The organism is Prochlorococcus sp. MIT2304 (assembly GCF_059772405.1).
In genome coordinates this window covers 1,064,595-1,176,010 of record NZ_CM186286.1, presented here as the reverse complement: position 1 = coordinate 1,176,010, position 111,416 = coordinate 1,064,595, and the positions used below count along the sequence as shown (strand labels likewise).

Genomic DNA, 111,416 nt, shown 5'->3' with positions numbered 1-111,416 from the left:
TGCATTTTTGAAAATGTTGTAGCTTAAAATTCTTTGTCTTACTAAAGTTTTAATTACTGGTCGAAGGAATCGCATCAACAATGATTGTTCGGCTAGGCGTTTATCATCCATTGTTCTCTGAGCGCAATCAATTAAAATTACACTTTTGCAATTTTTAGATAATTTTTTTGATGTATTTAATGCAATAACTCCCCCAATGGAATTACCAATCAATAAGACAGGTTTTTTAACAATTTCGTTGCAGAAATCATAAATTTGCTGACTCCAATTATCAAAACAATAATTATAATTTTCTGAGGTTTTCTTTTCATATAGAAGCTGAGATTTTGGTTTATTACTTTCTCCAAAGCCTATTAAATCTAATGCATAGCATGGTGCAATTGAGCTAATGTTTTTTTGATTGAATCTCCAATGATCTTTACATGCTCCAAAACCATGAATTAATACTATTGCGAATTTGGCTTTATTATCTGACTCTTCGACTTGCCAGGCGATGTGATAATCTTTCCAATTCCAGAATTTCTTCATAACTTTAGCGAAGAATATAAATTATTTTTACTTCTAAGCATATCCCTAGTAAAGTATATAATTCTTTTTTTAATATTATTCTATGTATTAGGTATTTTAAAAGTATTAATTTGATTAGATTAAATTATGAAAATAATGATATTATTGAAAAAAATTTTTTAAAACTTTAATTTATTTTGATGGGCATCATTGATTCTCCTCAAGATATTCAAAATTCACTTCTTCAATGGTTTAGAGCCAATGGTAGGTCCTGGATACCCTGGAAATTAACAAAAGATGGCTCTATTCCTCAATTAGGCGAAAGTATATCCCCTTATGAAATATGGATTGCTGAAGTCATGCTTCAGCAAACACAGTTGAAGGTAGTTATTCCTTACTGGGAAAAATGGATGAGGGCTTTTCCTACTTTGACATATTTAGCTGAGGCTGATTTAGAGCATCTTCTTATGATATGGCAAGGTCTTGGCTATTATTCACGCGCTAATCGAATACATCAATCCTCGAAAATATTAATTGAATTTGTTGGCAAAAATAGAGATCAAGATCCACATTCTTGGCCTAATGAAATAGAGCAGTGGATTAGTCTCCCTGGGATTGGAAGAAGTACTGCAGGTAGTATCATCTCATCTGCATTTGATCTGCCTACACCAATATTAGATGGAAATGTAAAAAGAATTTTGTCGAGATTGTTAGCCATAGAGAGAAGAACTATTAAAGATGACAGCAAATTGTGGCAATCTAGCTCTTTTTTGATTTCAAAACTCAGTCCAAGGAATTTCAATCAAGCTTTGATGGACTTAGGGGCAATGATTTGCACTCCCAAAAAACCAAGTTGTTCTTCTTGCCCACTACAAAATTTTTGTGTTGCCTACACAAAGTACGATCCTGATGATTTTCCTAAAAAACTAATGACTAAAATAAAGCCTCCTCAAGAAATTGGTATTGGGCTTGTTTTTAATGAAAACGGAGAATTGCTGATAGATCAGCGCTTGGAAAGTTCAAGTATGGGTGGCATGTGGGAATTTCCAGGTGGAAAAAAAACTTCTGATGAATCTATTGAAAAAACTATCGAGCGCGAATTAAATGAGGAACTTGGTATTGTTGTCAAAGTTGGAGCAAAGTTATTATCGTTTGAGCACACCTACACCCATAAAAAACTTTATTTTACTGTTCATTTTTGTGAATGGATATCAGGAGAGCCTAAACCTTTAGTTTGCCAAAGATTACTTTGGGTTTCCCCTGAGAGACTTAATGAATTTCCTTTCCCTGCAGCTAATGCAAAAATTATTTCTGAATTACAAAAACATCTCAAATTTTAAATTAAAACTTTAAATAATCAATAATAACTTCATTGCTAAAAAGTTAAAAATGCAGGATGAAAGCGTAATTGTTTTTGGCGAAGCTTTGATAGATCGTCTTGGCCCTCTTGGTGGAGACCCTTCCTCTGATTTTCCAGTAACAGATTGCTTTGGAGGTGCTCCAGCTAATGTTGCATGTGCATTAGGTCGTTTAGGGGCAAATGTATCTTTTCTCGGTTCTCTTGGAAATGATATTTTTGGTGAAAATTTCAAAAAGCTATTTATTGAAAGAGGAGTCGATACCTCTGGTTTAAAACGGGATAACCTTCGTTCAACAAGAGTTGTATTGGTTCGTAGAGATCAGTGTGGAGAAAGATTTTTTGAGGGATTTGAGGGGGATAAAGGCTTGGGATTTGCTGATCAAGCTATATCGCGGGAACAAGTTATTTCAGATTGGCCATTGGTTAAAAAAAAGGCAAAATGGTTTGTTGCAGGAACTATTCCTCTGGCTTCAAAAATTTCATCTAATGCTTTTTTGTGGTGTATGGAAAAAGCTTTCAATGAAGGAATTAAGATCGCTTTGGATTTGAATTGGCGACCAACTTTTTGGCGAAATAAAGTTTCAACAGTCTTAGAACCCTCTGTTAAAGAAAAGAATGAAATCATCTCTATTTTAAAAAATGTTTCATTAATGAAACTTGCAAAAGAGGAGGCGCAATGGTTTTTTAATACCTCAAATCCGCTTGAAATCTCATTATCTTTTCCTCATAGACCCTCTGTAATTGTCACGGATGGATCCAACCCAGTCTTATGGATCCTTAATAAAAATATTGGAAAAACATCTGCGATTGCCCCATCTTCTGTAGTTGATACGACTGGAGCTGGTGATGCATTCACTGCTGGATTAATTTATAAACTCATATCTGTTGAGTTAGATCAAATAAATCAACAAAGAGCGGAAGAAATTGTTCAATTTGCAATTGCATGTGGTTCATATGTGTGCAATGGATTAGGAGCTATAGATGCACAAGGTTATCTGGAGGATATTGATAAGTTATTGTCTTCATATCGGGGAGGAATGAGCTGAAAAACTCTAGTTTGATTATTTAAAGAATATTCAAGTTTTCCTGTCCAAGCATCAGGCATCGGAAGAGATAATCTTTCTGGCCATTCAATAACCATTAATGCACCCATGGCTTTTGATTCTTCTTCTTCTTGTAAAAAAAATTCGTTTGCAGCATTTTGCTCTTCAATTCTATAAAGATCAAGATGTATTAATGGAGGAGATCCAAAAGGATAATGTTGAGATAAAGGAAAAGTTGGAGAAGTTATGGGCTCTTGAATGCTTAAAGTTTTTGCAATTCCTTTAACTAAAGTAGTTTTTCCTGCTCCAAGAGGCCCCTTTAAAAGGAGAATACGTAGATCTGGAAATTTTTTTGTTAATGTTGAACCTAATGACATTGTTGATTCAGGTTTGTCTAGAGTCCAGCAGAAATTATTGGTTTGCTGAGCAAATGAATTAAAAACCTTGAATTGTTTTTCAGTATCTTTTTCCACAATCTCCCATAGAGAGTTTTATTTATGTTCGCAGCAACCAAGTCAAATCTCAACAGCATTGAGACGAATCCTGATTACGTAGTCAAAGATATAAACCAAGCAGACTTTGGCAGAAAAGAACTTTTGATCGCTGAAACAGAAATGCCTGGTTTAATTGCTCTGAGAAAAAAATATGGAATCGAAAAACCATTAAAAGGGGCTTTCATCGCCGGTAGTCTCCATATGACTATTCAAACAGGAGTTCTTATTGAGACTCTTGTTGAACTTGGTGCAAAAGTTAGATGGGCTTCATGTAATATTTTTTCCACACAAGATCATGCTGCTGCAGCTATTGCAAATTCTGGAATACCAGTATTTGCTAAGAAGGGTGAAACTCTAGATGAATATTGGGAATATACTCACAAAATTTTTGAATGGAAAGACGGTGAATCTGCAAATATGATCCTTGACGATGGTGGTGATGCTACGGGATTACTTATTTTGGGGAGTAAAGCAGAAGAAGATATCTCAGTTCTTGATAACCCATCAAATGAAGAGGAAATCGCATTATTTGCATCTATTAAGAAAAAACTCTCTCAAGATCCAAACTTTTATTCAAAAGCTAAATCTTTTATAAAAGGTGTCACTGAGGAAACAACAACTGGGGTAGCTCGTCTTTATCAAATGGAAAAAAGTGGAGAACTTGTTTTCCCAGCGATTAACGTAAATGATTCAGTTACTAAAAGTAAGTTTGACAATCTTTATGGTTGCAGAGAATCATTGGTTGATGGCATTAAAAGAGCTACAGATGTAATGGTGGCTGGCAAGGTGGCACTTGTTATGGGGTATGGAGATGTTGGCAAAGGTTCTGCTCAGTCACTAAGAGGTTTAGGAGCGACAGTAATGATTTCTGAGATAGATCCCATATGTGCTCTTCAAGCTGCAATGGAGGGTTTCAGAGTAGTTAGATTAGATGAGGTGGTTGAAGAGGTGGATATTTTTGTTACTGCAACTGGAAACTTCCAAGTTATTCGTCATGAGCATTTAATCAGGATGAAAAACGAATCGATAGTTTGTAACATTGGCCATTTTGACAATGAAATAGAAGTTTCCTCTTTAAAGTCCTATGAATGGGAAAATATTAAACCTCAGGTTGATCACATCACCCTGCCAAGTGGTAATAAAATTATTCTTCTAGCAGAGGGAAGATTAGTAAACCTTGGATGTGCTACTGGTCATCCAAGTTTTGTTATGAGTAACTCTTTTACTAATCAAGTTTTAGCCCAAATTGAATTATTCAAATACGGAGTCAAATATTTAAATAAAGTTTATGTTTTGCCAAAACATTTAGATGAAATGGTTGCTATTCTTCATTTAGACAAGATAGGAGCAAAGTTAACTAAGTTAACCCAAGAACAGGCTGATTACATTAATGTTCCAATTGCAGGTCCCTATAAGACAGATCAATATCGGTATTAATTTATTTCAATAATTAAAACTAAATGGAAATATCAGAATTTATATCTTCGTTACCAGTATTGATAGGAAATGCGGTTGAGACTAACCAGTTAATTGGTTATGGAGCGATCCTTTTAGCAATGTTTTTGGAAAATCTAATTCCTCCAATTCCTTCGGAATTAATAATGCCCCTTGGCGGCTTTTATGTGGCTCAAGGTCAATTGGATTTTTTCCCAGTTGTTTTAGCTGGATTAATTGGAACTGTAATAGGGGCTTTGCCTTGGTATGGAATTGGCAAATTAGTTAATGAAGAAAGAATTGAGCAATGGTTAGAGAACAATGGACGTTGGATTGGTATTAATTCCCAAGATCTTGCTCGAAGTCGAAAATGGTTTAACAAGTATGGCGTATCTCTAGTTTTTTGGGGAAGATTAGTACCTGGAATTAGGACTTTAATTTCGGTCCCTGCGGGAGTCGAGTTAATGCCTATTACTCCCTTTCTGATTTGGACGACAGCTGGGAGCTTAATTTGGACATTGTTTTTAACAATTACAGGATTTTATCTAGGAGATAGTTATGCAAATATTCAGAAATGGATTAGTCCTTTTTCAAGTATTTTTAAGACAATTATTCTCCTATCTATTTCAACTGCAATAGTAATTTTAATTTATAAAACTCTTCGTAAACTAATTATGAATTAAATATATTTTTAAAATGGAATTTCATCATTACTTGGTTGTTGATTAAAAGAATTGTTGTTTTGAAAATTACTATTTTCTGAATCTCTTTTTGATCCTAATAATTCAAGACGATCAACCCTTACAACTGGCTTGTTTCTATCTTCTCCAGTATTACGATCTTTCCAACTATCCAATTTGAAGCTACCGGTGACGCCTATTAAAGAGCCTTTTTTTACGTAGTCGGCTGCGACTTGCGCTTGTTTCCCCCAGATTTCAAGATTAAACCAATCTGGCTCATCCTCTCGACTTCGTCTGTTTACAGCCATAGTAAGGTTTGCTACTACTGTTCCAGATTCAAAATATCTTACTTCAGGATCTCTGCCTGCTCTGCCAACAAGAGTGACTGAATTTATTCCCATTTTTGCCTCTTATGCTTATTGGTTGTTAAATAATATATTTATATTAGTTCAACTCTCTTTATGATTGCTCAAATGATTGAAATCCGTGTTTTTTAACCGTTTCAAATTCTCCCGTGATATTGGGATCGATTTAGGCACAGCCAATACCTTGATTTATGTTTCTGGTAAAGGAATTGTTTTACAGGAACCTTCAGTTGTAGCTATGGATTTGGAGGAAGGGGTCCCTTTGGCCGTAGGAGATGATGCGAAATTAATGTTAGGGCGAACACCTGGGAATATCCGCGCTGTTAGGCCATTACGTGATGGTGTGATAGCGGATTTTGATGCAGCGGAGCAAATGCTTAAGACTTTTATTCAAAAGTGTAATGAGGGGCGCGGAATTATTGCACCTCGACTAGTTGTTGGTATTCCAAGTGGAGTGACTGGGGTAGAGAGAAGAGCAGTTCGTGAAGCTGGTCTTGCTGGAGCAAGAGAGGTGCATTTAATTGATGAACCTGTTGCTGCTGCTATAGGAGCTTTTTTGCCAGTCACAGAGCCAATTGGAACAATGATTGTTGATATAGGAGGAGGAACTACTGAAGTAGCTGTTTTAAGTCTTGGTGGAACAGTTTTAAGTGAATCTGTAAGAGTTGCTGGTGATGAGATTAATGATGCTATCGCGACTTATTTGAAGAAGATACACAATTTAGTAGTCGGGGAGAGAACTGCTGAAGAGATAAAAATTAAAATTGGATCGGCTTTTCCATCTAATGAATTTGATTTGCAATCGATAGATGTAAGGGGGTTGCATTTACTATCAGGTCTGCCTCGTTCCATTAATTTGAAAGCAGGTGATTTACGAGAAGCAATGTCAGAGCCTTTGAATAAGATTGTTGATGCTGTAAAAAGAACTCTAGAGAGGACTCCACCCGAACTGGCTGCAGACATTGTTGATAGGGGGATAATGCTTGCAGGAGGGGGTGCATTAGTAAGAGGAATTAGTGATCTGTTAAGCCATGAAACAGGAATTTTCACTCACGTAGCTGAGGATCCATTGTTGTGCGTTGTAAATGGATGTGGTTTAGTTTTAGATGATTTTAAATCAATGCGAAGAGTTTTAGATACACCCGATTTCGCTAGAAACGTAATTAGAGATTGAACAATGATTAAAGCCCGAGGGAATATTGGGTTTCATTTGCTTTTGAAAAGTAGGTTTTGGGTAATATTTTTGTTTGTAGCTTTATTGTTTGCTCTTCGTTGGACAAAGGGAGCAGGATTTTTAGACTTTTACTCTATTTTGCTCAAACCAATTCTCCCTGGCACTGCTCAAAGAGAATGGATTAAAGAAGGAGAAAATATTGAAAGAAGTATGCGATTAAAATTGCTTGAAAAGGATAATATTCGTTTAAGAAGAGCTCTTGCTTTGAAAGAGCTGAATAGTGATAAAAGAATTTCGGCAGCTGTGATATCGCGATCCTCTAGAAATTGGTGGCAACTGTTAGAAATTAATAAGGGCGCACAAGATGGAATCTTGAAAGGGCAAACAGTGATAGGACCAGGTGGCTTGATTGGTCTTGTTGATAACACAACTCCACTTACTTCAAGAGTAAGACTATTGACTGATCCTGGTCATCAAGTAGGGGCTTGGATTGATCGAACTAAGCACCATGGAATTTTGACTGGGATGGGTACAAATAGACCAAAGCTTATTTTCTTAAATAAAAATCCTTTAGTTAGGATTGGAGATGTTGTAACTTCATCACCTGCAAGTACTTTATTAACGCCAAATTTAACAATAGGAATTGTTCAATTTGTTAACGAGAAAGCATTGCCTTCTCCATATGCAATAGTTCAATTAACGGCATCACCTGAGGCGATAGATTGGGTCCAAATTCTAAAAAAATAATGTCTAAAAATAATAAGAAAATATTGATCTTTTTTGCAATAATTTGTTTACCAGCTTTTTTAATTATATCTCCTGATTGGCTTAATATTAATGGAATAAAACCATGCTGGCCTGTGATTTTACTATTGCCATTTTCACTAAAGAATTCTCGATTGAGATCAGTTATGGCTGGTATCTTATTGGGAATTTTTCTTGATTCTTTTACAATTAGTGATGCTTCTTATATTCCATCTTTATTTCTTTTATCTTTAGTTTGGAGTCAATATGGATTGCATAATAAAAAAATCGAATTCTTTTTAAATATTGGTTTGATGGCCATTTTGGGAACCGCCTTCGTTGGCCTTTCTATTTGGGCTCAAAAACTTTTAATACATAGCTCTCTAAGAAATAACTGGTTTCATTCTTGGTCAATTTATATATTAATTTCTGAAGCTATCATCACTGGATTAGTTGCCCCGTTTTTTTCTTCATGGCTTCTTCTAGCTTATAAAAAAAACTAATTAGAAAAATTTTAAATCTTTTAAAATAGAATAAATAATTATTTATTAGAGGGGAGTCTGTCTTTTAAATTAGTCAAAGGGCTTTGAATACCTGACTTGAAGATGATATCTTCTTATAACAAGAAGCCATTTTCGACACAAAATTTCGATGGTCCTGTCACTACGGCAACAGTTAATCTTATGACCTGTATTTTGGTTGTAGATGATGAACCAGCAGTATTGAAAGTCTTGGTCACAAGGCTTAATCTTGCTGGATACCAGGTTTTATCTGCACAGGATGGAGAACAAGCACTCGAGGTTTTTCACAAAGAAGCACCAGACTTAGTGGTTCTTGATGTCATGCTCCCCAAGATGGATGGTTTCGCAGTGTGTCGGAGAATTAGAGCCGAGTCTTGTGTCCCAATAATATTTTTGACAGCTCTTGAGGCGATTTCAGAAAGAGTTGCTGGTTTGGATTTGGGCGCTGATGATTATCTGGCTAAGCCATTTAGCCCTAAAGAGTTGGAGGCAAGAATTGCGACGATACTTAGAAGAGTTGGACCAGCTCCTACAGTAGATGAGCCTCGAGAGATTCCCTCAGGACAAGGAGTAATGAAACTTGGTGATCTTGTTGTAGACACCAATAGAAGGCAAGTCAGCAGAGGCGGAGCAAGAATAGGTCTTACATATACAGAGTTCAGTTTACTGGAATTATTATTTCGTGATCCTGGTCGTGTTGTCCCCAGAGCTGAGATTTTGGAACAGCTTTGGGGTTACCCTCCTCGAAGAGCGGCTGATTTGAGAGTTGTAGATGTATACGTCGCTCGTTTGAGGGGCAAACTTGAACCAGATCCAAGAAATCCTGAATTGATTTTAACTGTAAGAGGTATTGGCTACGCTTCGCAAAGAATGGGAGAATTTCCAACTGCTATTGCAAGTTAGAGATTCATAGCTCAATATTGATAGGTTTTGCATTTATCCCGTTCTTTTCTGCCGTATGTATGAATTGCCTTGTCTGAATTAAGAGATACCCGCCTTGAGAAGGCAAAAGCACTAAAAAGCCTTGGACAAGGTCCATATGGCTTAAATTTTAAACCTACTTATTCTTCCTCTGTTTTACAGGAAAAATACGCAGACTTGCCAAAGGGAGAAGAAAAAAAAGAAGAAGTGTCCATTGCAGGGCGAATAACTTCTAGAAGAGTGATGGGCAAACTCGCTTTTTTTACTATTGCCGATGAAACAGGCACAATACAATTATTTTTAGAAAAGGCTACGTTAAATCAAAATAAAAATAGCGAAAATGCAAAGAATAATTTTGAGACTATTACCTCCCTTGTTGACTCTGGTGATTGGATAGGAGTGAGTGGAATATTGAGAAGAACTGATAGAGGTGAACTCTCTATCAAAGTCTTTGAGTGGTCAATGTTGTCAAAATCTTTGCAGCCTTTACCAGATAAATGGCATGGCCTTGCCGATGTTGAAAAGCGTTACAGGCAAAGATACTTAGATTTAATTGTTAATCCTCAATCAAAAAAAACTTTTAGAACCAGAGCTTTGTTAGTTAGTTCAATTCGACGATGGTTAGATGAAAAAGATTTTCTCGAGATTGAGACCCCAGTTTTACAATCAGAGGCCGGTGGTGCTGATGCAAGGCCTTTTATAACTCACCACAACACCCTTGATTTACCTTTGTATTTGAGAATTGCAACAGAATTGCATCTTAAAAGACTTGTGGTGGGGGGGTTTCAAAGGGTTTATGAACTGGGAAGAATTTTCAGAAATGAAGGTATTAGCACGCGGCATAATCCTGAATTTACTTCTGTTGAAATTTATGAAGCTTTTTCAGACTATTTTGACATGATGGAATTAACAGAAAAATTACTTTCTTCAGTTTGCGAAAAAATTTGTGGATCGACCAAAATTAATTATCAAGAGCAAGAAATAAATCTGAAACCCCCTTGGAGAAGGGCCACGATGCATGAATTAGTTCAGGAATTCACTGGAATTGATTTTGAGTTGTTTGGAGATAAAGTTAACGATGCCAGGGCCGCAATGATTCAAGAAGGCCTCCAAGCGCCAAAAAAAGCTGATAGTGTTGGGAAACTGTTAAATGAAGCTTTTGAGCAAGTAGTAGAGCCTAAGCTGGTTCAACCTACATTTGTGATGGATTATCCAATTGAGATTTCTCCTTTAGCCAGAAAACATAGGACTAAGAAAGGTTTAGTTGAAAGGTTTGAACTTTTTATTGTGGGCAGAGAAACTGCTAATGCGTTTAGTGAGTTAATTGATCCTATTGATCAAAAAGAACGTTTACTGTTACAGCAGGCGCAAAAAGAGGCAGGTGATCTTGAGGCTCACAGCTTGGACGAAGATTTTATTAATGCTCTTGAGGTTGGAATGCCTCCAACAGGAGGTCTTGGTATAGGGATAGATAGGTTTGTAATGCTATTAACTGATAGTCCTTCAATTAGAGATGTCATAGCTTTTCCGCTTTTGCGACCAGAATCAAATTTAAAACAAACTGGAAAGTGACCCGTCAGAGTGGATAATAGGCGAGTAAGTATTTTGTTCAGATGAGTGGCGAGAGAGTTGGTTTTCGCTTCAAGCACGCAGATGCTGTTGTGAAACGAAATCCCCAAGGGCGTTCAAGACGCGGTTGGGTTATGGAACCTGTTGAACAAACGACAAGCAGGGGGACAAAAATGCCTGCTTATCGTATTAGATGGAGAGATAGTGAGCGTCCTGAAATTGTTTTACAACATATGCTCATTGCGGACCCTGATCCAACACCTCCACCAGAAAATGTCATTTTAGATGTCAGTGATAATTGAAGAATATATTATTTGTTTTTTAGGGAAATCTTTTATAGATGATATTAATAAATTTCTCCTTTTAAAAACGTTTTAGTGCATTAGCTACATCTCTTTTTGAGTCATTAACTTTCTCTCTATCCCTTTTGTCATGCAGCTTTCGCCCTTTTCCTATTCCTATTTTCAATTTTATCCATGAGCCTTTGAGGTAAATACTTAAAGGTATTAATGCTAAACCTTTTCTTTCTAAATCTATTTTTAATTTTTTTATTTCTTTTCGATGTGCAAGAAGTCTTTTGATTCTTAGAGGTTCGTGATTGAAAAATTTGCCGGCATGATTATGAGGCGATATGTGAACATTATGAAGTTGAATTTGATCTTTTTTAATTAAACAAAACCCGTCTTTTAAGTTGACTTTCCCAGCTCTAATTGACTTAACTTCAGTTCCAAGAAGCTCTAAGCCAGTTTCAAGTGTTTCTAGGATTTCATACTCGTATCTTGCTTTTCGATTTTCAGCTAAGCGACGATTTCCATCAACTGAGGAAATTTTTTTGGATTTTTTCTTTCTTTTTTTGCTCATTTTTCTATTTACCTCCATTTTTGTGGATATGCCACTACCCTTCGTTCATGGCAATTGTGTCTTCAATTACTAATCATTCGCCTCTTCCTAATGATAAAGGAGAGGAAAGATTAGTTGGTTCTACTCTTTTAAAAGAGGAGATTAAATTATCTAGGCAAGATTCACTTAGGCCGAAATCTTTTGATGAATTCGTGGGTCAATCTGAGTTAAAGAAGGTTCTTGAAATATCAGTTAAAGCTTCATTGACGAGAGGAGAAGCATTAGATCATTTAATGCTTTATGGGCCGCCTGGATTGGGGAAAACAACTATGGCTTTGGTTATTGCTGAGGAATTAGGAGTTAAAGCTAGAGTTACAAGCGCACCAGCACTTGAACGACCAAGGGATATTGTTGGATTATTGATCAATATGCAGCCGCGTGAATTGATATTTGTTGATGAGATTCACCGACTCAATCGTATATCTCAGGAACTTTTGTATCCAGCTATGGAGGATAGAAGGTTGGATTTAACTGTAGGCAAAGGTGCTTCCTCAAGGATGCGATCAATCGAAATTCCACCTTTCACATTGGTTGGAGCCACTACAAAGCCGGCTGCGTTGAGCTCCCCTATGCGAGATCGCTTTGGAATAACTCAGCGACTAGACTTTTATAATTACTTGGATCTTGAAAACATAATTAAAAGATCTGCGAGCCTTATAAATTTATCAATTTCAGAAGAAGCATCTCATCAATTAGCCAGAAGAAGTAGAGGTACGCCCCGAATTGCGAATAGGCTCATACGAAGAGTAAGAGATTTTGCAGAGGTGCATTCCTCTTCAAAATCTATTGATGTAAAACTTGTTAATGAAGCCCTTGATCTTCATCGAGTCGATCAAAGAGGATTAGATGCCACAGATAGAAGTTATCTAGGCCTGATAGTTAATCAATATCAAGGCGGCCCTGTCGGCCTTGAAACATTGGCAGCTGGGCTAGGAGAGGATTCAACCACTCTTGAAACTGTAGTTGAGCCTTATTTAATGCAAATTGGTTTTTTACAAAGAACTGCCAGGGGGAGGGTTGTTACTCCAGCCGCTGAGAAACATTGTCTTCTTACTTCAACAAATAAAATAGACAAATGATCAACATATCAGTTGTAAAGGTTTTACTTCTGCTTTCTATTGTTTTTGTACCATTTGCGTCGCAAGCTAAGATGCTTCCCAAATACTTATTCGAGAAGGCTCTTCAAGAAAGTAAGAATGGAGATTTTATTCAAGCTGAAAAAGATTGGAGTTCTTATTTGAATGACAATCCAAATGACGCGGCTGCATTGAGTAATAGAGGAAATATTCGTCTTGCTCTCGGTGATCCTAAGGGCGCCATAAAAGATCAAACCATGGCCATAAAAATTTCACCTGAAGATTTAGACCCTTATCTGAATAGAGGAATTGCTGAAGAAGCTTTGCAGCGTTGGGAAGACGCTAGTAATGATTACAAATACGTTTTAGAGAGGAATCCTAAAGATGTTTCGGCTTTATATAACTTAGGTAATGTAATGGGCTCTATGGGGAATTGGATTGAAGCGAAGAGATTATTTTCTCAAGCTGCGTCTTCCGATTATTCTATTGCTATGGCTAGCTCTAGTGAGGCGCTTACAATTTATCAATTGGGTGATCTTGAACTCGCTGAAAAAAAAATTAGAATATTAATTCGTAAATATCCCTTATTCGCGGATGCTAGAGCAGCACTAAGTGCTCTTCTTTGGCGTAAAGGTTTCATAGGTGAAGCTGAAAGTAACTGGGCTGCAGCTTCTGGACTCGATATTAGATACCGTGATAAAGATTGGTTACTGCATATCCGCCGTTGGCCTCCAAAACCTACAAATGATTTGATTGCATTTCTTGCGTTGGATTAAAGATGAGAGATTTAGGTAAAAAAATTGAATTTTTGTCTAAGGAAATGCTTCCTGACTTTATTAGGTCACGACGACATCTACATGCTCATCCAGAATTAAGTGGTCAGGAATATCAAACAGCTGCTTTTGTAGCTGGGGAGCTGAGAAAAGCAGGTTGGGAGGTAAAAGAAGCAGTTGGTAAAACAGGCGTTGTTGCTGAAATGGGTAAAAAAAGCGGACCTGTTATTGCCTTGCGAGTTGATATGGACGCTCTGCCAATCGAGGAGAGAACTGGCTTGGATTACTCTTCTTCAATTCAAGGCTTGATGCATGCATGCGGGCATGATCTGCATACTTCTATTGGCTTGGGAGTGGCAAAAGTATTAGCAAACAATAAATTCACAACTTCTCGAATCAGAATAATTTTTCAACCTGCGGAAGAGATTGCACTTGGTGCAAATTGGATGAGATCTGAAAAGGTTCTTGAAGGAGTTTGTGCTCTCTTTGGTGTTCATGTTTATCCAGATTTGCCAGTTGGAAAAATTGGAATAAAAAGTGGTACTTTTACAGCCGCCGCTGCTGAATTAGAAATAGAGATTATCGGAAAAGGAGGACATGGGGCCAGACCTCATGAAGGCACAGACGCAATTTGGATCGCGGCAAAAGTTATAAGTGAACTTCAAGAGGCTATTAGTAGACAGTTAGATGCTCTCAAACCAGTAGTTATAAGTTTTGGGAAAATTTCCGGAGGGAATGCTTTTAATGTAATTGCTGAGAGAGTTAAGCTTCTTGGAACAGTAAGATGCTTGGATAGCCAACTTTATGAAAAGTTGCCTCAATGGATAGACAAAATAGTTCAAAATATAGTTAATAATTATGAAGCTAAAGCTAATATAAAATTTAAGTCAATAGCGCCTCCAGTTTATAACGACCCTGATTTAACCAATTTGTTATCTGAGTGCGCGAAGAATTTTATGGATCCAGAAAATATTGTTTATTTAGAAAATCCCTCATTAGGTGCTGAAGATTTTGCTTTCTTTTTGCAAGATGTCCCTGGGACGATGTTTCGATTAGGAGTTGCCGGAGATCAAGGTTGTGCTCCATTGCATAGTGGATATTTCTCTTTGGATGAAAGAAGTCTGGAATTAGGAATAAAAATTTTGTCTCAAACAATAGTGATGGCTAGTAAACCTCCTCACAATATTTAATTTCTTAATTTCATGAACAGATTGGGTAATCCATTAATTTCAATTTCAGCACCTTTGCTGATTTTATTAGCAATTACTGGTCTTTTACATAGAGAGGGCAAAGATAAGATCCAAGTAATACCTGCATTAGTAGTTGGAAGTGGATTGGTTTTGACTGGGGCAGTTAGAAGATTCAGGAGACGAAGAATGTTGTTTCTAGAGATTAAAAAGGAAATGAATAATCGAAAATTTTAAACAGAAATTTTTTATCTATAAAAACTTTAGGGTTTAGTTCGTGATTTCGAGCTAGTTTGTATTTATCACTAGGGGTGCCATATCGCTTCAGGGTATGGCTGAGATCACACCCTCTGAACCTGATCTGGTTTGAACCAGCGTAAGGAAAGTGAAATATTGTGATCTTTGCATAATGCTCCCTTTCTTTATTCAATAGCTTTTTAGTTCATGCGGAATTCATGGGTTGCTTCCAGAAAGGGTAAAAACAATGTCTCTCAGATGCATTTTGCTCGCAAAGGCGAAATCACTGAGGAAATGTTTTTTGTGGCAAAGCGTGAAAATCTCCCAGAGACTTTGATTATGGAAGAGGTTGCGCGTGGTCGTATGGTTATCCCTGCGAATATTAATCATACCAACTTAGAGCCGATGGCAATAGGTATTGCCTCTACTTGTAAAGTCAACGCAAATATTGGCGCTTCCCCAAATGCAAGTGATATCAGCGAAGAATTAAAAAAGCTTGAGCTTGCTGTTAAATATGGCGCAGATACCCTTATGGATCTGTCCACTGGAGGAGTTAATTTAGATGAAGTTCGAACTGCAATTATAAATGCCTCCCCTATCCCTATTGGGACAGTTCCTGTTTATCAAGCTTTAGAAAGTGTTCACGGATCTATTTCAAGGTTAACCGAGGATGATTTTTTACACATCATCGAAAAGCATTGTCAGCAAGGAGTTGATTATCAAACTATTCATGCTGGCTTATTGATTGAACATCTACCTAAGGTTAAAGGTCGCATTACTGGAATAGTTAGTCGAGGCGGTGGAATTCTTGCTCAATGGATGCTTTATCACTACAAGCAAAATCCTTTGTTTACTCGTTTTGATGATATTTGCGAAATTTTTAAACGCTATGATTGCACTTTTTCTTTAGGCGATTCACTAAGGCCTGGATGCTTGCATGATGCATCTGATGAAGCTCAACTTGCGGAGTTGAAAACCTTGGGTGAATTGACTAGACGAGCTTGGAAACATGATGTCCAAGTTATGGTCGAAGGGCCTGGTCATGTGCCGATGGATCAAATTGAATTCAATGTTAGGAAGCAAATGGAGGAGTGTTCAGAAGCGCCTTTCTATGTTCTAGGTCCATTAGTAACAGATATATCACCTGGTTATGACCACATTTCAAGTGCTATTGGTGCAGCTATGGCAGGTTGGTACGGTACCGCGATGCTTTGTTATGTGACACCTAAGGAACATCTTGGCTTGCCAAATCCTGAAGATGTTAGGGAAGGTCTAATTGCTTATAAAATTGCTGCTCATGCTGCAGATGTTGCAAGGCATAGATCTGGAGCACGAGATCGTGATGATGAATTAAGTAAGGCTAGGAAAGAATTTGACTGGAACAAGCAGTTTGAATTGTCATTGGATCCAGAGAGAGCTAAGCAATACCATGACGAAACCTTGCCCGAAGAAATTTTCAAAAAAGCAGAATTTTGTTCAATGTGCGGTCCTAACCATTGCCCAATGAATACAAAAATCACAGATGAAGATCTTGATAAATTAAACGATCAAATCAAGTCAAAAGGTGCAGCTGAATTAACCCCCGTAAAGTTAAACAAAGAAAATTAGTTCCTTGTTTAACTTGTTTAAATGGATTAATTAACTGTTTGGTAATTGCAATGCTTAATTTATTTGTTGAGTAGATTTCTAGATTTTTCTAGTACGTTCTCAACTGTAAATCCAAATTTTTCCATACATAATCCACCTGGTGCAGATGCTCCAAAGCTATTCATAGTTACGCTATCTCCATCAAGACCGATATATTTATGCCATCCGAAGCTCTCTGCGGCTTCAACTACTATGCGTTTTCTGATGTTAGAAGGTAAAACTTCATCTTTATAACTGTCGCTTTGTTCTTCAAAAAGCTCTACGCATGGCATAGAAACTACTCGCACTTTTTTACCTTCTAAAGTTAGTTTCTTCGCTGCTTGGACACATAAATCAAGTTCAGTTCCAGTTCCAATAAGTATTAGATCAGCTGTGCCATCGCAATCTTCCAGTACATATCCACCTAAAGCAACTTTTTCTACTGATGAATTTTGTTGATTCACCATGCCCTGCCTACTTAGGCACAAAGAGCTTGGTCTCTTACGATTCTTAATTGCAACTTTATAAGCACCACTGGTTTCATTACCATCACCTGGACGGAAAACCATCATATTTGGCATTGCTCTTAGTGAGGGAATGGTTTCTATTGGTTGATGTGTTGGCCCATCTTCACCGACACCTATTGAGTCATGGGTTAAAACATAAATAACCCCAAGCTCACTGAGAGCTGAAAGACGCATCGAGCCTCTCATATAGTCTGCGAAGACTAGGAAGGTTCCACCGTAAGGTATTAGACCACTGTCGTGATATGCAATGCCATTGAGAATGGCTGCCATCGCATGTTCTCTAACACCAAAATGCAAATAACGTTTTTCAGGACTTTCATATTGAAAAGACCCTGTTTCACCTTTTATATCTGTGTAATTTGAGTGTGTTAAATCTGCAGAACCTCCTATTAGTTCAGGAAGGTTAGGCCCCAAAGCACCTAAACATATTTGAGAGTGTTTTCTTGTGGCAAGGCCCTTGTCATCTGCTGTATATGCAGGCAAATCTTTATCCCACCCTTGAGGAAGCTCCCCTCTAAGCATCCGTTCAAATTCAGATGCTTCAGCAGGATACTTTGCCTTGTAATCCGCAAGTGTTTGATTCCATTTAGACTCAAGTTGGGAGCCTCTTTGAATAGCTTGACGGTATTGGTCATATACATCTTGAGGAATTTTAAAAGGTTCGTATGACCAATCAAGTTCTTTCCTTGTAAGTTCTGCTTCTTCTTCTCCAAGAGCTGCTCCATGGATCCCAGCTGTATCACTCTTGTTTGGAGAGCCGAATCCGATGGTTGTCGTGATTTTTATTATTGAGGGCTTATCGGTAACTGATTTTGCTTTTTCTATTGCTTTAGAGATGCCTTCCACATCTGTATTTCCATTATGTATTTCTTGAACATGCCATCCATAAGCTTCATATCTTTTTAATACATCTTCTGTAAATGACACATCAGTTCTTCCATCAATTGTGATGCTGTTGTCGTCGTATAGAGCGATTAATTTCCCAAGCTTTAGATGACCTGCGAGAGAACAAGCTTCTGAGGCTATTCCTTCTTGATTGCATCCATCACCCATAATTACGTACGTGTAGTGATCTACAACTGTTGAATCGGGCTTATTAAATTTGGCTGATAAATGCGCTTCTGCTATTGCGAGTCCCACCGCATTTGAAATTCCAGCTCCCAGTGGTCCTGCAGTGACTTCAACTCCCGGTGTCTCGAAAGTTTCTGGGTGACCAGGAGTTTTTGCACCCCATTGTCGGAATTGTTTTATGTCCTCCATCGTTACAGAGTCGTAGCCTGTTAAATGCAAAAGGGCATACAACAACATGCACCCATGTCCTGCAGAAAGGACGAATCTGTCTCGGTTAAACCATTTTGGATTTTTTGGATTATGACGAAGATGTTTGTCCCATAATGCGTATCCCATCGGCGCACAACCCATAGGAAGTCCTGGGTGGCCGCTATTTGATTTATTTATTGCGTCAACTGCGAGCATTCTGATGCTATTGATGCATAGTGTGTCTAGAGAATTAGTCAGGGCAACCATTTTGAATAAGTGAGTGGAAATTTTAAAGTGGACAGTTAAGACGACATTGATTAGATCATTTGTCGAAAAGCTAGACAGACATTGTGACCGCCAAACCCGAAAGAGTTAGATAGTACTACGCCTAATTTCTTTTCTCTTGCCTTGTTGGGAACATAATCTAGATCACAATTTGGATCGGGATTGGAATAATTAATTGTTGGCGGAATTATTTCATGTTTTATTGCTAAAACACAAGCAACTGCTTCTATGCCACCTGAACCTCCCAATAAATGACCAGTCATTGATTTTGTTGAGCTCGTGGGGACTTTGAATGCATGGTTCCCTAATGCTGTTTTAATTGCAGAAGTTTCATTACTGTCATTGGCTGGGGTACTTGTTCCATGAGCATTGATGTAATCGACTTGCTCAGGATTGATTTTCCCATCATTTAATGCGAGTTTAATGGCCTCTGCACCTCCTACTCCACCTGGCGTAGGTGAGGTGATGTGATGAGCATCACACGTGGTTCCATAACCGATTATTTCTCCATGTATTGTTGCGTCTCTTTTTAATGCATGTTCAAGAGTTTCTAGAATTAATACTCCTGCTCCTTCTCCAATTACGAATCCATCTCTTTGAGAATCAAATGGTCTACTCGCAGTGGATGGATCTTCATTCCTAAATGATAGAGCTTTGGCACTCGCGAAACCTGCTACACCTAGAGGAGTAATACTTGCTTCTGCTCCGCCACAAACCATTGCATCTGCCTTGCCTAATTGGAGAAGTCTGAATGCATCACCAATAGCATTTGATCCTGCAGCACAAGCAGTTGAAACCGCTGAACTTGGCCCTTTAGCGCCAAGTGCAATCGCAGCAAGACCAGTAGCCATGTTTGGAATCATCATGGGCACGGTAAATGGACTGACTCGACTAGCTCCTTTGTTGTTTAAAACATGTGCTTGAGTTTCCATCGTCAGCAACCCACCAACTCCCGATCCAATAATCACTCCAATTCTTGCGGAATTAGAATCGTCAATTATTAAACCTGAATGATTCAGTGCTTCTTTTGCTGCAATTACTCCAAATTTTGAGAAGCGATCCCATCTTTTGGATTCTTTTGGCTCTAATATGCCTGTTGGGTCAAAACTTTTCACCTCTGCTGCAAATCTGCAGGCATGGGAAGAGGCGTCAAAGAGTGTTATTTGATTTACCCCGTTTTGACCAGATTGAAGGCCTTGAAGGTAACTTTCTATGTTGTTGCCAATTGGAGTAATGGCACCAAGACCTGTAATAACAACTCGATGGAGTTTCTCCATCATTTAAACCTCAAGACTGTTTTTCTTCGATGTATTTGACTGCATCCCCGACAGTGGCAATACCCTCTGCAGCCTCGTCAGGGATCTCTATGTCAAATGCTTCTTCGAGCGCCATTACTAATTCGACAGTGTCGAGAGAGTCTGCACCGAGATCGTTTTGGAAATTTGAATCCGGTTTTACTTCACCGGCTTCAACGCTAAGTTGTTCTGCGACGATAGAACGAACTTTTTCAAGGATTGCTTCCTGGGACATAACCTTCTTAGACCTGACTTCTAATCCTACGGGTTAATGTGTCTACTTCGAAAAACCTTTTTGCATTAGAAACAACCTAACTTGACAGATAGTAATAAATGCTCTGTTACCAAAAGTATCAGAACTGATCAAAATCCACAGTTTCACTAAACAGAGAGTATAAAATTTTACATATACAAATCAATCTAAAGGCAGTTGTCTCACGCAGTCAAAATCTACGACACTTGTATTGGCTGCACCCAATGCGTAAGGGCTTGTCCACTGGATGTTCTTGAAATGGTCCCCTGGGACGGATGTAAGGCATCTCAGATAGCGTCATCTCCAAGAACTGAAGATTGCGTTGGGTGTAAGCGGTGCGAAACTGCTTGCCCAACTGATTTCCTCAGTATCAGGGTTTACTTAGGTGACGAAACAACTAGAAGTATGGGATTAGCCTACTAAGAATTAGTTATTTTTTTCTTCAACGTTTATTTTATATATAAGTAATTTGTAAAGCTAGTTTAAATTTATGTGTGGCATATTTGCTGTTATTGGATCTACGGAAGTCTCTTCTAAACTTATTGATGGGCTGAGAAAACTTGAATATCGAGGTTATGATTCTGCGGGGATAGCTACAATTGATAATTCAAAAAACGATCAAATTGGAAAACTAAATATCATTAAATCCCAAGGAAAACTCTATAATCTTGCAAATTTAATTAAAGAAAAGCCTCCCAAAGGTTATGTAGGTATTGGCCACACCAGATGGGCTACTCATGGTAAACCTAACGAGAGGAACTCACATCCTCACCTTGATTCTTTAGCTCAAATTGCAGTAGTGCAGAATGGGATTATTGAAAATCACAGGGATTTATCTAAAACACTGAAACTCAAGGGAATTAAATTTACCTCCGAAACTGATACTGAGATAATTCCACATTTAATCGGGCTTGAATTAGAAAAGTCCTTGGCTAATGGGCTTTCCCCAAATGGACAAACATTATTAATGGCTGTTCAAAAGGTTTTGACTTTGTTAGAGGGGACTTATGCCATAGCCGTGATTTGGGCAAAGGCTCCAAATGCTTTAGTAGTGGCTAGCGTACAAGCACCATTAGTTCTCGGCTTTGGTGAAGGTGAGTTTTTTTGTGCAAGTGATATCCCAGCATTAGCGGAATTTACGCGTACATTTCTACCATTAGAAGATCATGAAATTGCACTTTTAACTCCATTAGGAATTGAACTTTATGATGATGATGGAAATAGGCAGCACAGACCACCATCGCTTCTAGAGGGAACAGAGTTATCTGCCGATAAAAGGAATTTCCGTCATTTCATGCTGAAAGAAATTTATGAACAGCCAGAAAGAACTCAATTATGGATAGACAGATTTTTGCCTATGGATTTGCCCTTAAAGAATTCATTGGCTTTCCCGATTTCAACAAATGTCCTCGAAAAGATTGAACAAATACAGATTCTTGCCTGTGGTACAAGCAGACATGCAGCTATGGTAGGTGCTTATTTGTTGGAACAGTTTTCAGGTGTATCTACAAAGGTATATTTTGCAAGTGAATTTCGATATGCTCCACCACCACTTTACCCAAACACTTTAACAATAGGAGTAAGTCAATCGGGGGAAACTGCAGATACTTTAGCTGCATTAAGGATGGAAAAAGATAGAAGAGATTCCATTGATGATGCTAATTTTTCTTTTCATCACTTGGGGATTACTAACAGAGTCGATAGTTCATTTGGTCGAGAACTTGAAAATGTCATTGATATTGGATCAGGGATCGAAATAGGTGTTGCAGCAACTAAAACCTTTCTGGGGCAAATGTTGTCTTTTTATGGCTTAACTTTGTTGTTTGCTTCTCATAGAAAAAAAAGAACTCCTCAAGAAATTCTGGATCTCTCCAATGATTTGAGATTAATTCCTAAACAGCAAACAGAACTTATAAAAAAGCATGACTCTCTCTCACAGGAAATGGCACACATGTTTGTTGAAACAAAAGATGTGATTTTCTTAGGTAGAGGTATAAATTATCCAATTGCACTTGAGGGTGCTCTAAAACTTAAGGAAATAAGTTACATTCATGCTCAAGGCTATCCGGCTGGGGAGCTTAAACATGGACCAATAGCACTATTAGATCAACATGTTCCAGTGGTATCTATTGCAGCTCCAGGTGTAGTGTATGAAAAAGTTCTCAGTAATTCGCAAGAGGCGAAAGCTAGAGATGCTCGTCTAATTGGAGTATCAACAAGTAGTCCGGAAGCAGAAATGTTTGATGAATTGTTTACTATTCCAAAAGTTAGTGAATGGGTAAGCCCTCTTTTGACTGTTGTACCTCTACAGTTATTTAGTTATCACATAGCCGCTCATAAAGGTTTAGACGTTGATCAGCCTAGGAATTTAGCAAAAAGTGTAACTGTAGAGTGATTTGACTTTTTAATAATTTTATTTAATTATTTTCTCTAATTTAAATAACTAAACTATAGTTTTTATCAACTAATATTTTTTATTCTGCCGTAGGAATCTTCAAAACGGATAATATCATCTTCGTCTAAATAAGTACCACTTTGTACTTCAATAAGCTCAAGCTTCATCCTTCCTGGATTGCTTAATCTATGTTTGCAACCTAAAGGAATAAATGTACTTTCATTTTCACTTAAAAGTTGCTTTTCCCCATTCTTTTCTATCAATGCTGTTCCATTAACTACTACCCAATGTTCAGCTCTATGGTGATGCATTTGTAAAGAAAGAGACGCTTTTGGCTTTACTTCTATCAGTTTAACTAGCCATCTTTTCCCCTCAACTATTGTAGTGTAATTACCCCAGGGTCTATAAATTTTTCTGTGAACTTTACCTTCCGGAAAATCCGTTGAACTTAATCTTTTTACGATATTTCCAATGTTCTGAGATTGATCTTTACTCGCTACTAATATAGCGTCGTTTGTATCCACAACTATTAGATTTTCTATCCCTATTCCTATTATGAGACGCTGTTCGCTTTGTAAAAAACAGTTTTTACTTTTTTCTGCTATTACTCTCCCATTTATATAGTTTCCATCATTATTTTTTTGACTGATATCCCATAAGGATTTCCAACTTCCTATGTCACTCCATCCAACATTTAATGGAAGAACCGTTCCTAATTTCGTTTTTTCCATTACTGCAATATCTAAAGATACCTTTGGACATTTCTTAAATGAATTTGGTTCTAATCTTAGAAAATCAAGATCCAATACATCTTTCTCAATAGCACTCTTGCAATAATTAATTATTTCTGGCGCAAATTTTTCTAATTCTTTTATTATCGAACTCGCTTTAAAAAGAAACATACCACTATTCCACGTGTAACTAGAATCTTTGCTTAGTTTCTCGGCAAGATCTTTATTAGGTTTTTCTATGAATTTTTTTATTTCTAGTCCTGTTATTTGATCTTCTTGAACAGGTGATTCTTTGGCTTCAATATAACCGTAACCTGTTTCTGCACATGTCGGAATGATACCAAAAGTCACTAGTCTGCCTTTATTTGCATATGTTTTTGCTGATTGAATTACTCTTTTGAATTCATCGGTATTTTCTATTAAATGATCCGCTGCCAAAATTAAAAGCAAAGGATCTTTACCTAAAGAAATTGCTTGAAGCGCAGCAACGGCTATCGCTGGAGCAGTATTTCGACCTTCTGGTTCGAGAATGATTGCTTGGGGAGTTGTATTTAGTTCTCTAAATTGTTCTGCAACTATAAATCTATGATCTTCATTACATATCAATATCGGTTTTTCAAGACCCTCTAAACCTAGAAGCCTTTCATAAGTGCTTTGTAAAAGAGTTTGTTTTTTTCGTGAATCTAGTGCTAGAAATTGCTTTGGATAACTTTCTCTTGAAAGTGGCCACAATCTTGTTCCTGATCCACCACTAAGAATTACAGGAATTATTGAGTTATGATTTATTTCCATGAAGAACTTTGTAAATCATTCTTGAAGTACTGATTAAAAATCTGAATGATTTTTAGATTTCCAATAAGCCTGGTGGTGGATCGATGAGAAGCCATTTTTCTTTGATTTCTATTTCTGGGATAATTTCTTTAACAAAAGGTACTAAAACTTTTTTACCTTCTAACAACTCTATCTCTAGGAGGTCGTTCCCTCCCTTGATTAAGTTAGTTACATAACCAATTAAAGTCTTTTTTGGACCTTTTCTTGCTTCTAACCCAATCAAATCAAAGTAATGGTACTCATCTTGACTCAATTTTGGTCTGCTACTTATTGGTATGACTAATTTCCATCCAACAATTTTCTCTGCTGAACTCCTATTAGATACTTCTTCGAGAGAAAGTACATAAGTTGATTTGCCTGGAATAAGCCTTCCTTTCGTTAAATTAATTTCCGTGGGCAATTCGTTGTTTTTTTGAATCCAGCGTTTTCCAGGCTTTGTAAACCTCTCAGGAAATTCACTGCTAGGTTTGATTCGAATATCGCCTTTTAAACCCTGCGGGGCAACAATTTCACCAATTGACATCCATTTATCTTTTTCGATCATTCTTATAGATAGACTTTTTATAAGTTTATTTTAATATGTTTAATTATGACTGATTCAAAAGACCTTATTCTCCCTGGGACAACAGTAACTGTAAATAACCAAGATTCAATTTATAATGGTTATGAAGGATTTGTTCAAAGAATAAGTGGTAATAAAGCTGCAGTGCTTTTTGAAGGAGGTAATTGGGATAAATTATTGACACTACCTTTAAAAGATCTTGTTAAAAGTTAATGAATACTTTTCAAATTAATTACATCTTTACTTACTGACTTGCTTAATAAGATTATCATCAAGTTGCTTTAGAGCTTTCTTTGCGGCATCTTTCTCTGCTTGTTTGATTGACTTTCCCATCCCTTCTGCTATTGATAGATTTTTGATATAAACAGTACAAAAAAATCGTTTTGGATTGTCATGCTTTTTATCGACTTCAATTGTTTTATAAACGGGAATAGATAATCCTTCACTTTGGGTCAATTCTTGAAGGGCAGATTTGTAATTTTTCTTATGAGGATCAGCTAGAACTTCTTTACTAGTTTCATCCCAGAATGGAAGAAGCCAATTTTTTATAGGATCTAGAACAGCCAGACTTTCATACAAAGCTCCTATTAATGCCTCAGTTGCCTCTGCTTGAATAGTTGCATTTGCTGATTTATCACTGATTGCTTTCTTGCCAATTAATAATACACTTTTTATATTTATTTTATTACCAACTTTCGTTAGCCACTGATCACTTACAAGATGAGAACGAAGTTCAGATCTTTCTCCAACTTGCATAGATGGATATTTATTTTTTATGAAATCTGATGCAATGAGTCTTAATACTGCATCTCCAAGAAATTCAAGATTCTCATAATTAATTCTATTATTTGCTGAACTATGTGTTAGTGATTCATTGATATATAAAATATTCTTTATTTTTTCTTTGGTAAATTCTTTTTGATATTTTGGATCAAGATTTAGACCTCGTAAAAAATTAATTATCTCTTCTATTCTTTGAATTGAAATTTGCATAATTATTTAAAGCAAATAATTGAATTTATGAAAAAAATAGGATTTTTCCTGTAATTTCTTTGTATCAGATTAATTAAGTGAAAGCAGGTCATAAGCCGGGTTCTGTTCATTCTTCTTTCTTAGGAAAGTGAATGGGTAATCATCTATCTGGGACTAACGTTGCCGATAGCCTCGAGCGGCTCTCCTTGGGGACAAGGTCTATGGCCATCCAGAGTCCCCCGCCTTGCTCCTAGCCGGGGTTTACCTAGCCAGCACCTCTCGATGCTGCTGGTGCGCTCTTACCGCACCTTTGCACCCTTGCCGCGCTTGTTGGGATTTCCCCATTAAGCATTAGGCGGTGTGTTTCTGTGGCACTATCCTCACGGTCACCCGCACTGGGAATTACCCAGCAAGCCTGGCCAAATAGGAGCCCGGACTTTCCTCAATCAATGCTTCAGCTTTTTGCTGAAGTTCAATTGCGATCACCTCCCCTGCTTTCCACTCCATCATGCCTCAAGGCATAATTAATTTCAGGGGGCTGTAGCTCAGTTGGATAGAGCGACGGTTTCCTAAACCGTAGGTCGTGGGTTCGAGTCCCGCCAGCCCCGTGAGAAAAAGGAATGAAAACTAAAAATATGTAGTCCTATATGTGGTGGGTGTGCAAAATCCTTACTCTCTCGCTAGCGTTGATATAGTGAATCAGTCAAGATGGCCCAGCTTCACGATCTTCGCTTGCGATTACTTGTTCAACAAGAGAGTGAGCAAATATCTAGATCGCAACCAAGTGATTTAGATTTATCAATTGTTCAAGCTAGATGCTTATGTTGGTTAACACTTTTGGCTGAAGCGCACGAAGATCAAGCTAATGATGCAGAAGGAAGAGGTGATACAGAGCAAGCCATGGGATGGTTCGCAGATTCAATGAGATTACGTGATGTTATTCAAGTTGTTACTAGCGTTGAAATACCTTTGCCTGAAAGCTCTGATGCCGATAATAATGATGTTGAAGGAGACTTCTTTAATGATGAGCCCCCTATGATGGCCTAAAAAATGCAATTATGGTTATGAGCTGCCTTGATCAAGGTGCCTGAAGAACCATGCCAATGTCCAGATTGCCTAAGATTTTATCGGGAACATGATCGTTTGATTAGGGAATTCCCCACTTTGCGTAAACAACAAGAGATTAATTGGGCTGCTCTTCAATCTTTTAGAACATTATGTGGAAGAGTTTTAGAAGAGTTGCAAAAAAAATTTAATTCAAATTCATCCAATAAATCTGAGGGAAATAGTCACAAAGGGTCTATTGAAAAAAAAGAAAAATATATTACACAAGTAATATCTGATCTAGAGAATGTTAACGCTCATTTATATTCCATTGAGGCTTTAATGGAAAGAGTTTTCGATGTTAAAGTTCCCGAGGAAGTTGAGGATATATTTAGAGAGGTTGCTGGTGAACTGGCTCCAGACCCTTTAAATATTGATAGATTAAGATTAAATAGATTATTACATCAAACCCCTGACTTGCCTGAAAAGTAGGGATTTATTTTTCACAACTTATTTCTACTGGTAACGGTTCAACTTTCCAGATAGATTGACAATATTCCCTAATAGACCTGTCTGAAGAGAAAAACCCTGATCTTGCCGTATTTAATAATGCCATGCGATTCCATTTTTGACTCTTTTTCCAGGCCTTACTAACCTCATCTTGTGCACGAAGGTAATCATCAAAATCTGCCATCACAAAGAAAGGATCATTCCCAGTCAAAATATTAATTATCGGTCTAAATAGCTCACTATCACCATTACTAAAATGCCCAACTTCTATTAATTTTAAAGTCTCTTGTAGTTCATTTGATTTGGAAATAAAGTTATTTGGACGATACCCTTGATCTCTTAATTCCACGATCTCTGACTCTGTTTTCCCAAACAAAAAGAAGTTTTCTTCTCCTACTCTTTCTCTGATTTCTACATTTGCTCCATCAAGGGTTCCAATTGTTAAGGCACCATTCATGGCGAATTTCATATTTCCAGTACCTGAAGCTTCTTTGCCAGCAGTTGAAATTTGTTCGGAAAGATCAGTCGCTGGATATACTTGCTCACCTAGCTTTACATTGTAATCAGGCAGAAAAACTACCCTTAGTAATCCCTCCATATCTGGATCTGCATTAACTACATCAGCTATGCCATTTATGAATCTAATCATCAATTTGGCCATGAAATAACCAGGCGCAGCTTTACCCCCAAAAATGATCGTACGGGGTGCAATATTTTTTGTTAATCCATTTTTAATCCTCAGATATTGTGCTATCACTTGCAAAGCATTTAAGTGCTGTCTTTTATATTGGTGAATTCTTTTAACTTGAACATCAAATAAACTAGATGGATCTACAAGAACACCAGTTTGTCGATGTATGTAACCAGCAAGTTTTCTTTTCCCAGATAATTTGGCTGAAGCAAATAGATCTAAAAAATTAGAGTCATTTTCTTTTTTTTCTAATTCACGTAATAGATCCATATTGGTAATCCAATTGGGACCAATTTCTTTGTCAAGAAGTTTAGAAAGTTCAGGATTTGCTAGAGCTACCCATCTACGAGGGGTCACGCCGTTTGTGACGTTAGTGAATTTTTCAGGCCATAGCTCTGCAAATTCAGGTAGTAATTGCCTCTTGATTAAATCTGAATGTAACGCAGCTACTCCATTTACATGATGTGCTCCAATTGTCGCTAAATGAGCCATTCGAATAGCTTTTCCACCTTCTTCATCAATAATTGAAAGTTTACGTAAAATCGAATCGTTTCCTGGATACTTAAGTCTTACTTGTTGCAGGAATCTCCTGTTAATCTCATATATAAGTTCCAGATGCCTGGGTAATAAATTTCTAAAAAGGCTGAGGTCCCATTTCTCAAGAGCTTCAGGTAGCAAAGTATGGTTTGTGTAAGCAACAGATCTATTAGTGATTTCCCATGCTTTATCCCAATCCAATCGATATTGATCGATTAATAGTCTCATTAACTCAGCAACAGCAATCGCTGGATGGGTGTCATTAAGTTGAACAGTCCAATGATCTGGAAATTCATCGACAGGTATTGATCGCTTTTCTAAACTTCGCAGCATATCTTGCAGAGAGCAACTTACAAAAAAGTGTTGTTGCTTCAAGCGCAATCTTCTTCCTTCATCAGTTCCATCATTCGGATATAACACCTTTGAAAGGGTTTCTGAGGCTACTTTCTCTTCAACAGCACCGTAGTAATCTCCAATGTTGAAAGCATAAAAATCAAAACTTTCGGTTGCATCAGCTCTCCATAACCTCAAGCGATCACAACTATTAACTCTGTAACCAAGTACAGGTACATCATGTGGAACACCTATCGCATGTTCGCTTGGAATCCATCTGGATCGATAATTTCCATTGTCGTCTGTGTAACTCTCTGTCTGTCCACCAAAACCGACTAAACAAGCTTCGTCTGGTTGTGGTAATTCCCAAGGCCACCCACCTTTCAGCCATTTATCAGTAACTTCCACTTGCCAACCATCTCTGATTAATTGGTTGAAAATTCCAAATTCGTACCTTATTCCGTAACCAACTGCAGGGACCTGAAGACTTGCGAGTGACTCCATGTAACAAGCTGCCAGTCTACCCAAGCCTCCATTTCCGAGCCCAGGCTCTTCCTCAACTTCCAAAATGTCATTCAGAGATTCAATTCCAAACCTTTTAAGAGCTTCTTCTGCTTCTTTTTTTATCCCTAGATTTAATAAATTATTGTTAAGTTGAGGTCCTATTAGAAATTCAGCGGAAAGATATGCGACTGTTTTTTGAGGTCTTGCCCGTATTGTCTCCTGACTTGTGAGATATCTGCTCATCAATCTGTCTCTAACAGCAAAACTTAAAGCCATGTAGAGATCTCGAAGACTTGCTGATGTAGCTAGTTTTCCAAGAGTGAAAAAAAGATGCTCAGTCATTCCATCGAAGACTGCATCAGCATCCATGCCAGCCCTAACAGGATCTGCATAGCATCCTGGGGTCGGCAGACGCAGATCTATAGACTGGGAGCTGCTCATAAAGGCATCAAATGTTTTTGGACGCTAGCCAATATCGACCAAGTAAGCTGTTAGTAACTTCAGATCCACACCTTACGATTTAAGTAACCTTTGATACTTGAACCAAAGAGGCCCCATGATTAGGTAATTTATGTCATACAAGAAAAGGCTTTTGCTGGAAACCTGATGGTATTAACTCCTTTAGTCTCGGTACTAAATACGCATGATGTAGAGGTTGCGGAAACTCTAATTGGGGTCATTAACTTCTTAATGATTTTTGTTGCTGCAAGGACTTTGGCGGAAATCCTGGTGCGACTAAGTTTGCCGACAATTGTTGGAGAACTTCTTGCAGGGGTTTTAATTGGTGCATCAGGATTACATCTTTTATTGCCGCCCAGTGCACATGCTGAATTAAACCAAGGCTTTGTATCTCTGATAAGTTCTCTTGCATCAATACCAAAAGAAGCAGTTCCGGATATCTATTTTGAAACTTTTCCTTCATTACAAGCAGTCGCAACATTAGGGCTTTATGCATTGCTATTTCTTACTGGTTTGGAGAGTGAATTAGAAGAATTAGTGGCAGTGGGAGCACAAGCCTTCACAGTTGCAATGGCAGGAGTGATTTTGCCATTCGCTTTTGGAACCTTCGGACTAATGTTTATTTTCCAAGTAGATATTATTCCTGCGATATTTGCTGGTGCGTCCATGACAGCTACAAGCATAGGGATAACAGCAAGTGTTTTTGGTGAGCTTGGCTATCTAAAAACGCGTGAGGGTCAGATTGTTATAGGTGCAGCCGTGCTGGATGACATTCTTGGAATTGTGATTCTTGCCGTTGTAGTTGCTCTTGCAACAGGGGGTTCGCTTCAAATAGCCCCTATTGTCAAGTTGGTTTTGGCTGCAACTGTTTTTGTTATTGCTGCAATTGCCTTGAGTAGAACAGCTGCTCCAGCTTTTGATTGGTTACTAGAAAGGCTAAAAGCGCCAGGTGCTGTTGTGGTCGCATCTTTTGTGATATTGGTTTTAAGTTGTTTCATTGCCACTGCAATTGGTCTAGAAGCAGCATTGGGGGCCTTCGCGGCAGGGTTGATTCTCAGTAGTTCAAAGAATAATCACGCGATACAACAATCTGTTTTGCCCTTAGTTTCACTATTTGCAACAATTTTTTTCGTATTAGTTGGTGCTGGAATGGATCTTTCAGTAATCAACCCTTTAGATCCCGAGAGTCGATCTGCTCTAATTGTGGCAGGTTTCCTTTTTCTTGTCGCAATTGTTGGAAAGATTGCAGCTGGATGGTCATTCATTATTGATAAACCAACAAATCGATTAGTTGTTGGGTTGGGAATGATGCCTAGAGGTGAGGTTGGTTTGATTTTTCTTGGCTTGGGAACAAGTGCTGGTTTGCTTACCCCCTCTCTTGAGGCTGCAATTTTGTTGATGGTTATTGGAACAACATTTTTGGCTCCTGTTCTTCTTAGAGTTGTCTTGAAAGATAAGCCACCCTCAGGAGGTAATTCAATTCCCGATGAGGTTGCTGCGGATCCGGTGGGATTAGTCTAAAAACTTTTAAATTTCTAATTTTTTTAGGTGAGGAAATTTCGAAAAAAAGAAATAAAATTACAAATCTATTTTTATCAATGATTTACTAATATCTATTTATGTCAGTTTATTCTTAAATGGTTTCCTCAGTAGTAAAAAAAAATCTTTCTGAATGGAAATTTTTAGGACATTCTGTTCACAGCTTGAGCATTATACCTGCTTCGCACAAAACCAAGAGTGATAAGGAAAAAGGACCGGCGATTCTTTTAATCCATGGCTTTGGTGCATCAACAACACATTGGAGGCATAATTTACCAGTACTCGGGAAGAAATATGAAGTTCACGCCTTAGATCTTTTGGGCTTTGGTAAAAGTTCTAAACCTGGAGGTCTTTCTTATGGAGGTCCACTTTGGAAAGACCAAATAGTCTCGTACGTAAAAGAAAACATTCGGAGACCAACAATACTTGTGGGCAACTCCCTTGGGGGATATGCAGCGCTTGCAAGCGGCGCTGCATTGGGTACTGATGCAGCAGGTGTTGTGTTATTAAATGCAGCTGGTTATTTCAGTGAAGACAAAAAGCCGACTAAAGGATTTTGGGCTACTGCTAGAAAAACTTTTGCTGGGATCTTTCTCAAAAATGTTTTATTGCAAAGGATAATTTTTGAAAATCTCAGACAGCCCTCGACGATTAAGCGTACTTTGAATCAAGTTTATATAGACACAACGAACGTTGATGATGAATTGGTAGAAGCTATCCGAAAACCATCTTTGGATGCTGGGGCTTTCAATGTCTTCAAAAGTGTTTTTGATCCTGCAGGGCCTCAGGGTAGACCACTGGATGAATTGTTTGCTCAGTTGAAAGCACCACTGTTACTTCTCTGGGGCAATCGAGACCCTTGGATGAATGCACCTGGTAAAAGAGCAACCTATAAAAAACACACCCCAGTAAATACAAAAGAAGTTGTTTTAGATGCTGGTCATTGTCCTCATGATGAAGTTCCCGATCAGGTTAATTCTGCTCTCTTAGAATGGGTTGATCAGCTGTAACCCATGCCCGTCAGTTTTGCGAAGAGGACAAATCCTTATCCTCATTGGGAATATTCAAATACTGAATACGACTCATCTATAAGAATTGTTCCTGAAAGAGGAGGATTGATTACTCAATGGCGAAGTGAAGGCAAAGACCTTTTGTATTTTGATTTAGATCGTTTTCTTGATGAAGACAAAAGTGTTAGAGGTGGAATACCTATCCTTTTCCCCATCTGTGGTGATTTATCTGAAAGTTATTTAATTGGTGGTAAAAAGCATTGTTTGAAACAGCACGGATTCGCAAGAGATTTGCCTTGGTCAATTGATTTATTAGAAGATAAATTAGGAATCAGACTAAAGCTAGTTGATTCAGAGGATTCGCTGTCTTGTTTCCCTTTCTTTTTTACCTTGTTGATGGACGTTTCCTTGAAAGAAAAAACTCTTCATATATCTGTTAAGATTTACAATCAGGGTCGAGATTGTATGCCCTTTGGTTTTGGGCTGCATCCATACTTTAAAGTTTCAAATTTACAAAAAATAAAAATTGATGGTTTGCCTGAAAAGTGTGTTGATCAAACAAATATGAAAGTTACGAATTCCTCTGACCAAATAAGAATTTTAGACAAAGGAGTTGATTTTCTTTCTTACCCTTCTGGTTCGGTTAAACTATATGATTTTCAATCTAGAAACGTAATTGAATTAATTCATCAAGACCCAATGGACACAAACGTAATATGGACTGATCCACCAAGGCAAATGGTTTGTCTTGAGCCTTGGACTAGCCCAAGGAATTCATTGGTAACTGGAGATCGAAAACTTGAAATTAAACCAGAAGAATATTCAGAATTATTTGCTACTTTTATGCATAATTCTTTTTAATTATTTAGTTATTGACGCGTATAATTCGTAACTAATTGAATTTTAATTATAATTTTTGTACGACAAATATTTCAATATTTTTTTCGTTTTTGCATCTATGATCAATATATTATAGATTCATCATTCATGAATTTGTGATGAATAATGTTAGGAGCAGATGTTTCCTCTCCAGGCGTACTTAATATTGACGACCTCCGGTCTAGAGCAAAGAATCGTCTTCCGGCGATGGTTTTTAACTATATAGATAGTGGTGCAGATAGAGAACAAACACTTTCACAAAATTGCAACGCATATAATGAAATTTTATTTAGACCTAGATGTGCAGTTTCTGTTCCATCGTGTGATCTTGGAATATCTGTTTTAGATCAGAAATTTCAACTTCCTTTCTTGTTGGGACCAGTAGGGAGTAGCAGGATGTTTTATCCCCAAGGAGAAGTAGTTGCGGCTAGAGAGGCAGGCAAAGCAGGAACAGGATATACATTGTCGACTCTCTCAGGTTGTTTATTGGAGGATGTTAAAGCGGCTACAAACGGTCCAGCTTGGTATCAGCTTTATTTACTAGGTGGTAAAGAAGTTGCGTTAAAAACAATCGCTAGAGCTAAAGAGTCAGGATTCTCAGCAATAGTTGTAACCATTGATACGCCCGTATCTGGTTTAAGGGAAAGAGATATGCGATCAGGAACCCAACAGCTTTTATCAATGAATCCTTTTGAAATGCTTCCATATATTCCTCAAATATTAGTTAAACCGTGCTGGATGACTCAATGGTTGAGTGATGGCGGATTAATGAGTTTTCCAAATGTTCAACTTGATGATGGCCCTATGAGATATACGGCAATTGGACCTGCTTTAGAACAATCAGTTGTTACTTGGGAGGATCTTCAATGGATACGCGAAGCGTGGGGTGGAAAAATTATTGTTAAAGGAATACATATTGGTGATGACGCAAAAAAAGCGGTAGAGCTAGGTGCTGATGCGATCGTTATTTCTAATCATGGAGCCAGGCAACTTGATAGCGTTGCACCCACGATCCGTGTTTTACCAGAAATTTTAGCTGCAGTAGATGGAAAGATAGATGTGTTGCTAGATGGAGGTATTCGCAGAGGTAGTGATGTAGTTAAAGCATTATGTCTTGGCGCGAAAGGAGTTTTGATAGGTAGAGCCTATGCGTATGGACTTGCCGCTGCAGGAGGTAAAGGTGTTGCCAGAGCTATAGAAATTCTTCAAACGGATATAGTTAGAACAATGAAACTATTAGGTTGTGCGTCTGTTGCCGATTTAAATAAGTCTTATATTCAAGTTCCTGAAAGTTGGAAAAGATTCGAATGAATCGTTGATTAAATAATAGATTAATGCAATATGAAAATAATTATTTTTGATGATGATCCAACTGGATCTCAAACTGTTTATGGATGCCCATTATTATTCAATTGGGATGAACAAACTCTAGAGAAAGCATTTCTAAAATCTTCGCCTTTGATATTTATACTCGCTAATACAAGATCTTTATCTTCTGTTTTGGCTGTCCAAAAAACCAGAGAAATATGCTCATCTATAAAAAAGTTTTTTTTAAGAAAAGGTTTTTCCAAAGATGATTATTTTTATATTAGTAGAGGAGATTCAACATTACGTGGTCATGGTGTTTTAGAACCTGCAATTCTTGCGGAAGAATTAGGACCATTTCATGCAACATTTCACATTCCAGCTTTTTTGGAAGGTGGAAGAACAACTGAGAATGGTATTCATTATTTAAATGGAATACCAGTTCATAAGACGGATTTTGGCCGTGATAATATTTTTGGATTTTCTACTAGTGATTTAGCTAAATGGATTGAAGAAAAAAGTTTTGGAAAGATACAGGCGGGAAATGTCTTGCACATTGAAATTAAAGAATTAGATATGGCCTTTAACAATGAGGATGGCTTTAAATCTCTTTTAAGCTTTTTGTCTAAATTAGAAAATAACATTTCAGTAGTTGTTGATGCTAAATCACCTCATCATTTAAAAACCTTAGCCAGGGCGATTAAAGTAGTTTCTCGAGAAAAAAAATTTCTTTTCAGAACAGCAGCAAGCTTTATCAACTCTTTATCTGAATTACCCCCTAATCCTAAAGGTACTGCAGATTTAGTGTCTTTAAAATCGAAAAATAATCAGCTTGAATATAAGCCAGGTTTGATAATGGTTGGCTCTCATGTGCAATTAGCGACAGATCAATTAGAGGTTTTAATGAAAGATAAGCTCTGTGAAGGTTTAGAAATACCAGTCAGTAAATTAGCTGATATTTTTGCTTTAGAAGATTCTCAAGAAGAAATCTTAAAGCTGGAGAAGATATTATTATCAAAAATAGATGATATATTGGATATAAAAAAAGTACCTGTTCTATATACTTCCAGAGAAGAAATTAAGTTTTCTTCTTACTCAAGAAGAATGAATTTTGGATTGGAACTTGCAGAGTTCATGGCGATTCTAGTTGGAAAAATAAACAATAAGTTTGGTTATATTATTAGTAAAGGAGGTATTACAACACAACTTTTGCTTCAAAAAGGGTTAAATTTTAATCAGGTAGATTTAAAAGGTCAAATATTACCAGGATTGTCAATAGTAAAAAGCACCTCTAATCAATATGATTTACCAGTAGTTACTTTTCCAGGTAATCTAGGCAATGATCAAACACTTCTCGAGTCCTTTAAATTGATGGAGTCAAAATCTTAATTTTGGGGATTTTAAAAAATATTTAATTAAAATCTTTCAATAATAGATTTAGCAAAATCACTACAACTAAGAGGAGCTACGCGTGGTTCCATTAATCGTGCCAGATCATAAGTAACTTGTTTATCTGAAATAGATTTGCTCAAACCATTTGTAATCAATTTTGCTGCCTCATGCCAACCTAAATATTCCAGCATCATTACTCCACTAAGTATTACTGAACCTGGATTGATTCTGTCTAAACCTGCATGTTTTGGAGCTGTTCCATGGGTGGCCTCGAAAATAGCCGCAGTATCTCCTATGTTTGCTCCTGGTGCCATCCCCAGTCCACCAACAATTGCTGCGGCCGCATCTGAGATGTAATCACCATTTAAATTGAGAGTTGCAAGGATGGAATACTCTTGAGGGCGAGTTTGAATTTGTTGAAAAATACTGTCTGCGATTCGGTCATCAACCATCACCATGTTCTTCCATTTTCCATTGCCATGACTAACACCAATGCTTGTTAGAACTGAATCAACTTCATCACAAATGGCTTTCTTTTTCTCTTCTGTTAAAGATGAATAACCTGGATCAATTAACTCAGCATTCTCCTCGTTAGTGATGTCAGAATTTTTTTCTAGATTATCTAAAATCCAACTTTCTCTCTCTGTGACGCATACATTCCTGAATTCTGTGGTTGCTAATTCGTATCCCCAATCTCTGAAAGCTCCTTCAGTAAATTTCATGATATTTCCTTTATGAACTAATGTCACGTGTCTTTTGTTCCCCTCAAGATTGAGTGCATGTTTAATCGCTCGCCTGATATGTCTTTGACTACCACTTTTGCTTACAGGCTTAATTCCGATTCCTGCTCCGTTAGGAATTTTCCTGTTTTTTAGTTTTTGGCTGGCTGGAATTATTTCATTATTGAGTTGATCAATTAATTTGATGCATTCGGGATCATCAGATTCCCATTCAATGCCCATATAGATATCTTCAGTATTTTCTCGATATACAATTACATCTAAATCTTGCGGCTTTTTATGAGGGCTTGGAGTTCCTTCATAATATTTGCAAGGTCTAACGCATGAATATAAATCAAAAATCTGTCTTAAAGATACGTTTAAAGATCGAATCCCTCCGCCTACTGGCGTTGTTAAAGGTCCTTTGATTGCAATGCCGTAAGTTCTTATCGCCTCAAGAGTGTCATTTGGTAAGTATTGATAGGTTCCATATAAGTCGCAAGCTTCATCACCCGCATAGATTTTGAACCATTCTATGGATCTGTTTTTTCCATATGCTTTTTTAATGGCTTGATCGATTACTAATTGTGTAGCAGGCCAAATATCTATTCCTGTTCCATCACCTCGGATAAATGGAATAATTGGATGATCTGGGACTACTGGGTTTCCATCAACAAAAGTAATTTTTTGGCCTTCTAATGGGGCAATGAGCTTTTCAAAATTTGTCATAATTTTTATTCACGGATTAATAGATCTAATGTCGAGCTTATGTCTAAGTGGTAAGTTTTGATTAAATGATTTTAAACTCATGGCAGTAGCCTTGGCTAGGCAACTTCGTGAAGGGACTAAAAAGTCTCATACGATGGCTGAGAATACAGGTTTTATAAGTTGTTTTCTCAAGGGAGTAGTTGATAAGTCCTCATACAGAAATTTATTAGCTGATTTATATTTTGTTTACTCTGCGATGGAGGAGGAGATAGAAAAACTTTGTGAAAATTCTCATCCGATAATTTCTCCAATTGGATTTAAAGAGCTTTTTCGCAAGGAAAAATTGGAACAAGATCTTTCGTTCTACTTTGGTAGTAAGTGGTCGGAATTGGTAAAACCCTCTAAGCCAGCTGTTGAATATGAAGCAAGAATTAGACAAATTGCTAAAGATCATCCAGAACTTTTAATTGGGCATCATTACAGCAGATATATAGGTGACTTATCTGGGGGACAGCTTTTGAAAACCATCACTAAAAAAGCCATGAATCTCCCTGGGGATGAGGGACTTAGCTTTTATATTTTTGAGGATATTAGAGATGAAAAAGAATTTAAAATCAAGTATCGAAATACCTTGGATAATCTTCCGATTGATCAAAAGATAGCAGATTCAATTATTGAAGAAGCTAATAGATCTTTTAAATACAATATGGATATTTTTAATGAATTAGAAGGAAATTTAATTGCTGCTATTGGAAAAGTTTTATTTAGATTTTTTGCAAATAAAAAGCGAAAAGGTAGTACCGAGTAGTGAAATTAATTTTTTCTAAAGATTATTCCTTTCTTTAAAATCAGTATCTATTAAGATATCTATTAGAATGGTAAAAATTTTTGAATTTATTCGTTTTAACTGATTTAATCACTTTCATAGAAAGAAAATTATTAAATCCTCTAAGGAGATGACTATATATGTTTGATGATCTTTTAAGTGAATTAAATAAAAATATTCTTGATCATGGCGGTCAGAATTTGATTGTTCCCGATGAATTTTGTGAACGCGTTTCTAAAAAAGGCAATCATAAACTGAATAGCTGGTTATGGGATGTTCCTGGATTTCGAAGATGGAGAGTGACCAGATTAGATGCAGGAGATCGTCTTCAAGTATTAAATTCAGTTGCTTATCCTCATGATCAAAATGATATGCCAATTATGGGCATTGATCTTCTATGGTTTGAAAAAAAAGAAAAGCTAGTTGCTATTCTTGACTTTCAGCCTCTTGTTCAAGATAAAGAATATTTTGATAGATACTTTGATGGCTTAAAAAGCATAAAAAAATCTTTTAATGAGTTTAATTCTGATATGAAAAGTAATATATATGATCCAAACAAGTACTTCTCACCATGGGCTTTATTTTGCAAAGGTGGTTATTTTGAAGCAGATAATATTTTACCAAAAGTTTTTACCTCTTTTCTTAAATGTTATTGGCTTAATCTAGATTTATCTAAAGTTAATGAAAATTATATTAAATCGCAAGAGATAAGCTTATTGCATATGGATTATAATAAATATAGTGCTGAAAAAGATCCAGCTCATGGTTTGTTTTCTGGCTTTTTTGGCAAAGAATGGTCAGAGAAATATATGAATGAGTTTTTATTTCCTTTAACCCTATAAATATTAATTCTACATTTTTATCTCTAAATGCAAAGTAACCGAAATAATAGTCTTGCCCCTATTTCAATAAGTAATTGGCGTTGGGCTTATTTCTTGGATGAAACTATTAAGAAGTTTTCTATTTTTGGACCTAATCCTTATCCGATAAATAATGCATTTCTTTTCAAAGAATCATTATTTGGGTCAAGTTCTAATCCTAAAAAAGTTATTCTGGAAACGTGGGGTCTAAAGACGGAAAAAATACGACAGGCTAGATGTGCATGCCTGCAAGCTGGTGAAATCACTTCTGTCATGAATTTGGTAATCTCACCTTTCAATAATTATGATTTACCTTTTTTTGGAGCCGATTTTGTAACACTTCCAAATGGTCATCTTATTGCTTTAGATCTTCAACCTGCTTTAAATGACGATATAAATCATACTCAACATGTTTGGAATAAGTTAAAACCCATACATGCTAATTGGCAATCAAAACTACCACCAGGAGGTGACATTCCTCCTGAGGCGATTCAATATTTTTCGCCTGCTTTTCTTTGGTCTAGAATTCCACTAGGAGAAGAAGGTGATACATTAATTAGTCAGATAATTAAACCTGCTTTTGGTGAATACTTGAATTGTTTCTTTGATTTAGTGAGAGATGCAAAAATGATTTCTAAGGAAAGATCTTTAAAAATCTTAAATGGTCAAAAAGAATATATGCGATACAGGGCAAAAAAAGATCCTGCAAGAGGTATGTTAAGAGGCTTTTTTGGAGAAAAATGGACTGAAAGCTATATAAATAATATTCTTTTTGATCTAAAATAAATAATATAAATAAATTCAAAAAATGGTAAAAAAAATTCTCTTTGTTTGTTTGGGAAATATATGTCGTTCTCCGGCAGCAGAAGGTATTTTTAATCAAAAAATTAAAGAGAGAGATTTAGAAAATTTTTTTGTGGTTGATTCCGCAGGAACTGGCAGTTGGCATATAGGCAATCCTCCTGATCAAAGAATGTGTACAACAGCATTATCGAGGGGAATAGAACTAACCAGTCGAGCTAGACAAATAGAAGAAAATGATTTATATGAATTTGATCATATTCTTGTTATGGATAAAGATAATCTGAATGCTGTTAAATCATTAATTAAAGATGATATGCACACTATCAATTCAAAAATAAAACTTATTTTAAGTTATTCTCAAAAATCACAATTAGATGAAGTTCCTGATCCTTATTATGGAGGTCAAAATGGATTCGAAAAGGTTCTAGATTTATTGAATGATGCTATTGAAGAATTAATAGATAGTCTTATAGATTAGGTGTTGGCCAGATTTCTTCAGGAATTTTTGATCTAAAAATATAAGTCATTTCTTCTAATACGTCTTCGATATTCAGTCCATCGGTAACAAGTTCTATGGCATCTTGAGCTTTTCTTAAGGGGGCGATTTCTCGTTCTGTATCTTTTTTGTCTCTTTCTCTAATTTCTTTTTCAAGATCTTCAATGCTGGAATATTTATAACCTCTTTTTTTTAAGTCAAGGGATCTTCGTTTCGCCCTTTCTTTTGGAGTAGCTGTCAGAAAGATTTTTACGTCTGCCTCAGGGAATACAGCTGTTCCTATGTCTCTGCCTTCTGCAATCAAACCTCCATTATCTCCAATAACTTGTTGTCTTGTTGTGAGTAAATCTCTGACGAATTGTTGTTTAGCAATTTCAGAAACCATTGAAGTAACTTCTGGTGATCGTATTTTTTCTGTTACATCAGTGTTGTTAATTAATATTCTTTGCTCATCAAAACTTGAGTTTTTAAACTCTAATTTTACATCTTTTAAGATGTTTTTTATTGCAACTTGGTTATTTGGAACAATAGAATTTTTGAGTATTAACCATGTGACTGCTCTATACATTGCACCAGTATCTAAATAAATAAAACCAAGTCTCTTTGCAAATTCTTTTGTTACTGTGCTTTTACCAGCACCAGCTGGACCATCAATTGCAATAATTGGTTTTCTATCCATAAGAAAAGTGTGATCAATGAGCCTTGTAGAACCACATCTTACTGCTGCGGCTAAAAGACATATACCATTTATATTCTTTTTTTCTTTCAATGAAAATGCATCTACGATTTTTATGTATTCGATTTCTAAATTGCTTTCTTTAAGTTTGGAGTCTATCTTTTTGAGATTTATAATCTTGTCTTTAACAAAATCATCTTTTGCTTCTTGAATTACATTGGGTAAAGCCTGAGCATTTGATCTTTCAGAATGACTTAGATAAGCATTTCTTGAACTATAAGCAAATCCACTTTGATCTCTTTGTGTACAAAAGGATTCAATCTTTATAGGTATGGAGAGTTCTTCAAAAAGTTTTCTAATGATAATTAATTGTTGCCAATCTTTTTCTCCAAGAATTAGTTTCTCTGGCTTGATAATTTTTATGAGACGAATAATAACGGTAGCAACTCCATCAAAATGTCCTTTTCTATCAGCACCACATAATTGATTGTGCAAAGTTTTAGGAACTTGAATTTTGAAATGTGAATCTTCGCCTCCTGGAAAAACGTCAATATAATCTGGAGCCCAAATCGCATCTGCTCCTGCACTAAAAGCTAATTCAGAATCTCTAGTTATATTTCTAGGATATTTTTTGAAGTCTTCGCCCTTGCTAAATTGCAATGGATTGACAAAAATACTTACAAGAATGATTTGACTTTTATTAGGTTTCCTTTTTTTAGCTTTCTGAATTAAATATTGGTGCCCAGGGTGAAGCCCTCCCATGGTTGGGATGAAAATTATTGCTGAATGTTGTTTACTAAGCCAATCTTTTAATTCAGCATTAGTTTGGAAGATTTTTTGTCCCACTATGTTGGTAAACAAATTAATTTCATAAACTTATGATTGAAATGAAATAGGTTGATTGCATACTGATTCCATATGGAGTTTCATATGAGGATACAGATCTTTTGAACATAAAAGTTTTTTACTGATGGATTACAAAACTGCGGGAGTTGATGTTACTGCTGGAAGAGCATTTGTGGAGAGAATTAAATTATGCGTTGAAAAAACTCATAAAAGCGAAGTGATTGGAGGGTTAGGAGGTTTTGGGGGCTGTATAAAAATTCCAAGAGGCTATGAAAGTCCTGTATTAGTCTCAGGGACTGATGGTGTTGGGACAAAATTGGAATTAGCCCAGCAATATGACTGTCATTTTGGAGTTGGCATTGATCTAGTGGCAATGTGCGTGAATGATGTAATAACCAATGGCGCTAAGCCTTTATTTTTTTTGGATTACATCGCAAGTGGAACCTTGACTCCAGATGCTTTAGCAGAAGTTATAGAGGGAATTGCTGAGGGCTGTAGTAAATCTGATTGTTCTCTATTGGGAGGCGAAACGGCTGAAATGCCAGGCTTCTATCCCAAAGGAAGATATGACTTAGCAGGCTTTTGTGTCGGCATCGTTGAAAATAATCACTTAATTACAGGCTCGCACATTGATTCTGAAGATCAAATTATTGGGATTAAAAGTAATGGAGTCCATAGCAATGGATTTAGTCTTGTCCGTAAAGTGCTATCTATGGCAAATGTTGATCAAAATACTTTATATGGAAAAAATCAAAGTAACTTGATTCAATCTTTGCTTAAACCAACAGCAATTTATGCTGAACTTGTTGAGAAATTGTTGATTGAAAATTTACCAATTCATGGAATGACTCACATAACTGGTGGAGGATTGCCAGAAAATCTTCCTAGAGTTTTTCCTGCTGGATTAGTACCCCATATAGATATAACTAGTTGGGAAATTCCTGAAATATTTTCTTGGTTACAAAATGCTGGTGATATTCCCGAAATTGATCTTTGGAATACGTTTAATATGGGTATAGGTTTTTGTTTCATTGTTCCCAAAAATGTAGTGAATTCCGCTTTAGAAATATGTACAAAAAATGATTTTGAAGCTTGGAATATTGGTCAAGTTGTAGAAAGTTTAAATAATCCAAGGCATTTAGATATATTGGGAATTTCATGATTAGTGCACACAGCATTGGTGTGTAAAATTCTGTATTCCAATTTTTAATACCTTAAATTAAGGTTAAAAAAGATTTTCGATATCGGTAAAAAAACAGTAAGATGTAAAAAAACGCTAGCCGGATATTAGTTCGGGTATTGCGAAGTCAGATCTTAATTAGTTCTAAGTTCTATGCCTTTTGAAAATCAACAGCGTCTTACGCGTAGGAGAAGTTCTGCAGGTCCAACACCACCTAGAAAACCTTTAGGTGGACAAGCTGAATCGGGCATGAGACAAAATGGAGGTCCAAGACCAACTTTCCTAACACTACGAGATCATGGAAAGGTATATGTAGCTGATTTGCCAAACTTGTCTGATGGACAACTCGCTCATATTGGTAAAGAAGCTGATGAAGTCCTAACAAGTTTAGAGAGCAGAATCAATGATTTAGAACAAGAAGCAAATAATGGACAAAGAGATAATGATACATTAATAAAAGCTTCTACTAAGCATGAAGTAACTCTAAGATTTATTCGAGCAATTCAAGATGAGCAAGAACATCGAAAAAATAATCCTGCTTTAAAAGATGCAGCATCAGAGTCTTTACCACTCACATTCCTTGAAGTTGCCAGGCATAGATTGCCAGGTGCTACTTTTGACTCGTTGTTGAGAGAAGCCTTAGAAGCTTGTGCTAAAGATGAAAAAGAATCTGATAAAGAAATAGTTGAAAAAACCTCAAATTCACAGTCAATTCCACCAGCAAAAGTTATTACTCTTCCAACCTCTTCCGATTCAATGAAGGTGATCGTAAGCCCTGATAATTAATTTGAATTATTGACTAGTAAAAGGATTTTGAGGCATATATGTAAGACACTTGCTTCTGTAAGAATTAAGTCTTTCTTTTTCTCTGTGGGTTAAAGACCAATTGAGCGCTGAAATAGCATCTTTAGCTTGTAAAGGATTGCGAATCCCAACTATTGGTTTGGCTCCATGAGACCTTATCCAATTTAATGCCACTTGTGCTTGTGTGGCTGAATATTTTTTAGCAATATTAGTTATTTGTGTTCTCATTTCTATAGTTTTAGGAAGAATATTTTCAAATAACTTTTGTCGTAAGAATGTTCTAGGCTTGGGCGACTGATTAGGTGGAATAGTTAGTATTCCTAATGCAAGTGGACTGTACGCTAAATATTCTATATCATGCTCAATACATATATTTTTAATTCTTTCATTTGCTAAAGTTGGTTTAGTTAATAATGAAAATTGCATCTGTATACTATTAATTTTTATTCCTCGTTCTTTAAGTTTTTGATATAAAAATTCTAGTCTTTTTGGACCAGTATTCGACAACCCGATTTCCTTGATTAAACCTTTTTCGTATAGATCTCCTAGGCCATTTATTAATTGCTCTTCTTGCCAAGGCGCATAACGATAAGTACTCCAATGAAGTTGTACCCTTTTCATATGTCCTTTAAGCCGCTTATTACTCTCTTGAAAAGCATAATTGAGACCATTGCGACCAATTCTCCAGGGAAAGGGGGCGAGTTTTGTTGCAATGGTGATTTTTTTTAGTTTCCTTCTTGGTAACTCTTCAAGGAAATTGCCAATCAGCTTTTCACTTTGACCAAATAAGTTTCCTGTGCCATATGAATCTGCAGTATCAACAAGATCTAATCCACCATCTATAGCATCAAAAAAAGTTTTTTTTAGTAAAATATCATCTATCTCAGGTTTGTAGCCCCATACCAATTTATTTCCCCATGCCCAAGTGCCAAAGCCAATCCCGATTTTTTTCTTACTCATGACTTCGAGGTTTTTATTTAACTAAAAAGTCTATTTTCAAGTATCTTACATGAATAAATTAAACAGATTGAAAGATTTCTCTGTGGAGAATAGTAATAGTAATCACGAAAGTCAAAAAGGTAATGCAAGTGAAAATAAAATTGAAAAAGTACTATGTAATCATTGTGGAAGAACTACCAGTAATGGTATAAGATGCCTTGGTATTTGTGTCGCGGACAATGAATATTAACTTTAAACCTCTTTGTTTAAAGACTAAATCTGATAATTAATGATGAATCAAAAATGATTTTGTTAGATTTTACTTATTAAGTTATTCAATAACATCAATTATCCCCTCAGTAATATATCTTGCCATTTTTGTTATGTGCTTTCTTATTTCACCTTCTCTAATATTCCATTTTTTAGACATTTCTTTCACTTTTTTCTTTTCTTTAATGTACTCAATCATTTTATTAGCAAGGAAGACGGGAAGTTCCTGTTGATTTTTTTCAGATAATTTTTCCCATCCTTCTTTATCTATCAGACCGATAGACTTTAAATCCTTTTGATTAGTAAAAATATATAATTCAGTAACACCAATTGCTAGATAAATCGATCCCAACTCTTCTAAAAAACTTTTGGAATTGGTACCATTTTTAAATTCATTAATTTTTTCATCTAATAAAGATATTTTTTCCGATTCTCCTTCTTTTATTGAATTTAATAATTTAAAAAAAGAACTGAATTCAATTTGATCAGTCACTGTTATATTGGTTATTGTTTTTGATATTAGTTCATGACTAATATTACTTCCCAATTTTTAAACGAATGAAATAGTACATAAAGATATGCACATAAGATAAAACTATTTGGCATTTTGATTGGCTACCAGATTTTTATTAGTGGTTCTTTGAAAGACTTACTGTAAGAATGTGAAAATGATCAATATTTCGATCGAGAAAAAAAATCAACTTATCAATTTCTGACTGTTCTTGAAACTTGCTACTCGCTACACATGGAGCATTGTTCTGGGAGGCTTTCTCAGGAAAATTAAACGAATAATACTCAAGGCGGCACCCAGATTCGAACTGGGGATAAAGGATTTGCAATCCTCTGCCTTACCACTTGGCCATGCCGCCGAAAATGAAATATTCATTTCCAATCCAAATCGTATCAGCCAAGCCGAACAAAATCTTTTGTTTCTTTGTAATGGACATGGAGAAGATACGATTGCCTGCCAGATCATAGAAGCATTACATGAAATTAATCCGGATATTTCCCAAGAAGTACTCCCAATGGTTGGAGAGGGAAAAGTGTTTAATAAGTTCACAACAGATGGCTGGCTTACCAAGATTGGTCCTTTAAATTTTTTACCAAGTGGTGGATTTAGTAATCAGAGTTTTAGTGGATTAGTTTTAGATTTAAAAGCTGGATTGCTCTGGAGCCTTTGGAGGCAATGGACTGTTATTCATAGATCAGCGAGAGAGGGAAGAATTATTGTTGCGGTTGGAGATTTATTACCCCTTCTTTTTGCATGGGCTAGTGGTGCTGATTATTTGTTTGTTGGCACTCCCAAAAGTGATTACACATGGACAAGCGGACCTAGATTCTCTTTGAGCGATTTCTACCATCGATTGAAAGGAACCGAGTGGGATCCATGGGAATATTGGTTGATGCGATCTAGTCGCTGCAAGATGGTTGCTGTAAGAGACAAAATCACTGCTAGAGGTTTAAGGGGTCACGGAGTGGAAGCAATTGCCCCTGGGAATCCGATGATGGATGGTCTAGCTAAGACAGAATGTCCAAGTGATTTCAAAACATATAGACGCTTGATTTTGTTATGTGGAAGTCGTTTACCTGAGGCGTATGTGAATTTTGAAAAACTTTTAATTGCAACTCAACTGATTCAAACCTCATCTCCTTTGGCAATATTTGTTCCTTTAAATTCTTCTTCAATGAGTAAAAAAATAAAATTGATAATGGTTGATTTAGGTTTCAATCCGACTGATGAATCAATAGATAAATTAGGGATATCAGAAATATGGAAAAAAAAATCCTTACTTATATTGACTGGTTTTCAGCAATTCTCTTCATGGGCTAAATGGGGAGAAGTAGGAGTGGCAAATGCGGGAACAGCTACAGAACAATTAGTAGGTTTAGGTATCCCATGTGTCTCTTTCCCAGGGAAAGGGCCTCAATTTAATTTCAATTTTGCTAAGCGTCAAAGTCGATTGTTGGGAGGTTCGGTGGCCATAGCAAAAGATTATCAAACTTTCGCAAAACGAGTGGAGTTTTTATTGGATTCTGATTTCGATAGACAAAACATTGGTTTAAGAGGATCTAAACGAATGGGACCTGAAGGTGGAAGTCGCTCTTTAGCTATTAGTATTTCGACTCACTTGTCCCAGGGTTTATAGTGCGGTGTAATCTGATAAAAGATTTTTAATGATGATTTTCTGTTGCAGCCACAGCATATGCCTCTAATTGAAGATCATCATTATCTTAAAATTTGTGCTCAATTAGCATCCTCTTTAAGCATAAGTATTGCAGCCGCTCGAAGAAAAGTAGAGGTTGCAGCGGCTAAAGAAGGGAAAAAAGATTTGCAATCACGAAAAGAAATTGCTCAAAAGATCCTTGAGCAAACTCTTAATGAGGATCAAAAACAAACTTTATCTGCCTCTGCCTCTTTTGATCACTTGTTGAAGGCTCTAAAAGAAGAGGAAAATTTTATGCTTGAAGATTAATTAATCTTTTGGTTAGAAAAATTAGTGGTCAAAAATATTTGTAAATCTTCTTCTATCAAGCTCGGAAAAAATTGGTACACACTGGAAACATTTTTGTGCTAATTCCCATCTATCTTCACGTATTAACATATCCTCAAGTTTCTGTTTAGCCCCTAGTAAATATCTAACATCATTTGCCGCATAGATTAGTTGTTTTTGAGTTAAATCACCAACTTTTCCCCAGTCACTGCTTTGAGCTTGCTTATCTAATTCAACTCCAACAGTTTCCATAATCACCTCTTTTAATCCGTGTCTTGGACTGTAAGTTCTACCAATTTTACTTGCAATTTTTGTACAAAAAATTGGATTAACATCAATATTTAGATTACTTGCTAAGGCAGCCACGTCAAATCTTGCGAAATGAAAGACTTTTTCAATTGTTGTTTTCTCAAGAATAGATTTTAAGTTGGGTGCTGAATGTTGGTTCTTTTCTATCCGAATACAAATAACATTATCTAGTTGATCACATATTTGTATTAAACAAAGCCTGTCTCGGCCATGAATTAATCCCATGGCTTCAGTATCAACTGCCAATGCTAAAGATGAGCTTAAAGCAATCTTAGTTTCATTATCTATGTCTTGATCAAAGATCTTGAAAGTCGACGGTTCGTCAAGTTTTTTTGGCATAGTAGATTTAGTGGAATTTAATTAATAAGTGATTCTTCCATGATTGAATTCTAATGCCTTTAATGATGAAAAATATTTAGGAAATTTATCGATTTTATTTTTTTCTAATATCTTTTAATTCTTTTAGCTCACTTTTGTAGCTATGTTTTTCATAACAATTAAAATTAAAGAGATCGTATTTTTGAGATGCAAAGCGCATTCTCCTCAACTTTATTTTTAACTATTCTCTTAGCAATAGGTTTGGTTTTTTTTCTGCGAGCTGCAAGTAAAGACCGTACGACAATTGTAGATGTTCAGTCTCCTTTGCCTCCCCTTGAAGTTATGAAAGGAATTAGTTTTTGGTTAGAAGAACGTGGTTGGAAAAAGAATGGAGGCAATGTGGAAGAGAAATTGTTGATCTTCAATGGCAATGTTGCTTCTAGTACTTTTTTGATCATCTTTTTATCATGCCTTGGAGGGCTGGGATCTGCTTGCTTGGGTCTGGTTCTGATTCAGCTTTACCCCTCTTTAGGTTGGTGGCCTTTACTGCTATCTGTAATTGGTGCACCTCTTGCAGGAATTATTTATCGTATTCGATCCCAACGAGAGGAATCATTAGAAGTTAAGTTGTTAAGTTCAGATTTATCAGATAGTAGTGTTTTAAGAATTAAAGCTCATCGTGATGAGTTGATAGCAATTCAGTCAGAATTATCTGAAAGTCTTAAGCTTAGCAGTGAAAATTCTCTGCTTTCATCACCTATTTAATTTTTACTTGTGGAGAGAAATCAATTATTAAATCGTTTAAAATTTATCGTATTTTTTATTATTTTTTATGCTTTTTCTCAACTTTATTACACTAAAAATTTTAATTTCACTGATGATCTCGAAGTAATTATTGGTGAAGGCTCAAATCTTCCTGCTAATTGGGTTGGGAGTAAAAATGTAGTTAAAAATATTCCTATTTTAATATTAGCTGGCCATGCAGACTCTCAGGGGTTGGCTGGCGCTGGTACTCCTGGAGAAGCGGTTGATAAGTTTGGAAAGAATCCAATGCATCCTGAAATTAGTGATGAACTTTTTTGGAATTTAAAGTTACAAAAATCAGTTGTGAATATTGGCAAAAAGAAAGGTTTAAATATCAGATCGTATGATCCTGGCATAAGAAATATTGATGATGCTAATGATCCAAGAACAAATTGGTCAGTAGGTAGGAAGTTTGCCAAGCAAGGTGGGTATGCAATTGAGATTCATTTTGATGCATATGGTAAGTATGGAGTTGGCTCGGGATTGATTCCTCCTTTTTCTGAGACGCCAAACAAAATCGACGAGTCAATCGCAAAAAAATTTGGAAGGTTTCCTGTTTTATTCAGAGGAGGTTTAGGTGCGCCAAGAAGGCAAATAAGGATTCTTGAAATTGGAAAATTAGAGGGTTTATTAGAACAAAATCTTAGAAATTTAAAAACTCGGCAAAGAACAATAAATCTTATTGCTAATGAAATAGTTCAGGCTTTTTTAAATGGGATAACTTAAAAGTGGGAAATTTAATCCAATGCTTGATGTGCTAGGCATCTCTCTTCAAGCGATTTATCTGTAAACCAGTCTTGAGGCTTAGTAAATAAATCTGTCAATAGTGCTTCACGTGAATTATTTTCTGGTTTATATCCATATTCCCATCTTGCTAAGGGCGGTAATGACATCAATATTGATTCAGTTCTTCCGTTTGTTTGTAATCCAAAAATGGTTCCCCTATCCCAAACCAGATTGAATTCAGCATATCTACCTCGCCTATAAAGTTGAAAGTCTCTTTCTTTGGTTGAAAATTGTTGATTTTTTCGTTTTTTTATTATTGGCTCATACGAGGGCAGAAATGCCTGTCCGCATCCTTTGGCAAGTGAAAAAAGATTTTCCCAATTCAAAGAATGGTGACCTAATTCTTTTGAAATGTTAGACGCTTTCCCTTTGGCATTTTGACCTTTATAAAGTAAACCTGAGCCGTCTTGATAGTCATAAAAAATACCTCCAACTCCTCTGGTTTCATTTCGATGTTTTAGAAAGAAATATTCGTCACACCACGGTTTGAAAACCTTATGAAGATCTTTGTTAATCGTGTCACATGCGGTTTTATGACATGAATGAAAGTGACGCGTATCAGATAAATATGGATAAAAAGGGGTCAAATCTGCCCCTCCCCCAAACCACCAAACAGGACCTGCTTCAAAATATCTGTAATTCAGATGAACAGTTGGTATGTAGGGATTTTTGGGGTGAAGAACCATGGAGGTTCCTGTTGCAAACCAAGAGTGACCTTTTGCTTCTGGCCTTTGGCTAATTATTGATGGTGGAAGTTCATTCCCATGTACTTCAGAAAAATTCACTCCTCCCTGTTCAAAGATTTTCCCATCTTTCAAGACTCGTGAACGACCCCCACCACCTTCTGGCCTCTGCCAAGATTCTTCTAGGAATTTGCCTTCTCCATCAATAGTCTCTAAACCAGCACAAATTTCGTCTTGAAGCCCTAAAACAAGCTTTTTGGCTCGTTCTCTTGAATTTTTTGCCGGTAAAATGGCTTGATTTGGTGAGGAGGACAAAATTAATTGTATTTTGCTTTCTTTAAAAAATACTTTCAAATGATGCAAATTTCACATCAATATTGGAAAAGTTTGTATTGCGAATATTTTTTACTTTTTACTAAAGCCAATATCATTGGATAATGAGTTGGAATATTTGTCGATTTTTTTACTATCATCGGGTGAATAGAAATTAAGAATGACAACTAACGAGAAGGTTTTAAAAGCGTTTAATTCAGTCAAAGATGTCGGAAGTGAACGATCTATTGTTGAACTTGGATGGTTGCATATCGTTTCAGTAAAGCCACCGAAAATTGTTGTAAGGCTCACCCTTCCTAATTTTGCCTTAGCGCAAAGAAGTCAAATAGCAAATGATATTAGGAAATGCATTAATTTACTGGAAGACATAGAAGAAGTACAAATTGAGATAGGGGATTCCTCTCCATCTGCGGAATCTCCTATTGGTCAGGCCGGGCATGGTGCTCAATCTCAGAGATTAACTCCAATACCAAAAGTGAAGAATGTTATCGCTATAAGTAGTGGTAAAGGAGGCGTTGGTAAAAGTACTGTTGCCGTAAATTTAGCTTGTGCGCTCAGTCAAAAAGGTTTTAAGGTCGGCTTGCTTGATGCAGATATTTATGGGCCAAATACCCCTTATATGCTTGGTGTTAGCGAAATAACTCCTGAAGTTAGTGGTTCGGGGGCAGAGCAAATGATTATCCCCATTGAAACATGTGGAATTGGAATGGTTTCAATGGGATTATTGATTGATCAAAATCAACCAGTGATTTGGCGTGGCCCAATGCTTAATGGAATTATTCGACAATTCTTGTATCAAGCTTCTTGGGGAGAACGTGATTTTTTAATAGTGGATCTTCCGCCTGGGACAGGGGATGCTCAACTTTCTTTAGCTCAAGCAGTTCCCATGGCAGGCGTGCTGATAGTCACCACTCCACAAAATGTATCTCTTCAAGACTCGAGAAGGGGACTAGCAATGTTTAAACAATTGAATATTCCTGTACTCGGAGTGATAGAAAATATGACGTATTTTATTCCTTCAGATCAACCGCAAAAATCATATGAGATTTTTGGCTCGGGAGGTGGAGAGCAATTAGCCAAAGAGAATGATGTCCCCTTGCTTTCTCAGATACCAATAGAGTCAGATACTTTTTCGGGTACAGGTAAGGATTTGCCTGTAGTTCATACATCTCGAGATTCAATAACAGCAAAAGTATTTTTAGAACTTGCTGAAACTCTATGTAATCAATTATCAGTTAAACATTGATTGAAAGTCATGATAAGTTTTGGTCGAAAGAAAATATCTAATTTAAAAATAGTTAGAAACAGAAAAATTTGGAAAGATGCTGATTTCATAATTTGGATTGTACCTTTTATTTTAGTACATTTATCTTGTTTCTTAATTGCAAGTACTCAAAGAAATATTGGAATTGCAGATTGGTATCACCATGCAATCATTGCTTATATAGGGTCTTTAATTGTTTATTTTTTAGCTCAAGTTCCTTTGCAAGATCTAAGAAAATATATTGTACCAATATATGTTTTTACTATTTTAACTCTATTATATGTAAATTTTAGTGGTACTTCTGCCTTAGGAGCACAGAGATGGTTGAGCTTTGCTGGAGTTTATGTTCAGCCATCGGAGTTTGCTAAATTGACCTTAATACTTGTTTTGGCTTCTATTTTAGATCGAAGAAGATTTACTAATTTATCGCATGTAATTAAACCTTTATTACTTTCTATTTTTCCTTGGATTTTGGTTTTCATACAACCTGATCTAGGTACATCTCTTGTTTTTGGCTCGATACTTCTTGGCATGTTGTATTGGTCAGGGATGCCATATGAGTGGGCATTTATTGTTTTGGCTACTTCAGTTACAGGATTCTTGTCTTACTTATACCCGTTGGGGCTTTTTATATGGTTCCCAATAATTGTTTTTTTGTCTTATAAATCTCTTCCAAATCAAAGAAAAATACTAACAATATTAATTCTTCTCTTTCATTCATTAATAGCCCAAACTTCTTCTTGGTTTTGGGAAACTTTATTAAGAGATTATCAAAGAGATAGACTAATTCTTTTTCTTGATCCTAGTCAAGATCCTTTAGGTGGTGGCTATCATATGCTCCAAAGCAAAATAAGTATTGGATCTGGAGGATTGGTTGGGACTGGGTTGATGCAGGGTCAATTAACTAAATTAAAATTCATACCAGAGCAACATACTGATTTTATTTTTAGCGCTCTTGGAGAGGAGACAGGCTTTTTAGGAACTTTGTTGGTCTTATTTTTATTTTTTATTCTAATTTTTCGATTGATCAAGATAGCTATTGAGGCACGCACTGATTTTGAATCTTTGATTGTGATTGGAATAGCCTCAATGTTTATGTTCCAAATTATGGTGAATATATTTATGACCATAGGTCTAGGACCTGTTACTGGAATCCCATTGCCTTTTATGAGCTATGGAAGAACGGCATTATTTGTTAATTTTATAAGCTTGGGCCTTTGTTTATCTGTATCTAGAAGAGGACAGTCAATAAGAAAAAATCTCTAATTAAACATATTGCTTATTTTATTTGTAAATGCACTAGTTGAGTCTCATTAGAGTTTTGAGTATTGCTATGGTTAACACTCGATACCATCTTGAGGTTAAGTTTTTCATCTATGTAAAGGAAGGAATCCTCACTTTAAGATCAAACATTAGTTTCATTGAATTAGTTATTCTTGGATTTAATGGAATATGAGGTACTATCACCACCTTGTTAATCCTTACTAATAAACGAATTAATTCTTATGATTTTATTTGTTTTGAAGACTTTATTTGCTTATTAAGTTGAATTACTCCGAAATTTTCAATCAATCTATTTGAAAATAATCAGCTTAGGCACTTCAAGAGTTGAAACTCTATTTTTTATGATTTTTCACCCTTTAAAATCTAATCAATCTAATGGATTTAAAGGTTTGTATGAGGCTTGGAGGTTCTCGTGAACGCGCCTCTAGTAACTATTAAAGCCTTACAAAATAGGATGGCAAAAGGTGTTCCTCAAGCAAAATGTAGTGAATCTGCAGTAAGGAGAATGTGGTGGGCGGCGCTGGATACTCTTCAGTCAGACATACTTCTACCGATGAACCTGACAAGAGGTTTATGGTTGTCTTCTCCTTTACCAGCATTATACGAACCAAGATTACTCAAGAAATTTCAAGGATGGGTATGGGCTCCCAAAGATCTTTTAAATCTTACGAATCCCTCTATGGGAATGTTGCCACCCAGCCAATCAGTTTCGATGGATTTTCATAACGATTCCTCAGGCTATGAGCGATTGACTCTTCTGGAGGAAGATGGGAACGATCCTTTGTTAATAGTGATTACTCCTGAAATTCAAATTGCTTTGGCCCTTGAAGGTAATTGTCAGGAGAGAAAATTATTAATGCGCAGTGATCCAGAGACTTTGAGTGACCTTTTGACGTTACTTGACAATAGATTAAATACAGAAAATGTTGATCAAGCAAATAATCTCCGAAACGCTCTTGGAGAATTGGGCCAGCTAAAAACAAATGATGATTTATCTAAAGTATTTTGGCCTTTACTATCTCAACGACTTGCAGATATTGCACCAAGTTTAAATATTCAAACTTTGCCTGATAATTTAATTGATGATCACACAACAAGCTCAAGAAATAGTGAAATTTCCTTGCTAGAGGCTTTAACACATGAAATAAGGACTCCTCTGGCGACAATAAGAACTTTAATAAGATCTCTTCTACGAAAACAAGACTTACCTAGGGTAGTTGAAACACGTTTGAAGCAAATAGATATTGAATGTACAGAACAAATTGATCGTTTTGGTTTGATTTTTAATGCAGTTGAGTTAGAGAGGAGTAAGCCAAGAGAGACAAATTTAGCTTTAACTGATTTAGGTAAAATGCTCACAATGTTATTTCCGGTTTGGAGTAATCAGTTAGAACGAAAAGGATTGAAACTTATTCTTGATATCACACCAGATTTACCAAAAGTCTTGAGTGATTCTGAAGGGCTTGAATTAATGCTTACCGGTCTTATTGATCGTAATAGTCGTGGATTACAAACCGGTGGGGAATTAACTTTGAAATTGAGGCCAGCGGGTCAAAGGCTAAAGCTTCAGATTTTAACTCAGCTTTCCACAACTACTCATTCGGAAATTTCAGAAAGTTTTTCCAATGAAGAAATTGGTCCAGTACTTAGCTGGAATCCCTCGACAGGTAATTTGCAGCTTAGTCAGGCTGCAACGCAAAGACTTTTGAAAAGTCTTGGTGGCCGCCTTACTAATAGGAGAGATAAAGGAATTACGATATTTTTTCCTATTTCTGAATTAAATGAATTTGATCTTATTGATTAATGTTGACGCGTGTGAAGTTGACGTCCAATGAGTCAAAAGGCACAAAATAAAGTGCTAATTTAAAAATATAAAGAAAAAGTTGATTTAATTGAAACATGACCGAAGTATTACCTGGAACACTTCCAAAACACATTGGTAGCACCGGTGGTTTATTAAATTCGGCTGAAACCGAAGAAAAATATGCAATTACCTGGACAAGTAAAACCTCTGAGGTCTTTGAGCTTCCAACTGGAGGAGCTGCAGTAATGCATGCAGGTGATAATTTAATGTACTTTGCAAGAAAAGAGCAGTGTTTTGCTTTAAATACTCAATTAAGAGGGTTTAAGCCAAGAATTGAAACAAGCAAAATATATAGAATTTACCCTGGAGGGGATAGAGAATTACTTTTCCCGAAAGATGGTGTCTTCTCTGAGAAACCCAATGAAGGGAGGTTAAAAGAAGGTTACAATAATAGACGAATCGGTGAAAATCCTAATCCAGCAAGCTTGAAATTTAGCGGGAAAAAAACTTACGATGCATGACTAATTTAATTTAAACTGTTGAACCCTTTAAATACATATATTGGGCTGCCATTATGCAGTCATGCTTAGCTTAGGTAAGGAACAATTTCTTTTGTCAGCTTCCAGCGGGGCAAACTATATTCCTTTGGCAAAAAGTTGGCCCGCTGATTTGGAAACCCCACTTACCACCTGGCTTAAAGTTGGTCACGGCAACCCTCCAGGGGTATTGCTTGAATCAGTAGAAGGTGGAGAAACTATTGGCAGGTGGAGTGTGGTTGCATCAGATCCTCTCTGGCAGGTGACAGTACGTGGTAATGAATTGACTAGATTCTGGAGAACTGGAAAACAAGAAAAGTTTCATGGGAATCCAATTGAAATACTCAGAGAAATGCTTAAGCCATATAAATCTGTTTCTTTGTCAGGGTTACCGCAACTAGGACAACTTTTTGGAATGTGGGGTTACGAGCTAATTCAATGGATTGAGCCCTCTGTACCCACCTATGAATTATCAGATCAAGACTTGCCAGATGGTATTTGGATGTTTATGGATAAGATTCTTATTTTTGATCAAGTCAAACGTCTAATAACAGCTGTGGCATATGGAGATTTAAGTGATGGGGCTTCCCCTGGTCAAGCTTATGAAATCGCTTGTGAACAAATCAATCAACTTCAAGACCTAATGGCCGCTCCTCTAAAGCCAGTCAAGTCTTTGAAGTGGAATGAAAATGCGAATAGATCAGTTGATATGACGCAAAAAACATCAAAGAGTGAATTTGAAAAAAGTGTTAAATCGGCAAAAGAATTTATCAAAAAAGGTGATGTTTTTCAGTTGGTTATTAGTCAAAAATTGGAGTCGACTGTAATACAAAAACCTTTTGAGTTATATCGAAGCCTGCGGATGGTAAATCCCTCTCCATTTATGGCATTTTTTGATTTTGGAGATTGGCAACTTATTGGTTCGAGCCCGGAGGTAATGGTTAAGGCCAAACAAACTGAAAAGGGTATTCAAGCAAGTTTGAGACCAATTGCTGGTACACGTCCAAGAGGTAAAAATAATTTAGATGATGCAATCCTAGAGAAAGATCTTTTAAAAGATCCAAAAGAAAGAGCTGAGCATGTGATGTTAGTAGATTTAGGTAGAAATGATTTAGGCCGAGTTTGCATCCCAGGTAGTGTTTTTGTAAAAGAATTAATGGTTATAGAAAAATATTCGCATGTAATGCACATAGTCAGTGAGGTAGAAGGTACTTTAAAAAAAACAAATGATGTTTGGGATTTATTAATTGCTTCTTTCCCAGCTGGAACTGTTAGTGGAGCACCAAAAATAAGAGCTATGCAACTAATTAATCAATTAGAAAAACAACGTAGAGGCCCTTACTCCGGTGTTTATGGCTCAATAGATTTAAATGGAGCTTTAAACACAGCTATTACTATAAGAACAATGGTTGTTCGTAGGAACAATAAAAATGACTGCATAGTTCAAGTTCAAGCTGGAGCTGGAGTCGTCGCAGATTCCATTCCTTCTAATGAGTATCAAGAAACTTTAAATAAAGCGAAAGGGATGTTTACTGCTTTAGCTTGCTTAGAAGCTCCTGATTTATGACCAACTTTATGCTTCTAAAGGGGTTTGAAGTGGAGCTTTTTACCGGTACATTTGCCGGCGAAAATGTAGGGGTTGCATCTGCTATTACTAAAGATCTATCAGATTTTGTGAAAGAACCGGATCAAAGAAATCTTGAGTATATAACTGTTCCAGATAAAAGATATGCAGTTTTAAAGCATGCACTGTTACTACCAAGATTAAAACTTAGAAAATGGCTTGATTGCAAAGAACTCACCATCCTTCCTGGGAGCACGTTAAGTCTTGGAAATATAGAAAAATTTGAAAGGTCAGATTTGGAAAACTGCTATCACTCTTTCATAGAAAAAAATTATGGAACAAAAGTCGTAACAGCAAGTATTCATATTAATTTAGGCATTGAAAACCTATCCTTACTGTTTTCGGCCCTTCGTTTGGTTCGATGCGAGGCATCATTATTTTTGGCATTAAGCGCTAGTTCTCCTTTTTTAGGCGGAATTGCTACTGGAGCACATTCTCAAAGGTGGATTCAATTCCCTAAAACACCCTCCAATGTCCCCATGTTTGTAGATCATGATCACTATGTAACATGGGTTGAAGATCAGTTATCGCAGGGAAATATGCAAAATGAAAGACATTTGTGGACATCAGTTCGGCCAAATGGTCCAGAAAGACCTCATGTATTAAATCGATTAGAGCTAAGAATATGTGACTTGGTCTGTAATGTTGATTTGCTCTTGGCTATTACAGCGTTACTTGAACTAAGAATTATTAATCTTAAAAACAATATGAAAAAATATGATCCTATGGATGCGAGCTTTAAAACACTAAAAGAATTGGCTCTATTAGCAGATGAAAATGAATTGCTTGCAGCCAAATCTAGTCTCGATGCAAATTTATCTCATTGGAAAACCGGAAAACAAATAAACTGTCGTGATTGGATAAATGAACTTCTTTTAGAGGTGACTCCTTTGGCTAAGCAGCTTGATATGTTTGAGTTATTGCAACCTATTGAATCTATTTTAACCAACGGAAATCAATCAATGATATGGCTGAATTCTTATTCCAAGGGAGTCTCAATTCAGTCTTTGCTTCAGAAAGGTATTAGTGAAATGGAACGAGAAGAGACCAATTTCATTCAATTGAAACAACCCATTAGTGACTAAGTCGGGAGAACTGCCTCATAATAGGTTTATGTTGAAAAATTCTTCTAACGCAAATATCTCTCATCACTCGACAGAAAGTGTTGAGGATAAAGATCCTGGATATTTATTGCAACAAAGACTTGAACTGGTTGAGGACCTGTGGAAAACAGTTCTTAAAAGTGAATGTCCACCTAATCAAACAGATCGATTATTGCTTTTAAAGCAATTAAGTGACCCAAGCAAGTCAAATAAAGATAATTCTTCACAGGCAATAGTTAATTTGATTACAGAAATGGATTTAGCAGAGGCGATATCTGCTGCTAGGGCTTTTTCGCTTTATTTTCAGTTAGTAAATATTTTAGAGCAACGTATAGAGGAGGATAGTTATTTAGAAAGTATGAAAAAAGGGAAGTTAGATAATAGTCATGACAACATAGACCCTTACGCTCCTGCTTTAGCGAGTCAAACTGCACCAGCAACTTTTCGACAATTGTTTGAGCGATTACGTCGTTTGAATGTTCCTCCAGCCCAGCTTGATGCTTTAATGAGGGAAATGGATATTCGTCTTGTCTTTACAGCTCACCCAACTGAAATAGTTAGACATACCGTCAGGCATAAGCAACGAAGAGTAGCCACTCTTTTGCAACAACTTCAATCTAATAGCTTAATCTCTGAGTCTGAGAAGGAAATCTTTAGGCTGCAATTAGAGGAGGAGATAAGACTTTGGTGGAGAACTGATGAACTTCATCAATTCAAGCCGACTGTTCTAGATGAAGTTGATTATGCGCTTCATTATTTTCAGCAGGTTTTGTTTGATGCTATGCCACAATTGAGAAGAAGGCTGACTACGGCATTGGCTTCAAGTTATCCTGATGTAGAGATCCCTAATGAGGCCTTTTGTACATTTGGTTCATGGGTGGGCTCAGATAGAGATGGTAATCCGTCCGTCACTCCTGAAATCACATGGAGAACAGCCTGTTATCAAAGACAATTAATGTTGGATAGATATATTGCATCAGTTCAAGAGCTCAGAGATCAATTAAGTATATCTATGCAATGGAGTCAAGTAAGTTCGCCTTTGCTAGAGTCATTAGAAATGGACAGGATTCGTTTCCCGGAGGTCTACGAGGAGCGAGCTGCCAGATATCGGCTAGAACCTTATCGATTGAAGCTTAGCTATACACTCGAGAGGTTGCGACTTACTCAAATACGTAATAAGCAGCTAGCAGATGCTGGGTGGCAATTCTCTCCTGAAGTTAAGCCTGTAGCATCTACAAATAATAGTTTTGATGATTTACTTCATTATAGGTCTGTAGACGAATTTAAAAATGAATTAGAACTTATTAGGAATAGTTTGGTTAGTACTAATCTTACATGTGAACCTCTAGATACCTTATTAAACCAAGTTCATATCTTTGGGTTCTCTTTAGCAAGCTTAGACATTAGGCAAGAAAGTACTCGTCATAGTGATGCATTGGATGAACTCACTCGCTATTTAGATCTGCCTGAGTCATATGGATTGATGAACGAGGAAAGTCGCGTCACTTGGTTGATGAAGGAATTGAATACTCGGAGACCACTTATCCCTACTGCTTTTGATTGGTCTAAAAGCACTCAAGAAACTATCTCAGTTTTTCATATGCTTCACAGGCTTCAAAAAGAATTTGGTACTCGTATTTGTCGCTCATATGTAATTTCAATGAGTCATACGGCATCAGATTTATTAGAAGTGTTGCTTTTAGCCAAAGAGTCAGGATTGATTGATCCAACTTTAGGAGCTGCTGATTTTCTTGTTGTTCCATTATTTGAAACGGTTGAGGACCTACAACATGCTCCTTCTGTCATGGAGTCTTTACTTCAGAAAGATGTTTATAGAAAATTACTCACACGAGTAGGAGAGAAAAAACAACCTCTTCAGGAACTTATGCTTGGATATTCTGATAGTAATAAGGATTCTGGTTTCCTCTCAAGTAATTGGGAAATTCATAAGGCCCAAATAGCACTTCAAGATCTGGCTAGTAGACAAGGTATAGCTTTACGTATTTTTCATGGTCGGGGAGGGTCAGTAGGCAGAGGAGGTGGTCCAGCTTATCAAGCAATTTTGGCTCAACCAAGTGGTACGCTTCAAGGCCGTATAAAGATCACAGAGCAAGGAGAGGTTCTTGCCTCAAAATATAGCCTTCCAGAATTAGCTTTGTATAATCTTGAGACTGTCACTACAGCTGTTCTCCAAAATAGCTTGGTTACTAACAAATTAGATGCCACTCCAAGTTGGAATGAATTGATGACCAGGCTGGCTGCTCGTTCAAGGGAGCATTACCGAGCTTTAGTTCATGATAATCCCGACTTGGTTCAATTCTTTCAAGTAGTTACTCCAATAGAAGAGATCAGTAAGCTGCAAATTTCCAGTCGTCCTGCACGAAGAAAAAGTGGTGCAAAAGACTTATCAAGTCTTCGTGCAATTCCATGGGTCTTTGGTTGGACTCAAAGTCGATTCCTCTTACCTAGCTGGTTTGGGGTTGGTACAGCGTTAGCTACTGAACTAAAGATAGATCCCAATCAAATGGATATGTTGAGAATGTTAAATCAGAGATGGCCATTCTTTAGAATGTTGATATCTAAAGTAGAGATGACACTTTCGAAGGTTGATTTGGATGTTGCCCACCACTATATGCTTAGTTTAGGTGGCAATGATAATCGTGAAGCATTCGCTGGAATTTTCGATATCATCTCAAGTGAATATAATTTAACTAAGAAGTTAATTTTAGAAATTACTGATAAGTCAAAACTTTTAAGTGCAGACCCTGCTTTGCAATTGTCTGTAAATCTGAGGAACAGAACTATTATTCCTTTGGGATTTCTACAAGTCGCTCTTCTCAAACGATTAAGAGATCAGAATCGTCAACCACCCATTAGTGAAGATTTGAGTGTTGACTCTGGTCAAAGTTCACGTACATACAGCCGTAGTGAATTATTGCGAGGAGCATTGTTAACTATCAATGGCATTGCTGCAGGAATGAGAAACACAGGATGACATGCTTGGACTAAATTCAGGAAATAAATGCCCCCAAATTCCTCAGGGCTTTGTTTTACTCAGGAGTGAACCTGTTTCTGTACGTAAAATAAATAGGCTTTTATTAAGATGTAAACAAGATACCCATCAACCAAGGAAGTTAGAATTAGCTTTGAAAAAGTCTGATTTTTATTTAACTCTTCTTCAAAAAACTTCTGATAATCTTGTTGGCTTTGTTCGTGTGACTAGCGATAAGGGTTTAAATGCAAATTTGTGGGATTTAGTCGCAGAGCCTGGAGATCAACAAGAAACGTTCATGTCTATTATGGTTTTCAAGGCAATCGAAATTATTAGACGAGAGTTGCCAGGCTGTAGTATTTCGGTTGCTGCTCCATTAATTTCGCTTAATCCATTAAAGGCTAATGGATTTTTATTAGATCCAAATGGTATAAAAACAATGGGATTTAGACTTTGAGAAATTATTTTTACGAGCATGGAGGGACTCGAACCCCCGACTCTCAGAACCGGAATCTGATGCTCTATCCAACTGAGCTACATGCCCAACAAGGGGTTGATATTAAAAAAGGCCAAATACTGAGACCTTATTAAAATTAGCTTACATACAAATGCCATAAAGCAACATTCAACTTCATCAGTTAGAACTTAATAATTTTCGAAATTATCGATGTGTTCAGTTTGAGTTAACTGAAAATCGTTTAATAGTAATAGGTCAAAATGGAGTTGGGAAATCTAATCTTCTTGAATCTGTAGAGCTCTTGTCTAGTTTACGCTCTCATCGATCTAATCGAAATCAGGATTTAATTTATTGGGACCAAGATCAGGCTTTCCTATCTGCGAAAATTGACGATGATCAAAAAATTTCTTTAGAATTAAACAGAAAAGGTGGGAGAAAAGCCTATAAAAATGAAAAACTTTTAACTCGTCAACTTGATTTGATAGGACCTATGAGAAGTGTAGGTTTTAGTGCTCTTGACCTAGACTTGATAAGAGGAGAACCTGCTCTCAGAAGATATTGGCTAGATAGAATTGTTCAACAACTTGAACCAATTTATTCTGACTTGGTCGGAAGGTTTTCTAGATTGCTTAGGCAAAGAAGTCAGTTGTGGCGCAATTTCAGTGTTAAATCGAACGAGGATCAAAATATTCTTTTAGATTCTTATGATAGGCAAATGGCTTTAGTAAGTACAAGAATCCATCGAAGGCGTAGGCGTATTTTAGATCGTCTACTTCCGATAGCTTCAAACTGGCAAGAACATTTAAGTAGTAGTAAGGAGAAGCTTAATATTACATATTTACCAGGTAGTAAACTTGAAGGTGAAGAGAGTGAAAGTCTTTGGAGGGAGAGCATTGAACGTCAACTTTTGGAAATGAGATCTGATGAACAAGTCACGGGTAATTGCCGAGTAGGTCCGCATCGTGATGATGTACATTTTTTAATAAATGGAGTAAATGCTAGACGCTTTGGTTCTGCTGGTCAGCAGAGGACTATTGTATTGGCTTTGAAATTGGCCGAATTAGAATTAATTAAAACGGTGTTTGGCAGATCTCCAATTTTGCTTTTAGATGATGTTTTAGCTGAGCTGGATCCAAAACGACAATTATTGCTTTTAGATGCTGTCGGCCAAAAACATCAGTGTTTAATTAGTGCAACACATTTGGAATCTTTTGAAGGTGAATGGGTACGCAACTCACAATTAATGCAATTAGATTCTTTTAGTTAAAACTATTGGTCGGTTATTGTGGAAATGATTTTTGGATAGATTATGGAACCTTTTTTCCCAGAATTGCATCCAAACCCTGGATGGCCTGATTCTTGCAAGTCACATGATGCAGAAATCATTCATGCTAATTCTAGTGAGAATATTGGAAGGCACTGCATACTTGAACTTTACCAATGTGATCATGCGAAGCTTAATGATGAAGCTTTTATAAGAACAACAATCACATCATCGGCCAAAATTGCTGGTGCAACGCTCATAAACTTGGTAACACACAGTTTTAAACCTCAGGGAGTTACTGGACTCGCTTTATTGGCTGAATCTCATATCTCAATACATACATGGCCAGAGATTGGTTATGCAGCCATTGATGTGTTCACTTGTGGTGACCATACGATGCCTGAAAAAGCTTGTAAAGTACTTTTCAAAGATTTTTTGGCTAAGAACTTCTCTTTTAAAAATATTGCCAGAGAGATTCCTTCTGGAATTCAAACTTTGTATCGTGAACCCTGAGCAAAATTGAGACTTTAACTGAATAAAAAATTATTTCGAGATTAGATTTGATCTTTCAGGTGGTTTTCTTTATGTCTCTAGTGAGTTTGCCACTAATAAAACCCTCTAGATCTAGGCTTATTGAATGAAAACCTAAAGATAAAAAATATTTAATTAATTGATTTCTTTGGATAATTCTCAGAAAGTCGTTTATTTCATGTGCGGGTAATTCAATTCTTGCTGATAGACCTTGACTTCTTACACGCACCTTAGAAAAACCTTGATTAACAATCCATTCTTCTGCTAGAGCAATTTGCTCCAGCCTTTTTGAACTTATTTCCTCTCCAAAAGGAATCCGAGAGGCTAAACATGGTTGAGCAGGTTTATCCCACCAAGGTAATCCTAATGATTTGGAAATTGAACGAATTGATTTTTTATCTATTTTCAGTTCGGCCAGAGGTGATATCACGCCTGCTTGATTGGCTGCCTTAATACCTGGTCGAAAGTCGCTAAGGTCGTCATAATTAACTCCATCGAGAACTTGAGCATTATTGTATTTTTTTGAAATTTCATGTAAATGCTTGTGTAATTCTTGTTTGCACGCAAAGCATCTATTTTCAGGATTCTTAAAGTAATTTGGCTCATTGATTTCATGGGTTTGACATTCTTCATGACGAATACCAATCCAAGCTGCTTGAAGACGCGCTTGCTTTAGTAAATATGGAGCTAAAGAAGGAGAGACACCAGTAACTGCAAAGGCTTTTAAGCCTAGCTGTTCTTGCGCTATTGTTGCTACTAAAGAACTATCAACTCCTCCAGAGAAGGCAACGCATGCATTGTTTATATCTTTAATAAACTCCCTCAACAATTCTAGTTGCTTAAGTTCTGATTCAGATAAAGATTCAAGTTGACTGAAAAACACTTTCTTAGAGGATCATTAATTTGTTTGAATTTGACGTTCTGAACTCTTTCATCTTTGTGTGTATTTTGCATATTCTATGACGTGTAATGTAGAAGAAGTTAAGTTGCATGCATAAGAAGCAGAATTATCGATCGTGGTATCAAACGGCATAGGAATTACAACAGCATCGGAAAGCCAAGAACGAAGTCATGGACAATTACATGTTTATGACGGAGAGGGTAAAGGCAAGAGTCAAGCAGCTTTGGGGGTGGTTCTGAGAACTATCGGTCTGGGTATATGTGAGAAAAAACAAACAAGAGTATTACTTCTGAGATTTTTGAAAGGACCTGGTCGCTCTTATGACGAAGATTCAGCAATTGATGCTTTGCAGCAAGGTTTCCCTCACCTGATTGATCAAGTTAGGACTGGCAGAGGTGAATTTTTCAACGTCGATCAATCTACAAAATTTGATTATCAGGAAGCTCAAAGAGGATGGGACATAGCAAAGGGGGCGATTGCTAGTGCCTTATATTCAGTTGTTGTCTTAGATGAATTGAATCCTGTTCTGGATTTGGGTTTATTGCAAGTTGAAGAAGTTGTTAAAACACTTACTGCAAGACCAAGTGGTATGGAAATTATTGTCACTGGTAGAGCAGCACCAAACCCTTTAATTAAAGTTGCTGAACTACATTCTGAGATGAGAGCTCACAGGCGTCCTGAGACAAATAAAGAGGAAAATCTTTTTGAAAATAATGTTGGCGGAATTGAAATATATACTGGGGAAGGGAAAGGCAAATCAACCAGTGCTCTGGGTAAAGCTTTACAAGCTATCGGTAGAGGAATTAGTCAGGATAAAAGTCATCGTGTTTTAATTTTGCAATGGCTTAAGGGTGGTAGTGGTTACACAGAGGATGCTGCTATTGCAGCTCTTCGAGAAAGTTACCCTCATTTAGTGGACCATCTTCGATCTGGCAGAGATGCGATCGTTTGGAGAGGCCAGCAAAAACCCATTGATTATGTAGAAGCTGAGAGGGCATGGGAAATTGCAAGAGCAGCGATTTCAAGTGGTCTTTATAAGACAGTTATTTTGGATGAGTTAAATCCAACTGTTGATTTGGAACTCTTACCAGTTGAGCCTATCGTTCAAACATTACTGCGCAAACCATCAGAGACCGAAGTGATTATTACAGGAAGATGTAAAAATCAACCGGTGTATTTTGATTTGGCAAGTGTTCACTCTGAGATGGTGTGTCATAAGCACTATGCAGAAAAAGGAGTTGATTTAAAGAGGGGAGTTGATTATTAGTTCTAATTAATATTTTCTTTGTTCCAGGCATCAATACCTCCCTCAATATTTACACCTTGAATTCCAAGTTTGTCTAAATGCCTTAGTGCTCGCAATGACCTTTTTCCACTTTTACAAAATACATAAATATTTTTTTGCGCGGCAAGAATTTTGATTTCATTGATGGACTCCCCACTTTCAATAGTACTAAGGGGTATGAGCCTGGAGCCTGAAATTGAACATTCATTATGCTCGATTTGATTGCGAACATCTATCAATAATGTCTCTTTAGATGCTTGACTAAGAAGTGTTTTTAATTCCTGAACTGAAATACTTTTTATATCTAAATCGACCTCATTTTTAACTTTAACCTCTGAACAGAAGTTTTTATAATCTATTAATTTATTGATATTGCTACTCTCTTGACTCGATTTCAATGTTAGCTCTTTAAAGCTCATCTTTAATGCATTAAAAATGAGGACCCTTCCATCTAGTGGAGAACCAATATTTGTTATTATTTTTATTGCTTCTGCTGCTTGAATTGTACCTATAATCCCTGGGAGAATTCCCATAACTCCAGCTTCAGAGCATGATGGAATTAATTCTTGTGGAGGTGGCGTAGGAATTAGATCTCTATAGCTAGGACTATTTTTCTTTAAATTAAATACACTTACCTGACCATCGAATCGTGCAATTGAACCATATATATATGGCTTCTTGAGAATTATGGAAGCATCATTAATTAGGTAGCGTGTTGGGAAATTGTCTGAACAATCACATATCACGTCATAGGCTCTAAGTATTTCTAAAGCATTACTACTTGTTAGCTTTTGATTGAATACATCCACTCGACAAGAAGGATTTATTTTGAGTATGCGTTGTTTGGCAGAATCTGTTTTTAATAGGCCTATTGAATCAGTTGTATGAATGATTTGCCTTTGTAAATTTGAGTATTCAACCACATCAAAATCAACTATTCCGATACGTCCTATTCCAGCTGCAGCAAGATAAATTAAAAGTGGAGATCCGAGTCCCCCAGTCCCAATGCAAGCAACTGAGCTTGTCTTCAATTTTTTTTGACCTGTAATACCTATTTCAGGAAGACTTATATGTCTTGCATACCTAGCAAGTTCATCGAGATCTAAATTTGCGTCATTCTGGCTTTGCTCCATGAGTCAACCCTTTCATGATTTACTTACATTAAAGAAATAAATTTAATTTTCACGTTATGAAAATCAAATTTATTTTTGATCCACCATGCCTTTAAATCTCCATCATTATTTGAAATAACCATAAGACCAGGAGATTGATTGAAGAATAAATCCATTTCCGACGGTTTGTTTTCACTTGAAGGATGAGAGTGAGCACAGCATAAAACTTCTAAATCATTTTCTCTTGCCCATTTTTGAGAGGCAATTTGATCTTTTGCGTCTATTTCGAAGCGAGTATTTTTTGATGGTTGAATAGTTTTTTGATTAGCAAAAACTCTTATATTTTGATCAATTAAGAATGATTCTGGTTCTCCCCATACATTACGACAATTCCAGATGTGCATTACTTTCCAAAAATTTTTTTTACCATCTGATATGGAAGTTTTTTTTTGACCGATTAATATAGCGCAGCCTTCTTCTGGTTCAGCTGCCTTTAAAAATCTAGAGAGAACATAATTTGTCTCGTTATGGAATTCAATATATTTTGGAATTTTCATCAGAAAAACTGAGTTGATTCGGCATCCTCTCTATTTTGGTTCGGACTTATCCCTATAAAGCCTATGGCATTTCTTAAATTAATTCGATACGCTCGGTCCATAACTGCTTAGTCGCTTGTGTTCATGTCTGATGTAAATCCTGATTCTAAAGATGAATCAAAGGGAGGGAAAACTGAGGGTGTTAATTTTTCAGAACGTTACAGTGATGTAATGGGGAAAGTTAATGAATCATTGAGCAAAATTGATTGGACCCAGATGGGTAAGTATGGCAAGGCCGCAGGAATCATTGCTGTGGTTGTTCTTGCTCAAGTATTAATCAAGGTTGTTATTGATACAGTTAATTTTTTCCCTATTCTCCCTGGTTTGCTTGAACTTCTTGGAATAGTAGTTTTAGGCCAGTGGAGTTGGCAAAATTTAACTACAAGTGAAAAAAGAACAGCTGTTTTTGATAAAGTTCAAAATCTTAAAAAAGAGTACCTGGGATAAATTAATAAGAAAAGGATCAAAGATCTGAGGTCTCGTTACACACGTGATCTCAGATCTTTTAGTATTTTCAATGAATTTTCTTTGTATGATCCTCCAAACATATTTGCATGGTTAAGCAAATGGTAAAGATTATAAATATTAGTTCTATCTTTTGAAAGCGTATCTAGTGGCCAGATCTTTTCGTATCCTTTATAAAATTCTCTATTAAAACCGCCAAATAATTTAGTCATTGAGATGTCAACTTCTCTGTCAGCCCAATATGATGCTGGGTCATAAAGACTCCCTAAACCATCTTGAGTACTTCCACAATTGCCTGACCAAAGATCACCATGAACTATTGAGATGCTTGGTTTATGATCATTTAGGTATGAGCTTAAATATATTAAAACATCTTCATGATCATCAACTACAAGACCCCATGCTTTTGCCTTTATAAGTTGTGGCTTAAGACGATAATTGACAAAGAATTCGCCCCAGTTACAGCCCCACCCTCTTGCTTGGGTGTTAGAACCTATAAAACCTTCTTCTCCCCATCCGAATTTTTTTTGGCTCCACTCACTCGATGATTTATGTAGTAGTGCTAAACCTTGTCCAAGAAGATTTTGATGGGATTGTTCGAGATCTATCCATTCTAAACAAAGTACAGATATGTCCTGATAAGTTACTAGATCAAGTGTTTTAGGAACGCAGATATACGATTTGTTAGCAAATCTACTCAGAACAGAGAGACACTCACGTTCGAACTTAAACATATTAATATTGTCTATATGATTTGATTTGGCAAACACTCTTTTACCATTTTGGAAATAAATGCACCAAGCTTTGTGGATACAACCTCCGCTTACCGGGATTATTTTTTCTATTAATGAGTTTTTGTTTACTTTATTTGAACTGGAAAGAGCATTTTTGATTAATTCCTTCATTCACCTTATTCTCGTTGGATAATTTTTATGTCTGAAGAATCTATCATTGTTGTTGGGGGCGGGATAGCTGGTTTAACAGGTGCTGCTCTTCTCGCTAGAGAGGGTTATCAGGTAACTTTGGTCGAAGCACATACTCAATTAGGTGGCTGTGCAGGAACTTTTACGAGAGGTTCTTATACTTTTGATGTAGGCGCCACTCAAGTTGCAGGTCTTGAGAGAGGAGGAATTCATCATCGTTTATTCAATTATTTAGATATTCCTTTACCTGATGCGAAAATTTTAGATCCTGGATGTTCAGTTGTTCTTGGTGATGGGAGTCGGCCAATCAATCTTTGGCATGATCCATTAAGATGGGATAAGGAAAGAAAAGAACAGTTCCCTGGAAGTGAAATCTTTTGGTCACTATGTTCTAAAATTCACCAAAGTAATTGGGAATTTGTAGAAAGAGATCCCATACTTCCTGTTAGAAATTTGTGGGATTTAAGTCAATTAATTAGAGCTATACGTCCTTCAAATCTTTTTACAGGTTTTATGAGTAAGTTGACTATTGAAGATTTGCTTAAAATAACTGGTTGTCATCAAGATAGACGTCTACGAAGTTTTCTAGATCTTCAATTAAAACTTTACTCTCAAGAGCCAGCGGATAGAACGGCAGCTTTATACGGTGCAACTGTGCTTCAAATGGCCCAATCTCCCAGAGGGTTATGGCATCTTCATGGATCAATGCAAATTCTTAGCGACTTGTTGAAAGATAGTTTTTTGAGAGATGGTGGGAACCTTTTGATAGGACATAGAGTGACTAAAATAATTAGTCAAACAAAATCAAATATCTTTCATGTCAATGTAATTGATAGGAGAAAAAATTTGATAGAGCTGAAAGCATCAGATATTGTTTTTAGCTTGCCTCCTCAATCTCTTTTAGATTTAATTCCCATTGATGGAGGTTTATCTACAACATATCGTGAAAGTATAAAAAAATTACCCAAACCAAGTGGTGCAGCTGTATTTTATGGGGCTCTCCGTCGTGCTGACTTGCCCGTTGATTGCCCAGGACATATTCAAGTATTCGATGAGAATTTCGGCTCTTTATTTATTTCCATAAGCATGGAAGATGATCAGCGTGCACCAGTGGGAATGGCTACTTTAATTGCAAGTGTATTTGTTGATATCGATCAATGGTCTAATCTAGATAATCAATCCTATGCCAGAAAAAAAAATATTTTATCAAAACAGATACGAACTATTTTGAATAAAAAGTTTGATTTGATTGAGTCGAGTTGGGATCATCACGAATTTGCAACTCCAAGAAGCTTTGAAAAGTGGACAGGACGTCCTCGTGGAATAGTCGGAGGGCTTGGTCAGCATCCAGATCAATTTGGACCTTTTGGCTTGTCAAGTAGGAGCCCTCTTAGAGGTTTATGGCTTTGTGGAGATTCAATTTATCCCGGCGAAGGTACAGCTGGTGTAAGCCAATCAGCCATGATGGTTGTCAGACAACTAATGGAATGTAAAGGTAGGCATTTGAATATCCCTGTCTTTAATTAGTAGGTTTTGAAATGAAATTTTGTCTTTCTTCTTGAGTATTGACTAACATTTTTTCTAATTCACTCCAGTTCTCTTCCAGTAAATATTTTTCAAAAAGATTTAGAGAATGTCTATAAGAGGCCAAATGTCTCTCAATATTTTTCTTATTAAATTTTGCCATCGAGACTCCCAGTTCTGGGTTGCCACCTCCAACTCTTGAGGTGTCAGAAAACCCACTGGATGCAATACTTTTTGCAAGTGAATATAAGGCAGGCTTTACATCTGTAGTTAATGTGTTGAGCAATGCCGCGCTAATTAGAACTGGTAAATGTGAAATCAATCCAACAGCTTCATCATGTATTTTAGCTTCAGAGCTTATCCATTGACTCCCAAGTGATAAAGCAATTTGCTGCACTATTTCGAGAGCTTTTTGATCAGTTTCTTTGCTTGGGGTAACAACCCATGGCTTGTTTTTAAATAAATTATGTTGGCCTGCGTGAACGCCAGATTCTTCGGTTCCAGTCATTGGGTGACTGGCTACAAAACGCGGATGTAGCTTGTTCCAAGTATTTAAAATAGGGACTTTCACCGATCCAACATCTGTAACAACAGCATTTCTAGGAATGGCATTGATTAGGGCTGTTGAAGGATTTAGGAGCTGTTCCAGTGGTAAAGCAATATAAATAAGAGAACAATTGTTTAATACGCTTGTATCAGTGCTGACAATTTGGGCTAGTTTTCTTTCTCTTGCTTTTTGTGCACTTTTTTCTCGATGAGTAATTCCATAAACTGTATATCCAAGCTTTTGGAGATCTAAGCCTAAGGAACCTCCAATTAGACCTAATCCAACAATTCCAATATTTTGAAAGGTTTTTATTTTAAGCTCCATAAATATTATTGTTCTATATCTTTATTGATAGGGCAACATGATTAAAAGAATTTATTTATAAAAGGTACTTCTAATGCTTGAGGTGAATTCACATAAACATCTGAAAAAATACTATCAAAATAATCTTGCTCTGTGGCCTCATAATTTGACCCTGACAAGATTAATAGCTAGAAGCTTAAGTCGTAAAGATAATACTTTTATTCAACTATCAAGTGACAGTAAAAATTTTTGGTGGCCTGGTCTTTTGATTCCACTTTGTTTGCATAACAAGAATGTTGTTTTAATTCTATCAGAGAGACAATCTCGACTCTTGTTTGAAGTGGAATTACCAAAGTTAAGATCTAGTCGATTAGATTTTGATTATGTAGAGGGAATTGAATTAACTCCTTCAGATAAAAAAGTTTGGATTTTAAGATATCAAGATCTTGTTTTTGCTCATGAAAATGATTTATTAAAAAACCGCCAATTAATATTTCCTGAATTTGAATTTATTTCTAGTGAGCTTAGAGAATCTATGTCTATAAAAATTACTCAAAAAGATTGGGAGGATTTAATTGCTTCGCGCTCACGTTTTGAAGTTTCACTTGTCGAACTTCATGAGCGCTTAACTCGAGATCTATTTAGTCAATCAGTGCGCTCTGATGCTGTCATAAGAATTCATAATAGGGAACTTTTAACATTAAAACAAATTCTCAAAGATGACTTGCCTTCCGCCATGCCTTGGAAACGAGCTCTTAATGCGGTCAACAATGAATGGGTAACCTGGGCGAAACTAGATAAGCGAAAACTTAGTTGGGACTGGTATATTCAACCTTTATTTCCTTTACAAACTCTTTCCAGTTTGTTTTCAAAAAATACTCTTTTAATGCTGACGAATTCAGGTCAAAGCGATTTTTTCTTTTTAGATCTAAATAGTAAAAAATTTACTTTTACTGTGAAGGTGAATTTAGGAAATAAATTTGATCAAGAACCTATCCCATTGTTTGTCCCAAAAAGACAACCTTTGCCAAATACGTCTAAGTTTTATCGTCATATTTTAAGACAATGTCAAAGATTAATACTTGGTCGTCCTCGTCCGACTATTATTTTGGTAGATGATTTACAACTACGACTTCAAATAACTAGTGAATTGGCTGGAGATTTTGGATTGAGAGTAGTTCATGAAACTACTGATGTTGAGACTAATGGGATTCTTTGTTGTAGTTGTCATTGGTGGATTATTAATCAGTACAATTTGCCAACACCAGATCAATTGATTTTTCCAGTGATTCCATTCCCTACTTTAGAGTCGCCCTGGGTTGCTGCTCGAGTTGAAATGCTTAAGCATCAAGGTTGTGATTGGTTTCGAGAATTCCTGTTTCCCGAAACTCTCACTATACTTCTCAAATCGCTTGCAATCATTAGGAGTGGAGATGTTCGAGTTGCTATACTGGATGGCCGTATGCACTATAGAAGTTGGGGAAAACTAATATTTGAAGCTCTTGAGCCGTGGATTGCGTTGGAGCGTTTATTGCCTTATTAAAATCAATATCTTAGATTAAAAAATATTGTTTTTTTGTAATGGGAGAAGCTCGGCGAAGATCTGAACAAGGATTGAAACCTCGTAGTAAGAAAAACTCTAAGAATGAGTCACCTCGTATTGTCTCTTGGTTCCCTGTGACGCAAGCGCAAAGAGATCAATTTATAAAATTAAGTATTCGTGCAGGATGGGTAGGTATTGCTGCTTTGGTTATTCTTTGGATTGTTGTTCGCTTTATTGGACCTGCTGCAGGGTGGTGGATTCCTGCAGACATCAGATAAACCTAACTATATTTTTAGTTTCAACCGTTCGCTGAAACTTGGTTTAAGTTGGGTCGTAATGAAGCATGTCGAGCTGCTGCTGCTAGTGGTCTCATTGAATTAGCACTTACTTCTGAGCCCTCAGTTAATTTATCTTTAACTAATTTTTCAATTATGTCTTTTGATTCAGGATTTTGCTCAAGCCAAGTAATGGTATTGTCTCTTCCTTGCCCAATATTGTCACCCTCATAGCTATACCAAGCTCCTTTACGAGTGACGACATTAGTCTCATCTGCTAAATCAAGAAGACAACCAAGAGTACTAATTCCTTTCCCAAAAAGAATATCAAATTCGGCTATTCGAAATGGAGGTGCAACTTTGTTTTTTGCGACTTTCACTTTTGCACGAATTCCATATTCTTCAGTTCCTCTCTTTAGCGTTTGAATACGACGGATATCCAATCTTACAGAGGCATAGAATTTAAGAGCGTTTCCACCAGTTGTTGTTTCTGGATTCCCATATGTAATACCAATTTTTAGACGTAATTGATTTAAGAAAATGACGGTGCAACCAGACTTTCCAATGTTCCCAGTAATTTTTCTCATCGCTTGACTCATTAGACGAGCTTGAGCACCTACTGAATGATCACCCATTTCTCCTTCTATCTCTGAACGGGGCGTGAGTGCAGCGACTGAATCAACAACCACTAGATCGACTGCAGCAGATCTAATAAGTTGGTCAACGATTTCCAGTGCCATCTCTCCTGTATCTGGTTGAGATACGAGAAGATTCTCTACATCAACACCAAGAGAGGCTGCATAGACTGGGTCAAGAGCATGTTCTGCATCTACAAATGCAGCAACTCCACCGTTACGTTGAATCTCGGCTATTGCATGTAATGTCAGCGTTGTTTTTCCAGAACTTTCTGGACCATAAACTTCAATTACACGTCCTTTGGGATAGCCGCCACCAAGAGCTAAATCAAGAGTTAAAGCACCTGTAGATATTGTTTCCACCCGCATCTTTGATGCGTCCCCAAGACGCATGATTGAACCTTTCCCGAAATTGCGTTCTATTTGCCCAACCACTAAGCTCAATGCTTTTTCTTTCTCTCCAGATTTTCCGTCTATTTTCTTGGATTCAGTTGATTGAAGTGACTTACCTTCGTTTGACATGACAAATAACGTTAATGCAGAGGGATAACAACAGACGTTGGGATTGATGATGAAATACTCAGTTCCTCAACGAATAGCAATTAAACCGATAGTACAGACGTACGCTATTAAGTCAAGACCACTTTGAGATAGGTTCTCGCAAAATATCTAAATTTAGTAATTTAATACCAGAAGGAAGATTATTTCGATCCTGAGGTTTTAAGTATCCCCAGCTTGCTAAGTAACAGGGGATACATTTCAGCCTGGGATCTTCCAAAACTTTTTCTAAGGTAGTTCTTCGATCTTCAATAAACCCTCGAATTATTCTCTTCTGTAAGAGTTGGTTCAAGACATCGACTTTACTTCCTGATTCGTGACCAAAAACAAGGCTTGGCTGAAGATCGAAACAATCCAGCAGCTTTTTTGTGAACTCAATACTTTTTGTTGTTAAAACAGCAAATTCAATGCCTTCCTTCTCCAGGGTCTTGAGGCGTTCAGTGACTAAAGAAAAAGGCCGATGCAAATTTAACCACTGATTGAAATTATTTGATATTGCTTCTTTTCTCGTTTGATTTAAAGCTTCTTGTAATTGAAAAGGTGTCCAACCCCACTTTTTAAGAGCTAAAGAGCATTCTATTTCATAATGTTTTGAGAAATTTTGTAAATCTAGTAATTTGAATTGACCAGTGTTAATTGCACATTCAGCAGCCAGAATAACCATTTCCCAACCATAATTGACCCATGGCCTCATTGCTTTAAAAGCTTTGGGAATCTCACTAGGAAAAGAAATAATATTTTTTTCTTTGGCAGAAAGTAGGTTTATACAAGTTTGACGAGAACTTGACCAATATTCCTTAATGCCATCAACTATGACACCATCAAAATCAAGAACAATTAGAGGTTTCTCTATCACTTACTGTTAAAAACTGGGCCGCTAGGATTCGAACCTAGGAATGTCGAGACCAAAACCCGATGCCTTACCACTTGGCGACGGCCCATTGTTCCAGATCTATGTTTGCGATTGAGAGACATAGATTAGGATTCTTTCTCTTAGATAATTACATATTTGATTCAATCCTGTCATGTCTTTATCCAGGTTTTTTTAGTTAATCGGAAGATTTCTTCATTAATTCAGCTCAACATGGGCTTTCGAATGATTGATTTAACTAGAGAAATTCAATTATAAAGATTTCCTCACAAGCCAAGGATTTATAAGTCGTTTTGCCTCTGAAAGGGCCGCCTCCCAGCCTTCAGGCCACTCTCTAAGGCTGATTTTTTTTCGTTGAGCCTCCTCTAACCATGGTTGAATTATCTTTCTTGCTTTCCCTCCAAAAGCAACTCCTTCAGGCCCTTTAATCTCTGGGAGGTACTTAATGGTCGATTCATTAGTTCCTCCAGCAAGTTGTAAGGGGCCTGGTGGAGCTATTGGACGTATTCTCTCCCAGAGTTTTACTGCAATTTTGGCCGCACCTGCTCCAAGGTCTCCACTCATTCGACGCCCATCAAGTTGCCAAAGAGGTTTTTGATTATGAATTCTTAGGAATTTATGTCGCAGCCAAAGTTCTTCTGCTAATTTTTCGTGATTTATTCTATGTCCTTGTAAACCGCAGCTGACAGATAACCGTTGAAGCTGCAAATCGACTTTAAAAATTTCCTTGATTGTTTTTTCAAATTCTTGGCCTCTTCCTGGAGCAGTATGAATTTCTACTGCATCTGGTCTGATAGTTGTTAACAAAGGAGCAAAATCTTTAAGAGTTAATCTTCGATCCTTTTCTTTAATGATCCCTAGCGGGCATGTATCAATACATCGGCCACATCCATAGCATTTATTAGCCTTTACACCACCTTCGTTTTCAATCGCGTGAGCTGGACAAATGCTTTGACAGGGTCTTAAGCAATTCGAAGGACATAGGTCTGGATTAAACCAAGCTTTGCGAAAATGCGCATCTTTTCCATCACTTAAGCTGATCATCAGCCAAGGTTTTTTCCCGTAAGTTTCGAAAACCCAATCAATAGCATTGCGAGCTGCATGGACAACAGCTTCGTCGGCAGCAAGGTCAATGCAATGCACTCCTGCAGCTCCATAAATTGAGCAAAGATCAGTTATGGAAGGTAAGTCTTGATTACTTGCACCACAAATTAATTTTACCCAGTTACCTTTTTTGAGAGCTTCAGAATTGCAAATCGAATTTTGAGTAATCACATTTATTAATTTCTAATCTCTATCGATGAATTCATCTAATGGTTGCCATTGAATACTTCGAGCTCCTCCCATCTCAATAACAATTTTGATTCGAGGTTCCTTTTTGCAAAGATTATTTATTGATAATAGTTCTGACTTGGATAAGACTTGACCCTCTAATAACCATAGGACAAACGGTTTATCTTCAACTAATAATTCATTTAATTGAGGAATAACTTGTTGAACTTCCCCTAAGGCTCCATTCCTCCCAACATTTTGATGTCCCAAATGTGGTGGTCTAATTCCATGTAATTGGGTAAGAAAGACAACTGGATCTCCTAATCCTCTAGCTGAAGTGATCTGTGTTCGATATCCGCTGGCTCTAAGTCTTCTAAGTAAACGAGTTTCTGCTCCACCTTCTAATGGACTGAGGATGGCAAGGCAGCCAAATGATTCAAGATCACTGCGAAATTTATGACCAGAGAGTAATAAAGGCATCCTTAAATCAAATTCTTTATCTTATTTAAGTGAAGCATCACACAAAATGGGTGTTAATAGTGTAATCTTTTAAGTTGCTAAAGCTTTTCTATGCCCGTCCGCTAGCCGGGCCTCTGGATGCTTGAGCAGACTAAGCGATTGCGTTTAGTCTTTTTGGCCAGCGCAGAAGAATTTATTTCTTTTGTCGAGATACTGTTTGAACTTGTTGAAAAGTTTGAAAAAGTCTCAGCCAGCTGATTGTCGCTAGCATTTTCCCAAACAAATTGAACTTCAATTATTCAATTAACTTCAACTTTTTTGGCTAGATAGGCGATTTAATTCAGATTCCGAGTCTTTCTTTACAGATTGACCTTTTAGCTAGCGTTTATTTAACTCATGTCTTTAGGAATCTTAGGTAAGAAGTTGGGAATGTCCCAACTCTTCGACGATCAAGGCAGAGCCGTTCCGGTCACTTTGATAGAAGCGGGTCCCTGTCGAATCACTCAATTGAAGTCTGCAGATACAGACGGCTATGTCGCTGTACAAATAGGTTTTCAATTAATACGCGAAAAACTTCTCAACAAGCCTTCAAAAGGTCATCTTGCAAAATCAGGAGATGATCTTTTACGTCATCTTCGAGAGTACCGAGTTGAAAATTCCGGTGAATTTGAACTTGGAGCTGCAATAACAGTCGATGATTTTAAAACAGGTCAAAAGGTTGATGTAAGTGGCGCCACAATGGGAAGGGGATTCGCAGGTTATCAAAAGCGACATGGTTTCAGCCGAGGTCCTATGAGCCATGGTTCGAAAAATCATCGACTACCTGGTTCAACAGGAGCTGGAACCACTCCTGGCCGTGTTTATCCCGGTAAGAGGATGGCTGGTCGTATGGGAGGTAAAAAAGTTACTACTAGAGGCCTTGAAATTCTCAAGATAGATTCTGATCACAATTTATTAGTAGTCAAAGGATCTGTTCCAGGTAAACCTGGATCACTTTTAAACATAAGACCTGCCAAAAGAGTTGGCGTCTCTACCCACCAAGGAGGTAAATGATGGCTAACTGTACTGTTCTTGATTGGCAAGGCAAAGAGACTGGCGAATCAACAATTGATTTGAAAACTGCTAAGGAATCATCTTCAGCAGACTTATTGCATCGTGCTGTTTTGCGCCAGCAGGCTCATAGCCGCCAAGGAACTGCAAGTTCTTTGACTAGGTCTGAGGTGCGAGGCGGCGGCAGAAAACCTTACAAGCAAAAAGGTACTGGTAGAGCAAGGCAAGGTTCAATTCGAACGCCTCTTCGTCCCGGAGGGGGAGTTATATTTGGCCCCAAGCCTCGAAAATATAATTTGGAAATGAATAGGAAGGAAAGAAGACTAGCTCTTCGTACTGCTCTAATGAGTAGAATTTCTGATGTGAAAATAATTAAAGACTTCGGGTTAAAACTTGAAGTTCCTAAGACAAGTGAAATTGTTTCTTTACTCAAGAGAATAGGAATTGATTCAGATGGGAAAGTTCTTATTATTCTCAACAATCCTTCTGAAATCATTAAGCGCTCAATTAGAAACTTAGAAAAAATCAAGCTTATTTCTGCTGATCAACTAAATGTGTTTGACCTTCTGAATGCCAATTCATTGGTAATAGGTGAAGACGCATTATCAACTATTAAGGAGGTATATGGTGATGACTAAATTTTTTGATAAACGACTTACTGATGTGATTAAGCGACCCTTGATAACAGAGAAGGCTACAAAAGCTTTGGATTTAAATCAGTACACTTTTGAGGTCGATCCAAGAGCAGCTAAGCCTGACATAAAAGCTGCAGTAGAGAAAATGTTTGATGTCAAGGTTCTTGGTGTCAGCACCATGAATCCGCCAAGAAAAAGTAGAAGAGTTGGCAGGTTTTCTGGGAAGAGGCCACAAGTGAAGAAGGCTGTGGTTCGCTTAGCAGAAGGCAACTCCATACAATTGTTCCCAGAATCAGAGGAGGCTTAAAAAAATGGCTATAAGAAGTTTCAAACCTTATACACCAGGTACTCGCACAAGAGTAGTAACTGACTTCAGTGAAGTTACATCCAAAAAACCTGAGCGCTCACTTGTCGTATCTAAGCATCGAAAGAAAGGACGCAACAACCGAGGAGTAATTACTTGTCGTCACCGAGGTGGCGGGCACAAAAGGTTATACAGAATTGTTGATTTTCGTAGAAATAAGCATGGTGTTTCGGCCAAAGTTGCGGCAATACATTATGACCCTCATCGCAATGCAAGACTTGCTTTACTCTTTTACTCTGATGGTGAAAAGAGATACATTCTTGCCCCTGCAGGCATAACGGTTGGTCAAGAAATTATTTCAGGTCCAGACGCACCAATTGAAACTGGTAATGCCTTGCCACTTTCCTCTATGCCTTTAGGCTCCAGCGTTCACTGTGTTGAACTTTATCCAGGTCGAGGAGGACAGATGGTTCGTACCGCTGGAGCAAGTGCTCAGGTTATGGCGAAAGAAGGAGATTATGTTGCATTAAAATTACCCTCTACCGAGGTACGTTTGGTCAGAAAAGAATGCTACGCAACACTGGGAGAGGTTGGAAATTCTGAGATTAGAAATACAAGTCTTGGAAAAGCAGGAAGAAGAAGATGGCTCGGTAGAAGACCTCAAGTTAGAGGTAGTGTAATGAATCCATGTGATCACCCACATGGAGGAGGAGAAGGCAAGGCACCAGTTGGACGGGCTGGTCCTGTGACTCCATGGGGTAAAGCTGCTCTTGGCTTAAAAACCAGGAAGAAGAATAAGCCCAGTAATAAGTATGTTCTTCGAAAACGACGCAAGGTATCTAAACGAAGTAGAGGAGGTCGAGATTCATGATTTCTTTCTTTCTTTACAAATTCTATTAAACCGTTATGGGACGTTCACTTAAAAAAGGGCCATTTATTTCAGACAGTTTGCTTCGTAAAATCGAGAAGCAAAACTCTAATGATGATAAAACTGTCATCAAAACATGGTCGAGAGCCTCAACAATTTTGCCAATGATGATTGGCCATACGATTGCTGTTCACAATGGAAAAAGCCACATACCTGTTTTCATAACCGAGCAAATGGTTGGACACAAGTTAGGCGAGTTTGCTCCAACTCGAACCTACAGAGGTCACATCAGAGATAAAAAGGGAGCCCGCTAATTATGACTAATTCATCAACTAAAACTGCAGCCCTAGCTCATGGGCGTTACATTCGCGGATCTGCTTCAAAAGTAAGACGTGTTCTTGATCAAATAAGAGGACGAACTTACAGGGATGCATTAATTATGCTTGAATTTATGCCTTATCGATCAACTGAGCCAATAACTAAGGTATTACGATCAGCGGTTGCTAATGCAGAAAACAACCTTGGTCTTGACCCTTCTTCTTTGGTGATTACCACTGCTACCGCTGATATGGGACCACCAATGAAACGCTATAGACCTAGGGCTCAAGGCAGAGCATTTGCCATCAAAAAGCAGACATGCCACATCAGCATTGCTGTTTCGGCCAATCAATCAACCAATTCTGAGGACACTGACTGATGGGACATAAAATTCATCCAACTGGAATTAGGCTTGGGATCACTCAAGAGCATCGTTCTAAGTGGTACGCACCTAGTAAGACTTATCCGTTGCTACTTCAAGAAGATGATCGCATTCGTACTTTTATAAAGAAGAAGTATGGAGCAGCAGGTATTAGTGATGTATTGATTGCTCGAAAAGCAGATCAACTTGAGGTCGAATTAAAAACTGCTCGGCCAGGGGTAATTGTTGGTAGGCAAGGAAGTGGTATTGAAGAATTAAGGTCTGGTATTCAAAAAACGATCGGTGATAGAAATAGACAAGTGCGTATAAATGTAGTTGAAGTGGAGAAAGTAGATGCAGATGCATATCTTCTAGCGGAATATATTGCGCAGCAACTAGAAAAGCGTGTTGCATTTAGACGAACAATTCGAATGGCTGTACAAAGAGCACAAAGAGCTGGTGTTTTAGGTCTGAAAATACAAGTAGGTGGAAGGCTAAATGGAGCTGAAATCGCACGTTCTGAATGGACACGAGAAGGAAGAGTGCCCCTCCACACCTTGAGAGCAGAAATCGATTATGCAACCAAAGTCGCCAGTACAACCTATGGCGTTTTGGGAATCAAAGTATGGGTTTTTAAAGGTGAAGTTCTTCCGAAAGAAGAACAGCCTTTACCTGTTGGTTCTTCTCCTAGACGCAATAGGGGGAATCGTAGACCTCAACAATTTGAGGACCGTTCCAATGAAGGTAAATAAGGAGTTTTAATCATGCTAAGTCCTAAAAGAACCAAATTTCGTAAACAACAAAGAGGCCGTATGCGCGGTGTTGCTACTAGAGGCAACAAAATCTCTTTTGGCCAGTTTGCATTGCAAGCGCAAGACTGTGGGTGGGTTACATCAAGGCAAATCGAGGCAAGTCGGAGAGCTATGACTCGTTATGTAAAAAGGGGAGGACAAATATGGATTCGTATTTTCCCTGACAAGCCCGTAACGATGAGGCCTGCCGAGACAAGAATGGGATCTGGTAAAGGTAATCCAGAATTTTGGGTTGCAGTTGTCAAGCCTGGTCGAATTTTGTTTGAAATGGGTGGCGAAGAAATTACAGAGAAAATTGCAAAAGAGGCAATGCGTCTTGCTCAATACAAGCTGCCAGTAAAAACAAAATTTATTTCCTTAGAAGAAGATCTCAATAAGGGAAATTATAAACCTGCTAAAACACCAGTTCCAGCAGATGATTCGGAGTCATCATCATGAGCAAAACAACTACAAAAGATTTCAGGAATCTCTCTGATTCCGAGATATCAGAAAAGATTGAAAATCTTCGTAAAGAACTTTTTGATCTTCGTTTTAAGCAAGCCACAAGACAGCTTGCGAAAACTCACCGCTTCAAAGAGGCACGAACCGAATTAGCTCAACTTTTAACGGTTTCTAACGAGCGAAGCCGCTCCAACACATCATCTTGATTTTTTAGTTATGGCACTTAAGGAAATGGTCGGCACTGTTGTCAGTGACAAAATGCAAAAAACAGTAGTTGTGGCTGTGGAAAATAGATTTCCACATCCTATCTACCAAAAAATTATTAGTCGCACGACTAGATATAAAGCCCATGATGCAGAAAACCATTGCAAAGTAGGAGATAGAGTTCGGATTAAAGAATCTCCTCCTATGAGCGCTCACAAACGTTGGACGGTTACAGATGTTCTCGTTCAGGGTATGAAATCTAAGGAGGCTGCAAAATGATTCAGCAAGAAACATTCTTAACCGTTGCAGATAACAGTGGTGCAAAGCGGTTGCAATGCATTAGAGTCTTGGGTTCTAATCGTCGCTATGCCCACGTAGGCGATGTGATTGTTGCTTCTGTTAAAGATGCGATGCCAAATATGGGAGTCAAAAAATCAGATGTCGTTAAAGCGGTTGTCGTTCGTACTAGAGCAACAATGCGCAGAGAGACTGGAAATTCAATTCGGTTTGATGATAACGCGGCTGTTCTTATCAATGATGATCAAAATCCAAGAGGTACTAGGGTGTTTGGTCCCGTCGCGCGAGAATTAAGAGAGCGCAATTTCACAAAAATTGTCTCTTTAGCTCCGGAGGTTATTTAGTTATGCCAGCAATTAACAAATCTAAAGCTCCTGCTGATCGGATCAAAATGAAGATCCGTAAAGGAGATACAGTTCAGATTATTTCTGGAAAGGACAAGGGTAAAACCGGTGAAGTTATTAAAACACTTCCCTATGAAAATAGAGTTCTAGTCCAAGGAATTAACCAAAGAACAAAGCATGTAAAACCATCACAGGAAGGAGAAACTGGTCGAATAGAGACCAAAGAATTTTCCCTGCATGCCTCAAATGTAATGATCTACTCAACTAAAGAGAAAGTTGCTAGTAAAGTTGAAATTTTTGTAGATAAAGATGGATCCAAGAAACGACGATTAAAGAAGACAGGAGAATTAATTGATTAATTAATTCACTTTCCCTTTGTCTGAACTAACTAAAGCAGACTTTCTTTCCCAATTGAATTCTGACCAAGACCAGAATCAACTTTTTCCTAAGCCATGTCACTAAAAAAACGCTATCGAGAGACAATTAGACCAAAGCTTTTAAAAGATCTTGGTCTGAAAAATGTTCATCAAGTTCCTAAGGTGCAGAAAGTCACTTTAAACAGAGGCCTTGGTGAAGCTGCATCGAATTCCAAAGCTTTAGAAGCTTCTCTAGCTGAAATGGCAACGATTTCTGGGCAAAAAGCTCTTGTGACAAGAGCTAAGAAAGCAATTGCGACCTTTAAGATTAGACAAGGAATGCCCATAGGTTGCTCAGTCACGCTTAGAGGTGATCGCATGTACGCATTCTTGGAAAGGTTCATTAATTTGGCACTTCCAAGAATCAGAGATTTTCGTGGTGTGAGTCCAAAAAGCTTTGATGGCCGAGGAAATTACACTATCGGAGTAAAAGAGCAACTTATTTTCCCTGAGATCACTTTTGACAAAGTCGATGCCATTAGAGGTATGGATATCACAATTGTCACCAGTGCTTCCTCTGATGAACAAGGTAAGGCTCTTCTTAGTGAAATGGGAATGCCCTTTCGTAAAAAATGAGTTTGATTAGCTAAATACTATGGCCAACCACGATCCAATTTCAGACATGCTCACTCGCATAAGAAATGCGAGTGAAAAGCGTCATGAAAAAACCAAAGTCCCTGCTTCAAGAATGTCTCTTAGTATCGCTAAGGTACTTCAGCGTGAGGGTTTTATCGCAGAAATCAATGAAGAAGGAGAAGGCTTTAAAAAGCAGCTCATTCTTGGATTGAAATATACCGGTAAGCATCGCTCACCGATTATTCGTTCTATGCAGCGAGTAAGTAAACCAGGTTTGAGAATTTATAAAAACACTCGAGGATTACCAAAAGTTTTAGGAGGTCTTGGAGTTGCAATAATTTCTACTTCCAAGGGAGTCATGAGTGATCGTGATGCTCGCAAACAAGGGGTTGGAGGAGAAGTCCTCTGCTACGTCTGTTGATTTATTAGGTATTTATTATGTCTCGCACAGGGAAAAAACCCATCTCCCTTCCTGAAAAGGTAGATGTTAAACTCGATGGTCTTTCTATTACTGTTAAAGGTCCCAAAGGACAACTGGAGCGAACTCTTCCGGATGGAGTGAGTCTTACCAAAAATGAGAATACTATTCTTGTTAAACCAGTAAATGAAAAAAGGCAGTCCAGGGAAATGCATGGTCTTTGTAGATCTCTTGTCGCGAATATGGTTGAGGGAGTGAGTATAGGTTTTACAAAAAAACTTGAGATAGTTGGTGTTGGCTCAAGAGCTCAAGTAAAAGGAAAAACACTTGTTGTTAGTGCCGGTTATAGTCATCCTGTTGAAGTCGTTCCTCCAGAAGGCATAACTTTTAAAGTTGAAAATAATACTAATGTGATCGTAACTGGACCTGATAAAGAATTAGTTGGCAATGAAGCTGCAAAAATAAGAGCAATTAGACCCCCAGAACCCTATAAAGGTAAAGGAATAAAATATGAAGGAGAAAATATAATTAGAAAAGCTGGTAAGTCTGGCAAAGCTTAATCTTGCTTATTTGTTTTTTAAAATTTATTAGTCATGACAAAACTCTCAAGAAAACAACAGACACAAAAACGACATAAACGCTTAAGGAGAAACTTAAGCGGAACAGAATCAAGACCAAGACTTGCTGTTTTTCGTTCTAATAACCACATCTACGCTCAAATAATAGATGATGATGCTCAAAACACTATATGTGCTGCATCAACCTTGGATAAAGACTTGAAATCTTCTTTAAAAGCAAATGCTGGAAGCTGCGATGCCTCCACAGCGGTTGGAGAGCTCGTTGCAAAAAAAGCTTTATCAAAAGGCATCAAACAAGTTATCTTTGACAGAGGTGGGAACATCTACCATGGCAGGGTTAAAGCTCTAGCCGAAGCTGCCAGAGTTGCAGGCTTGAACTTTTAATTATTGCTTTAACAATGACAGACTCTAAAAACCAGTCCTCAAGTAAAAAAACATCAGGATCATCAGATTCTCCTCCTGCCGCAGATGGTAGGCAAGAAAACCGTCGTAATCGTGGTGAAAAACGTGGAGGCAGAAGAGATAGAAGAGGGCAAGAAAGAGACTCTGAATGGCAAGAACGTGTTGTTCAAATCAGAAGGGTCTCCAAAACTGTCAAAGGTGGAAAGAAAATGAGTTTTAGAGCAATAGTTGTAGTAGGGAATGAAAAGGGACAAGTTGGCGTTGGTGTTGGTAAAGCTGGAGATGTTATTGGTGCTGTTAGGAAAGGAGTAGCTGATGGAAAAAAACATCTAGTTCGTGTCCCTTTAACCCGTAATAGCTCTATTCCAACTCTCTCCAATGGCAGAGATGGAGCAGCTAGCGTGTTAATTCGTCCTGCAGCACCCGGAACAGGTGTAATTGCAGGAGGGTCAATTCGTACTGTTTTAGAGTTAGCAGGAATTAAAAATGTACTTGCTAAGAGACTAGGAAGTAAGACCCCTCTGAATAATGCTCGTGCTGCAATGGTTGCTCTAAGTGAGTTAAGAACTCACAAAGCCACAGCTAAAGAGCGTGGTATTTCACTAGAGCAGATTTATTCTTAACAACCATGACTATTAAATTAGAATCTCTTCAATCAAATAAAGGATCTAGACGTAAAAAAATGCGTAAAGGTCGAGGCATAGCTGCTGGTCAAGGTGCTAGTTGCGGGTTTGGAATGAGGGGACAAAAATCTCGATCAGGTAGACCTACTCGTCCAGGTTTTGAGGGTGGTCAGATGCCTTTGTATCGAAGAGTCCCAAAATTAAAGCATTTTCCAATAGTTAATCAGAAAAATTTTACTGTCCTCAATGTTTCTAGTTTGAATGCATTGAAAGAAGGTACTGTTGTTAACCTTGATTCATTGGTGAAGGAGGGTATTTTGACAAAACCAAAAAACCCTCTAAAAATTCTTGGAAACGGAAAATTAGAAGTCAAATTGACTGTTCAAGCTGCTGCATTCACAACATCTGCAAAAAAGAAAATTGAAGAAGTCGGGGGCAAATGCGAGGTATATAATTAATTTTGTTATTCCAAAAATTTAATTTTATACATTAGTCTCTAATTAAATTATCCTTATTAAATGTTAATAAGTCGTGGTCGAAACCCAAGCGCAGGAGAAGTAATCACCCAGCTATTCAGTAATGAAGAGCTAAGGGGGAGAGTATTTACGACCCTAGGGTTATTGTTGATTGTTCGATTAGGAATCTATATTCCTATGCCTGGTATAGATAGAGAAGCTTTTAAAACTTTTATTGATCAGGGGGGACAATTGATTGGATTTCTTGATATTTTTACAGGTGGAGGAATATCAACTTTGGGGATTTTTGCACTGGGTATCCTTCCATTTATTAATGCGTCAATAATTATCCAATTGCTTACCGCATCCTTGCCTCAACTGGAAGATCTACAGAAAAATGAAGGGGAGGCAGGGAGAAGGAAGATTGCTCAAATCACTAGATATGTGGCTTTGGGATGGGGATTGGTTCAAAGCACAGTTTTTGCTTTGATTCTTAGACAATATGCAGTAGAAGGTCTTGGCGAAACTGAATTTGTTATTCAAACATCACTGGCATTAGTAACTGGATCGATGATTGTGATGTGGCTTAGTGAGATTATTACTGAAAAAGGGATAGGCCAAGGCGCTTCTTTAGTTATTTTCTTGAATATTGTTGCGACTTTGCCTAAGGCACTTAGCTCTACTATTGAGAAAGCTCAAACCGGAGATAGAGCTGATGTTCTAGGGATAATAATTCTTTTGATCGTTTTCTTAATTACTATTGTTGGTATTATTTTTGTTCAAGAGGGTGCCAGAAGAATTCCAATAGTCAGTGCAAAAAGTCAAATGGGCGGTACATCTCTTTTGCCAAGTAGGCAAAGTTATTTGCCTCTTAAATTAAATGCTGGTGGCGTCATGCCGATAATTTTTGCATCTGCATTAATTTTCCTCCCCATAACAATCGCAAATTTTACTCAAAACCCTTTACTTATTAAGGCTGCTAGTTCGCTAAATCCAGGTTCGTCTAACCCATGGCCATATGCGATTACTTTTTTCGCGTTGATTTTAGGTTTTGCTTATTTTTATGCTTCTTTAACAATTAATCCAATAGATATTGCTTCTAATTTAAAAAAGGGTGGTGTCGCAATTCCAGGCGTGAGGCCTGGAGGTTCAACTTCTACTTACCTTTCAGGTGTTCAAAATCGCTTAACTTTGCTTGGTGGATTATTTCTTGGCTCTGTTGCCATTGTCCCTGCAGCAGTAGAAAGAGCAACTAATGTTCAGACTTTTCAAGGGCTTGGAGCGACTTCATTATTGATCTTGGTGGGAGTTGCAATTGATACATCTAAGCAAATTCAGACTTATGTCATTTCTCAAAGATATGAAGGATTGGTACGCCAATAAAATCTTTAATATGATTTTTATTTAAATGAAAAAGAAATTATTATTCCTTGGTCCACCTGGTGCGGGTAAAGGTACTCAGGCAAATCTTTTTTGCAATAAGTACAGATTAGACCATCTTTCAACAGGAGATTTACTTAGAGATGAAGTCTCCTCTGGATCCGATTTAGGACTTAAAGCTGCTGAAGTTATGAATAAAGGAGAATTAGTAAGTGATGAATTAGTTCTCTCAATTGTTGAAGGAAGATTGTTAAATATTAATGAAGGATGGTTGCTTGATGGTTTCCCTAGAAATGTTAATCAAGCTAATTCTCTCAAAAGTCTTTTGGAAAAAATTAATCAACCTTTAGAAGGAGTTGTTTTAATAAAATGTGCCGACGAGTTCTTAATTAAAAGGCTTTTAGAGAGAGGGAGAAAGGATGATAATGAACAAGTCATAATTAATAGACTCAAAATTTATAGAGAAAAAACTTCTCCTCTTATTAATTTGTATGCCAAGCAGGGAATTCTTGAGGAGATAGAAGGTAATGCTGACATAGATGTTGTTTTTTCATCTATTGAGAAAGCTTTAGGCGGATGATGTAGTAAAATAGTAGTTTGGAAATAGGAGAGTCTCACCAAATGAAGGTTAGATCCTCAGTCAAAAAAATTAGTCCTGACGATCAGATCGTGAGGCGCAGAGGCCGGATCTATGTGATCAACAAGAAAAGGCCTCGAAACAAACAGCGTCAGGGCTGATCCCTGGCTTTCTTAAGAAGCGATTAACGATTAATTTTATTTTCGTTTTCTTCTTACAACAAGGTCATCATTAAATTATGATGACTTTCATTGTCCTCTTCGATTTATCCCTAAGTGGCACGGATCTCAGGCATCGACATACCTCGCGAAAAGCGGGTAGAAGTTGCCCTAACTTATATCTATGGTATCGGCTTAACCAGAGCTCAGACTATCCTCGAAAAATCTGGGGTTAACCCTGATATTCGTGTAAAGGATTTAGACGACAGCGATGTACAAAAGCTTAGAGCTGTTACTGAAGAATTTACCCTTGAAGGAGATTTAAGGCGCCAGGAAGGAATGGCTCTAAAACGTCTTCAAGATATTGGATGTGTTCGAGGAAGAAGGCATAGGATGAGTCTTCCTGTCCGTGGACAACGAACCAGAACTAACGCTCGCACAAGAAGAGGAGCGAGAAAAACCGTTGCAGGAAGAAAGAAATAATTTCTTAAGACTCCTGTTACCTTCTGGTAATTTACTAAATCTTTTTTTTAATCAGGCACAGCCTAATGGCTACAACCTCAAAAAAATCCGGTTCTAAGAAGTCAAAGCGCAATGTCCCTAATGGAGTTGTGCATATTCAAAGTACCTTCAATAACACCATTGTTTCAATTACTGACACCTCTGGTGAAGTCATTTCCTGGTCTTCAGCAGGAGCAAGCGGTTTTAAAGGAGCTAGAAAAGGTACTCCTTTTGCTGCTCAAACTGCGGCTGAACTTGCAGCCCGAAGGGCGGTAGAGCAAGGAATGCGTCAAATAGAAGTTCTTGTAAGAGGACCAGGTTCAGGTCGTGAAACCGCAATAAGGGCGTTGCAAGTAGCTGGTCTTGAAATTACTTTGATCAGAGATGTAACTCCTCTTCCTCATAACGGTTGTAGGAGACCTAAACGCAGACGCGTTTAAAATCTATTCACTTAAGTGAAATTTTCCTTTTTTCCCACATCGCATTAGACCGTGTTGCAATACCAGATAGACAGGATCGACCATCAAGTTGCTAATGATCGTTCCCAAACAGGCGTTTTCCTGATAGGACCTCTTGAAAGAGGTCAAGCAACAACTTTGGGCAACTCTCTTCGTAGAGTTTTGATGGGTGGGCTCGAAGGGAGTGCAGTTACTGCTGTCAGGATCGCAGGTGTTAATCATGAATATGCAACAATCCCTGGAGTAAGAGAGGATGTTTTGGACATCCTTCTTAACTGCAAACAAATTTCAGTTGATTGTCGTAGTCAAGATCTTGAGATAGGAAGAATTGCTGTTACTGGACCCGCTGAAGTAAAAGCAAAGGATATTCAGTTTTCTTCTCAAGTTGAGGTCGTTGATGGTGATCGCCCAATAGCAACAGTTCATGAGGGCCACAACCTAGAGTTGGAGTTGCATGTAGAGAGAGGTGTTGGATATCGACCAGTTGATAGAAGAAATGAAGAGACCAGCGCAATCGATTTACTTCAAATAGATGCGGTTTTTATGCCTATAAATAGAGTCAATTTTACTATTGATGAAACTGCAGTTGCCGAGGGTGGATCTACTAGAGAAAGATTAAAAATGGAGCTAGTTACCGATGGATCAACATCTCCAGATGATGCATTGGCAGAAGCTGCAAATCAATTAATTGAACTATTTCAACCTCTCGCCACCGTTTCAATGGTAGAAGAGATTCCTGAAGAGCCTGAGCCTGCAGCAGAAGCCCAAATTCCCCTTGAAGAGTTAAACTTATCCGTAAGAGCTTACAACTGCCTAAAACGTGCCCAAGTGAACTCTGTTTCAGACTTGATGGGCTTCAGTTATGAGGATTTATTGGAAATTAAGAACTTCGGTTCTAAATCTGCTGATGAAGTAATTGAAGCTCTAGAGAGAATTGGAATTTCTATTCCGCAAAGTAGAACTTCCGCATGACTTTCGGTTTTATTACTACTACATTTCAAAGCTAATCCAATGCGTCATCAACGTCGAATTCCACAACTGAGTCGTCCTGCAGATCAAAGGAAGGCGCTTTTAAGAGGATTAACTACGCAACTAATTCGTGAAGGTAGAGTTACAACAACCAAAGCAAGAGCAAAAGCTTTAAGAGATGAGACCGAGAGAATGATCACATTAGCTAAAGATGGCAGCCTTTCTTCAAGACGAAGAGCCATTGGTTATGTATACGATAAGCAGTTGGTTCATGCCCTTTTTGAAAAGGCTCAAGAGAGATATGGTGATCGTCAAGGAGGCTATACCAGAATCGTTAGAACTATCCCAAGGCGTGGTGATAATTCAGAAATGGCTATTGTCGAGCTTGTATAGGATACAATTTTTGCAAAAAAGTAAATCAATATTTTTTAGTTTTAGTTAAATTTGACTCATAGAATTGCACTTGTTATTCAATACGATGGATCATGCTTCAGAGGCTGGCAAAATCAAAAAAATTCAATAACTGTGCAAGGAACTTTAGAAGAAAAAATTGCAGAACTTGATCCAAACAGACCAGTTAAGGCAATAGCAGCAGGCAGAACTGACTCAGGTGTTCATGCTTCTGGACAAGTTGTTCATTTTGATTGTGCTGGCCCAATTCCAATTAATAAATGGACATCAGCACTGAATGGAAGACTTCCAGCATCAATTAAAGTTATTGAAGCGGCGAGTGTTTCCAGTAATTGGCATGCTTGCTATTCAGCCAAATATCGAAGGTATAGATACACTATTTTTAATGGTTCCTATCCAAATATTTTTCTTCAAAATATAAGTTGGCATAAATATAGATCTAAATTGGATGTAAATCTTATGAAGCATGCTCTGAATGATTTATTAGGTTTTCATGATTTCGCTGCGTTTCAAAAAGCAGGAAGTAATAGGAGTAATTCATTAACCACCGTGCAAGATGTTTTTATTTGTCGTGATGGAGATTTAGTCACTGTAGAGATCCAGGCCAGTGGCTTTTTGTATGGGATGGTAAGGCTTTTGATGGGCCAATTAGTTGCTGTTGGAGAAAAACGACTTTCTCTGGAAAAATTTAGGTTTATATGGAGAAAAGGTTTGCGCCATGAGGTGAAAGAGTCAGCCCCAGCTCGTGGATTGTGTTTGATAAGAGTTGGTTACGAGGAAAACATCTTTTCACAAGAGAAAAGTTTTGATACTTTCCCTAGGTTCTCTCTCCCAATATTCGAGTCCTCAAAATAAACAAACAAAATAAAAGATTAATAATTCAAAAATTGGGAATTTTTTTTGAATCAGGAATTTAAATTTTATGCGAACAAAAAGGCCAGTTTTAAGCCATGAAAGTGTAGAATTGTTTTTCTGAAGAATCAGTTCAATTTTTTGACTTGATAACTTCCTTAAATAGTATTATCAATTGATAATGCTTATTCAGTGTTAAAGGTGTTAAGGAAAAATGAACAAGACATCCGTTCCATCACCGGATTCAATAGATCGCCAGTGGTATCTGGTGGATGCAGAGAATCAGACTCTTGGTCGACTAGCAACTGAAGTTGCTAGTGTTCTTAGAGGGAAGACAAAGGCAAATTTCACGCCACACTTAGATACAGGTGATTTTGTTATTGTCGTAAATGCAGAAAAGATCAAAGTAACCGGCAAAAAATCAGATCAAAAGCTTTATCGCAGACACTCTGGACGTCCTGGTGGAATGAAAGTAGAAACTTTTAAAGCTCTTCAATCCAGAATTCCAGAGAGAATCGTTGAAAAGGCAATTAAAGGAATGCTTCCTCACACAAGGTTGGGTAGGCAATTATTTACCAAACTCAAAGTTTATAAAGGCTCTGATCATCCTCATTCAGCTCAAGAACCCACAATTCTCAATCTAAATTCTGAATCTGTTAAGAAATGACTACCTCCACAAACAAAGTAGTCTACTGGGGAACTGGTAGACGTAAAACATCCGTAGCCAGAGTGAGATTAACTCCTGGAAAAGGTGAAATAATTATCAATGGTCGGCCTGGTGATCATTATTTGAATTTCAATCCTGCATATCTATCTGCAGTTAAAGCTCCTTTAAAAACTTTAGGATTGAGTGATTCATATGATGTTTTAGTCAATGTATACGGTGGAGGCTTGACTGGTCAGTCTGACGCTATTAAGCAAGGAGCTGCCAGAGCTTTGTGTGATTTATCTCTTGATAATCGCAAGCCTTTAAAAGTAGAGGGTCATCTTAGTCGGGACCCTAGAGCCAAAGAAAGGCGTAAATATGGTCTCAAAAAAGCTCGTAAAGCTCCTCAATTCTCAAAGAGGTAGTTTACTTTTTACCTCAAATCTTGCACTTTCATTATTATGCCTAAATCAGATATACATCCAACTTGGTATCCAGAAGCAAAAGTCATTTGTAATGGAGAAGTTGTTATGACAACTGGTTCAACTCAGCCTGAAATACAGGTTGATGTATGGAGCGGAAATCATCCTTTCTTTACAGGGACTCAGAAAATTTTAGATACAGAGGGAAGAGTAGATAGATTTATGAGGAAATATGGTATGGCCTCATCTGATTCAGGTGAACAAAAAGATAAATCTCCCAAAAAAGAAAAAGAAAGTTGATAGCTATTTTTCTAAAGAATTAGGGAATATAAAGAATGGATTCTTCAACCCTAATAAAACGATTAGAAACAGCTAAAACTAGTTTTCAAAACTTGGAGTTGCAATTAGCTGATCCAGATGTTGCATCAGACCCAAAACAATTAGAGAGAATTGCTAGGGAGAGATCCCGTTTAGAGCCACTAGTTAATGATTATTTCAAACTTCAGATAATAGAAAGAGAATATATAGAGGCTAAAGGATTAGTAAAGGAAAGCAGAGATGATAAAGAGATGGAGATCTTGGCTAGAGAAGAACTTGAAAATCTTGAAAACTCAAAAAATGAATTAATTCAAAAGTTGACTTTGGCTCTTTTGCCCAAAGATCCAAGAGATGAAAGAAGCGTGATGCTTGAAATAAGAGCTGGTGCAGGAGGGAATGAAGCTTGTTTATGGGCTGGTGATTTGGCAAGAATGTATGAGAGATATGGACAAAAGCTAGGATGGAATGTAAAACCGATAAGCTCAACAGAGGCTGATATGGGAGGTTTTCGTGAAATGATCATCTCAGTAAAAGGAGATTCTGTTTATAGTCAGTTAAAATTTGAAGCAGGTGTTCATAGAGTTCAAAGAGTTCCTTCAACCGAATCTCAAGGACGAGTTCATACTTCTACTGCAACTGTTGCTGTAATGCCAGAGGCTGATCCAGTGGAAGTAAAAATAGAATCTACTGACCTAGAAATTAGTACGGCAAGATCAGGTGGTGCTGGTGGGCAAAATGTAAATAAAGTAGAAACAGCGATTGATTTATTTCATAAGCCCACAGGTATAAGAGTTTTTTGTACGCAGGAACGTTCTCAATTACAAAATAGAGAAAGAGCAATGGAGATTTTAAGAGCTAAATTATTAGAATTAGAAATAGCAGAAGCTAATGCAAAAGAAAGATCTGCTCGATTGTCTCAAGTTGGTACAGGTGATAGAAGTGAGAAAATTCGGACATACAACTACAAAGATAATCGAACCACTGATCATCGATTAGGAATAAATTTTCCCCTCGAGCAAGTTCTAGCAGGTCAATTGGAAGATGTTATTGGCGCATGTATTGCAGAAGAACAAAAAAGGCAAATGGAAGAGATGAGTAATCAATCTGAAGATTAATAGAAGCTAGGTCACCCATCCAATTACATATTTACTCCATTCTTTATGGCGACCAGAGTGAATATGTTTTGTGGTCTCAAAACTCATGTTGTTTAGAGGTTTATAAGGTTTTGTTTTTAATGGCATCTTTGCTTCGTCTGGAGTTCTATTACCCTTCATTACGTTGCATTGAAGACAAGCGGTAATCACATTCTCCCAATTGTCGGTTCCTCCTCTACTACGGGGTAAAACATGATCAATTGAAAGTTTCTTATTTTTTTGACCACAATATTGACAACAATTATCATCTCTTTGAAATATATTTTTTCTAGAAAGAGGTATATCACGATATGGAACTCTAATAAATTGTCTTAATCTTATTACTGTAGGGGCTTTGACATCTTGCCTAATATTGTGTGAAGCATCTTCTTCAAGACTTTCGGCTTTGCCTTTAAGCATTAAAACAGTCGCACGACGCCATGAAGTGATGTTCAATGGCTCATAGGAAGCATTTAAAACAAGAACTTGACCCATGCAAGCAAGCTATTTAAGCGGCATGCTAGTGGTATTGGAACCTTGTTGCAGTTTCCCTTATTACATTGATTACATGCCGAGTATGTCAAAGATCAAAAAAATAGAAAGATCTTTCTCTTTTGAAGAGATAACTAAAAATGTAATGAACCCTGATCCTCGAAGTCGTGCATGGGTAGAGATTAACTCTAAAGGTATTGAAAATAATTCAAGAGTTTTGAAAAACTTTATTGGTAAAGATTGTTTGTTAATGGCAGTAGTAAAAGCTGATGGATATGGACATGGTGCAGAGACTGTTGCAAAAGCTGCTTTGATTGGAGGTGCCGATAGTCTCGGAGTAGCAACATTAGAGGAGGGGATTCAATTAAGAAATGCTGGTTTGAAGTGTCAGATATTGATTCTTGGAAATCTAATAAATGCAGAAGAACTTTATTCTTCTTTTTACTGGGATCTTATTCCCACGATCAGCGGCATTCGTGAGGCAATAATTTGTAATAACATAGCAGAAAATAAGAATAAAAGGTTTGCTATTCATTTGAAAGTTGATACAGGTATGACTAGACTTGGATGTAATTGCAATGAAGTTGAAGAATTAATTACTAAGATTGATTGTTTAGAAAATATATCCTTGGAAGGTATATACAGTCATCTAGCAATTGCTGATCAAGATCTACAAAATAGTACTCAAAAAAGTTTCACTCAGATTCAGTTAAATAGATTTGAGAGGGTTTTAAAGGATTTAGGCAAAAGAAATAAGCTTTTATGCACCCACCTTGCTAATTCTGCGGGGACACTTTCAGATAGTCGTCTACATTTTGATATGGTTCGAGTGGGACTTAGCTTGTATGGTTACTTTCCCGCAAATGATTTTGAGTCTGATTTGAACCTTTCCCCAGCCTTGAAAGTTAAGGCTCGAGTTACTTTGGTTAGGGATGTTGAAAAAGGTATTGGAGTGGGGTATGGACATATTTTTAAAACTAAAAGGAAAAGTAAGCTTGCTGTCGTCGCTATTGGTTATGCAGATGGGGTAAGTAGGACTCTTTCTGGAAAAATATCAGCCTCAATAGATGGAGTTTTGGTTCCTCAAGTAGGCGCAATTGCAATGGATCAAATGGTCTTTGACATAACTGATAAACCAGATGTTAAAACAGGTCAGGTTTTAACTCTTCTTGGAACAGATGGTGAGATTTGCATATCTCCTCAAAATTGGTGCGATTTGTCTGGATCAATTCCATGGGAAGTCCTTTGCAGTTTCAGGAATCGACTGCCTAGAGTGGTCGTTTAAAATTTGTAGAGGATCACAATACAAATTTTTTGAGCGTTGACTTGATAAGGTATTGGGAATGGAGAGGTGGCTGAGTGGTTGAAAGCGGCTCCCTGCTAAGGAGTTACAGGAGGTAACTTCTGTCGAGGGTTCGAATCCCTCCCTCTCCGTTCTTAATTTGGTTCAGGATGCTTAATAAGGGCTCAAAAGCCTTTCAGTGACTAGATATAACTAAAGTGATTGATTCAGGAATTTCCATGCTTTTGCATACAGTTCAATTTTTTTTTGTTGGGTGGAATAACTCTAAAATCCCATCACCTTGCGTCATGCTGCTTTTACCATAGTCCACTTGGCGTCACTCAAAAGTCCTCCCTCTTCGTTCTTATTTGCAGCAAAAGATGGTTATAAATTCAAAAGACAAGAAATCTATTGCATTACTTCATTTCAACTAGCCAATTTTTTTAAAATCATTGTGATCAGGATGCTTGAATAGGCAAAATTTTGGATTTAAAGTGCAAGCGAAAACAGCTCAGGTAGAAAATAAAGCCTTAGCAGAGAGGAAAGCTGCTGCAGAGAAGAAAGCTGCTGCAGAGAAGAAGGCTGCTGCAGATAAGAAGGCTGCTGCAGAGAAGAAAGCTGCTGCAGAGAAGAAGGCTGCTGCAGATAAGAAGGCTGCTGCAGAGAAGAAAGCTGCTGCAGAGAAAAAAGCTGCTGCAGAGAAGAAAGCTGCTGCAGAGAAAAAAGCTGCTGCAGACAAGAAAGCTGCTGCAGAGAAAAAAGCTGCTGCAGAGAAAAAAGCTGCTGCAGAGAAAAAAGCTGCTGCAGAGAAAAAAGCTGCTGCAGACAAGAAAGCTGCTGCAGAGAAAAAAGCTGCTGCAGAGAAGAAAGCTGCTGCAGAGAAAAAAGCTGCTGCAGAGAAAAAAGCTGCTGCAGACAAGAAAGCTGCTGCAGAGAAAAAAGCTGCTGCAGAGAAAAAAGCTGCTGCAGAGAAAAAAGCTGCTGCAGACAAGAAAGCTGCTGCAGAGAAAAAAGCTGCTGCAGAGAAAAAAGCTGCTGCAGAGAAAAAAGCTGCTGCAGAGAAAAAAGCTGCTGCAGAGAAGAAAGCTGCTGCAGATAAGAAGGCTGCTGCAGAGAAAAAAGCTGCTGCAGAGAAAAAAGCTGCTGCAGAGAAAAAAGCTGCTGCAGAGAAGAAAGCTGCTGCAGATAAGAAGGCTGCTGCAGAGAAAAAAGCTGCTGCAGAGAAAAAAGCTGCTGCAGAGAAAAAAGCTGCTGCAGAGAAAAAAGCTGCTGCAGAGAAAAAAGCTGCTGCAGAGAAAAAAGCTGCTGCAGAGAAGAAAGCTGCTGCAGAGAAGAAAGCTATTTCAGTAAACCAACTTGATCCTCAGAAAAAGCGTGACTCCAGGACTGAACTGTTAACAGTTTCAGTCTCTTTAGATACAGGTAAAATTGTTGGAATAGTTGCTGTAGGTATATTGGCTTCTGCTTTTCTTGTCTCTGCAATGGTATTTATTTCTGGCTAATTCAATTTTCAAAAATCTTATCTAAATTAAGTTTTTGATCATGGGTTTCTGCTATGTTTGCGTTTTTAACTTTTCCCAAAAGACATTAAACTGTGTTTAAAGATCGATTACAAGAAATTCTTGAATTCACTAAAAGTGAATCTCCTTATAGCAAAGCAAATAAAGGCTGGATTAATCAAGATACATTTTTAGAATTTGGTAAATCTTCTAGCGTCTTATCTAAACAAAAAGAAGCAGCAAAAATAACATTATTATGGCCCCCTATTCAAAGATTAATATCTAATTTATTAATTATAGTAATTTTATCTTCACTATTTGTTCTGTCTACTATAAAGGGGGCTAAACTTAACTTTAATCTAGGATCAATTTCTGTCGCTTTCAAAGATAAACTTGTTCAAATAGACACAAAAAAATCAAATATAATCTCTGAGGATAATCAAATTATTGATATTAATTTCAATTCTGAAAGTGAAGAAGATTTTCCAAAAGAAGAAATAAATATATTAACTGAAGATTTATCAGATAAAGAAGATTCATTAAAATCAGAAGATAATATCGCTAAAGATCAAATATCTGAATTAGAGGAAGAACAATTGGAAGAAATAGAAATTAAAAATGACGCCTCCATTTCAATTACAAAGAAATCTAAATCTAACTTTTTTTGAGTTTATTTGAAAAAATAAGAAATAAATAAGTTTTTTATAAATTTTTTTCTCTCTTCTACCTTTTTAGTTCAATGGGATGTTTAGATGATTTAATAAAAAATATTTTTTAGGAGTTTTTAAGGTGACAGACGCTAAGGGTAATCAACTCGCAACAATATCTGTTTATTTGAATACCCCAATAATTGCTGTTCTTTTAGGGGTGGGATTCATTGTGGGTTCTATTTTATTTGCAGGTATCTTGCTAATTGCTAGATAGCTAATTTATTTAACTCACTTCCCAAAGCAGGAAGTAGAAATCTATCTTTCACTAATTTTTCCCCAATAGTAAAAACAGCAACAAGCATAGGATTTTTATTGGGTGCTTCCCACCATGCGACATCGTGGCGAACCTCACTCATTAGACCTGCCTTGCTCCATAGTTTTGAAGAATAAGGAAGACCTTCGCCTAAAAAACCATCTACTTGATTATTTAAATCTTTCTTGCGAATAACTGGATCGAGTGATCGAAGGAAATTTTTTATAAATTTTTCACTTGCTTCTTTTGGAAGCATCTCTTTAGTCATTAATGATTCAAAAATTCTGGCACTTCCGTCTGTTGTCATACTGTTTCGATTCTCATTATTTTCTCCATAAAAGTCTTTTTCTCTTCCAAAAGGACCTTCATTCCAAGTTTTCTGACTACAGTTCCAATTTTGTATTTCAGGCCATCTAAGATCATTGAGCCAGGTGTTGATTAATTGTCTTTGGATTTTCCATCCTTGATAGTTGGATTCATTAAGAGATGGACCACTTGTTGTACCTGTCAAAAGATCTAAAATATAACTTGTGGCGTCATTATTAGAGTTTGCGATCATTTCATGTAATGCTCTTCTAAGTTCTTCTGAGTCAACAATTAAATCTTGTTGAAGCCATACCTGAGTCGCTAATGCATAAACTATCTTTACAACGCTTGCAGGATAAAAATTTCTGTTTGAATTCCACCCTGTTCCATATCCACCAGATGTAGATGGACTTTGCTTGTCATAGCGGATGCATGTTATTGCAATGTTTTCTTGAAGGTTTGGACGACCTTCTTTTTCAAATCTATCGAGGAGACCTTTCAGGCAATATGCCATCTCGGGGTCTTGTCGGTAGAACGCCATAGCGCTCGAGAAGAATTCAATATGACCTTAGAGGTTTTGCTAACTAAAGCTTCATTTGTTTTGGGAAGTTTATGGAAACTCAGAGTAAATATTGATGGATTTAAAAGTCCAAATAGTGATGAATTAGTTACTCAAGCAAGTATTGGTAGGAGTTTTCAATTGATTGATTGTGTTAAATACAATTATAAAAATAAAGAAATTATCGATAGAGTTAAAGTTCGTCTTTTGGAAGATGACTATATTTGTTGGTTTAGATTTTCTGAATTAATTCTTCAAGCGTCAAAAATAGAATCCTGGAAATTTGAATTTTTCACTGAAGATAAAATTAATTCTAAGATACCAAGTATTTTGTCTTGGACTAAGGCTGCGAAAAAAAATAATAATGAGTATTTGTGGGGTGGAACTATAGGTCCAAATTTTGATTGCTCTGGTTTGGTTCAATCTGCTTTTGCAAGTTCAGGTATTTGGATACCAAGAGATGCTTATCAGCAGGAAAAATTTTGTAAAAATGTAGGATTAGATATTGAAACTTTAGGCGAAAAATTAATACCTGGTGATTTGCTTTTCTTTGGATCTTCTGAAAAATGTACACATGTGGGATTACATATTGAGAATGGTTTTTATATTCACAGTTCTGGGGTAACTGATGGGCATAATGGAATAGAGATTGACGGTTTATTTCAACCGAACCTTGGAAAAATTGCTTCTTTTTATAGATCTAAATTTAGATCTGCTGGAAGAGTGATGTCTTGTTATCAGAGTGAAAAAACTCTAAAGAAGATTAATTGACCATTATGAGGAGTTTTGAATGAATTCTAATGTCACCTTATCAATAGTTGTTCCTATCTATAACGAAGAAGAAAGTCTTCCTGTTTTGGTTAATCAGTTATTAGAAGTTTTAGAGCCTACGGAAGAAACTTTTGAATTAGTTTTAGTAAATGATGGTTCCTCAGACGACAGCGCAGAGGTAATTAGAAAACTAAGCTTTGAGATACCAGAATTAGTTGGAGTTCTTCTACGTAAAAACTATGGACAGACTGCAGCTATGGCAGCAGGATTTGATATTTCTTCTGGTCAGATAGTCGTCACACTTGATGGTGATTTGCAAAATGATCCTAAAGATATTCCTTTATTAGTTAATAAGATTAGGGATGGATATGATCTTGTAAGTGGATGGAGATATCGAAGGCAAGATGCCGCTATAAGTAGAAAGCTTCCATCAAAAATTGCTAACCGGTTAATCGGGAAAGTTACTGGTGTTAGACTTAATGATTATGGATGTTCTTTAAAGGCTTATAGGAAAGAAGTACTGACAGATATGAGATTGTATGGAGAATTGCATAGGTTTTTGCCTGTTCTCGCAAATATTGAAGGAGCTAGGATTACGGAAGTCAAAGTAAATCATAGAGCTCGTCAATATGGATCTAGTAAGTATGGAATAGATAGAACTTTTAGAGTTTTAATGGATTTGTTGACTGTATGGTTTATGAATAGATTTTTAACTAGACCTATGTATGTTTTTGGTTTTGGTGGAATTCTTGCAATTATTGGGAGCCTCATAACAAGTTTTTACTTATTAACCATCAAACTTTTAGGAGAAGATATAGGGAATAGACCTTTACTTATTTTTGCTTTGCTTCTTGCAGTGACTGGAGTTCAACTTTTTGGGTTTGGATTGCTTGGAGAACTTCAGATCCGCACTTATCATGAAAGTCAAAATAGACCAATTTATCGCATTCGAGAGACATTTCGAGGAGGACGAGAATCTTGAGAATTTTTATCTATATCAATAGTTTTTCCTTTATAAGATGAAATGCCAGCAGCAGATGCAATAACAACGCTACTGTCAGAATCTTTTAATCCTCTTCTTAAAAATGGCAATGCTTTCTTGTTATCCCATTGACTAGCAATTTGAATGGCTAATAGTCGATCACTTGGGTTGCTAGAGATTAATTTTGTTAATTGTTTTTTTGTTTCTATTGAATTAAGTGAAGTTGGCTGTGAAAAAGGCTTCGTATTTTTGTTATTCTTTGTTGTTGATTTTTGATTTTGTAAACTCTTATCGATGATTAACTCGGATGATGCTAACTCAGCCTTTGAAAAGGAATCCTTTTCAGATCTGAAAAAAGCTGATGCCTTGGATTGTTTTTTTGAACTCCAAAGGATTAAAGCAATAATTAGAGCTAAACCACCTGCAAAAACTTGATTCATTATGAAAAATTTTTGAGTATTAATTCTATTTTTATAAGATAAACGGATTAAACTTTTATGTCATCAATGGTATTTACTTCACTTAAGAAGAAAAGAATTCAGTAGAATATAATTGATTTATTTAAAAAAGTAATGACTAGCGAACTTGCTACGAATTTGCTTCCAAGTATTCTTGTTCCTCTTGTAGGAATTATGATTCCTGCAGTATCGATAGTGATGCTTGGACGATATATAACTGCAACTGAATAATTTTAAATTTTATTTTGTCAACGTTAGCTTATTCCTATGACTGAATCTAAAGAAACACTTATGCAGAAATGGGCTGTAAAAACAGTTCAAGATCCAACGGTTGGTAATCTTCAAACCCCTGTTAATAGTGGTTGGTTTACAAGGATGGTTATTAATAATTTGCCAGTATATAGAGAGGGCTTGTCTCCAAATTTTAGAGGCCTTGAAACAGGAGCAATTTTTGGCTATTTACTTTTTGGCCCTTTTTCTATGACTGGACCTCTTCGAAATACTGATTTTGCTTTGACAGCAGGATTGCTCGGTGGAGTTGGAGCTATTCAAATATTAACAGCACTTTTTATCCTTTATAATGCACCTGGTAAGTCCCCTAATGTTCAACCACCGGATGCAACTGTTATGAATCCTCCTGCTGACCTATTTACAAGATCAGGATGGACTGATTTTACAAATGGTTTTTGGTTAGGAGGTACTGGAGGTGTTGTTTTTGCTTGGCTGCTTATTGGTACTTTGCATTTAGATACTGTCCTTCCTCTGATCAAAGAATATCATTTATTAGGAGCCTAAAAATTTTTCCTAGAAGAAGTTTTAATAAAAAGCCCCTATTTTAATAGGGCTTTTTATTCCTATTATTAACTTGAATAATAGGAATAAAAACTCAAAGCTCATATTTTTTCTTTTAAATTTAGCTTATTTTTATCTGTCTTTTTACGATTAAATTGATACTTTTTGTTTTTTTATTAACTAGCTAAAGTTAACTTAGTAATACAACTTCAAAAAAAAGAACACTACCCAATAGATAGTGTTCTTTTTTTTTAGTTGTATAAAGTATTATCCAAACTTACCTGAAGTTGAGGCTATAACAAAAGCTCCAAAGGTTATAAAGTTTCCAAAAGTGAAATGAGATAGACCAACCAAACGGGCTTGAACAATTGACAATGCAACTGGCTTATCTCTCCAACCGACAAGGTTAGCTATTGGTGTTCTTTGATGAGCCCAGACTAGAGTTTCAATAAGTTCTTGCCAATAACCTCTCCAAGATATGAGGAACATAAATCCAGTAGCCCATATTAGATGACCAAATAAGAACATCCAAGCCCATGGTGATAAAGCATTGACTCCAAAGGGGTTATAACCATTGATTAACTGAGAGCTATTAAGCCACAGATAATCTCTAAACCAGCCCATTAAATAGGTGCCTGATTCATTGAATTGAGCCGTATTGCCCATCCAAATTGCCAAATGCTTCCAATGCCAATAAAAAGTTATCCAAGCAATTGTATTTAAAGCCCAGAACATTGCTAAATAAGTAGCGTCCCAAGAAGAGCTATCACATGTACCTCCACGACCAGGTCCATCACAAGGGAACGCAAATCCCAAATCTTTTTTGTCTGGAATTAATTTAGTTCCTCTTGCATCAAGGGCACCTTTAATAAGAATCAAAGCAGTTGTATGAAGTCCTAGTGCAATAGCATGATGAACCAGGAAATCTGCGGGTCCTATAGGTAGGAAATTCGTTAGCGCATCAGGTCTATTGATCATATCAAGCCAGTAATGGTTTCCTGGCATGGAGCTTGCTGCTATTGAAGCTGAGCTTGCGGAATTAGCTAATAAAGCATTAAAGCCATACATCATCTTCCCACTTGCAGCTTGAGCGAACTGAGCGAAAACTGGTTCAATTAGAATTTGCTTTTCGGGAGTTCCAAAGGCTACAACTACATCATTGTGAACGTAAATTCCAAGAGTATGAAAGCCAAGAAGCATAGTTACCCAACTTAAGTGACTAATCAATGCTTCCTTAGTGCTAAGGATTCTTGCTAAAACATTATCTCTGTTTAGTACTGGATCGTAATCTCTAACAAAGAAAATTGCTCCATGAGAGAAAGCACCAACCATCAAAAACATCGCTATGTATTGATGATGGGTATATAGGGCTGATTGAGTAGTGTAATCCCTTGCGATAAATGCATATGAAGGTAGTGCACCCATATGCTGTGCAACTAGGCTGCAAGCCACACCTAGAGATGCAAGAGCAAGACCAAGTTGAAAATGAAGTGAGTTATTAACTGTCTCGAAAAGACCGTTATGCTTTATCCCGAAATAACCTTTATGTGGATCTTTTGGATGACTTGTGTTATGTGCTTCAACAATTTCTTTAAGACTATGACCTATTCCAAAATTAGTTCTATACATATGACCAGCAATTATAAATACAACACCTATGGCTAAATGATGGTGAGCTATATCAGTTAGCCATAGTGATTCACTTTGAGGGTGAAGACCTCCTAAGAATGTAAATATAGCTGTTCCAGCTCCTTCAGAGGTTCCAAAAACTGCATTAAGAGAATCAGGATTTTGAGCATAGGCGCCCCAATTTCCTGAAAAGAATGGAGTTAACCCTTCCGGGTGAGGCATAACAGTTAGCCAATTATCCCAGCCAACGTGTATACCCCTTGATTCAGGTATTGCAACATGAATTAAATGACCAGTCCAAGCAATGCTACTGAATCCAAAAAGAACAGATAAATGATGGTTTAATTGAGATTCTGCATTCTTGAACCATGCTAAAGATGGCCTGTACTTTGGTTGAAGATGTAACCATCCTGCAAATAGCAGCCAGCAAACAAGAATGTTTATAAATATTGCGCCTTGAAAAAGTTGTTCATTAGTTCTCATCCCAATTGTGTACCACCAATGATATAAACCCGAATAAGCAATATTTACAGGAGATGTAGCTCCTGCTTGTGTTAATGCCTCAGTAAGACCTGGTCCAAAATGTGGATCCCAAATTGCATGAGCAATTGGCCGAGAATGAAGTGGATCTAGAACCCATTGTTCAAAGTTGCCTTGCCAAGCGATGTGAAAAAGGTTTCCAGCAACCCAAAGACCAATTACTGCTAGATGTCCAAAATGTGTGGAGAAAAGCTTTTGATATAACTGCTCTTCAGTCATACCATCATGACTTTCAAAATCATGAGCAGTAGCTATTCCGTACCAGATTCTTCTGGTTGTGGGGTCTTGAGCAAGACCCTGATTGAAAGATGGAAATTTAGTTGCCATTTTTTAAGAAATCAGAAAGGGTCAGCCGAGACCTATTAAGCGAGCATGGAAGAAGGCCCATGTAGTAGCTATTCCTCCAAGAAGGAAATGAGCTGCTCCAACCGCGCGACCTTGAGTAATTGATAAAGCCCTTGGTTGAATAGTGGGGGCTAATTTAAGTTTATTATGAGCCCAGACTATTGACTCAAATAATTCTTGCCAGTAGCCACGACCACTAAATAAGAACATAAGACTAAATGCCCATACAAAATGTGCTCCAAGGAACATCAATCCATACATACTTATGGGTTGACCATAACTTGTAAGGACTTGAGAAGATTGTGCCCATAGGAAATCTCTTAGCCATCCATTGATTGTTATGGAGCTTTGAGCGAAATTGCCTCCAGTCAAGCCCCAAACATCACTTTGCATTTTCCATGAGAAATGGAAGATAACAACTGAAAGTCCGTTGTACATCCAGAATAAACCAAGGAAAACATGATCCCAAGCAGATACTTGGCATGTGCCTCCTCTTCCTGGACCATCGCAAGGGAACCTAAAACCAAGATTTGCTTTGTCAGGTATCAGTCTGGAGCTTCTAGCAAATAAGACACCTTTTAGAAGAATTAAAAGTGTTACGTGAATAGTAAATGCATGAATATGGTGAATCATAAAATCTGCAGTCCCTAGTGGAATAGGGGCAATTCCAATTTTCCCCCCTACTTGACTTACAGAACCATTGAAAACTTCACTCACTAATCCACTTTGAAGATTTACATTTGCCCCTGCGAGCGTTGTAGATCCAGCAGCTGAATGGTGAATATTTTGAATCCATTGAGCAAATACAGGTTGAAGTTGGATTCCTGTATCACTAAACATATCTGCAGGTCTTCCTAAGGCTCTCATTACATCGTTATGAATATATAAACCGAAGCTATGGAAACCTAAGAACATGCAAGCCCAATTAAGATGACTTATTAGTGCATCTCTAGCTTTTAGAACTCTATCGAGAACATTATCAATATGAAGAGCTGGATCATAGTCCCTAACCATTGCAATAGCAGAATGAGCTGCAGCACCAACTATGAATAAGCCTCCAATCCACATATGATGAGTAAAGAGACCTAAAACAGTTGGATAATCAATCGACAAGTAAGGATATGGAGGCATCGCATACATGTGATGAGAAATGATGATGCTCAAGGAGCCAATCATTGCAAGGTTTAAGCCAAGCTGAGCATGCCAACTATTAGCTAAAAACTCATAAATGCCCTTGTGACCATTTGGAGCAGGGAAAAGAATTGGATCTCCAGCATGATTATCTAATATCTCTTTGAGGCTATGGCCAATGCCAAACATTGTTCTATATACGTGTCCACCAAATACAGCTAGTACTCCAAATGCCAAATGATGATGAGAAATATCTGTCATCCATAAGCTACCTGTAACAGGATTTAGACCACCTTTGAAAGTTAAAAAATCACTGAACGCCCACCAATTAGTCGTAAAGAAATTTTCAACTGTTCTTCCAGCTAGACCAGGGAATATTTGACTAGCAATGGCAGGGTTGCAAAGCTCGTGAGGCAGAGGCATATCCGCAATTGAAGCAATAGGAATGCCATCAATAATCAGAGGCTTACCGGCATCAATTGCATCCATGATCGCTGCAGTTGGTGCACCAATGTGAATGCAATGTCCAGCCCAAGCAATTGAACCTAAACCAACAAGACCAGCAATGTGGTGATTGAGCATAGATTCAAGATTTCTGAACCAATCGAGCTTAGGAGCAGCTTTGTGATAGTGATATATACCCCCGTGAAGCATAATGGCAGCCATTAGCAAAGCACCAATTGCTAGAGCCATTAACTCTGTTTCGTTAGTAATACCCCAGCCTCTCCACATCTGAAAGATTCCTGATGTGATCTGTATTCCGTGATAATTACCACCCAAATCAGCATTAAGCATTTCTTGACCAACTATTGGCCAAACAACCTGCGCTCCAGGTTTCACATGAGTTGGGTCGGCTAGCCAGCCTGAATAATTGGAAAAGCGAGCTCCATGGAAAAAAGCAGCACTCATCCAAATAAAGATGACTGCTAAATGTCCAAAGTGAGCTGAAAAGACCTTTCTACTAGTCTCTTGTAGATCTCCAACATGGGTATCAAAATCATGCGCATCAGCATGAAGATTCCATATCCAAGTGGTAGTTTTTGGGCCCTTGGCAAGGGTTTTAGACCAAAAACCAGGCTTATCAAGCTTGGAAAAATCTACAGGGATTGCATCAGTTTCGATAGGTTTATCGAGAACTGGTTCTTTTTTTTGTTCTCTTTCTGGGGGGCTTATGGTCATCGAGTGATTCCTTTAGGAATGTGATCGAGGTGGGTGGGTAATCTTTTCAGATTAGTTGTTAAATCTAGAGGGAAAAACTAATGAAAAAAAGCTAGTTCCGTGGATAGATTTAGGAATTCAAGACCTACCTTGAAAGGTAATTGAATTTGTGATTTTTAGTTATGTCACAATCATAAAACAGAGATTCAGTTACTACGGTCACGTGTAACAAATGTTCTACACTTTTATTTTTGTGTCAATTCGAAATTCGAAACTTTGCTTAACCTCAATTTTTTGAGAGGTGAAATAAAGAATCAATCAAATTTCAGATAGGAGTTTTGGTGATAGATATCTTAAATTAAGATTCGTCCAAATAGCTATTTATCCTAGTTATCGTAACGTTTTTCGCTTACTAGGCACTCTTTAAGTGCTTATTCATAGGCAAATATACTCTTATTTTATACATTTTAAAAATTGTTTTTTAATCATTAGCGAATCTTTTTTATGGCATTTTATTGAAATGCATCAAAATAAAGCTGTTTCTTATTTTTGTTCTGGAAAAACCTTTAGTTAATACTCCAAAAAGAATTGCATTTGGATTTTCTTTGAGTTCTTTGCCTTTGCTCGAAAGATTAAAGGCATCTAATCATGTTGATCACATTTTCATGTCGTATAGATCAGATTTTTTATTCGAAGAAAAAGCTTCAGGTTTGATTCAATCAATGCCTAAAGCTTTTTTAAAAGATCATTGGCAGAAAAACAATAAATTAATTTTTATAGGTTCAATCGGAGCAGTAGTTAGGCTCATTTCTCCTTTCGTCAGTTCTAAGGAAAATGATCCAGCGATACTGGTTATGGATTCAAAAGCTAAAAATATTATTCCTTTATTGGGAGGCCATAAACAAGGGGGAGATATGTTTGCAAATGAATTATCAGCAGCTTTAGAAGCAGAAGCGATTTTTACCTCAGATTCATTTATTGAAAGAAAAATATCCTTGGATTGTTTTGGCAAAGGTTGGGGTTGGGAAAGAGGAGGAGATAATGTTGATTGGCGAAATTTAATGATTAAACAAGCTAGGGGGCGAAAAAATCTTGTTTTTCAATCTAAAGGCTCGAAACTATGGCATAAGTTGAAAGCTTGCTCAAATTTTTCTTTTTTAGAAAAAAATGATCAGATATCTTCTAAAAATATCGATTTATATATAGGTCAAGAGAAAAAAAGCATATGTTCATGGCATCCATCATCAATAATTATCGGAATTGGTTGCGAGAGAAATACTGATGAAAAATTGATTAAAAGAGCAATTAATGAGTCTTTTTCTGAAAAAGGGTTGTCACTTCTTTCAATCGCTTGTATTGCAACGATTGATAAAAAAAATGATGAAATTGGATTATTGAATTTATCAAAAAAAAATGAATGGCCAATTAATTTTTTTAGTGCTCTTGAACTTTCAAAAGTAAAGGTCCCTACTCCCTCAAATGTGGTTTTAAAAGAAATGGGAACCCCCTCAGTAGCTGAGGCGGCAGCAATTTCTCAGGGAGCAGAGAGTGGAAGGTTAATACAAGAAAAACAAATCTATTACGCCAAAGAGGATGAATTTGGGGCTGTAACTATTGCATTGGTAGAGCTTGATAAACCTTTTGCTCCCCATAAAGGTGAATTGCATTTAATTGGTAGTGGGCCTGGAAAATTAGAAATGCTTACTTCTGACTCACGCCAAGTTTTGACTAGATGTGCTGTTTGGATTGGTTATGGTCCTTACTTAAATTATTTGGAAGCCATACGAGGTCATGATCAGGTTCGAATCGATTCAGAATTAACTTTTGAAAAAGATCGTTGTCATCATGCTCTTGATCTTGCGAAACAGGGAGTAAAGGTTGCTTTGATTTCTTCTGGAGACAGTGGAATTTATGGAATGGCAGGATTGGCGCTTGAACTTTGGCTAAATGAAAGGGTTGATTCAAGACCTTTATTTCAAGTTCATCCAGGTATTAGTTCTTTCCAAATGGCTGCTGCAAAACTAGGAGCTCCTTTTATGCATGATTTTTGCTCCATCTCTTTAAGTGATCTTTTGACTCCTTGGAATCAAATTGAGAAGAGAATAAAAAGTGCAGCTATTGGTGACTTTGTTCTTGCAATATTCAACCCAAAATCAATTAAACGTTATTGGCAGCTGAAAAAGACAGTTGATTTATTACTTGAATTTCGCAAACCAAGCACACCTGTTGCTATTGCTAGGCAGCTTGGGAGGCCAGAGGAAAGTATAGAACTGCATACTCTCGAAACTTTGCCATTTGATCAGGTCGATATGCTTACGATTCTGGTTATTGGTAATAGTCGGAGTGTTATCAAAAACAATAAATTTTTAACACCCAGAGGCTATTCCCTTGATTAAATTTTTATATTCTTTTAACCCAAAAAGTCAAATACTTTGTTTTTAGCTTATTTTTGTTATCAACTTGAGAAGAAGTTAAAAAATCAAGTCAATCTGGAAATTCTTTCTAAAGTTAGTTTGTTATTAAAAGAGCTTTGCTTAAACCAGACTGGTTACGTGTTAAGGCACCACAGCAAGAGAGGATTGGCAATGTTGCTGATCTATTAGTTGATTTAAAACTCAATACAGTTTGTCAGGAAGCAAGTTGTCCAAATATCGGAGAATGCTTTGCAGGGGGTACTGCTACTTTTTTAATCATGGGCCCTGCTTGCACTCGGAAATGCCCTTATTGTGATATCTCATTTGATAACTCCAAAAGGCTTTTAGATCCATCAGAACCTGATCGTTTAGGTGAAGCTGTTTACAGGATGGGCTTAACTCATGTTGTAATAACTTCGGTGAATCGAGATGACTTAGAGGATGGTGGCGCAAGTCAATTTTTGAAATGTATTAAAGCCGTTCAAAGCAAATCTCCTTTTACCTCTATTGAAGTCTTAATTCCAGATCTTTGTGGTAATTGGGATGCTTTAAAAGTCATTTTGGATGCTGCTCCAAACGTTCTAAATCACAATATTGAGACAGTTCCAAGGCTATATCCAAGAGTAAGACCTCAAGGAAAATATGAAAGGTCTTTGGAATTATTAAAAAGAGTTCGTGAAGGTTGGCCAAGAGTATATACAAAATCAGGCTTAATGGCTGGATTAGGAGAAACGGATGAAGAGATTTTGAGCGTTCTTTATGATCTGCATCTACATAAAGTCGACATAGTAACTATTGGCCAATATTTGTCACCAGGACCAAAACATTTACCTGTCAATAGATTTGTATCTCCTTCGCAATTTGATAGTTACCGTATTGAGGGAGAAAATAAATTAGGATTTTTACAAGTAATTAGCTCACCATTAACTCGAAGTAGCTATCACGCTGGAGAAGTGAAAAAATTAATGATGTCTCATCCAAGATAATTGGAAAACTTTGGCTGTCTTCGATCAATTGATATCCATTCTTGAAGATCCCAGTTGACTAAATCATTTTTTATCATGGGATCATTCGCTATGATTTTTTTTGCTGTTAAATAATCCTTAGCTTCAAGAATTAATAACCCCCCTCCGCCTGGAATTTTTTTTTCATTTATTAAATATCCGCTTTGGATGTAATGGCCTAATTTATTCATCTCTTTGACCCATTCTTTATGCATTAATAAATGTTTTTTCCTTTCATCGTTAGATAATTCTAAGGTTTTATCTTTAAACTTCTCAGTCTTAATAAATATAGGCATTCTTATCTTTCTATATTGTCGCTTTCTCAAGTTGTTCCTGAATACCTAATTTATTTTTTTCGCTTGGAGGAACTACTATCTTAAATAACTTTTTCCAAGAAGACCAATCTGAGAGAATTTTGTTTGCTATGGGACTTTTAGTTTTCTGAAGATATTCAATAATTAGGTCCTTTAAGAATTTCTCTTGGTTAGTTGAAGTCAGATTATGGACCTCAACAATTTCATTATTTATTTTTAAGTGAATTTCATTTTTTTTGTCAAGAATAAATGCTATCCCTCCAGTCATCCCTGCTCCAATATTTCTTCCGGTTTTTCCCAGAACAACAACCACTCCCCCAGTCATATATTCGCAACAATGGTCCCCCGCTCCTTCAATAACAGCATGAGCGCCGCTATTGCGAACTCCAAAACGTTCTCCTGCTATTCCAAGGGCGAATAATTTTCCACCCGTTGCTCCATATAAACATGTATTTCCTAGTATTACTTGAGCGTTGGATGTGTGATTGATGATTTCAGGAACAACGGTAATTGAGCCTCCGTTAATGCCTTTGCCTACATAATCATTAGCTTCTCCCACTAAAAAAATATTCATTCCTTTTAAAATAAAGGCACCAAAACTTTGCCCCGCTGAACCTTTAAATATTAAATTTAAATTCCCTTTAAAACCTTTGTTCCCATATTCTTTAGCTATTACTCCAGAGATCCGTGCACAAACACTTCTGTCGGTGTTAACTATTGAGATTTCTTTAGTGATGCTTCCATGGGTCTTAATTGCATTGGAAATTTCTTGATCTTTGAGAAGAGCATTCTCAAGAACTTCTCCATTGCTATGAGCATCTATTTCGTGGCTCAACCATGAACGATCTTTTGAGTTTTTTAAAGGTTTGAGAAGGCTAGAAAGGTCAACCTCTTTTGTTTTTGTTAGTTGTAGGTTCCTTGGAATTAATAAATCTGTTCTTCCA

The 111,416-nt window shown here is 37.1% G+C and carries 124 protein-coding genes, 5 tRNA genes, 1 other RNA gene and 1 riboswitch (2 of these 131 cut by a window edge); of the genes, 93 read left to right on the top strand and 37 right to left on the bottom strand.

Going from position 1 to position 111,416, the window contains the following annotated elements; all coding sequences use genetic code 11:
• On the bottom strand, nucleotides 1-528 hold the 5' portion of the coding sequence (locus AC6EIY_RS07010; RefSeq protein WP_498506233.1) for an alpha/beta fold hydrolase. Its footprint begins 372 nt before the window's first position; 528 of the gene's 900 nt are visible here — the first part of the coding sequence; its start codon is at nucleotides 526-528; its stop codon lies beyond the left edge, outside the window.
• Nucleotides 529-707: 179 nt separating this feature from the next.
• Here AC6EIY_RS07010 and mutT point away from each other — a divergent pair, with 179 nt between their 5' ends.
• Nucleotides 708-1,847: an 8-oxo-dGTP diphosphatase MutT gene (gene mutT / locus AC6EIY_RS07005; RefSeq protein ID WP_498506232.1), complete on the top strand. Its 1,140-nt coding sequence runs from the start codon at nucleotides 708-710 to the stop codon at nucleotides 1,845-1,847.
• 49 nt (nucleotides 1,848-1,896) lie between these two features.
• Entirely contained in the window at nucleotides 1,897-2,913 is a 1,017-nt protein-coding gene (locus tag AC6EIY_RS07000; RefSeq protein ID WP_498506231.1) for a carbohydrate kinase family protein, read from the top strand.
• On the opposite strand, the gene tsaE is transcribed toward AC6EIY_RS07000, so the two are convergent.
• A complete protein-coding gene (tsaE, locus tag AC6EIY_RS06995) occupies nucleotides 2,859-3,383 on the bottom strand; it encodes a tRNA (adenosine(37)-N6)-threonylcarbamoyltransferase complex ATPase subunit type 1 TsaE (RefSeq protein WP_498506230.1) in 525 nt (174 codons plus the stop codon). The genes AC6EIY_RS07000 and tsaE overlap by 55 nt on opposite strands.
• A 24-nt stretch (nucleotides 3,384-3,407) precedes the next feature.
• Between tsaE and ahcY the strand changes: the two genes are divergently transcribed.
• Entirely contained in the window at nucleotides 3,408-4,841 is a 1,434-nt protein-coding gene (gene ahcY / locus AC6EIY_RS06990) for an adenosylhomocysteinase (RefSeq protein ID WP_498506229.1), read from the top strand.
• 23 nt (nucleotides 4,842-4,864) lie between these two features.
• Entirely contained in the window at nucleotides 4,865-5,521 is a 657-nt protein-coding gene (locus AC6EIY_RS06985; RefSeq protein ID WP_498506228.1) for a DedA family protein, read from the top strand.
• Nucleotides 5,522-5,529: 8 nt separating this feature from the next.
• Here the strand turns inward: AC6EIY_RS06985 and AC6EIY_RS06980 are convergent, their stop codons facing one another.
• Nucleotides 5,530-5,919 carry a single-stranded DNA-binding protein gene (locus AC6EIY_RS06980; RefSeq protein ID WP_498506227.1) on the bottom strand — a complete coding sequence of 130 codons (390 nt, stop codon included), beginning with the start codon at nucleotides 5,917-5,919 and terminating at the stop codon, nucleotides 5,530-5,532.
• 85 nt (nucleotides 5,920-6,004) lie between these two features.
• On the opposite strand from AC6EIY_RS06980, the gene AC6EIY_RS06975 reads away from it, so the two are divergent.
• The 6 genes from AC6EIY_RS06975 (at nucleotide 6,005) to AC6EIY_RS06950 (ending at nucleotide 11,114) form a co-directional block, all read left to right on the top strand.
• Nucleotides 6,005-7,057, top strand: a complete 1,053-nt coding sequence (locus AC6EIY_RS06975) for a rod shape-determining protein (protein ID WP_498506226.1) — start codon at nucleotides 6,005-6,007, stop codon at nucleotides 7,055-7,057.
• A 3-nt stretch (nucleotides 7,058-7,060) separates the two neighbouring features.
• A complete protein-coding gene (gene mreC, locus AC6EIY_RS06970; RefSeq protein ID WP_498506225.1) occupies nucleotides 7,061-7,804 on the top strand; it encodes a rod shape-determining protein MreC in 744 nt (247 codons plus the stop codon).
• Nucleotides 7,804-8,304: a hypothetical protein gene (locus tag AC6EIY_RS06965; protein WP_498506224.1), complete on the top strand. Its 501-nt coding sequence runs from the start codon at nucleotides 7,804-7,806 to the stop codon at nucleotides 8,302-8,304. Before mreC ends, AC6EIY_RS06965 begins: the two co-directional genes overlap by 1 nt.
• Nucleotides 8,305-8,484: 180 nt before the next feature.
• A complete protein-coding gene (rpaB, locus tag AC6EIY_RS06960) occupies nucleotides 8,485-9,225 on the top strand; it encodes a response regulator transcription factor RpaB (RefSeq protein WP_498508171.1) in 741 nt (246 codons plus the stop codon).
• 69 nt (nucleotides 9,226-9,294) lie between these two features.
• Nucleotides 9,295-10,815: a lysine--tRNA ligase gene (lysS, locus tag AC6EIY_RS06955; protein ID WP_498506223.1), complete on the top strand. Its 1,521-nt coding sequence runs from the start codon at nucleotides 9,295-9,297 to the stop codon at nucleotides 10,813-10,815.
• A gap of 41 nt (nucleotides 10,816-10,856) precedes the next feature.
• The gene (locus AC6EIY_RS06950; RefSeq protein ID WP_498506222.1) at nucleotides 10,857-11,114 is read left to right on the top strand and encodes a DUF8660 family protein; all 258 of its coding nucleotides are present in this window, start codon (nucleotides 10,857-10,859) and stop codon (nucleotides 11,112-11,114) included.
• 61 nt (nucleotides 11,115-11,175) lie between these two features.
• Here AC6EIY_RS06950 and smpB read toward each other — a convergent pair whose 3' ends face one another.
• The gene (smpB, locus tag AC6EIY_RS06945; protein WP_498506221.1) at nucleotides 11,176-11,673 is read right to left on the bottom strand and encodes an SsrA-binding protein SmpB; all 498 of its coding nucleotides are present in this window, start codon (nucleotides 11,671-11,673) and stop codon (nucleotides 11,176-11,178) included.
• 47 nt (nucleotides 11,674-11,720) lie between these two features.
• Between smpB and ruvB the strand changes: the two genes are divergently transcribed.
• The 5 genes from ruvB to thiC all read left to right on the top strand — a co-directional run bounded on the left by ruvB (nucleotide 11,721) and on the right by thiC (nucleotide 16,593).
• Nucleotides 11,721-12,791, top strand: coding sequence for a Holliday junction branch migration DNA helicase RuvB (gene ruvB, locus AC6EIY_RS06940; protein WP_498506220.1), 1,071 nt, complete (start codon nucleotides 11,721-11,723; stop codon nucleotides 12,789-12,791).
• Nucleotides 12,788-13,564, top strand: coding sequence for a tetratricopeptide repeat protein (locus AC6EIY_RS06935; protein WP_498506219.1), 777 nt, complete (start codon nucleotides 12,788-12,790; stop codon nucleotides 13,562-13,564). Before ruvB ends, AC6EIY_RS06935 begins: the two co-directional genes overlap by 4 nt.
• A 2-nt stretch (nucleotides 13,565-13,566) precedes the next feature.
• Entirely contained in the window at nucleotides 13,567-14,751 is a 1,185-nt protein-coding gene (locus tag AC6EIY_RS06930; RefSeq protein ID WP_498506218.1) for an amidohydrolase, read from the top strand.
• A gap of 12 nt (nucleotides 14,752-14,763) precedes the next feature.
• Nucleotides 14,764-14,985, top strand: coding sequence for a DUF3188 domain-containing protein (locus tag AC6EIY_RS06925; protein WP_498506217.1), 222 nt, complete (start codon nucleotides 14,764-14,766; stop codon nucleotides 14,983-14,985).
• 60 nt (nucleotides 14,986-15,045) lie between these two features.
• Nucleotides 15,046-15,149, top strand: a riboswitch (TPP riboswitch).
• A gap of 43 nt (nucleotides 15,150-15,192) precedes the next feature.
• Nucleotides 15,193-16,593, top strand: coding sequence for a phosphomethylpyrimidine synthase ThiC (thiC, locus tag AC6EIY_RS06920; protein ID WP_498506216.1), 1,401 nt, complete (start codon nucleotides 15,193-15,195; stop codon nucleotides 16,591-16,593).
• A 59-nt stretch (nucleotides 16,594-16,652) separates the two neighbouring features.
• Here the strand turns inward: thiC and tkt are convergent, their stop codons facing one another.
• Genes tkt through acpP form a run of 3 tightly spaced genes read right to left on the bottom strand, consistent with a single transcriptional unit; the run spans nucleotide 16,653 to nucleotide 20,213 of the window.
• A complete protein-coding gene (tkt, locus tag AC6EIY_RS06915) occupies nucleotides 16,653-18,665 on the bottom strand; it encodes a transketolase (RefSeq protein WP_498506215.1) in 2,013 nt (670 codons plus the stop codon).
• 50 nt (nucleotides 18,666-18,715) lie between these two features.
• Complete coding sequence (gene fabF, locus AC6EIY_RS06910; protein ID WP_498506214.1) at nucleotides 18,716-19,963, bottom strand: beta-ketoacyl-ACP synthase II; 1,248 nt, start codon at nucleotides 19,961-19,963, stop codon at nucleotides 18,716-18,718.
• A 7-nt stretch (nucleotides 19,964-19,970) separates the two neighbouring features.
• Complete coding sequence (gene acpP, locus AC6EIY_RS06905) at nucleotides 19,971-20,213, bottom strand: acyl carrier protein (protein WP_011295529.1); 243 nt, start codon at nucleotides 20,211-20,213, stop codon at nucleotides 19,971-19,973.
• Nucleotides 20,214-20,408: 195 nt separating this feature from the next.
• On the opposite strand from acpP, the gene psaC reads away from it, so the two are divergent.
• Complete coding sequence (gene psaC / locus AC6EIY_RS06900; RefSeq protein ID WP_011295528.1) at nucleotides 20,409-20,654, top strand: photosystem I iron-sulfur center protein PsaC; 246 nt, start codon at nucleotides 20,409-20,411, stop codon at nucleotides 20,652-20,654.
• 67 nt (nucleotides 20,655-20,721) lie between these two features.
• Complete coding sequence (gene glmS / locus AC6EIY_RS06895) at nucleotides 20,722-22,626, top strand: glutamine--fructose-6-phosphate transaminase (isomerizing) (RefSeq protein ID WP_498506213.1); 1,905 nt, start codon at nucleotides 20,722-20,724, stop codon at nucleotides 22,624-22,626.
• Nucleotides 22,627-22,691: 65 nt separating this feature from the next.
• Here glmS and AC6EIY_RS06890 read toward each other — a convergent pair whose 3' ends face one another.
• On the bottom strand, nucleotides 22,692-24,149 hold the full coding sequence (locus AC6EIY_RS06890) for a mannose-1-phosphate guanylyltransferase/mannose-6-phosphate isomerase (RefSeq protein WP_498506212.1): 1,458 nt from the start codon (nucleotides 24,147-24,149) through the stop codon (nucleotides 22,692-22,694).
• Nucleotides 24,150-24,201: 52 nt separating this feature from the next.
• The gene (gene rimM, locus AC6EIY_RS06885) at nucleotides 24,202-24,732 is read right to left on the bottom strand and encodes a ribosome maturation factor RimM (RefSeq protein WP_498506211.1); all 531 of its coding nucleotides are present in this window, start codon (nucleotides 24,730-24,732) and stop codon (nucleotides 24,202-24,204) included.
• Between the two features lie 45 nt (nucleotides 24,733-24,777).
• Here rimM and AC6EIY_RS06880 point away from each other — a divergent pair, with 45 nt between their 5' ends.
• A complete protein-coding gene (locus tag AC6EIY_RS06880; RefSeq protein ID WP_498506210.1) occupies nucleotides 24,778-24,963 on the top strand; it encodes an NAD(P)H dehydrogenase subunit NdhS in 186 nt (61 codons plus the stop codon).
• A 27-nt stretch (nucleotides 24,964-24,990) separates the two neighbouring features.
• On the opposite strand, the gene rnc is transcribed toward AC6EIY_RS06880, so the two are convergent.
• Nucleotides 24,991-25,743: a ribonuclease III gene (gene rnc, locus AC6EIY_RS06875; RefSeq protein WP_498506209.1), complete on the bottom strand. Its 753-nt coding sequence runs from the start codon at nucleotides 25,741-25,743 to the stop codon at nucleotides 24,991-24,993.
• 75 nt (nucleotides 25,744-25,818) lie between these two features.
• An RNA gene (rnpB, locus tag AC6EIY_RS06870) (RNase P RNA component class A) lies at nucleotides 25,819-26,221 on the bottom strand.
• 35 nt (nucleotides 26,222-26,256) lie between these two features.
• Here rnpB and AC6EIY_RS06865 point away from each other — a divergent pair.
• The 3 genes from AC6EIY_RS06865 to AC6EIY_RS06855 all read left to right on the top strand — a co-directional run bounded on the left by AC6EIY_RS06865 (nucleotide 26,257) and on the right by AC6EIY_RS06855 (nucleotide 27,258).
• Nucleotides 26,257-26,330, top strand: a tRNA-Arg gene (locus AC6EIY_RS06865).
• Nucleotides 26,331-26,430: 100 nt separating this feature from the next.
• The gene (locus tag AC6EIY_RS06860; RefSeq protein ID WP_498506208.1) at nucleotides 26,431-26,769 is read left to right on the top strand and encodes a DUF8670 family protein; all 339 of its coding nucleotides are present in this window, start codon (nucleotides 26,431-26,433) and stop codon (nucleotides 26,767-26,769) included.
• A 36-nt stretch (nucleotides 26,770-26,805) separates the two neighbouring features.
• The gene (locus AC6EIY_RS06855; RefSeq protein ID WP_498506207.1) at nucleotides 26,806-27,258 is read left to right on the top strand and encodes a DUF8661 family protein; all 453 of its coding nucleotides are present in this window, start codon (nucleotides 26,806-26,808) and stop codon (nucleotides 27,256-27,258) included.
• A gap of 4 nt (nucleotides 27,259-27,262) precedes the next feature.
• Here AC6EIY_RS06855 and AC6EIY_RS06850 read toward each other — a convergent pair whose 3' ends face one another.
• Nucleotides 27,263-29,782: a glycogen/starch/alpha-glucan phosphorylase gene (locus AC6EIY_RS06850; protein WP_498506206.1), complete on the bottom strand. Its 2,520-nt coding sequence runs from the start codon at nucleotides 29,780-29,782 to the stop codon at nucleotides 27,263-27,265.
• A 165-nt stretch (nucleotides 29,783-29,947) separates the two neighbouring features.
• Between AC6EIY_RS06850 and AC6EIY_RS06845 the strand changes: the two genes are divergently transcribed.
• The 5 genes from AC6EIY_RS06845 to AC6EIY_RS06825 all read left to right on the top strand — a co-directional run bounded on the left by AC6EIY_RS06845 (nucleotide 29,948) and on the right by AC6EIY_RS06825 (nucleotide 35,922).
• Nucleotides 29,948-31,321, top strand: a complete 1,374-nt coding sequence (locus AC6EIY_RS06845; protein WP_498506205.1) for a cation:proton antiporter — start codon at nucleotides 29,948-29,950, stop codon at nucleotides 31,319-31,321.
• Nucleotides 31,322-31,437: 116 nt separating this feature from the next.
• Nucleotides 31,438-32,349: an alpha/beta fold hydrolase gene (locus tag AC6EIY_RS06840; protein ID WP_498506204.1), complete on the top strand. Its 912-nt coding sequence runs from the start codon at nucleotides 31,438-31,440 to the stop codon at nucleotides 32,347-32,349.
• A 3-nt stretch (nucleotides 32,350-32,352) separates the two neighbouring features.
• Nucleotides 32,353-33,210, top strand: coding sequence for an aldose epimerase family protein (locus AC6EIY_RS06835; protein WP_498506203.1), 858 nt, complete (start codon nucleotides 32,353-32,355; stop codon nucleotides 33,208-33,210).
• A gap of 144 nt (nucleotides 33,211-33,354) precedes the next feature.
• Nucleotides 33,355-34,539, top strand: coding sequence for an alpha-hydroxy acid oxidase (locus AC6EIY_RS06830; RefSeq protein WP_498506202.1), 1,185 nt, complete (start codon nucleotides 33,355-33,357; stop codon nucleotides 34,537-34,539).
• Between the two features lie 30 nt (nucleotides 34,540-34,569).
• Complete coding sequence (locus AC6EIY_RS06825; protein WP_498506201.1) at nucleotides 34,570-35,922, top strand: four-carbon acid sugar kinase family protein; 1,353 nt, start codon at nucleotides 34,570-34,572, stop codon at nucleotides 35,920-35,922.
• A 26-nt stretch (nucleotides 35,923-35,948) separates the two neighbouring features.
• On the opposite strand, the gene AC6EIY_RS06820 is transcribed toward AC6EIY_RS06825, so the two are convergent.
• On the bottom strand, nucleotides 35,949-37,373 hold the full coding sequence (locus AC6EIY_RS06820; protein WP_498506200.1) for an NADP-dependent isocitrate dehydrogenase: 1,425 nt from the start codon (nucleotides 37,371-37,373) through the stop codon (nucleotides 35,949-35,951).
• A gap of 79 nt (nucleotides 37,374-37,452) precedes the next feature.
• Between AC6EIY_RS06820 and AC6EIY_RS06815 the strand changes: the two genes are divergently transcribed.
• The 4 genes from AC6EIY_RS06815 (at nucleotide 37,453) to AC6EIY_RS06800 (ending at nucleotide 40,320) form a co-directional block, all read left to right on the top strand.
• On the top strand, nucleotides 37,453-38,160 hold the full coding sequence (locus AC6EIY_RS06815; protein WP_498506199.1) for a biliverdin-producing heme oxygenase: 708 nt from the start codon (nucleotides 37,453-37,455) through the stop codon (nucleotides 38,158-38,160).
• Nucleotides 38,161-38,318: 158 nt separating this feature from the next.
• A complete protein-coding gene (locus AC6EIY_RS06810; RefSeq protein WP_498506198.1) occupies nucleotides 38,319-39,020 on the top strand; it encodes a 15,16-dihydrobiliverdin:ferredoxin oxidoreductase in 702 nt (233 codons plus the stop codon).
• 27 nt (nucleotides 39,021-39,047) lie between these two features.
• Nucleotides 39,048-39,824, top strand: coding sequence for a phycoerythrobilin:ferredoxin oxidoreductase (locus tag AC6EIY_RS06805; RefSeq protein ID WP_498506197.1), 777 nt, complete (start codon nucleotides 39,048-39,050; stop codon nucleotides 39,822-39,824).
• Between the two features lie 22 nt (nucleotides 39,825-39,846).
• Complete coding sequence (locus AC6EIY_RS06800; protein WP_498506196.1) at nucleotides 39,847-40,320, top strand: low molecular weight protein-tyrosine-phosphatase; 474 nt, start codon at nucleotides 39,847-39,849, stop codon at nucleotides 40,318-40,320.
• On the opposite strand, the gene AC6EIY_RS06795 is transcribed toward AC6EIY_RS06800, so the two are convergent.
• Nucleotides 40,310-41,860 carry a bifunctional pantoate--beta-alanine ligase/(d)CMP kinase gene (locus AC6EIY_RS06795; RefSeq protein ID WP_498506195.1) on the bottom strand — a complete coding sequence of 517 codons (1,551 nt, stop codon included), beginning with the start codon at nucleotides 41,858-41,860 and terminating at the stop codon, nucleotides 40,310-40,312. The two genes, AC6EIY_RS06800 and AC6EIY_RS06795, sit on opposite strands and share 11 nt — an antisense overlap.
• 124 nt (nucleotides 41,861-41,984) lie before the next feature.
• Here AC6EIY_RS06795 and purM point away from each other — a divergent pair, with 124 nt between their 5' ends.
• Together purM and AC6EIY_RS06785 are read left to right on the top strand one after the other, a co-directional pair.
• Nucleotides 41,985-43,022, top strand: coding sequence for a phosphoribosylformylglycinamidine cyclo-ligase (purM, locus tag AC6EIY_RS06790; RefSeq protein ID WP_498506194.1), 1,038 nt, complete (start codon nucleotides 41,985-41,987; stop codon nucleotides 43,020-43,022).
• A gap of 171 nt (nucleotides 43,023-43,193) precedes the next feature.
• Nucleotides 43,194-43,826 (top strand): DUF8655 family protein, encoded by a 633-nt coding sequence (locus tag AC6EIY_RS06785; RefSeq protein WP_498506193.1) that lies wholly within the window; start codon nucleotides 43,194-43,196, stop codon nucleotides 43,824-43,826.
• Nucleotides 43,827-43,832: 6 nt separating this feature from the next.
• On the opposite strand, the gene AC6EIY_RS06780 is transcribed toward AC6EIY_RS06785, so the two are convergent.
• Nucleotides 43,833-44,804 carry an aldo/keto reductase gene (locus AC6EIY_RS06780; RefSeq protein ID WP_498506192.1) on the bottom strand — a complete coding sequence of 324 codons (972 nt, stop codon included), beginning with the start codon at nucleotides 44,802-44,804 and terminating at the stop codon, nucleotides 43,833-43,835.
• A 49-nt stretch (nucleotides 44,805-44,853) separates the two neighbouring features.
• On the opposite strand from AC6EIY_RS06780, the gene AC6EIY_RS06775 reads away from it, so the two are divergent.
• Nucleotides 44,854-45,033 carry a DUF8639 family protein gene (locus AC6EIY_RS06775; protein ID WP_498506191.1) on the top strand — a complete coding sequence of 60 codons (180 nt, stop codon included), beginning with the start codon at nucleotides 44,854-44,856 and terminating at the stop codon, nucleotides 45,031-45,033.
• Between the two features lie 81 nt (nucleotides 45,034-45,114).
• Here AC6EIY_RS06775 and AC6EIY_RS06770 read toward each other — a convergent pair whose 3' ends face one another.
• Together AC6EIY_RS06770 and AC6EIY_RS06765 are read right to left on the bottom strand one after the other, a co-directional pair.
• Complete coding sequence (locus AC6EIY_RS06770) at nucleotides 45,115-45,600, bottom strand: hypothetical protein (protein ID WP_498506190.1); 486 nt, start codon at nucleotides 45,598-45,600, stop codon at nucleotides 45,115-45,117.
• A 251-nt stretch (nucleotides 45,601-45,851) separates the two neighbouring features.
• Nucleotides 45,852-45,922: transfer RNA gene (locus AC6EIY_RS06765), tRNA-Cys, on the bottom strand.
• Between the two features lie 57 nt (nucleotides 45,923-45,979).
• Here AC6EIY_RS06765 and AC6EIY_RS06760 point away from each other — a divergent pair.
• A complete protein-coding gene (locus tag AC6EIY_RS06760) occupies nucleotides 45,980-47,200 on the top strand; it encodes a lipid-A-disaccharide synthase-related protein (protein ID WP_498506189.1) in 1,221 nt (406 codons plus the stop codon).
• A 57-nt stretch (nucleotides 47,201-47,257) separates the two neighbouring features.
• Nucleotides 47,258-47,527: a DUF8658 family protein gene (locus tag AC6EIY_RS06755; protein ID WP_498506188.1), complete on the top strand. Its 270-nt coding sequence runs from the start codon at nucleotides 47,258-47,260 to the stop codon at nucleotides 47,525-47,527.
• 21 nt (nucleotides 47,528-47,548) lie between these two features.
• Here the strand turns inward: AC6EIY_RS06755 and AC6EIY_RS06750 are convergent, their stop codons facing one another.
• On the bottom strand, nucleotides 47,549-48,193 hold the full coding sequence (locus tag AC6EIY_RS06750; RefSeq protein WP_498506187.1) for a ribonuclease D: 645 nt from the start codon (nucleotides 48,191-48,193) through the stop codon (nucleotides 47,549-47,551).
• A gap of 186 nt (nucleotides 48,194-48,379) precedes the next feature.
• Between AC6EIY_RS06750 and AC6EIY_RS06745 the strand changes: the two genes are divergently transcribed.
• Together AC6EIY_RS06745 and AC6EIY_RS06740 are read left to right on the top strand one after the other, a co-directional pair.
• The gene (locus tag AC6EIY_RS06745) at nucleotides 48,380-48,937 is read left to right on the top strand and encodes a cofactor assembly of complex C subunit B (RefSeq protein ID WP_498506186.1); all 558 of its coding nucleotides are present in this window, start codon (nucleotides 48,380-48,382) and stop codon (nucleotides 48,935-48,937) included.
• Between the two features lie 9 nt (nucleotides 48,938-48,946).
• A complete protein-coding gene (locus tag AC6EIY_RS06740; RefSeq protein ID WP_498506185.1) occupies nucleotides 48,947-49,702 on the top strand; it encodes an N-acetylmuramoyl-L-alanine amidase in 756 nt (251 codons plus the stop codon).
• A gap of 11 nt (nucleotides 49,703-49,713) precedes the next feature.
• Here the strand turns inward: AC6EIY_RS06740 and hemF are convergent, their stop codons facing one another.
• On the bottom strand, nucleotides 49,714-50,760 hold the full coding sequence (gene hemF, locus AC6EIY_RS06735) for an oxygen-dependent coproporphyrinogen oxidase (RefSeq protein WP_498506184.1): 1,047 nt from the start codon (nucleotides 50,758-50,760) through the stop codon (nucleotides 49,714-49,716).
• Nucleotides 50,761-50,938: 178 nt separating this feature from the next.
• On the opposite strand from hemF, the gene AC6EIY_RS06730 reads away from it, so the two are divergent.
• The 8 genes from AC6EIY_RS06730 to AC6EIY_RS06695 all read left to right on the top strand — a co-directional run bounded on the left by AC6EIY_RS06730 (nucleotide 50,939) and on the right by AC6EIY_RS06695 (nucleotide 61,842).
• The gene (locus AC6EIY_RS06730) at nucleotides 50,939-52,024 is read left to right on the top strand and encodes an Mrp/NBP35 family ATP-binding protein (protein ID WP_498506183.1); all 1,086 of its coding nucleotides are present in this window, start codon (nucleotides 50,939-50,941) and stop codon (nucleotides 52,022-52,024) included.
• 9 nt (nucleotides 52,025-52,033) lie between these two features.
• Nucleotides 52,034-53,308 (top strand): rod shape-determining protein RodA, encoded by a 1,275-nt coding sequence (rodA, locus tag AC6EIY_RS06725; protein WP_498506182.1) that lies wholly within the window; start codon nucleotides 52,034-52,036, stop codon nucleotides 53,306-53,308.
• Nucleotides 53,309-53,738: 430 nt separating this feature from the next.
• On the top strand, nucleotides 53,739-55,130 hold the full coding sequence (locus AC6EIY_RS06720) for a sensor histidine kinase (RefSeq protein WP_498506181.1): 1,392 nt from the start codon (nucleotides 53,739-53,741) through the stop codon (nucleotides 55,128-55,130).
• 95 nt (nucleotides 55,131-55,225) lie between these two features.
• The gene (gene psaD, locus AC6EIY_RS06715; RefSeq protein ID WP_498506180.1) at nucleotides 55,226-55,651 is read left to right on the top strand and encodes a photosystem I reaction center subunit II; all 426 of its coding nucleotides are present in this window, start codon (nucleotides 55,226-55,228) and stop codon (nucleotides 55,649-55,651) included.
• 61 nt (nucleotides 55,652-55,712) lie between these two features.
• Entirely contained in the window at nucleotides 55,713-57,233 is a 1,521-nt protein-coding gene (locus AC6EIY_RS06710; protein ID WP_498506179.1) for an anthranilate synthase component I family protein, read from the top strand.
• Nucleotides 57,230-58,375 carry a glutamate--cysteine ligase gene (gene gshA, locus AC6EIY_RS06705; RefSeq protein WP_498506178.1) on the top strand — a complete coding sequence of 382 codons (1,146 nt, stop codon included), beginning with the start codon at nucleotides 57,230-57,232 and terminating at the stop codon, nucleotides 58,373-58,375. The genes AC6EIY_RS06710 and gshA overlap by 4 nt, the downstream gene beginning before the upstream one ends.
• 28 nt (nucleotides 58,376-58,403) lie before the next feature.
• Nucleotides 58,404-61,388 carry a phosphoenolpyruvate carboxylase gene (ppc, locus tag AC6EIY_RS06700; protein ID WP_498506177.1) on the top strand — a complete coding sequence of 995 codons (2,985 nt, stop codon included), beginning with the start codon at nucleotides 58,404-58,406 and terminating at the stop codon, nucleotides 61,386-61,388.
• Between the two features lies 1 nt (nucleotide 61,389).
• Nucleotides 61,390-61,842, top strand: a complete 453-nt coding sequence (locus AC6EIY_RS06695; protein WP_498506176.1) for an N-acetyltransferase — start codon at nucleotides 61,390-61,392, stop codon at nucleotides 61,840-61,842.
• Between the two features lie 13 nt (nucleotides 61,843-61,855).
• Here the strand turns inward: AC6EIY_RS06695 and AC6EIY_RS06690 are convergent.
• Nucleotides 61,856-61,929: transfer RNA gene (locus tag AC6EIY_RS06690), tRNA-Arg, on the bottom strand.
• 79 nt (nucleotides 61,930-62,008) lie between these two features.
• Between AC6EIY_RS06690 and recF the strand changes: the two genes are divergently transcribed.
• Both recF and speD read left to right on the top strand, forming a co-directional pair.
• Nucleotides 62,009-63,109: a DNA replication/repair protein RecF gene (recF, locus tag AC6EIY_RS06685; protein ID WP_498508170.1), complete on the top strand. Its 1,101-nt coding sequence runs from the start codon at nucleotides 62,009-62,011 to the stop codon at nucleotides 63,107-63,109.
• 42 nt (nucleotides 63,110-63,151) lie between these two features.
• Nucleotides 63,152-63,619, top strand: coding sequence for an adenosylmethionine decarboxylase (gene speD / locus AC6EIY_RS06680; RefSeq protein WP_498506175.1), 468 nt, complete (start codon nucleotides 63,152-63,154; stop codon nucleotides 63,617-63,619).
• A gap of 55 nt (nucleotides 63,620-63,674) precedes the next feature.
• On the opposite strand, the gene larE is transcribed toward speD, so the two are convergent.
• Nucleotides 63,675-64,520: an ATP-dependent sacrificial sulfur transferase LarE gene (larE, locus tag AC6EIY_RS06675; protein ID WP_498506174.1), complete on the bottom strand. Its 846-nt coding sequence runs from the start codon at nucleotides 64,518-64,520 to the stop codon at nucleotides 63,675-63,677.
• 133 nt (nucleotides 64,521-64,653) lie between these two features.
• Between larE and AC6EIY_RS06670 the strand changes: the two genes are divergently transcribed.
• Nucleotides 64,654-65,805, top strand: coding sequence for a cob(I)yrinic acid a,c-diamide adenosyltransferase (locus tag AC6EIY_RS06670; protein ID WP_498506173.1), 1,152 nt, complete (start codon nucleotides 64,654-64,656; stop codon nucleotides 65,803-65,805).
• A gap of 2 nt (nucleotides 65,806-65,807) precedes the next feature.
• On the opposite strand, the gene moeB is transcribed toward AC6EIY_RS06670, so the two are convergent.
• Both moeB and AC6EIY_RS06660 read right to left on the bottom strand, forming a co-directional pair.
• Nucleotides 65,808-66,956: a molybdopterin-synthase adenylyltransferase MoeB gene (gene moeB / locus AC6EIY_RS06665; RefSeq protein ID WP_498506172.1), complete on the bottom strand. Its 1,149-nt coding sequence runs from the start codon at nucleotides 66,954-66,956 to the stop codon at nucleotides 65,808-65,810.
• Nucleotides 66,957-66,979: 23 nt separating this feature from the next.
• Entirely contained in the window at nucleotides 66,980-67,492 is a 513-nt protein-coding gene (locus AC6EIY_RS06660; RefSeq protein ID WP_498506171.1) for a M67 family metallopeptidase, read from the bottom strand.
• Nucleotides 67,493-67,615: 123 nt separating this feature from the next.
• Here AC6EIY_RS06660 and AC6EIY_RS06655 point away from each other — a divergent pair, with 123 nt between their 5' ends.
• Entirely contained in the window at nucleotides 67,616-67,978 is a 363-nt protein-coding gene (locus AC6EIY_RS06655) for a CAAD domain-containing protein (RefSeq protein WP_413683568.1), read from the top strand.
• A 35-nt stretch (nucleotides 67,979-68,013) separates the two neighbouring features.
• On the opposite strand, the gene AC6EIY_RS06650 is transcribed toward AC6EIY_RS06655, so the two are convergent.
• Complete coding sequence (locus tag AC6EIY_RS06650) at nucleotides 68,014-68,901, bottom strand: fructosamine kinase family protein (protein ID WP_498506170.1); 888 nt, start codon at nucleotides 68,899-68,901, stop codon at nucleotides 68,014-68,016.
• A gap of 27 nt (nucleotides 68,902-68,928) precedes the next feature.
• Between AC6EIY_RS06650 and crtD the strand changes: the two genes are divergently transcribed.
• The gene (crtD, locus tag AC6EIY_RS06645) at nucleotides 68,929-70,446 is read left to right on the top strand and encodes a C-3',4' desaturase CrtD (protein WP_498506169.1); all 1,518 of its coding nucleotides are present in this window, start codon (nucleotides 68,929-68,931) and stop codon (nucleotides 70,444-70,446) included.
• Here crtD and AC6EIY_RS06640 read toward each other — a convergent pair.
• Entirely contained in the window at nucleotides 70,439-71,314 is an 876-nt protein-coding gene (locus AC6EIY_RS06640) for a prephenate/arogenate dehydrogenase (RefSeq protein WP_498506168.1), read from the bottom strand. The two genes, crtD and AC6EIY_RS06640, sit on opposite strands and share 8 nt — an antisense overlap.
• Nucleotides 71,315-71,459: 145 nt before the next feature.
• On the opposite strand from AC6EIY_RS06640, the gene AC6EIY_RS06635 reads away from it, so the two are divergent.
• Nucleotides 71,460-72,836 (top strand): helicase, encoded by a 1,377-nt coding sequence (locus AC6EIY_RS06635; RefSeq protein WP_498506167.1) that lies wholly within the window; start codon nucleotides 71,460-71,462, stop codon nucleotides 72,834-72,836.
• A 38-nt stretch (nucleotides 72,837-72,874) separates the two neighbouring features.
• Nucleotides 72,875-73,114 carry a DUF2839 domain-containing protein gene (locus AC6EIY_RS06630; protein WP_498506166.1) on the top strand — a complete coding sequence of 80 codons (240 nt, stop codon included), beginning with the start codon at nucleotides 72,875-72,877 and terminating at the stop codon, nucleotides 73,112-73,114.
• 20 nt (nucleotides 73,115-73,134) lie between these two features.
• Here the strand turns inward: AC6EIY_RS06630 and recA are convergent, their stop codons facing one another.
• From recA to AC6EIY_RS06605, 5 genes are all read right to left on the bottom strand, one after another.
• Complete coding sequence (gene recA / locus AC6EIY_RS06625) at nucleotides 73,135-74,268, bottom strand: recombinase RecA (protein WP_498506165.1); 1,134 nt, start codon at nucleotides 74,266-74,268, stop codon at nucleotides 73,135-73,137.
• 112 nt (nucleotides 74,269-74,380) lie between these two features.
• A complete protein-coding gene (locus tag AC6EIY_RS06620; RefSeq protein WP_498506164.1) occupies nucleotides 74,381-75,160 on the bottom strand; it encodes an HAD family hydrolase in 780 nt (259 codons plus the stop codon).
• Between the two features lie 13 nt (nucleotides 75,161-75,173).
• Nucleotides 75,174-75,245, bottom strand: a tRNA-Gln gene (locus AC6EIY_RS06615).
• Nucleotides 75,246-75,427: 182 nt separating this feature from the next.
• Nucleotides 75,428-76,450, bottom strand: coding sequence for a Light dependent period protein LdpA domain-containing protein (locus AC6EIY_RS06610; RefSeq protein WP_498506163.1), 1,023 nt, complete (start codon nucleotides 76,448-76,450; stop codon nucleotides 75,428-75,430).
• A 12-nt stretch (nucleotides 76,451-76,462) separates the two neighbouring features.
• The gene (locus AC6EIY_RS06605) at nucleotides 76,463-76,927 is read right to left on the bottom strand and encodes an NAD(P)H-quinone oxidoreductase subunit N (RefSeq protein ID WP_498506162.1); all 465 of its coding nucleotides are present in this window, start codon (nucleotides 76,925-76,927) and stop codon (nucleotides 76,463-76,465) included.
• 375 nt (nucleotides 76,928-77,302) lie between these two features.
• Between AC6EIY_RS06605 and rplC the strand changes: the two genes are divergently transcribed.
• From rplC to prfA, 30 genes are all read left to right on the top strand, one after another.
• Entirely contained in the window at nucleotides 77,303-77,959 is a 657-nt protein-coding gene (rplC, locus tag AC6EIY_RS06600; RefSeq protein WP_498506161.1) for a 50S ribosomal protein L3, read from the top strand.
• Entirely contained in the window at nucleotides 77,959-78,594 is a 636-nt protein-coding gene (gene rplD, locus AC6EIY_RS06595) for a 50S ribosomal protein L4 (protein ID WP_498508168.1), read from the top strand. Before rplC ends, rplD begins: the two co-directional genes overlap by 1 nt.
• Complete coding sequence (locus AC6EIY_RS06590) at nucleotides 78,587-78,898, top strand: 50S ribosomal protein L23 (protein ID WP_498461573.1); 312 nt, start codon at nucleotides 78,587-78,589, stop codon at nucleotides 78,896-78,898. Before rplD ends, AC6EIY_RS06590 begins: the two co-directional genes overlap by 8 nt.
• 4 nt (nucleotides 78,899-78,902) lie before the next feature.
• Complete coding sequence (rplB, locus tag AC6EIY_RS06585) at nucleotides 78,903-79,766, top strand: 50S ribosomal protein L2 (RefSeq protein WP_498506160.1); 864 nt, start codon at nucleotides 78,903-78,905, stop codon at nucleotides 79,764-79,766.
• A gap of 35 nt (nucleotides 79,767-79,801) precedes the next feature.
• Nucleotides 79,802-80,077 carry a 30S ribosomal protein S19 gene (gene rpsS / locus AC6EIY_RS06580; protein ID WP_498461571.1) on the top strand — a complete coding sequence of 92 codons (276 nt, stop codon included), beginning with the start codon at nucleotides 79,802-79,804 and terminating at the stop codon, nucleotides 80,075-80,077.
• Nucleotides 80,078-80,079: 2 nt separating this feature from the next.
• Nucleotides 80,080-80,460, top strand: a complete 381-nt coding sequence (gene rplV, locus AC6EIY_RS06575; RefSeq protein ID WP_498506159.1) for a 50S ribosomal protein L22 — start codon at nucleotides 80,080-80,082, stop codon at nucleotides 80,458-80,460.
• Complete coding sequence (gene rpsC / locus AC6EIY_RS06570) at nucleotides 80,460-81,194, top strand: 30S ribosomal protein S3 (protein WP_498506158.1); 735 nt, start codon at nucleotides 80,460-80,462, stop codon at nucleotides 81,192-81,194. Before rplV ends, rpsC begins: the two co-directional genes overlap by 1 nt.
• A 12-nt stretch (nucleotides 81,195-81,206) precedes the next feature.
• A complete protein-coding gene (gene rplP, locus AC6EIY_RS06565) occupies nucleotides 81,207-81,692 on the top strand; it encodes a 50S ribosomal protein L16 (RefSeq protein ID WP_498506157.1) in 486 nt (161 codons plus the stop codon).
• Nucleotides 81,689-81,901: a 50S ribosomal protein L29 gene (gene rpmC / locus AC6EIY_RS06560; RefSeq protein ID WP_498506156.1), complete on the top strand. Its 213-nt coding sequence runs from the start codon at nucleotides 81,689-81,691 to the stop codon at nucleotides 81,899-81,901. The genes rplP and rpmC overlap by 4 nt, the downstream gene beginning before the upstream one ends.
• A 10-nt stretch (nucleotides 81,902-81,911) precedes the next feature.
• Nucleotides 81,912-82,178, top strand: coding sequence for a 30S ribosomal protein S17 (rpsQ, locus tag AC6EIY_RS06555; protein ID WP_269611570.1), 267 nt, complete (start codon nucleotides 81,912-81,914; stop codon nucleotides 82,176-82,178).
• The gene (gene rplN / locus AC6EIY_RS06550; protein WP_011295463.1) at nucleotides 82,175-82,540 is read left to right on the top strand and encodes a 50S ribosomal protein L14; all 366 of its coding nucleotides are present in this window, start codon (nucleotides 82,175-82,177) and stop codon (nucleotides 82,538-82,540) included. Before rpsQ ends, rplN begins: the two co-directional genes overlap by 4 nt.
• Nucleotides 82,541-82,587: 47 nt before the next feature.
• Entirely contained in the window at nucleotides 82,588-82,899 is a 312-nt protein-coding gene (gene rplX, locus AC6EIY_RS06545) for a 50S ribosomal protein L24 (protein WP_498508166.1), read from the top strand.
• Between the two features lie 93 nt (nucleotides 82,900-82,992).
• On the top strand, nucleotides 82,993-83,532 hold the full coding sequence (gene rplE / locus AC6EIY_RS06540; protein WP_498461566.1) for a 50S ribosomal protein L5: 540 nt from the start codon (nucleotides 82,993-82,995) through the stop codon (nucleotides 83,530-83,532).
• A 19-nt stretch (nucleotides 83,533-83,551) separates the two neighbouring features.
• Nucleotides 83,552-83,953: a 30S ribosomal protein S8 gene (rpsH, locus tag AC6EIY_RS06535; protein WP_498461565.1), complete on the top strand. Its 402-nt coding sequence runs from the start codon at nucleotides 83,552-83,554 to the stop codon at nucleotides 83,951-83,953.
• A 17-nt stretch (nucleotides 83,954-83,970) separates the two neighbouring features.
• A complete protein-coding gene (rplF, locus tag AC6EIY_RS06530) occupies nucleotides 83,971-84,510 on the top strand; it encodes a 50S ribosomal protein L6 (RefSeq protein ID WP_498461564.1) in 540 nt (179 codons plus the stop codon).
• 33 nt (nucleotides 84,511-84,543) lie between these two features.
• Nucleotides 84,544-84,912: a 50S ribosomal protein L18 gene (gene rplR / locus AC6EIY_RS06525; protein WP_498506155.1), complete on the top strand. Its 369-nt coding sequence runs from the start codon at nucleotides 84,544-84,546 to the stop codon at nucleotides 84,910-84,912.
• A 14-nt stretch (nucleotides 84,913-84,926) separates the two neighbouring features.
• Entirely contained in the window at nucleotides 84,927-85,553 is a 627-nt protein-coding gene (gene rpsE / locus AC6EIY_RS06520; RefSeq protein WP_498461562.1) for a 30S ribosomal protein S5, read from the top strand.
• Between the two features lie 5 nt (nucleotides 85,554-85,558).
• Nucleotides 85,559-86,011 (top strand): 50S ribosomal protein L15, encoded by a 453-nt coding sequence (gene rplO / locus AC6EIY_RS06515; protein ID WP_498506154.1) that lies wholly within the window; start codon nucleotides 85,559-85,561, stop codon nucleotides 86,009-86,011.
• A 60-nt stretch (nucleotides 86,012-86,071) separates the two neighbouring features.
• Entirely contained in the window at nucleotides 86,072-87,391 is a 1,320-nt protein-coding gene (gene secY, locus AC6EIY_RS06510) for a preprotein translocase subunit SecY (protein WP_498506153.1), read from the top strand.
• Nucleotides 87,392-87,416: 25 nt separating this feature from the next.
• Nucleotides 87,417-87,968, top strand: coding sequence for an adenylate kinase (locus tag AC6EIY_RS06505; RefSeq protein ID WP_498506152.1), 552 nt, complete (start codon nucleotides 87,417-87,419; stop codon nucleotides 87,966-87,968).
• A gap of 41 nt (nucleotides 87,969-88,009) precedes the next feature.
• Nucleotides 88,010-88,126: a 50S ribosomal protein L36 gene (gene rpmJ, locus AC6EIY_RS06500; protein WP_011295453.1), complete on the top strand. Its 117-nt coding sequence runs from the start codon at nucleotides 88,010-88,012 to the stop codon at nucleotides 88,124-88,126.
• Between the two features lie 114 nt (nucleotides 88,127-88,240).
• A complete protein-coding gene (rpsM, locus tag AC6EIY_RS06495; RefSeq protein ID WP_498461558.1) occupies nucleotides 88,241-88,606 on the top strand; it encodes a 30S ribosomal protein S13 in 366 nt (121 codons plus the stop codon).
• A gap of 65 nt (nucleotides 88,607-88,671) precedes the next feature.
• Nucleotides 88,672-89,064 carry a 30S ribosomal protein S11 gene (gene rpsK / locus AC6EIY_RS06490; protein ID WP_498461557.1) on the top strand — a complete coding sequence of 131 codons (393 nt, stop codon included), beginning with the start codon at nucleotides 88,672-88,674 and terminating at the stop codon, nucleotides 89,062-89,064.
• 51 nt (nucleotides 89,065-89,115) lie between these two features.
• A complete protein-coding gene (locus tag AC6EIY_RS06485; RefSeq protein WP_498506151.1) occupies nucleotides 89,116-90,054 on the top strand; it encodes a DNA-directed RNA polymerase subunit alpha in 939 nt (312 codons plus the stop codon).
• Nucleotides 90,055-90,093: 39 nt separating this feature from the next.
• Complete coding sequence (gene rplQ, locus AC6EIY_RS06480; protein ID WP_498461555.1) at nucleotides 90,094-90,444, top strand: 50S ribosomal protein L17; 351 nt, start codon at nucleotides 90,094-90,096, stop codon at nucleotides 90,442-90,444.
• A 51-nt stretch (nucleotides 90,445-90,495) separates the two neighbouring features.
• Nucleotides 90,496-91,317 carry a tRNA pseudouridine(38-40) synthase TruA gene (truA, locus tag AC6EIY_RS06475; protein WP_498506150.1) on the top strand — a complete coding sequence of 274 codons (822 nt, stop codon included), beginning with the start codon at nucleotides 90,496-90,498 and terminating at the stop codon, nucleotides 91,315-91,317.
• A 211-nt stretch (nucleotides 91,318-91,528) separates the two neighbouring features.
• Nucleotides 91,529-91,981 carry a 50S ribosomal protein L13 gene (rplM, locus tag AC6EIY_RS06470; protein WP_498506149.1) on the top strand — a complete coding sequence of 151 codons (453 nt, stop codon included), beginning with the start codon at nucleotides 91,529-91,531 and terminating at the stop codon, nucleotides 91,979-91,981.
• Nucleotides 91,978-92,385: a 30S ribosomal protein S9 gene (gene rpsI / locus AC6EIY_RS06465; protein ID WP_498506148.1), complete on the top strand. Its 408-nt coding sequence runs from the start codon at nucleotides 91,978-91,980 to the stop codon at nucleotides 92,383-92,385. Before rplM ends, rpsI begins: the two co-directional genes overlap by 4 nt.
• Before the next feature lie 36 nt (nucleotides 92,386-92,421).
• Nucleotides 92,422-92,682 (top strand): 50S ribosomal protein L31, encoded by a 261-nt coding sequence (gene rpmE, locus AC6EIY_RS06460; protein WP_498506147.1) that lies wholly within the window; start codon nucleotides 92,422-92,424, stop codon nucleotides 92,680-92,682.
• A gap of 35 nt (nucleotides 92,683-92,717) precedes the next feature.
• Nucleotides 92,718-93,815, top strand: a complete 1,098-nt coding sequence (gene prfA, locus AC6EIY_RS06455; protein ID WP_498506146.1) for a peptide chain release factor 1 — start codon at nucleotides 92,718-92,720, stop codon at nucleotides 93,813-93,815.
• A gap of 6 nt (nucleotides 93,816-93,821) precedes the next feature.
• Here prfA and AC6EIY_RS06450 read toward each other — a convergent pair whose 3' ends face one another.
• Entirely contained in the window at nucleotides 93,822-94,328 is a 507-nt protein-coding gene (locus AC6EIY_RS06450; RefSeq protein ID WP_498506145.1) for an HNH endonuclease, read from the bottom strand.
• 73 nt (nucleotides 94,329-94,401) lie between these two features.
• Here AC6EIY_RS06450 and alr point away from each other — a divergent pair, with 73 nt between their 5' ends.
• From alr to AC6EIY_RS06425, 5 genes are all read left to right on the top strand, one after another.
• On the top strand, nucleotides 94,402-95,610 hold the full coding sequence (gene alr, locus AC6EIY_RS06445) for an alanine racemase (RefSeq protein WP_498506144.1): 1,209 nt from the start codon (nucleotides 94,402-94,404) through the stop codon (nucleotides 95,608-95,610).
• Between the two features lie 60 nt (nucleotides 95,611-95,670).
• Nucleotides 95,671-95,759: transfer RNA gene (locus AC6EIY_RS06440), tRNA-Ser, on the top strand.
• Nucleotides 95,760-96,101: 342 nt separating this feature from the next.
• Nucleotides 96,102-97,109, top strand: coding sequence for a hypothetical protein (locus AC6EIY_RS06435; RefSeq protein WP_498506143.1), 1,008 nt, complete (start codon nucleotides 96,102-96,104; stop codon nucleotides 97,107-97,109).
• Between the two features lie 92 nt (nucleotides 97,110-97,201).
• The gene (locus AC6EIY_RS06430; RefSeq protein WP_498506142.1) at nucleotides 97,202-97,774 is read left to right on the top strand and encodes a hypothetical protein; all 573 of its coding nucleotides are present in this window, start codon (nucleotides 97,202-97,204) and stop codon (nucleotides 97,772-97,774) included.
• Nucleotides 97,775-97,895: 121 nt separating this feature from the next.
• Complete coding sequence (locus AC6EIY_RS06425) at nucleotides 97,896-98,030, top strand: hypothetical protein (RefSeq protein WP_498461546.1); 135 nt, start codon at nucleotides 97,896-97,898, stop codon at nucleotides 98,028-98,030.
• On the opposite strand, the gene AC6EIY_RS06420 is transcribed toward AC6EIY_RS06425, so the two are convergent.
• Complete coding sequence (locus AC6EIY_RS06420; RefSeq protein WP_498506141.1) at nucleotides 98,023-98,916, bottom strand: serine hydrolase; 894 nt, start codon at nucleotides 98,914-98,916, stop codon at nucleotides 98,023-98,025. The two genes, AC6EIY_RS06425 and AC6EIY_RS06420, sit on opposite strands and share 8 nt — an antisense overlap.
• 21 nt (nucleotides 98,917-98,937) lie before the next feature.
• Between AC6EIY_RS06420 and AC6EIY_RS06415 the strand changes: the two genes are divergently transcribed.
• Both AC6EIY_RS06415 and AC6EIY_RS06410 read left to right on the top strand, forming a co-directional pair.
• Nucleotides 98,938-99,705 (top strand): C40 family peptidase, encoded by a 768-nt coding sequence (locus tag AC6EIY_RS06415; RefSeq protein ID WP_498506140.1) that lies wholly within the window; start codon nucleotides 98,938-98,940, stop codon nucleotides 99,703-99,705.
• A 19-nt stretch (nucleotides 99,706-99,724) separates the two neighbouring features.
• The gene (locus AC6EIY_RS06410) at nucleotides 99,725-100,687 is read left to right on the top strand and encodes a glycosyltransferase family 2 protein (RefSeq protein WP_498506139.1); all 963 of its coding nucleotides are present in this window, start codon (nucleotides 99,725-99,727) and stop codon (nucleotides 100,685-100,687) included.
• On the opposite strand, the gene AC6EIY_RS06405 is transcribed toward AC6EIY_RS06410, so the two are convergent.
• Nucleotides 100,645-101,127: a HEAT repeat domain-containing protein gene (locus AC6EIY_RS06405; protein ID WP_498506138.1), complete on the bottom strand. Its 483-nt coding sequence runs from the start codon at nucleotides 101,125-101,127 to the stop codon at nucleotides 100,645-100,647. The two genes, AC6EIY_RS06410 and AC6EIY_RS06405, sit on opposite strands and share 43 nt — an antisense overlap.
• Before the next feature lie 132 nt (nucleotides 101,128-101,259).
• Between AC6EIY_RS06405 and AC6EIY_RS06400 the strand changes: the two genes are divergently transcribed.
• Complete coding sequence (locus tag AC6EIY_RS06400; protein WP_498461541.1) at nucleotides 101,260-101,376, top strand: photosystem I reaction center subunit VIII; 117 nt, start codon at nucleotides 101,260-101,262, stop codon at nucleotides 101,374-101,376.
• 36 nt (nucleotides 101,377-101,412) lie between these two features.
• On the top strand, nucleotides 101,413-101,940 hold the full coding sequence (locus tag AC6EIY_RS06395) for a photosystem I reaction center protein subunit XI (protein ID WP_498461540.1): 528 nt from the start codon (nucleotides 101,413-101,415) through the stop codon (nucleotides 101,938-101,940).
• 264 nt (nucleotides 101,941-102,204) lie between these two features.
• Here the strand turns inward: AC6EIY_RS06395 and psaB are convergent, their stop codons facing one another.
• Nucleotides 102,205-104,433: a photosystem I core protein PsaB gene (psaB, locus tag AC6EIY_RS06390; RefSeq protein ID WP_498506137.1), complete on the bottom strand. Its 2,229-nt coding sequence runs from the start codon at nucleotides 104,431-104,433 to the stop codon at nucleotides 102,205-102,207.
• Between the two features lie 21 nt (nucleotides 104,434-104,454).
• Nucleotides 104,455-106,761 carry a photosystem I core protein PsaA gene (psaA, locus tag AC6EIY_RS06385; protein ID WP_498461538.1) on the bottom strand — a complete coding sequence of 769 codons (2,307 nt, stop codon included), beginning with the start codon at nucleotides 106,759-106,761 and terminating at the stop codon, nucleotides 104,455-104,457.
• A 593-nt stretch (nucleotides 106,762-107,354) separates the two neighbouring features.
• Here psaA and cobJ point away from each other — a divergent pair.
• Both cobJ and lipA read left to right on the top strand, forming a co-directional pair.
• Entirely contained in the window at nucleotides 107,355-109,136 is a 1,782-nt protein-coding gene (gene cobJ, locus AC6EIY_RS06380) for a precorrin-3B C(17)-methyltransferase (protein ID WP_498508164.1), read from the top strand.
• Nucleotides 109,137-109,270: 134 nt separating this feature from the next.
• Nucleotides 109,271-110,140, top strand: coding sequence for a lipoyl synthase (lipA, locus tag AC6EIY_RS06375; protein WP_498506136.1), 870 nt, complete (start codon nucleotides 109,271-109,273; stop codon nucleotides 110,138-110,140).
• On the opposite strand, the gene AC6EIY_RS06370 is transcribed toward lipA, so the two are convergent.
• Together AC6EIY_RS06370 and gltB are read right to left on the bottom strand one after the other, a co-directional pair.
• Nucleotides 110,128-110,454 carry a YciI family protein gene (locus AC6EIY_RS06370; RefSeq protein ID WP_498506135.1) on the bottom strand — a complete coding sequence of 109 codons (327 nt, stop codon included), beginning with the start codon at nucleotides 110,452-110,454 and terminating at the stop codon, nucleotides 110,128-110,130. The genes lipA and AC6EIY_RS06370 overlap by 13 nt on opposite strands.
• Before the next feature lie 10 nt (nucleotides 110,455-110,464).
• On the bottom strand, nucleotides 110,465-111,416 hold the final stretch of the coding sequence (gene gltB / locus AC6EIY_RS06365; RefSeq protein ID WP_498506134.1) for a glutamate synthase large subunit. Its footprint extends 3,638 nt past the window's final position; 952 of the gene's 4,590 nt are visible here — the last part of the coding sequence; the start codon falls outside the window, past its right edge; its stop codon occupies nucleotides 110,465-110,467.

What these genes read in the sequence shown, in the direction of transcription:
- mutT (WP_498506232.1), top strand. Translation starts at nt 708, where the DNA reads ATGGGCATCATTGATTCTCCTCAAGATATTCAAAATTCACTTCTTCAA.
- AC6EIY_RS07000 (WP_498506231.1), top strand. Translation starts at nt 1,897, where the DNA reads ATGCAGGATGAAAGCGTAATTGTTTTTGGCGAAGCTTTGATAGATCGT.
- ahcY (WP_498506229.1), top strand. Translation starts at nt 3,408, where the DNA reads ATGTTCGCAGCAACCAAGTCAAATCTCAACAGCATTGAGACGAATCCT.
- AC6EIY_RS06985 (WP_498506228.1), top strand. Translation starts at nt 4,865, where the DNA reads ATGGAAATATCAGAATTTATATCTTCGTTACCAGTATTGATAGGAAAT.
- AC6EIY_RS06980 (WP_498506227.1), bottom strand. Translation starts at nt 5,919, where the DNA reads ATGGGAATAAATTCAGTCACTCTTGTTGGCAGAGCAGGCAGAGATCCT.
- mreC (WP_498506225.1), top strand. Translation starts at nt 7,061, where the DNA reads ATGATTAAAGCCCGAGGGAATATTGGGTTTCATTTGCTTTTGAAAAGT.
- AC6EIY_RS06965 (WP_498506224.1), top strand. Translation starts at nt 7,804, where the DNA reads ATGTCTAAAAATAATAAGAAAATATTGATCTTTTTTGCAATAATTTGT.
- rpaB (WP_498508171.1), top strand. Translation starts at nt 8,485, where the DNA reads ATGACCTGTATTTTGGTTGTAGATGATGAACCAGCAGTATTGAAAGTC.
- AC6EIY_RS06950 (WP_498506222.1), top strand. Translation starts at nt 10,857, where the DNA reads ATGAGTGGCGAGAGAGTTGGTTTTCGCTTCAAGCACGCAGATGCTGTT.
- smpB (WP_498506221.1), bottom strand. Translation starts at nt 11,673, where the DNA reads ATGAGCAAAAAAAGAAAGAAAAAATCCAAAAAAATTTCCTCAGTTGAT.
- ruvB (WP_498506220.1), top strand. Translation starts at nt 11,721, where the DNA reads ATGGCAATTGTGTCTTCAATTACTAATCATTCGCCTCTTCCTAATGAT.
- AC6EIY_RS06935 (WP_498506219.1), top strand. Translation starts at nt 12,788, where the DNA reads ATGATCAACATATCAGTTGTAAAGGTTTTACTTCTGCTTTCTATTGTT.
- AC6EIY_RS06930 (WP_498506218.1), top strand. Translation starts at nt 13,567, where the DNA reads ATGAGAGATTTAGGTAAAAAAATTGAATTTTTGTCTAAGGAAATGCTT.
- AC6EIY_RS06925 (WP_498506217.1), top strand. Translation starts at nt 14,764, where the DNA reads ATGAACAGATTGGGTAATCCATTAATTTCAATTTCAGCACCTTTGCTG.
- thiC (WP_498506216.1), top strand. Translation starts at nt 15,193, where the DNA reads ATGCGGAATTCATGGGTTGCTTCCAGAAAGGGTAAAAACAATGTCTCT.
- tkt (WP_498506215.1), bottom strand. Translation starts at nt 18,665, where the DNA reads ATGGTTGCCCTGACTAATTCTCTAGACACACTATGCATCAATAGCATC.
- fabF (WP_498506214.1), bottom strand. Translation starts at nt 19,963, where the DNA reads ATGATGGAGAAACTCCATCGAGTTGTTATTACAGGTCTTGGTGCCATT.
- acpP (WP_011295529.1), bottom strand. Translation starts at nt 20,213, where the DNA reads ATGTCCCAGGAAGCAATCCTTGAAAAAGTTCGTTCTATCGTCGCAGAA.
- glmS (WP_498506213.1), top strand. Translation starts at nt 20,722, where the DNA reads ATGTGTGGCATATTTGCTGTTATTGGATCTACGGAAGTCTCTTCTAAA.
- AC6EIY_RS06890 (WP_498506212.1), bottom strand. Translation starts at nt 24,149, where the DNA reads ATGGAAATAAATCATAACTCAATAATTCCTGTAATTCTTAGTGGTGGA.
- rimM (WP_498506211.1), bottom strand. Translation starts at nt 24,732, where the DNA reads ATGATCGAAAAAGATAAATGGATGTCAATTGGTGAAATTGTTGCCCCG.
- AC6EIY_RS06880 (WP_498506210.1), top strand. Translation starts at nt 24,778, where the DNA reads ATGACTGATTCAAAAGACCTTATTCTCCCTGGGACAACAGTAACTGTA.
- rnc (WP_498506209.1), bottom strand. Translation starts at nt 25,743, where the DNA reads ATGCAAATTTCAATTCAAAGAATAGAAGAGATAATTAATTTTTTACGA.
- AC6EIY_RS06860 (WP_498506208.1), top strand. Translation starts at nt 26,431, where the DNA reads ATGGCCCAGCTTCACGATCTTCGCTTGCGATTACTTGTTCAACAAGAG.
- AC6EIY_RS06850 (WP_498506206.1), bottom strand. Translation starts at nt 29,782, where the DNA reads ATGAGCAGCTCCCAGTCTATAGATCTGCGTCTGCCGACCCCAGGATGC.
- AC6EIY_RS06845 (WP_498506205.1), top strand. Translation starts at nt 29,948, where the DNA reads ATGGTATTAACTCCTTTAGTCTCGGTACTAAATACGCATGATGTAGAG.
- AC6EIY_RS06840 (WP_498506204.1), top strand. Translation starts at nt 31,438, where the DNA reads ATGGTTTCCTCAGTAGTAAAAAAAAATCTTTCTGAATGGAAATTTTTA.
- AC6EIY_RS06835 (WP_498506203.1), top strand. Translation starts at nt 32,353, where the DNA reads ATGCCCGTCAGTTTTGCGAAGAGGACAAATCCTTATCCTCATTGGGAA.
- AC6EIY_RS06830 (WP_498506202.1), top strand. Translation starts at nt 33,355, where the DNA reads ATGTTAGGAGCAGATGTTTCCTCTCCAGGCGTACTTAATATTGACGAC.
- AC6EIY_RS06825 (WP_498506201.1), top strand. Translation starts at nt 34,570, where the DNA reads ATGAAAATAATTATTTTTGATGATGATCCAACTGGATCTCAAACTGTT.
- AC6EIY_RS06820 (WP_498506200.1), bottom strand. Translation starts at nt 37,373, where the DNA reads ATGACAAATTTTGAAAAGCTCATTGCCCCATTAGAAGGCCAAAAAATT.
- AC6EIY_RS06815 (WP_498506199.1), top strand. Translation starts at nt 37,453, where the DNA reads ATGGCAGTAGCCTTGGCTAGGCAACTTCGTGAAGGGACTAAAAAGTCT.
- AC6EIY_RS06810 (WP_498506198.1), top strand. Translation starts at nt 38,319, where the DNA reads ATGTTTGATGATCTTTTAAGTGAATTAAATAAAAATATTCTTGATCAT.
- AC6EIY_RS06805 (WP_498506197.1), top strand. Translation starts at nt 39,048, where the DNA reads ATGCAAAGTAACCGAAATAATAGTCTTGCCCCTATTTCAATAAGTAAT.
- AC6EIY_RS06800 (WP_498506196.1), top strand. Translation starts at nt 39,847, where the DNA reads ATGGTAAAAAAAATTCTCTTTGTTTGTTTGGGAAATATATGTCGTTCT.
- purM (WP_498506194.1), top strand. Translation starts at nt 41,985, where the DNA reads ATGGATTACAAAACTGCGGGAGTTGATGTTACTGCTGGAAGAGCATTT.
- AC6EIY_RS06785 (WP_498506193.1), top strand. Translation starts at nt 43,194, where the DNA reads ATGCCTTTTGAAAATCAACAGCGTCTTACGCGTAGGAGAAGTTCTGCA.
- AC6EIY_RS06780 (WP_498506192.1), bottom strand. Translation starts at nt 44,804, where the DNA reads ATGAGTAAGAAAAAAATCGGGATTGGCTTTGGCACTTGGGCATGGGGA.
- AC6EIY_RS06775 (WP_498506191.1), top strand. Translation starts at nt 44,854, where the DNA reads ATGAATAAATTAAACAGATTGAAAGATTTCTCTGTGGAGAATAGTAAT.
- AC6EIY_RS06755 (WP_498506188.1), top strand. Translation starts at nt 47,258, where the DNA reads ATGCCTCTAATTGAAGATCATCATTATCTTAAAATTTGTGCTCAATTA.
- AC6EIY_RS06750 (WP_498506187.1), bottom strand. Translation starts at nt 48,193, where the DNA reads ATGCCAAAAAAACTTGACGAACCGTCGACTTTCAAGATCTTTGATCAA.
- AC6EIY_RS06745 (WP_498506186.1), top strand. Translation starts at nt 48,380, where the DNA reads ATGCAAAGCGCATTCTCCTCAACTTTATTTTTAACTATTCTCTTAGCA.
- AC6EIY_RS06730 (WP_498506183.1), top strand. Translation starts at nt 50,939, where the DNA reads ATGACAACTAACGAGAAGGTTTTAAAAGCGTTTAATTCAGTCAAAGAT.
- rodA (WP_498506182.1), top strand. Translation starts at nt 52,034, where the DNA reads ATGATAAGTTTTGGTCGAAAGAAAATATCTAATTTAAAAATAGTTAGA.
- psaD (WP_498506180.1), top strand. Translation starts at nt 55,226, where the DNA reads ATGACCGAAGTATTACCTGGAACACTTCCAAAACACATTGGTAGCACC.
- AC6EIY_RS06710 (WP_498506179.1), top strand. Translation starts at nt 55,713, where the DNA reads ATGCTTAGCTTAGGTAAGGAACAATTTCTTTTGTCAGCTTCCAGCGGG.
- gshA (WP_498506178.1), top strand. Translation starts at nt 57,230, where the DNA reads ATGACCAACTTTATGCTTCTAAAGGGGTTTGAAGTGGAGCTTTTTACC.
- ppc (WP_498506177.1), top strand. Translation starts at nt 58,404, where the DNA reads ATGTTGAAAAATTCTTCTAACGCAAATATCTCTCATCACTCGACAGAA.
- AC6EIY_RS06695 (WP_498506176.1), top strand. Translation starts at nt 61,390, where the DNA reads ATGCTTGGACTAAATTCAGGAAATAAATGCCCCCAAATTCCTCAGGGC.
- speD (WP_498506175.1), top strand. Translation starts at nt 63,152, where the DNA reads ATGGAACCTTTTTTCCCAGAATTGCATCCAAACCCTGGATGGCCTGAT.
- moeB (WP_498506172.1), bottom strand. Translation starts at nt 66,956, where the DNA reads ATGGAGCAAAGCCAGAATGACGCAAATTTAGATCTCGATGAACTTGCT.
- AC6EIY_RS06660 (WP_498506171.1), bottom strand. Translation starts at nt 67,492, where the DNA reads ATGAAAATTCCAAAATATATTGAATTCCATAACGAGACAAATTATGTT.
- AC6EIY_RS06655 (WP_413683568.1), top strand. Translation starts at nt 67,616, where the DNA reads ATGTCTGATGTAAATCCTGATTCTAAAGATGAATCAAAGGGAGGGAAA.
- AC6EIY_RS06650 (WP_498506170.1), bottom strand. Translation starts at nt 68,901, where the DNA reads ATGAAGGAATTAATCAAAAATGCTCTTTCCAGTTCAAATAAAGTAAAC.
- crtD (WP_498506169.1), top strand. Translation starts at nt 68,929, where the DNA reads ATGTCTGAAGAATCTATCATTGTTGTTGGGGGCGGGATAGCTGGTTTA.
- AC6EIY_RS06640 (WP_498506168.1), bottom strand. Translation starts at nt 71,314, where the DNA reads ATGGAGCTTAAAATAAAAACCTTTCAAAATATTGGAATTGTTGGATTA.
- AC6EIY_RS06630 (WP_498506166.1), top strand. Translation starts at nt 72,875, where the DNA reads ATGGGAGAAGCTCGGCGAAGATCTGAACAAGGATTGAAACCTCGTAGT.
- recA (WP_498506165.1), bottom strand. Translation starts at nt 74,268, where the DNA reads ATGTCAAACGAAGGTAAGTCACTTCAATCAACTGAATCCAAGAAAATA.
- AC6EIY_RS06605 (WP_498506162.1), bottom strand. Translation starts at nt 76,927, where the DNA reads ATGCCTTTATTACTCTCTGGTCATAAATTTCGCAGTGATCTTGAATCA.
- rplC (WP_498506161.1), top strand. Translation starts at nt 77,303, where the DNA reads ATGTCTTTAGGAATCTTAGGTAAGAAGTTGGGAATGTCCCAACTCTTC.
- rplD (WP_498508168.1), top strand. Translation starts at nt 77,959, where the DNA reads ATGGCTAACTGTACTGTTCTTGATTGGCAAGGCAAAGAGACTGGCGAA.
- AC6EIY_RS06590 (WP_498461573.1), top strand. Translation starts at nt 78,587, where the DNA reads ATGACTAAATTTTTTGATAAACGACTTACTGATGTGATTAAGCGACCC.
- rplB (WP_498506160.1), top strand. Translation starts at nt 78,903, where the DNA reads ATGGCTATAAGAAGTTTCAAACCTTATACACCAGGTACTCGCACAAGA.
- rpsS (WP_498461571.1), top strand. Translation starts at nt 79,802, where the DNA reads ATGGGACGTTCACTTAAAAAAGGGCCATTTATTTCAGACAGTTTGCTT.
- rplV (WP_498506159.1), top strand. Translation starts at nt 80,080, where the DNA reads ATGACTAATTCATCAACTAAAACTGCAGCCCTAGCTCATGGGCGTTAC.
- rpsC (WP_498506158.1), top strand. Translation starts at nt 80,460, where the DNA reads ATGGGACATAAAATTCATCCAACTGGAATTAGGCTTGGGATCACTCAA.
- rplP (WP_498506157.1), top strand. Translation starts at nt 81,207, where the DNA reads ATGCTAAGTCCTAAAAGAACCAAATTTCGTAAACAACAAAGAGGCCGT.
- rpmC (WP_498506156.1), top strand. Translation starts at nt 81,689, where the DNA reads ATGAGCAAAACAACTACAAAAGATTTCAGGAATCTCTCTGATTCCGAG.
- rpsQ (WP_269611570.1), top strand. Translation starts at nt 81,912, where the DNA reads ATGGCACTTAAGGAAATGGTCGGCACTGTTGTCAGTGACAAAATGCAA.
- rplN (WP_011295463.1), top strand. Translation starts at nt 82,175, where the DNA reads ATGATTCAGCAAGAAACATTCTTAACCGTTGCAGATAACAGTGGTGCA.
- rplX (WP_498508166.1), top strand. Translation starts at nt 82,588, where the DNA reads ATGAAGATCCGTAAAGGAGATACAGTTCAGATTATTTCTGGAAAGGAC.
- rplE (WP_498461566.1), top strand. Translation starts at nt 82,993, where the DNA reads ATGTCACTAAAAAAACGCTATCGAGAGACAATTAGACCAAAGCTTTTA.
- rpsH (WP_498461565.1), top strand. Translation starts at nt 83,552, where the DNA reads ATGGCCAACCACGATCCAATTTCAGACATGCTCACTCGCATAAGAAAT.
- rplF (WP_498461564.1), top strand. Translation starts at nt 83,971, where the DNA reads ATGTCTCGCACAGGGAAAAAACCCATCTCCCTTCCTGAAAAGGTAGAT.
- rplR (WP_498506155.1), top strand. Translation starts at nt 84,544, where the DNA reads ATGACAAAACTCTCAAGAAAACAACAGACACAAAAACGACATAAACGC.
- rpsE (WP_498461562.1), top strand. Translation starts at nt 84,927, where the DNA reads ATGACAGACTCTAAAAACCAGTCCTCAAGTAAAAAAACATCAGGATCA.
- rplO (WP_498506154.1), top strand. Translation starts at nt 85,559, where the DNA reads ATGACTATTAAATTAGAATCTCTTCAATCAAATAAAGGATCTAGACGT.
- secY (WP_498506153.1), top strand. Translation starts at nt 86,072, where the DNA reads ATGTTAATAAGTCGTGGTCGAAACCCAAGCGCAGGAGAAGTAATCACC.
- AC6EIY_RS06505 (WP_498506152.1), top strand. Translation starts at nt 87,417, where the DNA reads ATGAAAAAGAAATTATTATTCCTTGGTCCACCTGGTGCGGGTAAAGGT.
- rpmJ (WP_011295453.1), top strand. Translation starts at nt 88,010, where the DNA reads ATGAAGGTTAGATCCTCAGTCAAAAAAATTAGTCCTGACGATCAGATC.
- rpsK (WP_498461557.1), top strand. Translation starts at nt 88,672, where the DNA reads ATGGCTACAACCTCAAAAAAATCCGGTTCTAAGAAGTCAAAGCGCAAT.
- rplQ (WP_498461555.1), top strand. Translation starts at nt 90,094, where the DNA reads ATGCGTCATCAACGTCGAATTCCACAACTGAGTCGTCCTGCAGATCAA.
- rplM (WP_498506149.1), top strand. Translation starts at nt 91,529, where the DNA reads ATGAACAAGACATCCGTTCCATCACCGGATTCAATAGATCGCCAGTGG.
- rpsI (WP_498506148.1), top strand. Translation starts at nt 91,978, where the DNA reads ATGACTACCTCCACAAACAAAGTAGTCTACTGGGGAACTGGTAGACGT.
- rpmE (WP_498506147.1), top strand. Translation starts at nt 92,422, where the DNA reads ATGCCTAAATCAGATATACATCCAACTTGGTATCCAGAAGCAAAAGTC.
- prfA (WP_498506146.1), top strand. Translation starts at nt 92,718, where the DNA reads ATGGATTCTTCAACCCTAATAAAACGATTAGAAACAGCTAAAACTAGT.
- AC6EIY_RS06450 (WP_498506145.1), bottom strand. Translation starts at nt 94,328, where the DNA reads ATGGGTCAAGTTCTTGTTTTAAATGCTTCCTATGAGCCATTGAACATC.
- alr (WP_498506144.1), top strand. Translation starts at nt 94,402, where the DNA reads ATGCCGAGTATGTCAAAGATCAAAAAAATAGAAAGATCTTTCTCTTTT.
- AC6EIY_RS06420 (WP_498506141.1), bottom strand. Translation starts at nt 98,916, where the DNA reads ATGGCGTTCTACCGACAAGACCCCGAGATGGCATATTGCCTGAAAGGT.
- AC6EIY_RS06415 (WP_498506140.1), top strand. Translation starts at nt 98,938, where the DNA reads ATGACCTTAGAGGTTTTGCTAACTAAAGCTTCATTTGTTTTGGGAAGT.
- AC6EIY_RS06410 (WP_498506139.1), top strand. Translation starts at nt 99,725, where the DNA reads ATGAATTCTAATGTCACCTTATCAATAGTTGTTCCTATCTATAACGAA.
- AC6EIY_RS06405 (WP_498506138.1), bottom strand. Translation starts at nt 101,127, where the DNA reads ATGAATCAAGTTTTTGCAGGTGGTTTAGCTCTAATTATTGCTTTAATC.
- AC6EIY_RS06400 (WP_498461541.1), top strand. Translation starts at nt 101,260, where the DNA reads ATGACTAGCGAACTTGCTACGAATTTGCTTCCAAGTATTCTTGTTCCT.
- AC6EIY_RS06395 (WP_498461540.1), top strand. Translation starts at nt 101,413, where the DNA reads ATGACTGAATCTAAAGAAACACTTATGCAGAAATGGGCTGTAAAAACA.
- psaB (WP_498506137.1), bottom strand. Translation starts at nt 104,433, where the DNA reads ATGGCAACTAAATTTCCATCTTTCAATCAGGGTCTTGCTCAAGACCCC.
- psaA (WP_498461538.1), bottom strand. Translation starts at nt 106,761, where the DNA reads ATGACCATAAGCCCCCCAGAAAGAGAACAAAAAAAAGAACCAGTTCTC.
- AC6EIY_RS06370 (WP_498506135.1), bottom strand. Translation starts at nt 110,454, where the DNA reads ATGCCTATATTTATTAAGACTGAGAAGTTTAAAGATAAAACCTTAGAA.